Annotated in this window: 109 protein-coding genes (2 of these 109 running past the window's edge); 45 read left to right on the forward strand and 64 right to left on the reverse strand. The window is 72.5% G+C overall.

Going from position 1 to position 111,390, the window contains the following annotated elements; all coding sequences use genetic code 11:
- A protein-coding gene (gene ald / locus ACT01A_RS14775) for an alanine dehydrogenase (RefSeq protein ID WP_445152833.1) crosses the window boundary here: on the reverse strand, positions 1-164 show its beginning. It extends 970 nt beyond the left edge of the window; only the first 164 of its 1,134 coding nucleotides appear in the window; the start codon lies at positions 162-164; its stop codon lies off the left edge, out of view.
- 54 nt (positions 165-218) lie between these two features.
- Between ald and ACT01A_RS14780 the strand changes: the two genes are divergently transcribed.
- Together ACT01A_RS14780 and ACT01A_RS14785 are read left to right on the forward strand one after the other, a co-directional pair.
- Complete coding sequence (locus ACT01A_RS14780; protein WP_445147848.1) at positions 219-677, forward strand: Lrp/AsnC family transcriptional regulator; 459 nt, start codon at positions 219-221, stop codon at positions 675-677.
- Between the two features lie 57 nt (positions 678-734).
- Positions 735-1,520: a 5'/3'-nucleotidase SurE gene (locus tag ACT01A_RS14785; RefSeq protein ID WP_445147849.1), complete on the forward strand. Its 786-nt coding sequence runs from the start codon at positions 735-737 to the stop codon at positions 1,518-1,520.
- Here ACT01A_RS14785 and ACT01A_RS14790 read toward each other — a convergent pair.
- On the reverse strand, positions 1,517-2,113 hold the full coding sequence (locus ACT01A_RS14790) for a TetR/AcrR family transcriptional regulator (RefSeq protein ID WP_445147850.1): 597 nt from the start codon (positions 2,111-2,113) through the stop codon (positions 1,517-1,519). The two genes, ACT01A_RS14785 and ACT01A_RS14790, sit on opposite strands and share 4 nt — an antisense overlap.
- A 64-nt stretch (positions 2,114-2,177) precedes the next feature.
- On the opposite strand from ACT01A_RS14790, the gene ACT01A_RS14795 reads away from it, so the two are divergent.
- A complete protein-coding gene (locus ACT01A_RS14795; protein ID WP_445147851.1) occupies positions 2,178-3,668 on the forward strand; it encodes a hypothetical protein in 1,491 nt (496 codons plus the stop codon).
- Here ACT01A_RS14795 and ACT01A_RS14800 read toward each other — a convergent pair.
- A complete protein-coding gene (locus ACT01A_RS14800) occupies positions 3,665-4,762 on the reverse strand; it encodes an NAD(P)/FAD-dependent oxidoreductase (RefSeq protein WP_445147852.1) in 1,098 nt (365 codons plus the stop codon). The genes ACT01A_RS14795 and ACT01A_RS14800 overlap by 4 nt on opposite strands.
- A 21-nt stretch (positions 4,763-4,783) precedes the next feature.
- On the reverse strand, positions 4,784-6,082 hold the full coding sequence (locus ACT01A_RS14805) for an outer membrane protein assembly factor BamB family protein (protein WP_445147853.1): 1,299 nt from the start codon (positions 6,080-6,082) through the stop codon (positions 4,784-4,786).
- Between the two features lie 108 nt (positions 6,083-6,190).
- On the opposite strand from ACT01A_RS14805, the gene ACT01A_RS14810 reads away from it, so the two are divergent.
- The 4 genes from ACT01A_RS14810 to ACT01A_RS14825 are packed head-to-tail and all read left to right on the forward strand — an operon-like array spanning position 6,191 to position 11,284.
- A complete protein-coding gene (locus ACT01A_RS14810; RefSeq protein WP_445147854.1) occupies positions 6,191-9,292 on the forward strand; it encodes a DEAD/DEAH box helicase in 3,102 nt (1,033 codons plus the stop codon).
- Between the two features lie 17 nt (positions 9,293-9,309).
- Positions 9,310-9,660 carry a VOC family protein gene (locus tag ACT01A_RS14815; RefSeq protein WP_445147855.1) on the forward strand — a complete coding sequence of 117 codons (351 nt, stop codon included), beginning with the start codon at positions 9,310-9,312 and terminating at the stop codon, positions 9,658-9,660.
- Positions 9,657-10,727: a nitronate monooxygenase gene (locus ACT01A_RS14820; RefSeq protein ID WP_445147856.1), complete on the forward strand. Its 1,071-nt coding sequence runs from the start codon at positions 9,657-9,659 to the stop codon at positions 10,725-10,727. Before ACT01A_RS14815 ends, ACT01A_RS14820 begins: the two co-directional genes overlap by 4 nt.
- Positions 10,724-11,284: a DsbA family protein gene (locus tag ACT01A_RS14825; protein ID WP_445147857.1), complete on the forward strand. Its 561-nt coding sequence runs from the start codon at positions 10,724-10,726 to the stop codon at positions 11,282-11,284. Before ACT01A_RS14820 ends, ACT01A_RS14825 begins: the two co-directional genes overlap by 4 nt.
- Here ACT01A_RS14825 and ACT01A_RS14830 read toward each other — a convergent pair.
- The 3 genes from ACT01A_RS14830 to ACT01A_RS14840 are packed head-to-tail and all read right to left on the reverse strand — an operon-like array spanning position 11,186 to position 14,343.
- On the reverse strand, positions 11,186-13,093 hold the full coding sequence (locus ACT01A_RS14830) for an ABC transporter ATP-binding protein (RefSeq protein WP_445147858.1): 1,908 nt from the start codon (positions 13,091-13,093) through the stop codon (positions 11,186-11,188). The genes ACT01A_RS14825 and ACT01A_RS14830 overlap by 99 nt on opposite strands.
- Positions 13,090-13,791 carry an alpha/beta fold hydrolase gene (locus ACT01A_RS14835; protein ID WP_445147859.1) on the reverse strand — a complete coding sequence of 234 codons (702 nt, stop codon included), beginning with the start codon at positions 13,789-13,791 and terminating at the stop codon, positions 13,090-13,092. The genes ACT01A_RS14830 and ACT01A_RS14835 overlap by 4 nt, the downstream gene beginning before the upstream one ends.
- A gap of 51 nt (positions 13,792-13,842) precedes the next feature.
- Positions 13,843-14,343: a hypothetical protein gene (locus tag ACT01A_RS14840; RefSeq protein ID WP_445147860.1), complete on the reverse strand. Its 501-nt coding sequence runs from the start codon at positions 14,341-14,343 to the stop codon at positions 13,843-13,845.
- A gap of 83 nt (positions 14,344-14,426) precedes the next feature.
- Here ACT01A_RS14840 and ACT01A_RS14845 point away from each other — a divergent pair, with 83 nt between their 5' ends.
- On the forward strand, positions 14,427-15,515 hold the full coding sequence (locus ACT01A_RS14845; protein WP_445147861.1) for a helix-turn-helix domain-containing protein: 1,089 nt from the start codon (positions 14,427-14,429) through the stop codon (positions 15,513-15,515).
- Here ACT01A_RS14845 and ACT01A_RS14850 read toward each other — a convergent pair.
- From ACT01A_RS14850 to ACT01A_RS14870, 5 genes are all read right to left on the reverse strand, one after another.
- Positions 15,399-16,607 (reverse strand): LLM class flavin-dependent oxidoreductase, encoded by a 1,209-nt coding sequence (locus tag ACT01A_RS14850; RefSeq protein ID WP_445147862.1) that lies wholly within the window; start codon positions 16,605-16,607, stop codon positions 15,399-15,401. The genes ACT01A_RS14845 and ACT01A_RS14850 overlap by 117 nt on opposite strands.
- Positions 16,604-17,605, reverse strand: a complete 1,002-nt coding sequence (locus tag ACT01A_RS14855; RefSeq protein ID WP_445147863.1) for an ABC transporter substrate-binding protein — start codon at positions 17,603-17,605, stop codon at positions 16,604-16,606. Before ACT01A_RS14855 ends, ACT01A_RS14850 begins: the two co-directional genes overlap by 4 nt.
- Positions 17,602-18,303 carry an ABC transporter ATP-binding protein gene (locus ACT01A_RS14860; protein WP_445147864.1) on the reverse strand — a complete coding sequence of 234 codons (702 nt, stop codon included), beginning with the start codon at positions 18,301-18,303 and terminating at the stop codon, positions 17,602-17,604. Before ACT01A_RS14860 ends, ACT01A_RS14855 begins: the two co-directional genes overlap by 4 nt.
- Positions 18,300-19,184 (reverse strand): ABC transporter permease, encoded by an 885-nt coding sequence (locus ACT01A_RS14865; protein WP_445147865.1) that lies wholly within the window; start codon positions 19,182-19,184, stop codon positions 18,300-18,302. The genes ACT01A_RS14860 and ACT01A_RS14865 overlap by 4 nt, the downstream gene beginning before the upstream one ends.
- Before the next feature lie 87 nt (positions 19,185-19,271).
- On the reverse strand, positions 19,272-20,444 hold the full coding sequence (locus ACT01A_RS14870) for a saccharopine dehydrogenase family protein (protein ID WP_445147866.1): 1,173 nt from the start codon (positions 20,442-20,444) through the stop codon (positions 19,272-19,274).
- 156 nt (positions 20,445-20,600) lie between these two features.
- Between ACT01A_RS14870 and ACT01A_RS14875 the strand changes: the two genes are divergently transcribed.
- Positions 20,601-20,945, forward strand: a complete 345-nt coding sequence (locus tag ACT01A_RS14875; RefSeq protein WP_445147867.1) for a hypothetical protein — start codon at positions 20,601-20,603, stop codon at positions 20,943-20,945.
- Between the two features lie 9 nt (positions 20,946-20,954).
- Positions 20,955-21,923, forward strand: a complete 969-nt coding sequence (locus tag ACT01A_RS14880; protein WP_445147868.1) for a sortase — start codon at positions 20,955-20,957, stop codon at positions 21,921-21,923.
- On the opposite strand, the gene ACT01A_RS14885 is transcribed toward ACT01A_RS14880, so the two are convergent.
- Entirely contained in the window at positions 21,889-22,779 is an 891-nt protein-coding gene (locus ACT01A_RS14885) for a DNA-methyltransferase (protein ID WP_445152834.1), read from the reverse strand. The two genes, ACT01A_RS14880 and ACT01A_RS14885, sit on opposite strands and share 35 nt — an antisense overlap.
- Positions 22,780-22,818: 39 nt before the next feature.
- Between ACT01A_RS14885 and ACT01A_RS14890 the strand changes: the two genes are divergently transcribed.
- Positions 22,819-24,177 (forward strand): transglycosylase SLT domain-containing protein, encoded by a 1,359-nt coding sequence (locus ACT01A_RS14890; protein ID WP_445147869.1) that lies wholly within the window; start codon positions 22,819-22,821, stop codon positions 24,175-24,177.
- 78 nt (positions 24,178-24,255) lie between these two features.
- Here ACT01A_RS14890 and tkt read toward each other — a convergent pair whose 3' ends face one another.
- Together tkt and ACT01A_RS14900 are read right to left on the reverse strand one after the other, a co-directional pair.
- On the reverse strand, positions 24,256-26,295 hold the full coding sequence (gene tkt / locus ACT01A_RS14895) for a transketolase (protein WP_445147870.1): 2,040 nt from the start codon (positions 26,293-26,295) through the stop codon (positions 24,256-24,258).
- Positions 26,296-26,348: 53 nt separating this feature from the next.
- Positions 26,349-27,233 (reverse strand): SDR family oxidoreductase, encoded by an 885-nt coding sequence (locus ACT01A_RS14900; protein ID WP_445147871.1) that lies wholly within the window; start codon positions 27,231-27,233, stop codon positions 26,349-26,351.
- 79 nt (positions 27,234-27,312) lie between these two features.
- Here ACT01A_RS14900 and ACT01A_RS14905 point away from each other — a divergent pair, with 79 nt between their 5' ends.
- From ACT01A_RS14905 to ACT01A_RS14920, 4 genes are all read left to right on the forward strand, one after another.
- Positions 27,313-29,304 carry an FAD-dependent oxidoreductase gene (locus ACT01A_RS14905; protein ID WP_445147872.1) on the forward strand — a complete coding sequence of 664 codons (1,992 nt, stop codon included), beginning with the start codon at positions 27,313-27,315 and terminating at the stop codon, positions 29,302-29,304.
- 98 nt (positions 29,305-29,402) lie between these two features.
- Entirely contained in the window at positions 29,403-29,930 is a 528-nt protein-coding gene (locus tag ACT01A_RS14910; protein WP_445147873.1) for a PadR family transcriptional regulator, read from the forward strand.
- 90 nt (positions 29,931-30,020) lie between these two features.
- Positions 30,021-30,842: an alpha/beta fold hydrolase gene (locus ACT01A_RS14915; RefSeq protein ID WP_445147874.1), complete on the forward strand. Its 822-nt coding sequence runs from the start codon at positions 30,021-30,023 to the stop codon at positions 30,840-30,842.
- 77 nt (positions 30,843-30,919) lie between these two features.
- Positions 30,920-31,642, forward strand: a complete 723-nt coding sequence (locus ACT01A_RS14920) for a DUF3105 domain-containing protein (RefSeq protein ID WP_445147875.1) — start codon at positions 30,920-30,922, stop codon at positions 31,640-31,642.
- Between the two features lie 18 nt (positions 31,643-31,660).
- On the opposite strand, the gene ACT01A_RS14925 is transcribed toward ACT01A_RS14920, so the two are convergent.
- Complete coding sequence (locus ACT01A_RS14925; RefSeq protein WP_445147876.1) at positions 31,661-32,665, reverse strand: ATP-grasp domain-containing protein; 1,005 nt, start codon at positions 32,663-32,665, stop codon at positions 31,661-31,663.
- Between the two features lie 19 nt (positions 32,666-32,684).
- Between ACT01A_RS14925 and ACT01A_RS14930 the strand changes: the two genes are divergently transcribed.
- Positions 32,685-33,521, forward strand: coding sequence for an ion transporter (locus ACT01A_RS14930; protein ID WP_445147877.1), 837 nt, complete (start codon positions 32,685-32,687; stop codon positions 33,519-33,521).
- On the opposite strand, the gene ACT01A_RS14935 is transcribed toward ACT01A_RS14930, so the two are convergent.
- Genes ACT01A_RS14935 through ACT01A_RS14950 form a run of 4 tightly spaced genes read right to left on the reverse strand, consistent with a single transcriptional unit; the run spans position 33,518 to position 36,857 of the window.
- The gene (locus ACT01A_RS14935) at positions 33,518-34,135 is read right to left on the reverse strand and encodes a sugar transferase (protein ID WP_445147878.1); all 618 of its coding nucleotides are present in this window, start codon (positions 34,133-34,135) and stop codon (positions 33,518-33,520) included. The genes ACT01A_RS14930 and ACT01A_RS14935 overlap by 4 nt on opposite strands.
- A 2-nt stretch (positions 34,136-34,137) precedes the next feature.
- Entirely contained in the window at positions 34,138-35,232 is a 1,095-nt protein-coding gene (locus tag ACT01A_RS14940) for a glycosyltransferase family 2 protein (RefSeq protein WP_445147879.1), read from the reverse strand.
- Entirely contained in the window at positions 35,229-36,317 is a 1,089-nt protein-coding gene (locus ACT01A_RS14945; protein ID WP_445147880.1) for a glycosyltransferase family 4 protein, read from the reverse strand. The genes ACT01A_RS14940 and ACT01A_RS14945 overlap by 4 nt, the downstream gene beginning before the upstream one ends.
- A gap of 3 nt (positions 36,318-36,320) precedes the next feature.
- Positions 36,321-36,857, reverse strand: a complete 537-nt coding sequence (locus tag ACT01A_RS14950) for a GNAT family N-acetyltransferase (protein WP_445147881.1) — start codon at positions 36,855-36,857, stop codon at positions 36,321-36,323.
- Between ACT01A_RS14950 and ACT01A_RS14955 the strand changes: the two genes are divergently transcribed.
- From ACT01A_RS14955 to ACT01A_RS14995, 9 genes are read left to right on the forward strand one after another with little or no spacing between them, the layout of a single operon-like run.
- Positions 36,856-37,407: an RNA polymerase sigma factor gene (locus ACT01A_RS14955; protein WP_445147882.1), complete on the forward strand. Its 552-nt coding sequence runs from the start codon at positions 36,856-36,858 to the stop codon at positions 37,405-37,407. The genes ACT01A_RS14950 and ACT01A_RS14955 overlap by 2 nt on opposite strands.
- The gene (locus ACT01A_RS14960; RefSeq protein ID WP_445147883.1) at positions 37,404-38,231 is read left to right on the forward strand and encodes a hypothetical protein; all 828 of its coding nucleotides are present in this window, start codon (positions 37,404-37,406) and stop codon (positions 38,229-38,231) included. Before ACT01A_RS14955 ends, ACT01A_RS14960 begins: the two co-directional genes overlap by 4 nt.
- Positions 38,232-38,258: 27 nt before the next feature.
- Complete coding sequence (acpS, locus tag ACT01A_RS14965; protein WP_445147884.1) at positions 38,259-38,624, forward strand: holo-ACP synthase; 366 nt, start codon at positions 38,259-38,261, stop codon at positions 38,622-38,624.
- Positions 38,625-38,642: 18 nt separating this feature from the next.
- Complete coding sequence (locus ACT01A_RS14970) at positions 38,643-38,918, forward strand: acyl carrier protein (protein WP_445147885.1); 276 nt, start codon at positions 38,643-38,645, stop codon at positions 38,916-38,918.
- Entirely contained in the window at positions 38,915-40,090 is a 1,176-nt protein-coding gene (locus tag ACT01A_RS14975; RefSeq protein WP_445147886.1) for an acyl-CoA dehydrogenase family protein, read from the forward strand. Before ACT01A_RS14970 ends, ACT01A_RS14975 begins: the two co-directional genes overlap by 4 nt.
- 7 nt (positions 40,091-40,097) lie before the next feature.
- On the forward strand, positions 40,098-41,033 hold the full coding sequence (locus ACT01A_RS14980) for an amino acid--[acyl-carrier-protein] ligase (RefSeq protein WP_445147887.1): 936 nt from the start codon (positions 40,098-40,100) through the stop codon (positions 41,031-41,033).
- The gene (locus tag ACT01A_RS14985; RefSeq protein ID WP_445147888.1) at positions 40,997-41,986 is read left to right on the forward strand and encodes a DUF1839 family protein; all 990 of its coding nucleotides are present in this window, start codon (positions 40,997-40,999) and stop codon (positions 41,984-41,986) included. Before ACT01A_RS14980 ends, ACT01A_RS14985 begins: the two co-directional genes overlap by 37 nt.
- Positions 41,970-44,126, forward strand: a complete 2,157-nt coding sequence (locus ACT01A_RS14990; RefSeq protein ID WP_445147889.1) for a glycoside hydrolase family 2 protein — start codon at positions 41,970-41,972, stop codon at positions 44,124-44,126. Before ACT01A_RS14985 ends, ACT01A_RS14990 begins: the two co-directional genes overlap by 17 nt.
- A gap of 6 nt (positions 44,127-44,132) precedes the next feature.
- On the forward strand, positions 44,133-45,071 hold the full coding sequence (locus ACT01A_RS14995) for a glycosyltransferase (protein ID WP_445147890.1): 939 nt from the start codon (positions 44,133-44,135) through the stop codon (positions 45,069-45,071).
- A gap of 193 nt (positions 45,072-45,264) precedes the next feature.
- Here ACT01A_RS14995 and ACT01A_RS15000 read toward each other — a convergent pair whose 3' ends face one another.
- The 3 genes from ACT01A_RS15000 to ACT01A_RS15010 all read right to left on the reverse strand — a co-directional run bounded on the left by ACT01A_RS15000 (position 45,265) and on the right by ACT01A_RS15010 (position 48,186).
- On the reverse strand, positions 45,265-45,855 hold the full coding sequence (locus ACT01A_RS15000) for a TetR/AcrR family transcriptional regulator (protein WP_445147891.1): 591 nt from the start codon (positions 45,853-45,855) through the stop codon (positions 45,265-45,267).
- On the reverse strand, positions 45,852-46,496 hold the full coding sequence (locus tag ACT01A_RS15005; protein ID WP_445147892.1) for a DUF2867 domain-containing protein: 645 nt from the start codon (positions 46,494-46,496) through the stop codon (positions 45,852-45,854). The genes ACT01A_RS15000 and ACT01A_RS15005 overlap by 4 nt, the downstream gene beginning before the upstream one ends.
- 253 nt (positions 46,497-46,749) lie before the next feature.
- A complete protein-coding gene (locus tag ACT01A_RS15010; RefSeq protein WP_445147893.1) occupies positions 46,750-48,186 on the reverse strand; it encodes a lipopolysaccharide biosynthesis protein in 1,437 nt (478 codons plus the stop codon).
- Between the two features lie 66 nt (positions 48,187-48,252).
- On the opposite strand from ACT01A_RS15010, the gene ACT01A_RS15015 reads away from it, so the two are divergent.
- Together ACT01A_RS15015 and ACT01A_RS15020 are read left to right on the forward strand one after the other, a co-directional pair.
- On the forward strand, positions 48,253-49,299 hold the full coding sequence (locus tag ACT01A_RS15015; protein ID WP_445147894.1) for a hypothetical protein: 1,047 nt from the start codon (positions 48,253-48,255) through the stop codon (positions 49,297-49,299).
- Positions 49,296-49,796 carry a GNAT family N-acetyltransferase gene (locus tag ACT01A_RS15020; protein ID WP_445147895.1) on the forward strand — a complete coding sequence of 167 codons (501 nt, stop codon included), beginning with the start codon at positions 49,296-49,298 and terminating at the stop codon, positions 49,794-49,796. The genes ACT01A_RS15015 and ACT01A_RS15020 overlap by 4 nt, the downstream gene beginning before the upstream one ends.
- On the opposite strand, the gene ACT01A_RS15025 is transcribed toward ACT01A_RS15020, so the two are convergent.
- Genes ACT01A_RS15025 through ACT01A_RS15055 form a run of 7 tightly spaced genes read right to left on the reverse strand, consistent with a single transcriptional unit; the run spans position 49,765 to position 58,856 of the window.
- Positions 49,765-51,147: a hypothetical protein gene (locus ACT01A_RS15025; RefSeq protein ID WP_445147896.1), complete on the reverse strand. Its 1,383-nt coding sequence runs from the start codon at positions 51,145-51,147 to the stop codon at positions 49,765-49,767. The two genes, ACT01A_RS15020 and ACT01A_RS15025, sit on opposite strands and share 32 nt — an antisense overlap.
- On the reverse strand, positions 51,144-52,646 hold the full coding sequence (locus ACT01A_RS15030; protein ID WP_445147897.1) for an O-antigen ligase family protein: 1,503 nt from the start codon (positions 52,644-52,646) through the stop codon (positions 51,144-51,146). The genes ACT01A_RS15025 and ACT01A_RS15030 overlap by 4 nt, the downstream gene beginning before the upstream one ends.
- Positions 52,625-54,478 (reverse strand): FlgD immunoglobulin-like domain containing protein, encoded by a 1,854-nt coding sequence (locus tag ACT01A_RS15035; protein WP_445147898.1) that lies wholly within the window; start codon positions 54,476-54,478, stop codon positions 52,625-52,627. The genes ACT01A_RS15030 and ACT01A_RS15035 overlap by 22 nt, the downstream gene beginning before the upstream one ends.
- The gene (locus ACT01A_RS15040) at positions 54,475-55,014 is read right to left on the reverse strand and encodes a histidine phosphatase family protein (protein WP_445147899.1); all 540 of its coding nucleotides are present in this window, start codon (positions 55,012-55,014) and stop codon (positions 54,475-54,477) included. The genes ACT01A_RS15035 and ACT01A_RS15040 overlap by 4 nt, the downstream gene beginning before the upstream one ends.
- Positions 55,014-55,763 (reverse strand): phosphosulfolactate synthase, encoded by a 750-nt coding sequence (locus tag ACT01A_RS15045; protein ID WP_445147900.1) that lies wholly within the window; start codon positions 55,761-55,763, stop codon positions 55,014-55,016. The genes ACT01A_RS15040 and ACT01A_RS15045 overlap by 1 nt, the downstream gene beginning before the upstream one ends.
- A gap of 20 nt (positions 55,764-55,783) precedes the next feature.
- Entirely contained in the window at positions 55,784-56,896 is a 1,113-nt protein-coding gene (locus tag ACT01A_RS15050) for a LytR C-terminal domain-containing protein (protein ID WP_445147901.1), read from the reverse strand.
- 13 nt (positions 56,897-56,909) lie between these two features.
- Positions 56,910-58,856 carry a polysaccharide biosynthesis protein gene (locus ACT01A_RS15055; protein ID WP_445147902.1) on the reverse strand — a complete coding sequence of 649 codons (1,947 nt, stop codon included), beginning with the start codon at positions 58,854-58,856 and terminating at the stop codon, positions 56,910-56,912.
- A gap of 65 nt (positions 58,857-58,921) precedes the next feature.
- Here ACT01A_RS15055 and ACT01A_RS15060 point away from each other — a divergent pair, with 65 nt between their 5' ends.
- Genes ACT01A_RS15060 through ACT01A_RS15070 form a run of 3 tightly spaced genes read left to right on the forward strand, consistent with a single transcriptional unit; the run spans position 58,922 to position 61,749 of the window.
- Positions 58,922-59,905: a Gfo/Idh/MocA family protein gene (locus tag ACT01A_RS15060; protein WP_445147903.1), complete on the forward strand. Its 984-nt coding sequence runs from the start codon at positions 58,922-58,924 to the stop codon at positions 59,903-59,905.
- Between the two features lie 42 nt (positions 59,906-59,947).
- A complete protein-coding gene (locus ACT01A_RS15065) occupies positions 59,948-60,832 on the forward strand; it encodes a hypothetical protein (RefSeq protein WP_445147904.1) in 885 nt (294 codons plus the stop codon).
- The gene (locus ACT01A_RS15070; protein WP_445147905.1) at positions 60,829-61,749 is read left to right on the forward strand and encodes a hypothetical protein; all 921 of its coding nucleotides are present in this window, start codon (positions 60,829-60,831) and stop codon (positions 61,747-61,749) included. Before ACT01A_RS15065 ends, ACT01A_RS15070 begins: the two co-directional genes overlap by 4 nt.
- A 19-nt stretch (positions 61,750-61,768) precedes the next feature.
- On the opposite strand, the gene ACT01A_RS15075 is transcribed toward ACT01A_RS15070, so the two are convergent.
- Positions 61,769-62,773, reverse strand: coding sequence for a DUF354 domain-containing protein (locus ACT01A_RS15075; RefSeq protein ID WP_445147906.1), 1,005 nt, complete (start codon positions 62,771-62,773; stop codon positions 61,769-61,771).
- Between the two features lie 38 nt (positions 62,774-62,811).
- Here ACT01A_RS15075 and rfbG point away from each other — a divergent pair, with 38 nt between their 5' ends.
- A complete protein-coding gene (rfbG, locus tag ACT01A_RS15080) occupies positions 62,812-63,861 on the forward strand; it encodes a CDP-glucose 4,6-dehydratase (protein WP_445147907.1) in 1,050 nt (349 codons plus the stop codon).
- Here the strand turns inward: rfbG and ACT01A_RS15085 are convergent.
- A complete protein-coding gene (locus tag ACT01A_RS15085) occupies positions 63,858-64,679 on the reverse strand; it encodes a hypothetical protein (protein ID WP_445147908.1) in 822 nt (273 codons plus the stop codon). The genes rfbG and ACT01A_RS15085 overlap by 4 nt on opposite strands.
- Before the next feature lie 11 nt (positions 64,680-64,690).
- Positions 64,691-65,791, reverse strand: coding sequence for a DegT/DnrJ/EryC1/StrS family aminotransferase (locus tag ACT01A_RS15090; RefSeq protein ID WP_445147909.1), 1,101 nt, complete (start codon positions 65,789-65,791; stop codon positions 64,691-64,693).
- A gap of 41 nt (positions 65,792-65,832) precedes the next feature.
- Here ACT01A_RS15090 and ACT01A_RS15095 point away from each other — a divergent pair, with 41 nt between their 5' ends.
- Positions 65,833-66,705, forward strand: a complete 873-nt coding sequence (locus tag ACT01A_RS15095) for a hypothetical protein (protein ID WP_445147910.1) — start codon at positions 65,833-65,835, stop codon at positions 66,703-66,705.
- The gene (locus ACT01A_RS15100; protein ID WP_445147911.1) at positions 66,702-67,655 is read left to right on the forward strand and encodes a Gfo/Idh/MocA family protein; all 954 of its coding nucleotides are present in this window, start codon (positions 66,702-66,704) and stop codon (positions 67,653-67,655) included. The genes ACT01A_RS15095 and ACT01A_RS15100 overlap by 4 nt, the downstream gene beginning before the upstream one ends.
- On the opposite strand, the gene ACT01A_RS15105 is transcribed toward ACT01A_RS15100, so the two are convergent.
- Positions 67,642-68,223, reverse strand: a complete 582-nt coding sequence (locus ACT01A_RS15105) for a formyltransferase family protein (RefSeq protein WP_445147912.1) — start codon at positions 68,221-68,223, stop codon at positions 67,642-67,644. The genes ACT01A_RS15100 and ACT01A_RS15105 overlap by 14 nt on opposite strands.
- Before the next feature lie 43 nt (positions 68,224-68,266).
- Between ACT01A_RS15105 and ACT01A_RS15110 the strand changes: the two genes are divergently transcribed.
- From ACT01A_RS15110 to ACT01A_RS15125, 4 genes are read left to right on the forward strand one after another with little or no spacing between them, the layout of a single operon-like run.
- Positions 68,267-69,331, forward strand: a complete 1,065-nt coding sequence (locus tag ACT01A_RS15110) for an N-acetylneuraminate synthase family protein (RefSeq protein ID WP_445147913.1) — start codon at positions 68,267-68,269, stop codon at positions 69,329-69,331.
- Between the two features lie 36 nt (positions 69,332-69,367).
- The gene (pseB, locus tag ACT01A_RS15115; protein ID WP_445147914.1) at positions 69,368-70,351 is read left to right on the forward strand and encodes a UDP-N-acetylglucosamine 4,6-dehydratase (inverting); all 984 of its coding nucleotides are present in this window, start codon (positions 69,368-69,370) and stop codon (positions 70,349-70,351) included.
- Positions 70,348-71,499: a UDP-4-amino-4,6-dideoxy-N-acetyl-beta-L-altrosamine transaminase gene (gene pseC / locus ACT01A_RS15120; protein ID WP_445147915.1), complete on the forward strand. Its 1,152-nt coding sequence runs from the start codon at positions 70,348-70,350 to the stop codon at positions 71,497-71,499. The genes pseB and pseC overlap by 4 nt, the downstream gene beginning before the upstream one ends.
- Positions 71,492-72,778, forward strand: a complete 1,287-nt coding sequence (locus ACT01A_RS15125) for an aspartate aminotransferase family protein (RefSeq protein WP_445147916.1) — start codon at positions 71,492-71,494, stop codon at positions 72,776-72,778. Before pseC ends, ACT01A_RS15125 begins: the two co-directional genes overlap by 8 nt.
- On the opposite strand, the gene ACT01A_RS15130 is transcribed toward ACT01A_RS15125, so the two are convergent.
- Entirely contained in the window at positions 72,762-73,439 is a 678-nt protein-coding gene (locus tag ACT01A_RS15130; protein WP_445147917.1) for a cytidylyltransferase domain-containing protein, read from the reverse strand. The genes ACT01A_RS15125 and ACT01A_RS15130 overlap by 17 nt on opposite strands.
- A 44-nt stretch (positions 73,440-73,483) precedes the next feature.
- Between ACT01A_RS15130 and ACT01A_RS15135 the strand changes: the two genes are divergently transcribed.
- The 3 genes from ACT01A_RS15135 to ACT01A_RS15145 are packed head-to-tail and all read left to right on the forward strand — an operon-like array spanning position 73,484 to position 77,918.
- Positions 73,484-74,287, forward strand: a complete 804-nt coding sequence (locus ACT01A_RS15135; protein WP_445147918.1) for a methyltransferase domain-containing protein — start codon at positions 73,484-73,486, stop codon at positions 74,285-74,287.
- Between the two features lie 43 nt (positions 74,288-74,330).
- Positions 74,331-76,259 carry a hypothetical protein gene (locus ACT01A_RS15140; protein WP_445147919.1) on the forward strand — a complete coding sequence of 643 codons (1,929 nt, stop codon included), beginning with the start codon at positions 74,331-74,333 and terminating at the stop codon, positions 76,257-76,259.
- 6 nt (positions 76,260-76,265) lie between these two features.
- Positions 76,266-77,918, forward strand: a complete 1,653-nt coding sequence (locus tag ACT01A_RS15145) for a glycosyltransferase family 2 protein (RefSeq protein ID WP_445147920.1) — start codon at positions 76,266-76,268, stop codon at positions 77,916-77,918.
- Between the two features lie 9 nt (positions 77,919-77,927).
- On the opposite strand, the gene ACT01A_RS15150 is transcribed toward ACT01A_RS15145, so the two are convergent.
- Positions 77,928-80,918 (reverse strand): glycosyltransferase, encoded by a 2,991-nt coding sequence (locus tag ACT01A_RS15150; RefSeq protein WP_445147921.1) that lies wholly within the window; start codon positions 80,916-80,918, stop codon positions 77,928-77,930.
- 135 nt (positions 80,919-81,053) lie between these two features.
- On the opposite strand from ACT01A_RS15150, the gene ACT01A_RS15155 reads away from it, so the two are divergent.
- Genes ACT01A_RS15155 through purM form a run of 4 tightly spaced genes read left to right on the forward strand, consistent with a single transcriptional unit; the run spans position 81,054 to position 85,895 of the window.
- On the forward strand, positions 81,054-83,396 hold the full coding sequence (locus tag ACT01A_RS15155) for a glycosyltransferase (protein WP_445147922.1): 2,343 nt from the start codon (positions 81,054-81,056) through the stop codon (positions 83,394-83,396).
- Positions 83,397-83,456: 60 nt separating this feature from the next.
- Positions 83,457-84,113, forward strand: a complete 657-nt coding sequence (locus ACT01A_RS15160) for a DedA family protein (protein WP_445147923.1) — start codon at positions 83,457-83,459, stop codon at positions 84,111-84,113.
- Entirely contained in the window at positions 84,103-84,855 is a 753-nt protein-coding gene (locus tag ACT01A_RS15165; protein WP_445147924.1) for an undecaprenyl-diphosphate phosphatase, read from the forward strand. Before ACT01A_RS15160 ends, ACT01A_RS15165 begins: the two co-directional genes overlap by 11 nt.
- Complete coding sequence (gene purM / locus ACT01A_RS15170) at positions 84,852-85,895, forward strand: phosphoribosylformylglycinamidine cyclo-ligase (protein WP_445147925.1); 1,044 nt, start codon at positions 84,852-84,854, stop codon at positions 85,893-85,895. The genes ACT01A_RS15165 and purM overlap by 4 nt, the downstream gene beginning before the upstream one ends.
- Here the strand turns inward: purM and ACT01A_RS15175 are convergent.
- Together ACT01A_RS15175 and ACT01A_RS15180 are read right to left on the reverse strand one after the other, a co-directional pair.
- Entirely contained in the window at positions 85,876-86,199 is a 324-nt protein-coding gene (locus tag ACT01A_RS15175) for a hypothetical protein (RefSeq protein WP_445147926.1), read from the reverse strand. The genes purM and ACT01A_RS15175 overlap by 20 nt on opposite strands.
- Before the next feature lie 95 nt (positions 86,200-86,294).
- Positions 86,295-86,588 carry a helix-turn-helix domain-containing protein gene (locus ACT01A_RS15180; protein ID WP_445147927.1) on the reverse strand — a complete coding sequence of 98 codons (294 nt, stop codon included), beginning with the start codon at positions 86,586-86,588 and terminating at the stop codon, positions 86,295-86,297.
- A 98-nt stretch (positions 86,589-86,686) separates the two neighbouring features.
- Here ACT01A_RS15180 and ACT01A_RS15185 point away from each other — a divergent pair, with 98 nt between their 5' ends.
- Positions 86,687-86,971: an ArsR/SmtB family transcription factor gene (locus tag ACT01A_RS15185; protein ID WP_445147928.1), complete on the forward strand. Its 285-nt coding sequence runs from the start codon at positions 86,687-86,689 to the stop codon at positions 86,969-86,971.
- Between the two features lie 7 nt (positions 86,972-86,978).
- Here the strand turns inward: ACT01A_RS15185 and ACT01A_RS15190 are convergent, their stop codons facing one another.
- The 26 genes from ACT01A_RS15190 to cheB all read right to left on the reverse strand — a co-directional run.
- The gene (locus ACT01A_RS15190; protein ID WP_445147929.1) at positions 86,979-88,064 is read right to left on the reverse strand and encodes a hypothetical protein; all 1,086 of its coding nucleotides are present in this window, start codon (positions 88,062-88,064) and stop codon (positions 86,979-86,981) included.
- Between the two features lie 42 nt (positions 88,065-88,106).
- The gene (locus ACT01A_RS15195) at positions 88,107-90,989 is read right to left on the reverse strand and encodes a glycosyltransferase (protein ID WP_445147930.1); all 2,883 of its coding nucleotides are present in this window, start codon (positions 90,987-90,989) and stop codon (positions 88,107-88,109) included.
- Positions 90,973-91,608 carry a CHAP domain-containing protein gene (locus ACT01A_RS15200; protein WP_445147931.1) on the reverse strand — a complete coding sequence of 212 codons (636 nt, stop codon included), beginning with the start codon at positions 91,606-91,608 and terminating at the stop codon, positions 90,973-90,975. The genes ACT01A_RS15195 and ACT01A_RS15200 overlap by 17 nt, the downstream gene beginning before the upstream one ends.
- Positions 91,609-91,776: 168 nt before the next feature.
- Positions 91,777-92,583 (reverse strand): flagellin N-terminal helical domain-containing protein, encoded by an 807-nt coding sequence (locus ACT01A_RS15205; RefSeq protein WP_445147932.1) that lies wholly within the window; start codon positions 92,581-92,583, stop codon positions 91,777-91,779.
- A gap of 146 nt (positions 92,584-92,729) precedes the next feature.
- Positions 92,730-92,939 (reverse strand): hypothetical protein, encoded by a 210-nt coding sequence (locus tag ACT01A_RS15210; RefSeq protein ID WP_445147933.1) that lies wholly within the window; start codon positions 92,937-92,939, stop codon positions 92,730-92,732.
- Between the two features lie 14 nt (positions 92,940-92,953).
- A complete protein-coding gene (locus ACT01A_RS15215) occupies positions 92,954-93,385 on the reverse strand; it encodes a hypothetical protein (protein WP_445147934.1) in 432 nt (143 codons plus the stop codon).
- Entirely contained in the window at positions 93,385-94,044 is a 660-nt protein-coding gene (locus tag ACT01A_RS15220) for a PilZ domain-containing protein (protein WP_445147935.1), read from the reverse strand. The genes ACT01A_RS15215 and ACT01A_RS15220 overlap by 1 nt, the downstream gene beginning before the upstream one ends.
- Positions 94,041-95,792 (reverse strand): hypothetical protein, encoded by a 1,752-nt coding sequence (locus ACT01A_RS15225; RefSeq protein ID WP_445147936.1) that lies wholly within the window; start codon positions 95,790-95,792, stop codon positions 94,041-94,043. Before ACT01A_RS15225 ends, ACT01A_RS15220 begins: the two co-directional genes overlap by 4 nt.
- Positions 95,792-97,858, reverse strand: coding sequence for a flagellar biosynthesis protein FlhA (gene flhA, locus ACT01A_RS15230; protein WP_445147937.1), 2,067 nt, complete (start codon positions 97,856-97,858; stop codon positions 95,792-95,794). The genes ACT01A_RS15225 and flhA overlap by 1 nt, the downstream gene beginning before the upstream one ends.
- A gap of 38 nt (positions 97,859-97,896) precedes the next feature.
- A complete protein-coding gene (gene flhB, locus ACT01A_RS15235; protein WP_445147938.1) occupies positions 97,897-98,967 on the reverse strand; it encodes a flagellar biosynthesis protein FlhB in 1,071 nt (356 codons plus the stop codon).
- Between the two features lie 14 nt (positions 98,968-98,981).
- On the reverse strand, positions 98,982-99,785 hold the full coding sequence (locus ACT01A_RS15240; RefSeq protein WP_445147939.1) for a flagellar biosynthetic protein FliR: 804 nt from the start codon (positions 99,783-99,785) through the stop codon (positions 98,982-98,984).
- Positions 99,786-100,055, reverse strand: coding sequence for a flagellar biosynthesis protein FliQ (gene fliQ, locus ACT01A_RS15245; protein WP_445147940.1), 270 nt, complete (start codon positions 100,053-100,055; stop codon positions 99,786-99,788). It lies immediately after the preceding gene.
- Complete coding sequence (gene fliP, locus ACT01A_RS15250) at positions 100,055-100,735, reverse strand: flagellar type III secretion system pore protein FliP (protein ID WP_445147941.1); 681 nt, start codon at positions 100,733-100,735, stop codon at positions 100,055-100,057. Before fliP ends, fliQ begins: the two co-directional genes overlap by 1 nt.
- Entirely contained in the window at positions 100,732-101,325 is a 594-nt protein-coding gene (locus tag ACT01A_RS15255) for a FliO/MopB family protein (RefSeq protein ID WP_445147942.1), read from the reverse strand. Before ACT01A_RS15255 ends, fliP begins: the two co-directional genes overlap by 4 nt.
- Before the next feature lie 113 nt (positions 101,326-101,438).
- Complete coding sequence (gene fliN, locus ACT01A_RS15260) at positions 101,439-101,816, reverse strand: flagellar motor switch protein FliN (RefSeq protein WP_445147943.1); 378 nt, start codon at positions 101,814-101,816, stop codon at positions 101,439-101,441.
- A gap of 37 nt (positions 101,817-101,853) precedes the next feature.
- Complete coding sequence (locus ACT01A_RS15265) at positions 101,854-102,306, reverse strand: flagellar basal body-associated FliL family protein (protein ID WP_445147944.1); 453 nt, start codon at positions 102,304-102,306, stop codon at positions 101,854-101,856.
- Between the two features lie 8 nt (positions 102,307-102,314).
- On the reverse strand, positions 102,315-103,241 hold the full coding sequence (locus ACT01A_RS15270; RefSeq protein ID WP_445147945.1) for a flagellar motor protein MotB: 927 nt from the start codon (positions 103,239-103,241) through the stop codon (positions 102,315-102,317).
- A gap of 11 nt (positions 103,242-103,252) precedes the next feature.
- A complete protein-coding gene (locus tag ACT01A_RS15275) occupies positions 103,253-104,068 on the reverse strand; it encodes a motility protein A (protein WP_445147946.1) in 816 nt (271 codons plus the stop codon).
- Positions 104,069-104,129: 61 nt separating this feature from the next.
- Positions 104,130-104,489, reverse strand: coding sequence for a response regulator (locus ACT01A_RS15280; RefSeq protein ID WP_445147947.1), 360 nt, complete (start codon positions 104,487-104,489; stop codon positions 104,130-104,132).
- On the reverse strand, positions 104,489-105,361 hold the full coding sequence (locus ACT01A_RS15285; RefSeq protein WP_445147948.1) for a FliM/FliN family flagellar motor switch protein: 873 nt from the start codon (positions 105,359-105,361) through the stop codon (positions 104,489-104,491). The genes ACT01A_RS15280 and ACT01A_RS15285 overlap by 1 nt, the downstream gene beginning before the upstream one ends.
- Positions 105,361-106,338, reverse strand: a complete 978-nt coding sequence (locus ACT01A_RS15290) for a flagellar motor switch protein FliM (RefSeq protein ID WP_445147949.1) — start codon at positions 106,336-106,338, stop codon at positions 105,361-105,363. The genes ACT01A_RS15285 and ACT01A_RS15290 overlap by 1 nt, the downstream gene beginning before the upstream one ends.
- On the reverse strand, positions 106,335-106,850 hold the full coding sequence (locus tag ACT01A_RS15295; RefSeq protein ID WP_445147950.1) for a chemotaxis protein CheD: 516 nt from the start codon (positions 106,848-106,850) through the stop codon (positions 106,335-106,337). The genes ACT01A_RS15290 and ACT01A_RS15295 overlap by 4 nt, the downstream gene beginning before the upstream one ends.
- Positions 106,851-106,855: 5 nt before the next feature.
- The gene (locus ACT01A_RS15300) at positions 106,856-107,440 is read right to left on the reverse strand and encodes a chemotaxis protein CheC (RefSeq protein WP_445147951.1); all 585 of its coding nucleotides are present in this window, start codon (positions 107,438-107,440) and stop codon (positions 106,856-106,858) included.
- A gap of 17 nt (positions 107,441-107,457) precedes the next feature.
- Positions 107,458-109,494 (reverse strand): Hpt domain-containing protein, encoded by a 2,037-nt coding sequence (locus tag ACT01A_RS15305; protein WP_445147952.1) that lies wholly within the window; start codon positions 109,492-109,494, stop codon positions 107,458-107,460.
- Complete coding sequence (locus ACT01A_RS15310; protein ID WP_445147953.1) at positions 109,494-110,315, reverse strand: CheR family methyltransferase; 822 nt, start codon at positions 110,313-110,315, stop codon at positions 109,494-109,496. Before ACT01A_RS15310 ends, ACT01A_RS15305 begins: the two co-directional genes overlap by 1 nt.
- Positions 110,316-110,318: 3 nt before the next feature.
- Positions 110,319-111,390: the 3' portion of a chemotaxis-specific protein-glutamate methyltransferase CheB gene (gene cheB / locus ACT01A_RS15315; RefSeq protein WP_445147954.1), read on the reverse strand. It continues 41 nt past the right edge of the window; the window shows 1,072 of its 1,113 coding nt (coding positions 42-1,113); its start codon lies beyond the right edge, outside the window — the gene reads right to left on this strand; its stop codon occupies positions 110,319-110,321.

The raw sequence follows: 111,390 nt of genomic DNA on the forward strand, positions 1-111,390 counted from the left end.
GCGCCCTGCTCGGTGTACTCGGCGTCCGGGATCGCGGAGCCGACGCCGGCGCCGGCCTGGATGAGGACCTCGTGGCCGCGGTCGACCAGCTCGCGCACGCCCGCGGGCGTGATGGCGACGCGGTACTCGTCGGTCTTGATCTCCGTGGGGACGCCGATGCGCATGGGGGCGATCATGCGAAGATCCCGTGTGGACGACAAGCGATCCGGGACAACTCCGTGGCATCCACAGCCTTAGACGACACAGACTTCCGAATCCTCAATGCGCTCGTCGCGAACGGAAGGGCCTCGTTCGCGTCGCTGGGCGAAGCGGTCGGGCTGAGCCCGCACGGCGCCGCCGACCGCGTGCGCCGGCTGGAGCGGGCGGGCGTGATCCAGGGCTACTCGGCGACGGTCGCGCTGGAGTCCGTCGGCCGCGGGCTCGACGCGATGATCGACGTCCGCCTCGGCTCGTCGACCTCTTCGGAGACCTTCGAGGACTACTGCCGCTCCATGCCCGCGGTGCAAGAGGTCGCGTTCGTCACCGGCCGCTTCGACTTCTACGTCCGCGTCGCCTGCCAGAACGCCGACGACCTCGACGCGACCGTCCGCGCGATCCGCCGCCACGGCGGCGCGGCCCAGACCGAGACGCGCATCGTCCTGCGCGCGACGGCCTACGACCACCAGCTCGACCAATAGAACTTCAACACGTCGTTCACATCGCGGCGACGTGGCGCGGATAGCGTCGCGCGCCTCATGAACGCCCGTCGCTCGCTGCTCCCGCCCACCTTGCTCGCCGCCGCCGCTCTTGCCCTCGCCCCGGCGGCCGACGCCAAGACGACCAAGGTGAAGGAGCTGCGCGTCTTGGTGTCCAACGACGACGGCGTCAAGGCGCCCGGGATCGACGCGTTGGTGAAGGGGTTGCGCAAGCTGCCCAAGGTGAAGGTGACGGTCGTCGCGCCGGCCGTGAACCAGAGCGGCACCGGCGGCAAGACGACCACCGGCACGCTAAAGGCCACCAAGACCACCACGAAGTCCGGCTACCCAGCGATCGCCGTCGCGGGCTTCCCGGCCGACTCCATCAACTACGCCTTGAGCAAGGTGGTCAAGAAGTCCCAGGTCGACCTCGTCGTCTCGGGCATCAACGCCGGCGTCAACCTCGGCCCCTTCATCGACCTTTCCGGCACCGTCGGCGCCGCCCGCGCCGCCGCGCAGAAGGGCCTGCCCGCGCTGGCGACCTCCGCCGGCACCTTGACCGTGTCCAACTTCACCGACGGCGTTACCCAGACCATCGCCTGGGTCAAGGCCAACCGCACCAAGCTCAAGCCCGGCACCGTCCAGAACCTCAACATCCCCGAGTGCTCCGCCGGCCACGCCCGGGCGGCCACCCCGACGACGTCCTCCGCTAAGGCCCCAGACGGCGTCAACGTCTTCGCGAAGGTCGACTGCACCCAGACGGCGAAAGCCTCGACCGACGAGATCACCGCCTTCGAGCAGGGCTTTGCCACCCTCTCGAAGATCCCGTCCAAGCCGGCGAGCTAGCCCGCGGTCACGCCGCCGGCCGAGGCCACCGCGGCGTCGAGCATCGTCGCCAGGATGCGCACGATCTCCTCTTGGGCGAGGTCCTGGTCGCGGGCGCGGTCGAGGAAGGCCTCGACGAAGGCCTGGTAGGACTCGAGCACCGCGCGCTGGAGCGTGGTCGGCTCGGGCGTGCCGAACGCGTTGAGCGCCATCGCGCGGACGACGTGGTCGCGGTAGCGCGCGGTGATCGCCCGCAGCGGCGGGTCGGTCGCGACCGAGGTGATGCGGCTGACAGCCCAGGCGTCGGTGGGCTCGGATGCGTGGGCGAGCATGGTGGTGAAGTTGCGCACGCGGCGCTCGGCCAGCGACACGTCCGGGTCGACGGTCCAGCCGCCGACGAGGTCTTCGCCCGCGACCTCCGCCGCGGCGCGCAGCAGATCGGCCGTGCCGTCCGGGAAGTAGTGGTACAGGAGGTTGCGCGTCACGCCCGCGCGGCGTGCGACGGCGTCGAAGGAGAGCGCCTCTGCCCCGCCGTCGGCGAGCACCGCCATCGCCGCGCGCACCAGCTGCTCGCGACGCGCGGCCGGCGCGAGGCGCTTGCGGACGGTGCTCATCTCAGAGGATCTTGCCATGACGCACTCTTGACAGATTGTAAATAAGACGTCTACGGTGCGCAACATGTCCCGATCCCGTCCCCTGCGCCGAACCCTCGTGCTCGGCGGCGCACTCGCCCTCGCGGCCGCCGCGCCCGCCTCCGCCGCCCTGCCGATCGCCGATCCCGCGCCCAGCACGCTCCCGCCGTCGACCGGCGCCCCGTTCGCCGCCACCGCCTTCCCGAAGACGGCGGCACCGAAGAACCCGCACATGGCCGCGTCGCCGTTCAGCAACCTCCACAACGACACGTGGATGACCGACGCCTACAACATCGGCGGCCCGCTCGGCGCCAACCTACAGGCGACCTCCGGCGCGGCGCCCGCCGCGTTGTGCGGGTCGTTGACCTTCGACTCCGCCGGGCGGATCGTCACCGTCTGCCCCTCGATCGCCCAGCCGATCACCGCGCGCGTCATCGACCCGCAGACGCTCGACGTCAAGGCCAGCTACGTGCTCGGCGGCCCGAACCCCGCGGGCCCGACCGCGTTTCAGAACTTCACCGGCGGCGGCTACTTCTTCCTCGACCAGCAGGACCGCATCTGGAGCGCGACCAAGGCCAGCCACTTGATCGTCCTCGCGCAGCGCAACGATGGCACCAAGCTCGTCAAGGTCGCCGACTACGACCTCACCGGCGCGCTGAAGGGCGACGAGCGCGTCACCTCGGCGCTGCCGGACTTCGCGGGCCGCATCTGGTTCGTGTCCAAGAAGAGCGGCAAGGTCGGGATCCTCGATCCCAAGACCAAGAAGATCAGCGTGCTGCGCACCGGCGAGGAGATCGAGAACTCGTTCGCCGTCGACCGCGACGCGGTCTACATCGTCTCCGACAAGAAGATGTACCGCTTCTCCGCGCGCGGCGGCAGGCCGCACGTCGACTGGAGCGTCACCTACAAGAACTCCGGGATCCACAAGCCCAGCCAGGTCGACGCCGGCTCCGGCACGACGCCGACGATCATGTCCGGCGGCTACGTCGCGATCACCGACAACGCCGACCCGATGAACGTGGTGGTCTACCGGACGGCCAAGGCGTTGAAGAAGGGCGTCAAGCGCACGGTGTGCGAGGTGCCGGTCTTCGGGAAGGGCGCCAGCGCGACCGAGAACTCGCTGATCGGATCCGGCCGCGCGCTGTTCGTGGAGAACAACTACGGCTACCAGGACCCGTTCGGCGCCAACAGCGGCGCGCTGACCACCGCAGGCTTCGCGCGCGTCGACGTCGCCGCCAACGGCAAGAGCTGCAAGAAGGTCTGGACGTCGACCGACGTCCAGGCGCCGACGGTCGTCCCCAAGCTGTCCACCAAGTCCGGGTTGATCTACACCTACGAGCGGCTCCCCGCGCCGGCCGGCGAGCAGCCCTACTTCTGGACCGCGATCGACGCGCGCACCGGCAAGACCGCCTGGAAGCGCTACGCCGGCTCCGGCCTGTCGTTCAACAACAACTACGCCGGCATCGCGCTCGGCCCGGACGGCTCGGCCTACCTCGGCGTCATCGGCGGGATCGCGCGGTTGCGCGACGGGAGCTAGGCCGAGGGCGTTACCGGCGGCGGCCCGGCCCGGTCCGCCCGCAGCGCCGGCGGCACGTCGCGGTCGTCGCCGGCGATGATCGTCGCCGCGATGAGCCGGGCGGTCGCGGCGCCCGTCGAGACGCCGCGGCCGCCGTGGCCGGTCGCCGTCCACAGCGTGCGGTGGCCGGCGACGCGGCCCAGAAGCGGACGACCGTCGAAGGCGTGCGGGCGTGCGCAGACGCGGACGCCCGTGATGGCGGCCTCGGTGACGGGCGGCCAGAACGCGGCGGCCTCAGCGCCCAGGCGCGCGATCCAGGAGATGCCGTCGGGCTCGTCGTCCAGCCACGTCGATCCCAGCGCGAGCTCTTCGGGCGTTGGGATCAGGCTGAACGCCGACGGCACGCTGCCCTCGCTGCGCCCGTCCACCAGCGGGATGCGCGGCCCGGCAGCGCTCTCGAGGTTCACGCTCACACCCCAGAGTGGACGCACCGGCTGCCACTGGCCGGTCGGATCGACGAGCGCGCTCGACGCTGCCCCGGCCGCCACGAGCACGACGTCGGCGCGGTGCGCCTCGCCGTCGGCGACGACGCCGCGCACGGTCCCGTCCCCGTCGTGCAGCAGCGCGACCGGCGTGTCGGTGACGAACGTCGCGCCGCGATCGCGGGCGAGCTCCGCGAAGCGGCGCACGGCGGCTTCCGGACGCACCGGGTAGCCGGTCTGCATCCAGCAGCCCCACAGCCCCGGGCGCACGCTCGGCTCCGCGGTGACGACCGCGTCCGGCGCCAACAGCTCCGGCGTCAGCTCGGGGAACGCCGCCGCCTCGCGCACCGCCTGCTCGGCCCCGCGCTCGTCCTCGAACAGCAGCAGCACGCCAGTGGGCTGCGTCGGGAACGCGTCGCCGAGCACGTCGCGGAGGATCGCCACGGTCTCGTCGTGCAGCGCGACCTGCTCGCGATCGAAGGGGTGCTCGACCAGGCCCGCGTTGCGTCCCGAAGCGCCGGCGCCGATCGGTCCCGCGTCGAAGACCGCGACCCGAACGCCGGCCTGCGCGAGCTCCACGGCCGCCGCGCAGCCGACGATGCCCGCGCCGACGACGACCACGTCATAGGTCATGGCGCCGAGGATAGGGGCGGCCTAGGCGATCGCGAAGAGCTCGTCGCCCGGGAGGTGCGGTCCGGCGCCGGTCCCGGCCAGGACGAACCCGCGGGCGGAGGTGACGGTGGCCGCCGAGGGGTTGTTGAGGTTGATGGTCTGACGCAGGGCGCCGGTGCGGAGGTCGAGGGCGTGCAGCGCGCCGGCGGCGGTCGCGGTCCAAAGCTGGTCGCCGGCGATAGCCGGCGGCGCGAAGGCGAAGCCGGGCAGCGGCGTGCGCCAGGCAATCGTGCCGGTGCGAGGGTCGAGTGCGGCGGCGGTGACGGTCCCGGCGTCGTTGTCGTTGGACAACGTGTAGAGGCGGCGGCCGTCGGTGGCCAGCGGCCCGAACTCGGGACCGTCGGTCGGCCCGGGCTGAGCGACCGGTGGCGTGATCGCGGTCTGCCAGAGCTTGATGCGCCGCGCGCGATCCCAGGCGTGGACGCCGTCCTTGCCGGTGGCAAAGACGCCGCGGCCGAGCAGGAGCGCGGCCGAGTTGAGGTCATTGGGTTGACCGGAGGGCGCGATCCAGGTGATCGCGCCGTCGCGCAGGCGCAGCTCGATCAGCGACGAGCTGCCGGGCGTAGGCTCGCCCGCGTAGGGCGCGCCGGTGGTGACGTAGACGCGGTCACCGGAGACGGTCGGCGTGCCCAGGACGCCGCCGCCGTTGGCGTTCGGCCCGACGGTCGGCGTGCTCCAGCGCAGCGCGCCGGTCCGCAGGTCGTATGCGGTGAGCCTGCCTCGCGTCCGCGGCTCTTCGGCTCCCGAGCCCGAGCCGATCAGCACCAGGCCGCCGACCACGACCGGCGGCCCCCAGAAGTAGTCATCGCTGATCCCGCTGCGCAGCGACGGCGCGGTCCACAGCATCCGGCCGGTGCGGAGGTCGAGCGCGGCCGCGCGGTCGGAGGCGACGATCACGCGGTCGCCCGCGATCGCCGGGCCGGCGAAGAACGGCTCCAGCGGCGGTGCGACCCGCCAACGCTCGCGGCCGGTCAGGAGGTCAAAGGCGGCGACCTCGCCCCCGAGCGACGCGGCGACGACCGTCCGTCCGTCGATCGCCGCCGCGCCTGGGACGCCTCCCGCGAGCCGCGCCACCCATCGAATGCGGCCCTGCCGCACCCCGATCGGAGCCGCCCGTGTGGCGGCGAGGTCATGGGCGGCGCTGGGCCAGTCCGGCCCTGCGTCCTCCCACCACCCCACGGCCGCTGGCGGTCGCCACGCCACCGCGGCCGCGGCCGTCGCCGCTCCAGCCGCCGCCGTGAGGAGCCGGCGACGGGTGATGGGGACAGCCGAATGGTGCACGACGGCCACGTATATCTAGGTGGAAGGCCGCCGTGGGTTTAGGGGATGACAGACCGGCATGCTCGCCTTGACCGCAGGCGGACAACACCTGGCGGCTACGCTCCACTGGTGAGCGGAGGCGACCAGGGGCGCGCCGAGATCCTGCGGTGCTGGCGGACCGTCGAGCTGTTCACGCCCGCGCGGATCGATCCGGTCGACCCTCGCAACGGGCGTGTCCGGGTCGACGAGGGGCCGCTGCCCTGGGCGGTCGCCGGAACGCCCCTGAAGCGGGGCGAAGTGCGGCGCCACGTCGTGCACGTCGGGGTCTTCGCGCTGCGCACGGTCGGCACGCTGATGGAGGAGGCGCTCGGCGCCGGTGAAGGGACGTTCGTCGAACGGCCGGACGGCGAGTCCGCGCTGGCCGCGTTCGTGGTCGGCGATGAGGGCCTCCCGGACCCCGACTCCGCGGTCCTGTCGTCGTGCGCGTGGGCTGTCGGGCAGATCCTCGGCGGTGAGCCCGGCGCGGTCGCCGCGCTGGAAGGCTTCGAGGACGCCGCGGCGCAGCTGCGCGAGGCGTTGCAGGACGCCGCCTCCGAGGAGGAACCGCTCGACCAGGAGCGGTTGCGCGCGATCATCGGCGCGGCCGCCACGGCGGCCGGCGTGGGCGACGCGCTCGGCACCCCCGAGACCCGCGTCCGCACCGTGGTCACGCGAGCGGACGCCGACGTCGACGTGGGCATGTTCAACAGCTTCCACGCCGCCGACCTGTCGCGGGTGGCCGACGCGGTCGCCGGCGGTGACGCCGGCGCTGCGCTGCTGGCCTACCTGCAGACCGAGGACGCGGCCGCCGCGAATCGGATCGACGTGCGCGCGGACCTCACCGCGGTGGCCGCGGCCGTCGCCCCCGGGCGCCTCCCGCTAGGGCGTTGGCCGAGCGCGCCCGACCGTCCTGCGGCGCTCGGCCAGCAGATGGCCGTCGGCGAAGCTCTGGCCCTGATGCGGGACGACGGCAGCGGCGCCGGCCTGATCGGCGTCAACGGGCCGCCCGGCACCGGCAAGACCACGCTCGTGCGCGACCTGATCGCCGCGATCGTCGTCGCGCGCGCGGAGGCCCTCGCCACGCTGGACCACCCACGGGACGCGTTCGTCGGCCCGCCGTTTCGTTGGCAGAGCGGCGAGTACCGGCGCGTCGTCCAGCAGTGGCGGCCGGAGCTGACCGGCTTTGAGATCGTCGTCGCCTCCGCCAACAACGGCGCGGTCGAGAACATCACGCACGACATCCCAGGCGCCGGAGCAGTGGATCCGGGCTGGCGGGCGGCGGCCGAAGCAGCCGACGGGTTCGCGGAGCTGGCGGGTTCGCTGATCGACGCCGACGCGTGGGGGCTGATCGCCGCGCGACTCGGCCGGCTGTCCTACCGCGGGCGCTTTGCTGCGCGCGCGATCCGCGGCTTCAAGGACAGCGACGCACCGGAGAGCGTCGGCCAGATGCTCGCGCGCCTGGAGCGCGAGCCGCCGCCGGAGGCCGACTGGGACGACGCGGTTGCCAGCTTCCGCCGGGCTCGCAACGCGGCCGCCGCCGTGCGCGCCGACCGTGAGCGCGCCGCCGACGCGCAGGCGCGCCGGGCCCGGATCGACGACGAGATCGCCGACGCGCGGAAAACCGTCGACGCGGCCGAACGCCGTGCGACCGCCGCTGGCGAAACGCTGGCGACCGCCACCCGCGAGGCTGGGGTGGCCGAGCAGCACGAGCAACGCCGACGCGACCGGCGCACCGAGCACCAGAACTCGCGCCCGGGCGCGGTCGAGCGGCTGACGTCGCTGGGTCGGGCGATGCGCGCCTGGCGCGAGCGCGACGACGCGCTGGCCGCCGAGCTCGGAACGGCTGAGTCCGTCGCCGACGGCGCCCGCGACGTCTGGGCACGGGCCGTGACCGATGCCGACGACGCCACCCGCGCGTTGACCGACGCGCGCGATCGCCTCGCGAGCCGGATCCGCACGCGCGAGGATCTCGACACGATCCTGGCCCAGGCGCGAACGACACTCGGCGACGCGTTCCCTGGCGAGGATTGGTTCAACGACGACCGACGTGAGCTCCGCGAGCAGACCGCGCCATGGACCGACCCGACGCTGGACCGCGCCCGCACCGAGGTCTTCCTCGCCGCTCTGGCGCTGCACCGCGCGTTCCTGGCGCAAGTCCCACGCGAGATGCGCCAGAGCCTGCACGGGGCCGCCGACGTGCTGAGCGGCGCGGCGCCGTCCAGCCTGCCCGAGGACGCCGCGCGGGCCGCCTGGCACGCGCTCTTCTTCCTCGTCCCGGTCGTCTCGACCACCTTCGCGTCGCTGTCGCGGATGTTCTCGCACTTGGGTCGCGAGGCGCTCGGCTGGCTGATCGTGGACGAGGGCGGCCAGGCCTCGCCACAGGACGCCGCCGGGGCGTTGTGGCGCGCTCGGCGCGCGGTCGTGCTCGGCGACCCGCGCCAGCTGACGCCGGTCGACACGCTGTCCTGCGCCGTGCAAGAGGCGCTCGCGGACGAGCACGGCATCGACCACGACTGGGTCCCGCGCGGGCTGTCGGTCCAGCGGCTGGCCGACCGCGCGACCCCGCTGGGGACATGGCTGAGCAGCGACGACGGGGCCGACTGGATCGGCACGCCGCTGACCGTGCATCGCCGCTGCGACCGTCCGATCTTCGAGATCGTCAATGCCATTGCCTACGATAACTTGATGGTCTACGCGACCGATCCGGCGGCGGGCGCCGCGTTCGACGCAGAGCATCCGGGGCTGCCGCCGTCGAAGTGGATCAACGTGCCGGCCACCGACCCGCGCGGCCACTGGATCCCGCGCCAAGGCGAGGAGGTCGAACACGTCCTCGCCCAGCTCTCCCGGCGCGGCGTGGCGTTCAACTCCATCTTGGTCGTGTCGCCGTTTCGCGCCGTGGCCGACGAGCTGCGGCGCCTGCCCCGGCAGCGCCGCTACCGCGGGCTGATCGCCGGGACGGTCCACACGGCGCAAGGCCGCGAGGCCGATGTCGTTCTTGTGGTGCTCGGCGGCAATCCGAAGAGCGCGGGCGCGCGCCGCTGGGCTTCGGAGACGCCGAACCTGCTTAACGTGGCGCTCAGCCGCGCGCGCCGCCGCCTCTACGTCATCGGCGACCACGAGGCGTGGAGCGACGCGCGCCACTTTGACGTGCTCGCGGCACGGCTGGAGCGCCACGAGCCCGTCGTCCGCTGACGCGTAGCCTGCCGGGCATGGCCCGACGTGTTCACGTGGCGATCAACGTCACCGATCTGGATGCTGCTGTCGCGTTCTATGAGGCGCTGTTTGCGGCCAAGCCGGCGAAGGTGGTGGAGGGGTTTGCGAAGTTCGAGGTGGATGAGCCGAACGTGAGCCTGGCGCTGACCGAGGTGGAAGGACCGCCGGCGGCCGGGGTGTTGAGCCACCTGGGGTGGCAGGTCGATGATGCGGCGGCGGTGGCCGAGTACGCGCGGCGGTGGCAAGAGGCGGAGCTGCCGACGCGGACCGGCGAGAGCGTGGCGGGACAGGACAAGGTCTGGGCGTATGACCCGGATGGGAACGAGTGGGAGGTGTTCTTCGAGTGAGCGCGGTGCTCGAAGGGCTCGGGGTGCCGATCGTCGGCGCGCCGATGGCGGGTGGGCCGTCGACGCCGGCGTTGGTGGCGGCGGTGAGCGGCGCTGGTGGGATCGGGTTCCTCGGCGCGGGCTACAAGAGCGTGGAGGCGCTGCGGGCGGATGTCGCGGAGACGCGCGAGCGGACCGGCGGCGGCGACGGCGTGCCCTTCGGCGTCAACGTGTTCACGCCGGGCGGCGCGGTCCGCGCGGATCCCGAGGCGCTGGCGGCATACGTCGCGCGGCTGGCGGGTGAAGCGGCGGAGGCGGGCGTCGAGCTGGGCACGCCGCGGCATGATGATGACGCGTTCGATGGCAAGGTCCTTGCCTTGGTCGAGGATCCGGTCGCGGTCGTGTCGTTCACCTTCGGTCTGCCGCCGCGGGAGGCTGTGGAGCGGCTGCGCGCGGCCGGTAGCGAGGTCTGGATCACGGTGACCTCGCCGAATGAGGCGCGTGCTGCGGCGGCGCTGAAGCCCGACGCGCTGATCGTCCAGGGCGTCGAGGCCGGCGGGCACCGCGGGGTCTTCGCCGACGACGACACCGCTTCGGAGCTGACGTTGTTGGTGGCCTTGCAGCTCGTCGGGACGGCGCTGCCCGGCGTTCCGCTCGTCGCCACCGGCGGCCTGACCACGGGCGCGGCGATCGGCGCGGCGCTGGTGGCGGGCGCCCGCGCCGCACAGGTCGGCACGGCATACCTGCTCGCCGAGGAGGCGGGGACGTCGAAGGCGCAGAGGGAGGCGACGGCGGATGGGGCTCCGACGCGCCTGACCCGCGCCTTCTCCGGCCGCACCGCTCGCGGGATCGTCAACCGCTTCCTGACCGACCACACCGCCGGCGCCCCGCCCGGCTACCCCGAGGTCCATTACCTCACGACGCCACTGCGCGCCCACGGCCGCGCCACGGACCACCCGGACATCATCAACCTGTGGGCCGGGCAAGCACACCAACTCGCGCGCGAGGAGCCCGCGGCCGAGATCACGCGGCGGCTGGCGGCCGAAGCGCGCGCGGCGATCGCGAGCGCGGCAGGATTGCTGCGATGACCGCAACGCTCTACTACGACCTCGCCTCGCCCTACGCCTACCTCGCGTTCATGCGCGCGGCCGACGTGCTCGGCGAGGCCCCGACGCTCCAGCCGGTCCTCGTCGGCGCGATCTTCGTGCACCGCGGCTACGGCAGCTGGGCGCACATGGAGACGCGCGCGGAGAACGTCGCGGAGGTCGAGCGCCGCGCCGCCGCCTACGGCCTGCCGCCGATCACGTGGCCGCCGAACTGGCCGCCGAACTCGCTGCACGCCATGCGCGCCGCGGTGTGGGCAGAGCGCGAGCACAGCGCGGGCGAGGCGTTCGCCCGTGCGGCCTTCCACGCTGCGTTCGCGGAGAGCCAGGACCTCGGCGACCCCGCGACGCTGGAGCGGATCGCGGCGGACGTCGGCCTAGGGGGAATCGAAGACGGGATCGCTCAGCCCGAGGTCAAGTCCGCCCTGCGCGACGCGACCGACTCAGCGATCGCTCGCGGCGTCCCCGGCGTCCCCACCCTGGCCACCGCCGACGGCCGTCTGCTCTTCGGGGACGACCGCTTCGCCGAAGCCGGCGGCTGAGACCTCGCCGGTCTGCACCGCCCACAGCGCCGCGTACAGCCCGCGGCGCTCGACCAGCTCGTCGTGCGTGCCCGACTCGACCACCTGGCCGGCCTGCAGCACGTGGATCGCGTCGGCGTGGCGGATCGTCGACAGCCGGTGGGCGATCACGATCGTCGTCCGCTGGTGCGAGACGCGCATCAGCGAGCGCTGGATCGCCGCCTCGGTCTCGTTGTCGACCGCCGAGGTCGCCTCGTCCAGGACCAAGATGGAGGGGTCTCGCACCAGCGCCCGCGCGATCGTCAGGCGCTGGCGCTGCCCGCCGCTGAGCCGCACGCCGCGTTCGCCGACCTGCGTGTCGTAGCCCTGCGGCAGCGCGCGCACGAACGCGTCGGCCTCCGCCAGCTCGGCCGCCCGGACCAGCGCCTCGTCCGAAGCGTCCGGCGCGCCGTAGCGCAGGTTCTCGGCGACCGTCCCGTCGAACAGGAACGTGTCCTGGCCGACGTAGCCGATCGCGCCGCGCAGCGACCTGAAGGACAACTCCTCCACGCCCACGCCGTCGACCGACACCGACCCGGAGCCCGCCTCGTACAACCGCAACAACAACTTCACGACGGTGGACTTGCCCGCGCCGGTCGCGCCGACGATCGCGTGCGTCTCCCCCGCCGGCACCTGGATCGTTAGCCCGTCGAGCACCGGCCGCGGGGACTCCGAGTAACCGAAGGTCACGTCCTCGAAGGCGACCGCGCGCGACGGCGTCGTCAGCTCCGCCGGCAGCGGTGGCAGCTCACGTGCGCCCGGCCGGATCGCGATCGGCGTGTCGAGCAGGTCGAGGATCCGGCGGATCGACGCGACGCCGCGCTGATAGAGGTCGAGCGTCTCCCCCAACTCGGTCAGCGGCCACAGCAGGCGCTGGGTCATGAACACCAACACGGAGTACAACCCGATCTCCAGCGTCCCGTTCAGGGCCATGTGCCCGCCGAGGACCAAGGTCACCAAGAACCCGCACAGGATCGCCATGCGGATCAGCGGCACGAACGCCGCGCTCAAGGTGATGACCTTGGTGTTGGCCTCGGCGTAGTCGCGCGACGCCTCGTTCACGCGCGTGGCCTCGCGGTCCTCGGCGCCGAACGCCTTGATGGTGGCGATGCCGCCGAGGTTGCCGCCGATCAGCCCGCCGAGACGCCCCGCGCGATCACGCACCGCCTCATAGCGCGGCCCCAGCCGGCGCTGGAAGACCAGCGAGCCAACGACGATGATCGGGATCGGCAGGAACGCCAACAGCGCCAGCAGCGGCGAGATCGCCACGAACACCGCACCGACCGCGATGACGTTGACGACGGTCAGGATGATCTGCATCGCGCCGACGTCGAGGAAGCGCTCGAGCTGGTTGACGTCGTCGTTCAAGATGGTCAACAACCGTCCCGACGCGCGGTGCTCGAACCACGCGAGCTCCAGGTCCTGGACGTGACGGTAGGCGTCCATCCGCAAGTCATGTTGGAGGTCTTGCGACAGCCGCCGCCAGGTCCAGTCCGCCAAGAAGTCCGTGATCGACTCCGCGATCCAGACGATCGCGGTCGCGGCGCCAAGGATCCACAGCTGCGACTCACGGCTCTCGACGCCGAAGAGCTGCGCGACCATCGACTCGGAGTCGCGGACGACGACGTCGATCGCGACGCCGATCAGCAGCTCGGGCGCGATGTCGCACAGCTTGTTGAGGACGGTGAGGATCGACCCGCGGATGATCCGCCCGCGGTAGGCGGGCGCGCGGCGCCAGAGGCGGACGAGCGGGTGGACCTCGCTCGGCGCGGCAGCGGCGGCGGCGCTCATGCCGCCGTCTTCCACTCGACCAGCGCCGCGGTCACAGCGTCCGGCTGCTCCAGCGCGCTGAGGTGCCCGCACTCTGGAACCTCGACGAACGTCGCGCCGTCGATCGCGGCGGCGTTCTCCCGCGCGTGCTGCGGTGCGACGATCTTGTCGCTGTCGCCGACCAACACGAGCGTGGGAATGGCGACGGCCGCGAGCACCGGGCGGGCGTCCTCGCGGTTCATGTAGGTCTCGACCTCGTTGATCGCCGCCTCGGCGCCGGTGTCGCGGAGCATGTCCTTCATGATCTCGAGCAGGGCGGTGTCCTGTGCACGTGACGGATGAACGAGCGTCGCGAACGACGCCTCGACCAGCGCGTCCAGCCGCCCGGCGCGCAGCTCGTCCACCGCGGTGCGGCGAAAGCCCTTGGCGGTCTCCGTGTCCGGCGTGCTGAACGACGACAACAGCGCGAGCCGCTCGACGCGCTCGGGCGCCTGGCGGACAATCTCCAGCGCCAGCGCGCCGCCCATCGACAGGCCGGCCAGCGCGAAGCGCGGCGGCGAAGCCTCCAGGATCGTGGCGGCGACCTCGGCGAACGTCGCGCCGCGCGTGTGGTCGGCGACGGTCACGGGACCGTGGCGCCAGAGCGCGGGCAGCTGCGCCGCGAACAGGCGCGGGGTCGCGTAGAGACCGGGGATCAGGACCGTGGGGAGCGGGGCCATCGCCCGACATTGTGGCCCAAGGACGTGCCGCTTCGACCGCCCCCTCGGCCGCTAGCGCGGGAGCGGCGGCGCGGCGAGCTTCGACGCGACGCCCTCGCCGCGGGTCGCCGCGAACGCCAGCGGCGCGATCATCGCCTTGACCGCGAGCGCGCGGACGGGGCTGCGACGCCGAGCGACGCGCGGGCCGAGCGCCGCGGCCATCGCCAGCAGGCCGGGCATCGGGCGCAGCGCGAGCTCCAGCGTCGCGATCAGGCCGTCCTCGTCGAGCGTGATCGCCACCAACTCGGTCAGCTCCTGACGGCCGACGCTGGTCTCGATGACCAGCAGGCGCTGGCGGTCGTCGCCGGCGTCGACGCGGACCGTCGGCGGCCCGACGACCGCGTGGACGTCGTCCAACAGCGGCCCGAGCATCGCGTGGCCGGTGAACTTGAAGCGGTTGGTGATCGGCGACGTGAGGACGACGTCGGGGCGCAGACACGCGAGCATCGCCTGCGTGTCCTGGGCCTCGGTGGCGGCACGGTAGGCGGCGAGCGGGCTGTCGACGGCGATCATGATCTGTGCGACGGTACGCACGATGCGTAGCCGCCACCAGGGTCAGAGAGCGTGAAATGACGGCGTCTCCTCATCACGAAGGTATGAAGGCGCTCGCCGTGCGGATGCGCGCGGACCTGCCCGCGATGACCGACGAGACCGAGGGCCTTCTGCACCGCGAGCAGGCCGAGCTGGTCACGCGCGTCGATCCGGCGGTGCGCCGCGAGGGGATCGCGTTCACGCACGAACGGTTCGTCGACCAGCTGGAGGGGCGCGCCGACGCGGCGGGCCGCGCACGGCACGTCGCGTTCGGCGCGGCGATGGCGGCGGCCGGGCTGACCGTCGAGGAGCTGCTGGCGGGCTACCGCGTGGGCGCGGCGGTCGGGTGGCGCCACGCGACCGCGCACGCCCGGGCGCTGGGGCTCGACGCCGACGGCGTCCTGGCACTGGCGAGCGCGGCGATGGCCTACACCGACGCGCTCGCCGCGGAGTCGGTCGAGGGCTTCGCGGCGGCGTCGCGGACCGCCGCGCGCGACCGCCAGGCGTTGTTGGAGGCCTTGATGGACGGGCGAGCGGACCGCGCGCGGGCGCTCGGGGAGGCGGCCGGCTGGCCGGTGCCCGCGACGCTGCGCGTCGCGATCCCGCTCGGCGACGGCGTGCTGGACGAGCGCGCGCTGCTGGTCGGGCAGGCCGACGGCGCGGCGGTGGTCCTCGCGGCGGACCTGGCGGCGCTGCGCGCCGCCGACGTGGCGCTGGCGATCGGGCCGGAGGTCCCGGCCGAGCAGGCGCCGCTGTCGCTGGCACGGGCGCGGCGGGTTATGGCGCTCGTGCTCGCGGGCGCGCTGCCGGGCGAGACGACGCTGGTCTGGGACGAGCATCTCGTGGAGTTGGTCGTCCACGCCGACGACGCGGCTGCTGATGCGCTGGCGGCGCGGCTGCTCGCGCCGCTGGACGGGCTACCGGACGCGCGGGCGACGATGCTGCGCGAGACGCTCGTGGCCTGGCTCGACGCGCCGGGACGCCCGCGCGAGATCGCGCGGGCGCTGCACCTGCACCACCAGACCGTGCGCTACCGGCTAGCTCGGCTGCGCGAGCGTTTCGGCGACGCCGCGCTCGACGACCCCGAAGCGCGCTTCGCCCTCGGGCTGGCCCTGCGGCGGCGCGGCGTCGGCGGCGCCGGCACCCGCGAGTAGCCCGAGCGCGGCCAGGAGCGGCCGGACGCCCTCGCCGAGGTGGTAGGCCTCCTCCAGGTGGGGATAGCCGCTGAAGATGTACTCCTCGATCCCGAGGTCGTGCAGCTCGGTGATGCGATCGGCGACCTCGGCGTAGGAGCCGACGAGCGCGGTCCCGGCACCGCCGCGGACGAGCCCGACGCCGGCCCACAGGTTGGGGGCGATCTCCAAGTTGTTGGTGTCGCCGTCGTGCAGCGCGGTCATGCGGCGCTGGCCCTCGGACTGGGAGTGGCGCTGAACGTGCTGGGCGTGGGCGATCGCCTCGGGGTCGAGGTCGGCGATGAGGCGGTTGGCGACGGCCCAGGCCTCGTCGGCGGTCTCGCGGGCGATGACGTGGAGGCGGATGCCGTACTTGAGTTGTCGTCCTTCTTGCGCAGCGATGTCGCGCACGCGGGCGACCTTCTCCGCCACCGCCTCCGGCGGCTCGCCCCAGGTCAGGTAGACGTCGGCGTGGCGGGCGGCGACGCGCAGCGCGGGCGGGCTGGAGCCGCCGAGGTAGATCCCCGGGAACGGCGGCGGCTCGACGACCTCGGCGCCCTTGACGGTGATGTACTTGCCTTCTTGGTCGTAGGGCGCGTCGTGCCAGGCGCCGCGGACCGCGGCCAGGAACTCATCCGCGCGGGCGTAGCGCTCGTCCTTGTCGATGAAGTCGCCGAAGCGCGCCTGCTCGACCTCATCGCCGCCGACCACCACGTTGAGCAGCAGCCGCCCGCGGGAGACGCGCTGGAAGGTCGCGGCCATCTGGGCGGCAAGCGTCGGCGACAGCAGACCGGGCCGGAAGGCCACCAAGAACTTCAAGCGCTGCGTGACCTGGGTCAGCGCGGCGGTGGCGATCCACGCGTCCTCACACCAGGTCCCGGTCGGGGTCAGCGCGCCTTCGAAGCCGAGCTGCTCGGCGGAGCGCGCGATCTGGGCGAGGTAGTCGACGTCCGGCGGGCGCTCACCGGCCGCGGGATCGGCGCGGCGGTGGTGGGCGCCGACCTTCGCGCCGGCGCCGAGGATCCCGCGCGAGTCGCCCGTGGTGGGCAGGAACCAATGCAAGGTGATGGTCATGCAAGCCCTTGGGTCACGATGTCGTTGAAGTCCACCTGCTTGGGGATCACGGCGTGCTTGTGGAGCGTATCCGCAAGCGACTGCTGGAACTTGACCGCGTCAGGCGTCACTGGCCCAAGTTGGAGGAGTCGCTTGGGGACCGCGGCGCGGGTGGTGGACTTCGGCAGGCCGGACTCCTGCGCCCAGGCGTCGGCCCACTCCGTGGGGTTCTTCACCGCCCACTGGTAGGCGGTGTCGAGGCGCTTGACGAAGTCCTTGAGCGCGGCGGCGCGGTCGGGATCCTCGACCGCCTTGGTCGACGCGATCTCAAACGAGTAGCCCTGCTCGTCGGGCGGGCCGCCGGCGATGCCCTTGGCGCCCTCGGCTTCGGCCTGGGCGACGAACGGATGCCAGACGGTCCAAGCGTCGACCTTCCCTGAGGAGAACGCGGCCAACGCGTCGGCAGGCGCGAGGTAGGTGAGCTTGACGTCGCTCGGCTTGAGGCCGATGCGGTCGAGGAGACGCAACGTGAAGCCGTGGGCGGATGAGCCCTTGGCGACCGCGATCGTCTTGCCCTTGAGCTGCTTGGGGTCGGTGACCGTGGAGCCCTTCGGGACGAGCAAGGTGTCGTCCTGGCGGTTGTTGAAGCGCAAGCTCGCGATGACGCGGAAGTCGGAGTTGCCGGCCGCGCCGAAGATCGGGGGCGTGTCGCCGACGCCGGCCACGTCGATCTTGTCGGCGCCCGCGGCCTCGACGAGCGGCGGGCCGAAGGTGAAGGTCGACCAGGAGATCTTGTAGGGGACGTCCTCGAGCGCGCCGGAGGCCTTGAGGATCGAGCGGACGCCGTCCTTCTGGACGCCGACGCGCAACGTGACCTTGGAGGCGTCGCCGCCGGCCGCAGCCTTCTGCGGACCGTCGGACTTGGTGGCGGAGTCGCTGACGGAGGACTCGCAGCCGGTGGCGGCGCCCAGGGCGAGCGCGGAGGCGATGAGGGCGGAGGTCGTCTTCAAGTGCTTCATGTCGAGGCTCCAAGTCGTTCGAGGAGGGCGGCGCGGACGCGCTGAAGCGCGGGGTCCTCGCGCCGTCGTGGGCGGGTGGGCAGGTCGTCGAGGTGCTCCTCGTGGGCGATGCCGCCGTCCTCGAGGAGGAGCACGCGGTCGGCCAGCAACAGGGCCTCTTCGACGTCGTGGGTGACGAGCAGCACGGCGGGCCGGTGGCGCTCGTGCAGCTCGGCGACGAGGCGCTGGGCGGAGGCGCGGGTGAGCGCGTCCAGGCTGGAGAACGGCTCGTCGAGGAGCAGGAGATCGGGCGCCCGGACTAGGGCGCGGGCGAGCGCGACGCGCTGGCGCTGGCCGCCGGAGAGCTGGCGGGGCCAGGCGTTCTCGCGCCCTTGGAGCCCGACTTCGGCCAGGGCCTCGCGGGCGCGCTCGTCCGGATGTGGGCCGCGCAGCCCGAGCGCGACGTTGTCGAGCACCGAGCGCCACGGCAGCAGGCGCGGATCCTGGAAGACCACTGCGGGCGCGGTGCCGGAGCGAACCGTGCCGGTCACGCCGCGGTCGAGGCCGGCAAGCGCCTTGAGCAGCGTCGTCTTGCCGGAACCGGAGCGACCGAGCAGCGCGACGAACTCGCCTTGCTGGAGTTGGAGGTCAACGCCGTCCAGGACGGTTGTGCCGTCGAAGGCGCGGCCGGCGCCGGTGAGCTCGGCGACCGCGCTCATCGGACCGCCCTCCACCGCAGGGCGCGGCGTTCGAGGACGCGGACGAGCGCGTCGGTCAGCAGGCCGAGGACCGCGTAGGTGAGCAGGCCGACAACAACGACATCGGTCTGTAGGAAGTCCCGCGCGTTGTTGATCATGTAGCCCAGGCCGCTGCCCGCGTTGACCTGCTCGGCGACGACGAGCGCTAGCCACGCGACGCCGAGGGACTGCCTGAGGCCGACGAGCGCGCCCGGCAGCGCGCCGGGCAGGAGGATGTGGCGGACGCGCTCGCGCTTCGTGAGCCGGAGGCTGTCGGCCACCTCGTAGAGCTCCGGATCGATGCCTCTCAGCGCCGCGACCAGGTTGAGGTACAACGGCACCACGACACCAAGCGCGACAAGAAGGACCTTCGGCGTCTCCCCGATCCCGAACCACAAGATGAACAGCGGGATCAGGCCGAACAGCGGCAGCGTGCGCAGCATCTGCATCGGCGGGTCCACGACAACGTCGCCCGCCTTCGAGAGCCCCGCGATCGTCCCGAGGACGGTGGCCGCCGACACACCGACGAGCAGCCCGAGCGCGGCGCGGCGCAGCGAGACCGCGAGCGCGTCCGGCAGCTGGCCGTTCTGGATCAGGTCCCACGCGGCGGTGAGGATCGTCGTCGGCGCTGCGAGGTCCTTCGGCGACAGGACGCCGGTCGCGGAGAGGAGCTGCCAGAGGCCGAGCAGCGCGAGCGGCGAGAGCCAGCGCAGGAGAGCGGCGGTTGGGACGCGGCGCCGGCGCGCTCGATCGGGCGTGGCGGCGGCGCTCGGTGCGACGGCAACCGTCTCGCTCGGCACCGGAGCGTCGCGCGGCGGCGTGCGGACGAAGCGTTCTTCTTGGATTCTCGTAGGCGAAGGCATGCGGGCAGAAGGTCGGGTTCGGCCCGTGTCCCCGCATTCACCCTTTTTCCTACGGAGTTTGTTCTATTTGGTCTGCGAACGGACCGTTCAGCCGCGTTCGAGGACGTCGAAGCGGATCCCGGAGGCGATCAGGCGCTCGCGGAGCTTCGAGCCGAGGGCCTGGGCGGTCGTGACCTGGCCGGCGGTCTCGGGGAGGTCGTCGAGGGCGAGGCAGAGGGTGGCGTCGGCGAGCATCCGGGAGGTCTCGCGGTAGCCGGGATCGCCGCCGCGGACCTCGGTCACCACGCGCTGTCCCCCGCCCTCGCCGACCATCGTCACCGTGAACCAGCCGGCGGCCATCTGGGCGTCGGTCGGGCCGTCGCCCTGAGGCAGCTTGGACAGCAGCCCGCGCCGGACCGGGCCGATCTGGGCGGCGGCGACGAGGCTCATCACGCCCGCGACGCCGCCGACGGCGATCGGCAGGCGCTTGACCGCGGCGTAGTGGCCGTAGCGGAACTCCGGGCCGTAGCGCTCCAGCGCGCGAGCGGAGCGGGCGATGACCTGCGGGTCGATCGTCGGCAGCGGCACCGCCCAGTAGCCGCGGGCGCGGTGGGGTCGGCCAGCGTCGGGCTTGATCGACCGCGCCGGGTCGCGCGGCGGCTCGGCGGCCTTGCGCGCCTTCGCGGCGGCGTAGTTCTGCCGCGGGCGGCTGAACCCGGTCAGCGCGGAGGCGAACGTCCCGCCGCTGATGCGCCCGCCGCCGCGGACGTAGCCGCGCACGGTCAGCGGCACGCCCTCTGGGAGCTGCTCAACCGCGAACTGCGCGCCGAGGTCGTGCGGGATCGAGTCAAAGCCGCAGGCGTGGATGATCCGGGCGCCGGTCTCCACGGCCCGCGCGTGGTGGGCGCAGTACATGCGGTCGGCGAACTCCGGCTCGCCGGTCAGGTCGAGGTAGCCCGTTCCGTGCTCGGCGCAGGCGGCGACGACCGGCTCGCCGTGCAGCGCGTAGGGCCCGACGGTCGTCGTCAGCACGTGGGTCGACGCCGCCAGCGCGCCCAGCGAGGCCGGGTCGGTCACGTCGGCGATCACCAGCTCCGGCGCGGGCGCGCCCGGCGCTGCGGCGACCACCTGCTCGCGCACCGCCTCCAGCTTCTGGAGGCTGCGTCCCGCCAACGCCCACCGCAGATCCGCCGGCGCACGCGCCGCGATCTCCGCCGCGGTCAGCGCCCCGGTGAACCCCGTTGCGCCCAATAGAGCGACATCGAATGTACGTTCGGACATGGTTGAGGAGCCTCTCATACGTCCAACTTGTGCAAACCCGCGTGCACGCTCCCGAGGTTCCGGGCATGTTGCCGATGACCCGTCTGACAGTGCATCGCGCAAGAACTTGTACGATTCGCTGTTGTCCAACCTGATCCGACCGAGGGACTTCGCACCGTGCGCTTCCGCTTCGCCCTGGCTCTGATGGTCGCCGGCATGCTCTTCGCCGCCGGGATCGCTTCCGCGCAGAGCACGACCACCGAGCCGCTCAGCGGCTACACCAACACCACGCCCACCTCAACGCAGAAGACGACCGAGGAGACGCAGACGACGGCTCCCGAGGCGGAGGCCGACGAGGAGGACAGCGTCGCTCCGACGGTCGCCGCTCAGACGACGGCGTCCGCGCCCGACTCGCTCGCCTTCACCGGCGGTGAGCCGCTCCTGCTGATCGCCTTCGGCCTCGCGCTGACGGGCGGCACGGTCGCGCTGCTCGTTCGCGAGCGCCGCCGCGGCCAGAACTAAGCCGGCCTGATGGCCGCAGGCGACGAGCGCGTCGCGCCCCTTCTGGGGGCGCGTCGCACGTCCGTCGCCGACCTCCAGCGCGAGGTCGAGCGTCTCACTGAGGCGCTCGCCCTCGCCGAGGAGCGTCGTCGCACCGCCGAGCGCACGCTCGCCGACGTCGCCTCCATGGCCGCCGCAGACGCGGCCGACCTCCGCGCTCGCCTCGCCGAGCTGCAAGCGCGCCTCGATGCGCGCGATGACGTCGCTCCGGCGGCGGTTCCGGCCGTGGCCGCGCCCGTTTCGCCCGCCGCGGCGGATGGCGGGCGCCCGCGCTCTTCGGCGTGGCGACGGGTCCGGCGGATGGCGCTCCTCGCGGGCGCGGTCGCCGGGATCGCGCTGATCACCGACGGCCTGCTGACGATCTTCTGGCAGGAGCCGCTGACCGCGCTGCAGCAGTCCCACGACCAGGCGGCGCTGCGCAACGACCTCTCCCAGCTGCAGGAGACGATGCGCGCCACGCCCGGCGCGCCGAACGAGACGGCGTCCGAGAAGCTGCGCCGACGGGCCCGGGCGCTGTCGACCGCACGCGGCGATGGCAAGGCCCTTGGGTCGGTCTCGATCCCGCGGATCGGGCTGAAGACGGTGTTCGTGGAGTCGACCACCCACGACTCGTTGAAGAAGGGCCCCGGCCACTACCGCGGCACGGTCCTGCCCGGGATGACCGGGACGGTCGGCCTGGCCGGCCACCGCACGACCTATGGCGCGCCGTTTCGCCGTGTCGACGAGCTGGTCAAGGGCTCGCGGATCGTGATGCGGATGCCGTACGGGACGTTCACCTACAAGGTGACCGGGACGCGGATCACGACGCCCGACGACGCGTCCTCGCTGGTCTCGCACGCGGGCGCCAACAAGCTCGTGCTGACCGCCTGCCACCCGCTCTACAGCGCGGCGAAGCGGATCGTCGTCAGCGCGCGGCTGGCGTCGTCGACGCCGGCGTAGCGCCACCGCCCAGGCGCTGAGCGCAGACGTCGATCGCGTCGGCTGACGCGTCGATGAGCACGAACGGCCGCCCCAGCTCGCGCGCCGCGACGCCGAGCGTCCCCGACCCGGCGAAGAAGTCCAGGCACCAGCCGTTGGGCTTGGACGACGCCGCCACGCACCGGCGCACCACGCCGAGCGGCTTCTGCGTCGGATAGCCGGTGCGCTCGGCGCCGGACGTCGGCACGATCGTGTGCCACCACACGTCGGTCGGCCGCTTGCCGCGCGCGAGCTGCTCGGGCGTGACCAGGCCGGGTGACATGTAGGGCTCGCGGTCGACCTCGTCGTCGTCGAAGTGGTAGGCGTCGCGGTCCTTGACGTAGACGAGGATCACGTCGTGCTTGGCGGGCCAGCGCCGGCGCGGCTTGGCGCCGTAGTCATAGGCCCAGATCAGCTCGTTGAGGAAGCACTGGCGGCCGAAGATCTGATCCAGCAGGACCTTGACGTAGTGCGACTCGCGCGGGTCGAGGTGGACGTAGAGCGTCCCGTGCTGAGCCAGCAGGCGCTTGGCCTCGTGCAGGCGCGGCTCGAGGTAGGCGGGCAGGTCCTCGAAGCGATCGTCGTAGGCCATCGCGGGGCCGTCGACCTTCTCGGTCCGGTACCTGCGGCCCCCGAAGCCGGTGCGCGTGCCGCCGTCCGGATCGGCCACCGCGCGCAGCGACGCGCGCGCCTGGGCCCGCCCGGTGTTGAACGGCGGATCGATGTAGATGACGTCGAACGCGCCGTCGGGCAGGTACGGCAGGACGCTCAGGTTCTCGCCGCGGATGAGAAGGTCCTCATCGCCTAGGGCGAGCGGGGCGGTCGGGGGATCGGGCAGGACGCGCAAGGCCCGCGAATGTGGCACGGTGACCGGACGATGCGCCGACGGGCCACCGCCCAGCTCGCCCTCCTGGTGGCCGTGATCCTCGCGGCGATCGTGCTGGCGCTGCTCGCGCGCGACGGCACCGACGAAGGCCCGCGGACGTTGGCGCCCGGGGCGGGCTCGACCGACGCGACGCGCGACCCGTTCGCCTATGACGGCGACCGCCGCGCGGAGTTCGAGGAGCGCGCTGCGGCGGGGCTCTCGCACGTGTTGTACGCCAAGTCGCCGGGCGGCGTGATGGAGACGGCGCGGCGTGTGGAGGCGCTGCGGCCGACGGTCTCGGATGTCGCGCGGCGGGCGGGGCAGGACGCCGACACGCTCGAGGCGATCGTCTTCCTGGAGAGCGGCGGCCGCCCCGACGTGGCGGCCAGCGACGACCTGGAGAGCGCCGTCGGCCTGACGCAGATCCTCGCGCAGACCGGGACCGGGTTGTTGGGGTTGAAGGTCGACGTCGCGAGGTCGGAGAAGCTGACGCGCTCGATCGCGCGGTCGCAGTCCGAGAAGCGAATCGCGCGGCTGAAGGCGCAGCGGCGCAAGGTCGACGAGCGCTTTGACCCGCGCAAGGCGCTGGAGGCGACGACGCGCTACCTGGAGTTCGCCGCCGACAACCTGCACGGTCGCAAGGACCTCGCGGTCGAGAGCTACCACATGGGCGTCGGCAACCTTCAGCGCGCGTTGAAGGCCTATGGGAACGACGACATCCCCTACGCCCAGCTGTTCTTCGACTCGACGCCGATCCGCCATGCGGCCGCGTGGAAGGTGTTGTCGTCGTTGGGCGATGACTCCTCGACCTACCTGTGGCGCATCGGCGCGGCCAAGGCCATCATGAAGCTCTACCGGGATGACCCGAAGAAGCTGGAAGCCCAGGACGAGCTCCAGGACTGGCCGAGCGCCGAGCACGTCCTGCGCCCGCCGACGACCACGCCGGTGTTCGACAGCGCCGAGGCGTTGAAGACGAGCGACCTCGCGGTCGTGGACGGACGCGCATTGCGGGTGTCACGCGCGCTCGCGTCCGGCCCGGTCGGCGAGCGCTCGCTGCGCGCGCCCGCGCTGATCCTCTTGCGCCAGCTCGCACTGGGCGTGCAAACCGTGGCCAAGACCGCGCCGGTCATCGTCACCAAGGCCTCCACCACCTCCGGCGGCGAGGGCTTCGTCGGCGAGGGCGTCGAGGCCGAGCCCTCCACCCACGCCACCGGCTACGCCTTCGACCTCTCGCGCCGGTATCGCTCTCCGGCCCAGGCCCAAGCCCTCCAGTTCTGGCTCGACCGCCTCACCGCCCTCGACCTCATCGCCTGGGTGCGCGAGCCGGACGTGATCCACATCACGGTCGGCCCGCGGGCGGGCGCCAGCTAGCGCCCCACTTCGCGGTCCGGGTCGCCTGATGGTGAACTATTCACCACGAGACGACCCGGATCGCCCCGCGACCAACTCCTAGGAGTTGGTGGCGGAGAGCAGGTCCTTGGCGACCTGGGCGACGTGCTCGCCGGTGATGCCGAGCTTCTCGAGGACGAGGGGGCCCGGTGCGGAGGCGCCGAAGCGGTCGATGGCGACGGTGCGGTCGACCCAGCGCTCCCAGCCCATGGAGACGCCGGCCTCTACGGAGACGCTCGGCAGCGTCGGCGGCAGGACCTCGTCGCGGTAGGCGTCATCCTGCTCGGCGAAGAGCTCCCAGGAGGGCATGCTCACCACGCGGGCGCCGATGCCCTGGTCGGCCAGCAGCTTCTGGGCCTCCAGGGCGGTGCTGACCTCCGAGCCGGTGCCGACGAGCGCGACCTGCTCGGGGCGGGCGGGATCCGATTCTGGCTTCAACACATAGGCGCCGCGGCCGACGCCGTCGAAGTCGATGTCGAGGATCGGCAAGTCCTGGCGCGAGAGCACGAGGACGGCGGGGCCCTCGAGGTCCTCGATCATGACCCGCCAGGCCTCGGCGGTCTCGTTGCCGTCGGCGGGCCGCAGGACGACCAGGCCCGGGATCGCGCGCAGCGCGGCGAGGTGCTCGACCGGCTGGTGGGTCGGGCCGTCCTCGCCCAGCGCGACGCTGTCGTGCGTGTAGACCCAGGCGACGCGCAGGCCGGTGAGCGCGCTCAACCGGATCGAACCGCGCATGTAGTCGGCGAACTGGAGGAACGTCGAGCCGTAGGGCCGCAGGATGCCGCCGTGCGCCGCCAGGCCGTTGACCGCGCCGCCCATGCCGTGCTCGCGCACGCCCCAGAACACGTTGCGCCCGGAGTGCGCCTTGGAGTAGCGCTCGTCGTCGCCGCCCGGGAACTCGGTCTTGGTGGACTCGCTCAGGTCCGCCGCTCCGCCGACGAGCGTCGGGACGAACGGCGACATGACGGCCATCGCCTTCTGGCCCGCGGAGCGCGTGGCGATCTTGTCCTTGTCGCCCCAGTCGACGTTGCGCAGAGCCTCCTTCAGGCCCGGCAGCGGTCGGCCGCCGTAGGAGCCGCCCTCCCACGCCAAGTCCCACTCCTTGCCGGCGTCGGCGTTGGCGCCCTTCCAGTCATCGAGCCGCGACTGCCACTCGGCCTGCGCCGCGGCGCCGCGCTCAGCCGCCTTGGCGAACTCCTCGTAGACGCCGTCGGGAACGTAGAAGTCCTTGTCGGGGTCCCAGCCCATCGCCTCCTTCGTCGCGCGCACTTCGTCGTCGCCCAGCGGCGCGCCGTGCGCCTTCGACGTCCCGGCCTTGTTCGGCGACGGGTAGCCGATGATCGACTTCACGCGGATGAGCGTCGGCGCGTCGTCGCGGCGCTTGCCCTCCTCGATCGCCTGCTCGATGGCGGTGAGGTCCTGCGCGTCGTGGACCTCGAGGACGTGCCAGCCGTAGGCCTCGAAGCGCTTGCCGACGTCCTCGACGTTGAACGACAGCGACGTCGGCCCGTCGAGCGAAATCGAGTTGTCGTCGTAGAGGTAGACGAGCTTGCCCAGGCCGTACTGGCCGGCGATCGACGCGGCCTCGGCGGCGATGCCCTCCATCAGGTCGCCGTCGGAGACGATCGCGTAGGTGTAGTGGTCCATCACGTCCGCGCCGTACTTGTCGCGCAAGAAACGCTCCGCGAGCGCCATGCCGACGCCGTTGGCGAAGCCCTGACCCAAAGGCCCGGTCGTGACCTCGACGCCCGGCGTGACGTGGACGCGGTCGCGCTCCGGGTGGCCCGGGGTCAGCGAGCCCCACTGGCGGAACTTCTTCAGCTCGTCCAGCGGCAGGTCGTAGCCGGACAGGTGCAGGACGCTGTAGAGCAGCATCGACCCGTGGCCGGCGGACAGGATGAAGCGGTCGCGGTCGGGCCAGTCCGGGTCCTTCGGGTTGTGCCGCATGACCTTCGCGTACAACACGTACGCGGCAGGAGCCATGCCAAGCGGAAGTCCGGGGTGGCCGCTGTTCGCCTTCTGGACGGCGTCCATCGACAGCGTGCGGATCGTGTCGACGCCGAGCTGGTCGATCGAGGTGGAGGTGGTGGCGGCTTCCATACATCACAACCTACCCCGCCGAAGGCCCTACTACAGGGCCAATGACCGCCTGGTCACGGCGTCAACTGCCTGGTCGGGTCACCGGCCTCCAGCGACGGATCCGACTTGGAGGCCCGCAGCTCGTAAGCGGCGCGCTTGCCCTCGTCGATCTGCATCAGCACCTGGTCGGCCTTCAGCGCGCGGCTGAGGCCTTCGCGCCCGTTGCGCGGGAGCAGGTTCATCACCTTGGTGATGCCCGCGACCGAGCGCGGGACGAAGACGTCGAAGCGCAGGTCCTGCAGGGCGGAGACGATCTCACCGGCGACGTCGTCGGGCTGGACCGTCTTCACGCCGCGCGTCTCGGTCAGGCCGCTGGCCAGCTCGGTGTTGACGACGACCGGCATGACGCAGGAGACCTCGACGCCGGTGCCACGCAGCTCGGCGCGAAGGGCCTCGGTCAGGCCGACGACATAGTGCTTGGTCCCGCAGTAGGTGCCGCCGCCCGGGAAGCCGCCCTTGCCGGCGGTCGAGGCGACGTTGACGACGTGGCCGCGGCCGCGCGCCAGGAAGCGCGGGACGATCTCCTTGACGCCGTGCATGACGCCGTTGACGTTGATGTCGATCATGCGCTGGGTGGTGGCGTCGTCCTCCTCCCAGATCGTGTGGCCGACCTGCATGATCCCCGCGTTGTTGACCAGGACGTCGATCGGGCCGAGCTGCGCCTCGGCGCCGTCCAGGAACGCCTTGACCGACTCGCGCTGCGTGACGTCGAGCTCGAAGGCGACGGTGCCGTGCCCGAGCTCCTTGGCCGTCTGCTGCGCGGTGGCGAGGTCGAGGTCCCCGATGGCGACCTTCATCCCCTCGCGGAGGAAGGCCTGCGCGGTGGCGCGGCCGATGCCGCGGGCGGCGCCGGTGATCGCGGCGACCTGGCCGGTGAGGATGCGGTGCTGCTTGGCCATGGGACAGAGCCTCCAGACAAAGATGACGGGGGCGTCACCGTAACAGACCGGGCTTGACCGCGCGAGGTACGCTGACACCGTGTCAACCCCGGTCGCGGTTCTCCTGTCCGAAGTCCAGCTCGCGACGCTCAAGCAGCTCGTGGACACCTTCGCCCCGGAGGTGGCGCGGGACGACGACCCCTCGGGCTTCTGGGCGCGGCGCGGCTCCGATCTCGGCGTGGACGCCGCGATCGCGCAGCAGCTCTCATCGGGCGCGGTGCCCGAGGCCGACGTCGAGGGCATCCGGCAGCTGCTCGACGCGCTGCAGGCCCAGGGCTTCGACGGCGCGCCGCAGCCCGTGCGCGAGGCGATCCTGCACGGCTTCATGGACAGCGACCCGGGCGCGCTGGCGGGCCTGAGCGGCCTGCGCGCGCTGACGTTCCTGTTGTTCTACGCGATCCCGGATCCGACGAACGGCAAGAACCCCAACTGGGAGGCGATCGGCTACCCGGGCCCGCGCGCGGTGCCGCCGTCGGCCGACGAGGCGCCGAAGACGATCGGGATCACGCGGCCCTCCGGCGGCGAGCTAACCCTGACCGCCGACGTCGTGGTGATCGGCTCCGGCAGCGGCGGCGGCGTGATCGCCGGCAAGCTCGCGGGTGCGGGCAAGGACGTCGTGGTGCTCGAGGCCGGCGGCTATTACAACGAGTCCGATTTCAACCAGCTCGAGCTGTGGGCCTACCAGAACCTCTACCGCGCGGGCGGGCTGGCGCAGACCGCCGAGGGCCAGGTCGCGCTGATGACCGGGTCCAACCTCGGCGGCGGCTCGACGGTCAACTGGACCAACTGCCTGCGCACCTACGACTGGGTCCGCGAGGAGTGGGAGCAGACGTACGGCTTGGAGGGCCTGAGCGGCGCCGCATACGACCGCCATCTCGACGAGGTGAGCAAGCGGATCGGCGTGACCGACCAGTGCTCGGACGCCAACGGCCCCAACCAGCGCGTGCTGGACGCGGCGGCCAAGCTCGGGATCGACGGGCGCGCGATCACGCGCAACGCCGACCCGGAGAAGTACGACGCCGACCTGGCCGGGCTGATGGGCTTCGGCGACGTGTCGGGCGCCAAGCTCGGCACGCTGAAGACCTACCTCCAGGACGCGGCCGACGCGGGCGCGCGGTTCGTCGTCAACTGCCGCGCGGACAAGGTCCTGACCGAGAACGGCCGCGCGGCGGGGATCGAGGCGACCTACGTCGACCCCGAGACCGGCGCGCCGACGCGCGTGGTCGTGCGCGCGCCGCAGGTCGTGGTCGCCGCGGGCGCGCTGGACACGCCGGCGCTGCTGCTGCGCTCCGGCATCGGCGGCCCGGCCGCGGGCGACTACCTGCGCCTGCACCCCGCGACCGCCGTCATCGGCGTCTACGACGAGACCCAGAAGGCGTGGTGGGGCGCGCCCCAGACGGCGCTGAGCATGGAGTACAACAACCTCGCCGACGGCTACGGGTACCTGGTCGAGACCTCACACGCCTCGCCGGGCGTGACCGGCACGTCGGTCCCGTGGGAGACCGGCGAGCAGCACAAGGCCGACATGGCGCGCGGGCCGCAGTCCTCGGCGATGGTCTTCCTGATCCGCGACCGCGGCCACGGCCGGGTGACGATCGACGGCGCCGGGCAGCCGATCCACACCTATCCGTTCGACGACGCGATGGACCTCGCGCACTTCCGCCACGGGCTGAAGACGATGGCGCGGATGCACGACGCGGCGGGCGCCAGCGAGATCATCACCTTGCACCGCAAGCCGCAGCGCTGGCTGCGCGACGGCGCCGAGTCCCTGGACGACTACGCGCAGCGGATCCACGACGCGCCGCTGTCGCCCTTCGAGCACGCGACGTTCTCGCTGCACCACATGGGCAGCGCGCGCATGGGCACCGACCCCAAGACGTCGGTGGCCGGCCCGTGGGGCGAGCTGCACGACACGCCCGGCGTCTGGATCGGCGACGCCTCTGCCTTCCCGACCGCGAGCGGGACCAACCCGATGCTCACGACGATGGCGCTGGCGCACCGGACCGCGGAGGCGATCGCCGCGGCGGTCTGATCTGGGACAGCGACGCACCGAATTCACGTGTTCTTTAGGACACGTCGGAATCGACATGTCATCATCCGGACATTCCCGGGCCGCCGCCTAAGCGACAGGTGCTCCGCCACGCCCTCCTCGGACTGCTGGCCGAGCGGCCGATGAGCGGCTACGAGCTGGACCAGCGCTTCGAGGCGTCGGTCGGCTCGACGTGGACTGCGGGCCACTCGCAGATCTACCCCGAGCTGAACCGTCTGGCCGGCGAGGGCCTGATCGAGCCGGGCGAGCCGGGGCCGCGCGGGCGCAAGACCTACGCGATCACCGACGCGGGCGTCGCGGCGGTGCGCGAGTGGCTCTCGGAGACCGATCCGGACCGCACGGTGCGCGACGAGTCCGCGCTGCGCACGTACTTCCTGTGGCTGATGGAGCCCGCGGCGGCGCGGGCGCACGTGGAGTCCGAGCGCGACGCCGCCCAGGAGACGCTGCGCTCCTTGCGCGCGACGGCTGCCGCCCGCCGCCCCGCCACGCCCGCCGAGCGCTCGCAGCGGATCGCGCTAGAGGCCGGGCTGCGCTGGGCCCAAGCGCGAGCGGAGTGGGCCGAATGGGCCCTGGACCGCCTCGACAGCGTCGCCGAAGACGCGGCGTAGCGAGCGGCGACGGCGGCCAAACGGCCCGGTTCGGGCCACCTGGCCGATGTGATGGCGCGCGGACGCCGCGAGCGCCGTTAGCGTTCACGCATGTCCACGTATTTCGAGCACGGTGGTCGCCGGCTCGCCTACACGGTCTTCGGGGACGGCCCGCGCACGACGGTCCTGCTCCACGGGCTGCTGCTGAGCCAGAAGATGCACAAGCCGCTGGCGCGCACGCTGGCGGCCGAAGGCCATCGCGTGGTCACGATGGACCTGCTCGGGCACGGCAAGTCCGACCGCCCGCGGGACATGTCCGCCTACTCGATGCCGTTCTTCGGCGAGCAGGTGATCGGGCTGCTGGACCACCTCGGCGTCGACGAGGCCGTGCTGGCCGGGACGTCGCTGGGCGCCAACACGACGCTGGAGGCCGCCGCCGCGCACCCCGAGCGCGTGCGCGGGATGGTCGTCGAGATGCCGGTGCTCGACAACGCGCTGCTGGGCTGCGCGATCGCGTTCACGCCGCTGATGTGCGCGCTGACGTTCGGCGAGCCGGTCATGAAGGGCGTCTCGTGGGTCACGCGCAAGGTCCCGACGGGGCGCGTCTGGGGCGCCGACGTCCTGCTGGACACCGTCCGCCAACAGCCCGGCCCGAGCGCCGCGGTCCTCCAGGGCCTGTTCTTCGGGCGGGTCGCGCCGCACCGCGACGTCCGGCGCACGATCGACGTGCCCGCGCTGGTGATCGGACACGACCGCGACCCGGTCCACCCGTTCAGCGACTCCGACGCGCTCGTGCACGAGCTGCCGGACGCGCGGCTGCTGCGCGCCGACTCGCTGCTGGAGCTGCGCCTCACGCCTGAGCGGCTCACCAACGAGATCGCGGGCTTCCTGGATCACTGCTGGGCGCCGCGGCGAGCGGCGGCCGCGGCGTAGCCGGACCTCGCGAGGCGGTTGACGGATCGTCATGAGCTTTACGCACCCTTCATCCGCGCACCGCTAGGCTCTCGCGCGTGGCGAGCCGCAAGGAAGAGAAGGAGCGCCTCCGCAAGGAGCGCGAGGAACGTCAAAAGGCCGAGGACAGCAAGGTGGCGGGCAAGCGCCGGCTGCAGCTGGTCGGTGCCGGGGTGCTCGGCATCGTCGCCGTAGGCGCGGTGATCGGCGCGATCGTCGCCAGCGGCGGCGGCGACGACAACAAGAGCTCCGCGGCCAACGGCGAGGACGCCTACGCCAAGGCGGCAATCCCCGCCCGCAAGGTCACGGACTTCGACGAGGCCGTGAAGGCCTCCGGCTGCGTGTACAAGCACTACACGTCCGAGGGCCGCACGCACCTCAACTCCGACACGGCCGTCAACAACAAGTACAAGACGAACCCGCCCACGTCGGGCGACCACCGGCCGACGCCGGCCGCGGACGGCGTGTACGCGCCGGCCAACACGCCCGACAAGGAGAACTACGTCCACACGCTGGAGCACGGCCGCATCGAGCTCCAGTACGCGCCGACCGCGCCCAAGCTGGTCAAGGACCAGCTGAACACGCTCTTTAACGAGAAGAACAAGGGCGCGGAGGGCTACCACATGGTGTTGTTCCAGAACAACACCGAGATGCCCTACGAGGTCGCGGCGACGGCGTGGACGCAGCTCATCGGCTGCAAGACGGTCAACGACAAGACGTGGGACGCGCTGCGCGCCTTCCGCGACCGCTTCACCGACAAGGGCCCGGAGCTGATCCAGTAAGGGACCGCGCCGCGCGCCTCAGCGCGGCGCAGGCGGGCCGGGCGGCGCGACGATGTCCCGCCCGGTCGGCTCCAGCTGCTCGTCGAGCTCGAGCTGCCAGAAGTAGCGGGTGAAGGTCCGCCCGGCGAGAAAGTCGCCCACGTGCGGCTCGACGGCCTCGCCGTTGGCGATGCGGGTGATCAGCTCGGGGTAGCTCTGGCCGGGACGCGCAGCGTAGACCGGCGCCGGGAACGCGCCCCCGAAGCGCGTGTTGACATCGGTGATGCCAAGGCCGACCTCCTTGTCGCGGAAGGCCTGGACGGTCGCGGGCCCGCGGACGCCGAAGGCCTCGACGACGCGGCGGCCGAGGTCGATCAGCTCCGCGTCGGCGATCACGGTGCCCTTGATCGACTCGCCGCCGCGCGACTCGAGCATCGTGCGCGGGATCGCGTTGAGGCAGACGCCGTCGCGGTCGCTGAGGCAGTCGATCGAGAACTCCGGGCCGTCCATGAGGCGCTGGAGCATCACGGGCTCGTCGATGTAGTCGATGAAGAACTCGGCCTGCGCGCGGGTGTAGGCCGGGAAGATGTTGCGGGCGCCGCTGCCGTGGATCGGCTTGACCATCACGGGATAGGACGCGATCGCGTCGAGGTCGTCGGCGCGGACGGTGGGCGGCGAGGGCAGGCCGTGCTGCTGGAGCAGCTCGTGGCAGGCGAACTTGTCGTAGGTCGACTCGGCGATGTGCGGATCGGGCACGAGCGCCTGCGGCAGGCGGCCGTCGGCGCGGGCGTGCGCGAGGACGTCGATGTCCAGATCGGTGAGCGGAACGATCGCGCCAACGTCGTGCTCCTCGACCAGGCGCTGCAGCGCCGGGACGTAGTCGGGGTCCTTGATCAGCGGGACGCTCGTGCGGACCGTCGCTGCGTACTGGGCCGGCGACAGCGGGTTCGGATCGCACGCGACCAGGCGCGTGTGCTGCGCGAAGGCGCTGACGATGTCGTAGCGCTTGCCCGTCCCGGTGAGCATCACGGCCTTGAGGTTCATCGAAGGTGAGTTTGGCAGCATGGCGCGGGTGCTGAGCCTCTGCCGACGCCTCGCCGCTTCACCGCGGTTCGACGCCGCGATCCTCGTCGTCATCGTCCTCAACGCCGTGGTGCTGGGCGCCGAGACCTACGACTCGCTCGTCGACGAGCACGGCGACACGCTGCACGCGCTCAACGACGCCTTCCTGGCGATCTTCGTGGTCGAGCTGCTGATCCGGATCGCGGCGTGCTGGCCGCGGCCGGGCGAGTTCTTCAAGTCGGGGTGGAACGTCTTTGACTTCGTGGTGATCGTCGGCTCGTTCGTTCCCGGGCTGCGTGAGAACGCGACGCTGCTGCGTCTGCTGCGTCTCGGACGGATCGTGCGCGCGGTGCGGCTGCTGCCGGACCTGCGCGTGCTCGTGGCGGCCGTCGGGCGGTCGATCCCGGGCGTCGCGTCGCTGGCGGTGATGACGCTGCTGCTGATCTACCTGTACGGGATGGTCGGCTGGGTGATCTTCCAGGACCACGACCCGGCGAACTTCGAGAACGTCGGCCAGTCGATGGTGACGATGTTCGTGCTCTTGACGCTGGAGAACCTGCCGACCTACATCGAGAAGGGCCAGGAGCTCAGCGACTGGACGCTCTTGTTCTACATCTCGTATGTCCTCGTCGCGTCGTTCCTGGTGTTCAACCTGTTCATCGGGATCGTCATCAACTCGATGGAAGAGGCGCGGGCGATCGAGCACCGGCGCGACCGCGAGGCTGCGTCGCTGACCGCGGACCCGATGGACGACCTGCGGGCCGACGTGGAGGTCAAGATCGACGAGCTGCGCAGCGCGCTCGACGACCTGCACTCGCAGTTGAAGCGGAAGCGCTAGTCGCCGGAGCTCGACGGCGGATCCACCCAGCCGCCGGTCTCGCCCTTGTACAGGCCGGAGCCGGTGACGAGCATGCGGGCGGTCAAGTACAGGATCTTGATGTCGAGGCGCAGCGTGGCGTGCTCGACGTACCAGAGGTCCAGCTCGATGCGCTCGGGCCAGGGCAGGGAGGCGCGGCCGTTGACCTGCGCCCAGCCGGTGATGCCGGGCTTGAGCGCCAGGCGGCCGCGCTGGCGGTCGGTGTACTGCTCTACCTGGACGGGGACGGTCGGGCGCGGGCCGATGATCGACATCTCGCCCTTCAGGACGTTGACGAGGTTGGGGAGCTCGTCGATCGACGTGCGGCGCAGGAAGGCGCCGACGCGCGTGATGCGGCTGTCGCCGTCGTCGACCGCCAGGCCGGCGCCCATCGTCTCGGCGCCCGAGACCATCGTGCGGAGCTTGAGCACATCGAAAGGATGCGCGTCCTTGCCGACGCGGCGCTGGCGGTAGATCGGGTGGCCCTTGGACTCCAGGCGGATGGCGACGACCGCCAGAGCGAGGATCGGGCTGGTGACCAGCAGGACGGTCGCGGAGACGAGGACGTCGAAGAGACGGCGCAGGGGCTCGGACATCTCTAGCGGGTCCCTTCAGGCGGGTCCCAGCCGGCCTCGGTGCCGTGGCGGACGTGGTCGGCGAAGCCGAGCGCGATCGAGCCCTGGGTCAGGATGTAGTACTTGGCGAGCAGCTGCGCGCGGCGCGCGCGCGTGATCGGCGCGAACGCCGCGGCAAGGCCTAGGAGTTGGAGGCGGCGCAGCGCGCGCGGCGCGGTGGCCAGCGCGATCAGGTGCAGCGCGGGCCCGAAGTAGCGCAGCCAGCGGTGGCTGGCGATCATCATGGTGTACTTCAGCGGCCAGCCGCGCGGATCGAGCAGGCCGCCGCGCAGGACGATCGCCCAGGCGTGGGACATCATCCGGCGCTTGCGAGCCGCCTCGCCCTCGACGTCGGGGACCATCCGCTCGGTCGCGTGGGCCGTTGGCTGGAAGACGCAGCGCCAGCCGGCGCGGACCAAGGTGAAGGGGAACTTGAGGTCGTGGCCCATCACGGGGTCAACCTCGACGTAGGCGTCGCGGCGCGTGGCGTAGATCGCGCCGTTGCCGGCGGTGACGCTGGCCAGGTCGGACTCGCGGGCGCGCAGGAACATCTCGTAGCGCCAGTAGACGCCCTCCTGGTTGGTGCCGCCGTCCGGGTTGACGAACGTCACCTGGCCGCAGACGTAGCCGATCTTCGGGTCCATGGCGAAGGGCGCGACGAGGGCGCGCAGCGCGTCGGGCTCCCAGAGCGCGTTGGCGTCGGAGAAGGCCACGATGTCGCTGGTGGCGCGATGGACCGCGGCGTCCTGGGCGCGGACCTTGCCGCCGCGCGGGAGGTCGAGGACGACGTCGGCGCCCGCGGCGCGCGCGAGCTCCGGCGTGCCGTCGGTCGACCCGTCGCACGCGACGACGACCTCGAGCTTGTCGCGCGGGTAGTCCAGCGCGAGCGCGTTGGCGACCTTGCCGGCGATGACGTCCTTCTCGGCGTGCGCGGCGATGATCAGCGAGACGGTCGGGAGCTCGTCGACCGGCGGGAACGCCTGGCGGACGCGCGGGCGCAGCGCGGCGAGCGCAAGGCCGTAGCCCGCCTGCGCCCACGCCAGGAGCGCGGCGCTGGTCCAGAAGATCGCGCGTCTCACGAGCCGTGGAGGATGGCGTACACGGCGCGGTGCTGCTCGGCGACGGCGTCCCAGGAGTAGCTTGCGGCGGCGGCGGCGCGGGCGGCGACGGCCAGTGCGGCGCGGCGGTCGGGGTCGGCGAGCAGCGCGGCGAGGGCGTCGTGCAGGGCCTGCGGGTCGTTGGGCGCGACGAGCTCGGCGGCTCCGGTCGCGGCGACCTCGGGGAAGCCGCCGACGGCGCTCAGCAAGAGCGGGCGGCCGAGGCCGAGGGCGGCGTAGAGGACGCCGGACTGGTCGATCTCGCGGTAGGGCAGCGTGACGAGGTCGGCGCGCTGGAGCACCGCGGCCAGCTCGGCATCCGTCACAAATCGGGGGACGAGCGTGACGCCGGGCGGGAGCTGGTCCGGCAAGGGCATCCGCGGCATCCCGACGATCCACAGCTCGGCGGGCGGATCGTCGCCGAAGGCGCCCCAGGCGTCGAGCAGCGTGTCAATGCCCTTGTATTCACGCAACAGGCCGGTGAGCGCGACCACGGGCTTGTCGGTGTCCTTGAGCTCGGGCGGCAGCGCGCCGGGCGTCAGGTGGGTGAAGGCGCCGTGCGGGATGACGGTGATCTTCTCCGGCGCGAGGCCGAAGGAGGTCAGACGGTCGCGGCCGTGCGCGCTGTGGACGATCACGTGGTCGACGCGCTCGTACAGGCGCTTCTGCGCGCGGAGCTGGCCGGCGCGGGGCTCGCGCGGCAGGACGTCGTGGGCCGTCAGGACCGTGGGCACGCCGCGCGGCAGCAGGTGGACGTCGAGCGGCTGGACCGTCAGCCACTGGAAGTGGACGACGTCGGCGCGACGGCGGGCGGCGCGGGCGTAGGCCACCATCTCGGGGACGTGCTCGGCGAGCTTGGCGGCGAGGCGCAGCTTCGATCCCGGCGCGCCGACCGCGAGCCGATAGAAGCGCTCGTCGACGCGGTAGCCGACGGCCGGCGGAACGTCGCCATAGGCGAAGCGGCTGGTGACGAGCGTGACGTCCTCGTCGGCGCGCGCGAGCGCCGACGCCAGCGCGCGGTCGTAGGGCGGCGTGAAGGCCGAGGGGTCGACGAGCTCGATCCGCATCGCTCAGAGCTCCAGGCGCCAGTCGTTGACCGTGTCGAAGTGCCCGGGCGGGTACTCGAACGTCGTCTCGCCCAGCAGCGTGAAGCCGGCCGCGCGGCAGACGCCGTTGGACGGCGCGTTGTCGACGTTGGGGAACGCGTGGATGGCCCGCGGGGAGGGCGGATCGGCTTTCATCGCCCGGGCATGCTCGATCGCGGCGCGCGTCGCGGTCTTGGCCACGCCGCGGCCCTGGAACGCGCGCAGCACCGACCAGCCGATCTCCCAGACCGGCTCGCCGCGCCACTCGCGCTTCCAGACCCCGACCCAGCCGGCCGGCTCGTCGTCGACCAGGATCTTCAGCTGGTGGGGATCGAGCGCGTACTTCGCGTTGCGGTCGGCGATCTTCTCGGCGGTCTCGGCACCGCCGACCTGCGCCATCTGGACGGGGTCGCTGTTGAGCGCGAAGAGGAGGTCGTGGTCGGCGGCCGACCAGGGCGTGAGCGTGATCGCGTCAGGCAGGCACGAGACTCTACGCGGGGAGATCCGGCGCCTGCCGGACATGAGCTGGATCGTGGACGACGCTGCGCGCTTCGAGCGCACCTTCACCGAGAACTACGGCGCGATCGCCGCCTACCTGCTGCGGCGCTGCGCATCGCGGGAGGACGCCGAGGACGCCGCGACCGAGGTCTTCGCGATCGCCTGGCGGCGGATCGGCGAGCTGCCAGCGTCGCCGGAGGACCGGTTGTGGCTGTTCGGCGTGGCGCGGCGCGTGCTCGCCAACCAGGCGCGCGCGGGCCGACGGCGCGAGCGGCTGTGGCGCCGGCTCGCAGATCGCTCAGCGGCGGCGCCGGAGACGTCGTCCTCGGCCAGCGGCGCGGTGGCCCATGCGCTGCGCGCGCTGAGCGCCGACGACCGCGAGCTGCTGACGCTCGTCGCCTGGGACGGCCTCGAGGTCGCGGAGATCGCGCGCGTGCTGGGGGTCAGCGCGCCCGTCGTTTCGCGTCGCCTCTACCGCGCCCGGGCCCGCTTTGAGCGCGCGCTGGGAGATGCCGCCGGCGCCGGACATGAGCCCGCCGACATGACCGCCCTCGCCAAGGAGCCCTCCGCATGAGCACCGACACGATCCTGCGCGCCGCCGACCCGCTGCGCGACGACGATCACGACCTCGTCCCCAACGGCGCGATGGCGACGCGGGTGCGCGCCGGCGCGCAGCGCGAAGGAGACGCGCCGCGGACCGCACCGCGCCGCGGGCGGCTCGCCCTGGCCGGCGGCCTCGCCGTCGCGCTGGCGGCAGCCGCCGTGGCGGTCGGCCTCCCCGGCAGCGGCTCCTCCCCCACGCGGCCGGCCGACGCGCGCGCCGCGCTGGTCAGCGCCGCCGAGAAGACCGCGACGTTCACCTCCGGCAAGATCACCTGGCGCGTCGCGCAGGACGACGTGAAGCTGGGCTCGGTCCTCGACACGACCACGGCCCTGCGCTACGAGGGCGAAGACTTCGACTCGACGATGACGTCGTCCGCACTCCCCGGGCAGACGGGTGGCGCCCGCACGGTCGGCGGACGCACCTGGCGGCTGCGCGACGGTCAATGGAAGCCGGTCGAGCTGCCGGCCGGCCTCGGCAGCCCGTCCGAGCAGTTCGCCCAGCAGCTCGGCCTCGCCTCCGATCTGGCGCAGGCCGCCCAGCGCGCCGACGGCGTGACCGCGACGCCTGACGGCGGCGACGACGCCACGCGCTACGCCGCCACGCTGGACGCGGCCGCCGTCCCGGTGCGCTTCAACGACACCTGGACGGGCGCCGTCCAGCTCGACGCGACGGTCGGCGGTGACGGCACCGTCCGGGCGGTCTCGCTGCGCGGCACCGACGTCAACGGCGGCACCATGACGATCGCGGTCACGTTCGACGAGCTCGGCCAGCCGCAAGGAATCGTGGCCCCATAGGACGCGCGCGTGGGAGGATCGGTCCCGATGCCCCTTCGCGTCGGGATCGATCTCGTGCGGGCTGCCTCGATCGCCGCGTCGATCGAGGAGCACGGCGACGCCTACCTGGACCGCGTCTTCACGCCCCAGGAGGTCGCCGACTGCCGGCGCGATCCGCTGCGGCTCGCGGCGCGGTTCGCCGCGAAGGAGGCGACCATGAAAGTCCTGCAACCGAGCCCCGACACCGCCGTGCCGTGGCCGTCGATCGAGATCGTCCGCAACGCGCCCGCGGCGCCGTCCATCCGCCTCCACGGCCCGGCCGCGGCGCTGGCCGAAGCGGCCGGCCTGAGCGACCTCCAGCTCTCCTTCACCCACGAGGACGAGTACGCCGCGGCGGTCGTCGTGGGGACATAGCCAGCACTCCTGTCAAGAATGGATACCGAAACACCGATAATCAGGGACGTGCCTTCCCAAGTTCGAGAGATCGTCGCCGAGCACGGCCGGCTGTCGGTCGACGTCGCCACGCTGAGCGACGCCGACAGCCTTTACGAGGCCGGGATGACCTCCCATGCCAGCGTCAACGTGATGCTGGCGCTCGAGGACACCTTCGACGTCGAGTTCCCCGACGAGATGCTCAAGCGCAGCGTCTTCGAGTCGGTCGCCTCGATCTCGCAGGCCATCTCCACGCTCGAAGCGCAGGCGGCATGACGGTCGCGGCCGATCGCGACGCCGCGTTCCTCGCCGGCATCGAGGAGATCGCGTCGGCGATCGCCGCGGTCCACGCCGACGACGTCGACTACAACGCCCGCTTCCCCGTCGAGACGATCGACGCGCTGCGCCAGCAGCGCGCGCTCTCGGCGCTGATCCCCGAGGAGCTCGGGGGCGGCGGTGTCTCCTTCCGGACCATCGCCTCCGCGTGCTTCACGCTCGGCCGCCGCTGCGGCGCCAGCGCGATGATCTTCGCGATGCACCAGATCAAGGTGGCGACGGTCCTGCGCCACCTCGACGGCTCGCCGTGGGCCGAGGGCTTCCTGCGCGAGGTCGCCGAAGACCAGCTGCTGCTGGCGTCGGTCACCTCCGAGATCGGCACCGGCGGCGACATGAGCCGCTCGATCGCCGCGGTCACCCCGACCGACGTGCCCGGCCGCTTGCGTTTTGAGAAGCAGGCCCCGACGGTCAGCTACGGCGCCTACGCCGACGCGTTCATCACCACCTTGCGCCGCACGCCCGAGGCCGAGGCCAACGACCAGGTCGTCGTCATCACGCGCGCCACCGAGACGCGCCTGGAGCCGAAGGGCACCTGGGACGTCATGGGCATGCGCGGCACCTGCTCGCCCGGCTACGTCGTGTCGGCCGAGCTGGGCGCCGAGCAGGTCCTCGCCGCGCCGTTCTCCGACGTCATGACCCAGACGATGGTGCCGGTGTCGCACATCTTGTGGTCGCACATCTGGCTCGGGATCGCCACCGACGCCTTCGACCGCGCCCGCGCCTTCGTGCGCGCCGCAGCCCGCCAGAAGCCCGGCGAGCCGGTGCCCGCGGCAACCAAGCTGTCGCACGTGATGACGCAGCTGTCGCTGCTGCGCGCCGAGGTCCACCACGGGCTCGACGAGTTCCTGGCCTGCGACGCCGAGGACCGCGAGAAGCTGTCGACCATGGCCATGGCCTTGCACTTCAACAACCTCAAGTTGGCGGCCTCCGAGCAGGCGCCGCGCATCTGCCAGGGCGCGATGGGCGTCTGCGGGATCGTTGGCTTCAAGAACGACACCCCGTTCTCGGTCGGGCGGCACCTGCGCGACTCGATGTCCGCGGCGTTGATGGTGGCCAACGACCGGCTCCACCAGACCAACGCCGGGCTGTTGCTGATCGCCAAGGAGGTCTGAGCCGACCATGGCCGACTTCCGTCCGGGCACGCCGGATCAGACCGAACTGCTGGAAGCGCTGATCGAGGCGGGGCACTTGATCCCGTCTGGCGTGCACGGCGTCTACGGGCGCGGGCACGACTACGAGGACGTGCGCCAGCGCTTCGACGCCTACGTGACGCGCGTGGCCGTGGACGCAGGCGAGAAGCCCGAGGTCCTGCGCTTCCCGCCGGTGCTGCCGCGCAAGCAGATCGAAGAGCTCGGCTACCTGGAGAACTTCCCGCACCTGGCGGGCTCGGTCTTCTCGTTTGAGGGGTCGGAGATCCAGGCCCGCGGGATGGCGGAGCTGGCGGGCCGGCACGAGGACTGGAGCGAGCACCAGCACCAGACCGAGCTGTGCCTGACGCCGGCCGTCTGCTACCCGGTCTACCCGGCTGTGGCGCGTCGCGGCGCACTGCCGGCGGGCGGCGTGACGATCGACCCGGGCGGGTCCTACGCGTTCCGCCACGAGCCTTCCGGCGACCCGGCGCGCCTGCAGATGTTCCACATGCGCGAGCTGGTGCGGATCGCCGAGCCGGAGGTCGTGCAGTCATGGCGCGATCAGTGGCGCGACCGTGCGCTTGAGTTGTTGAGGCGGTTGGGTCTCGACGCGGAGTTCGACGTCGCCAACGACCCGTTCTTCGGGCGCGCCGGCCGGATGATGGCCACCTCACAGCGCGAGCAGGCGCTGAAGTTCGAGATCCTCGTGCAGATCGCGGGCGACGAGCCCACGGCGATCGCGTCCTTCAACTACCACCAGGATCACTTCACGGGGATCTACGGGATCGACACCGCCGACGGCGGTCGCGCCCACACCGCGTGCTTGGGCTTCGGCCACGAGCGGATCGTGCTGGCCCTGTTGAAGACCCATGGACTGGACGTGAGCGCGTGGCCGGCGGACGTGCGCTCGGAGCTGTGGGGCTGACGGCGCTGTTCGGCGCCGACCCGGCGTCGTACGTGCCGCACGCGGTGCACCGGGCTTCGGACCGGGTGTACGTGGAGACCAATTGCTACTCCGACGTGATCGTCGAGCTGCTGCACGCGCGCGGCGACGAGCCGCTGGGCGCGATCGGCTCGGTGGTGCGGCTGGACTTCGAGGGCGACCAGTGGTCGTTCTTCAAGCCCGACCCGATGGACTTGCTGGTGTTGTACGGGGTCGATGTGCACGAGATGCAGCCCTACCGGGCGCTGCCGATGCAGATCGAGGAGCAGCTCGCCGCGGACCGGACGATGACCGTGGAGCTCGACGCGTGGTGGCTACCGGACACGGCGGCGACGTCGTATCGGTCCGAGCACGTCAAGACCACCGTGATCGCCGAGGCGATCGACCAGGACGCCGAGCTCTTCCGCTACTTCCACAACGCCGGGTTCTACGAGCTGAGCGGCGAGGACTACCGCGAGATCTTCGCGCGCGGCACGCTGCCGCCATACACCGAGTTGGTGCGCTTCGACGCGGGTCCGCGTTTGACGGGCGCGGCGTTGGTCGCGGGGGCGCGGGAGCGACTGGCGTGGCATCTGGCGCGGCGTCCGTCGTCCAACCCGTTCGAGCGCTTCGGGGTCGCGTTGGAGCGCGACCTGCCGTCGCTGCTCGAGGGCGCACCCGAGCAATACCATGCCTATGCCTTCGCGACGGTGCGGATGGCCGGGTCGGGCTTTGAGCTGTTGGCGTCCGAAGTCGAGTGGCTGTTCGGTCTGACCGGCGCTTCCGACGGGCCCGCCGGGGATGCTGTGGCGGCGATGCGCGAGATCGTCGACGGATGCAAGGTGTTGTCCTTGAAGCTTGCGCGGCGCCGGGCGTTTGACCCGGGGCCGCGGATCGCCGACCTCGCCCACGCCTGGGAGCGTGCCGTGGGCGGGTTGGATGCCGCGCTGGCCTGAGCAGGAGGGGCTGGAGGTCGAGCGCCTGGCGTTCGACGCGACCGGCCTCGTCGCCCGCTTCGACGGGGCGGGCTGGGATGCGCTCGTGCTGGACGGCGTCGGCGGAGCGTTCGAGGTGGTGGTCAACGGCGAGCTGGCGGCGGCGGGGACGTCGATGTTCGTCGCGCACACCGTCGACCTGCGCGCCTGCGCCCTGCACGCCGAGGGCAACGTCGTCGAGATCCGCCCGGTCGCCTTCCCGGACGTGCCGCGCAAGCCGCGCCAGCGCTGGCGGACCAAGGTGGTGGAGGACGCCGGGACGCTGCGGTGGCGGCGGCAGTCGATCATCGGTCGCGCGCCCGGGTTCGCGCCGGGGCCGCCGCTCTCCGGCCCGTTTCGACCAGCGTGGCTTGTGCGCGGCGAGCCGATGCGCACCGCCGTTCGCACGCAGGTGGACGCGTCCGGCTTCGGCGTCGTCTCCGTCGACCCCGCTCCGTCGGCCGTGCTCCTCGACGGCGAGCGCTTCGAGGTGGCCGAGGGCGAGGCGCGGATCCCGGACGTCGAGCGGTGGTGGCCGCACACGCACGGGTCTCCGCGCCTGCACGACCTCGTCTTGCTCTACGGCGAGACGCGCGTGGGCGTCGGCCGCGTCGGCTTCCGCTCCCTCTCCCCTGGGCCGGAGTTCGACGCCGACCGGGACGCCTTGGCGTTGGCGGTCAACGGCGCCGCGGTCTTCGCGCGCGGCGCGGTGTGGACGCCGTGCGCGTCTGATGCCGAGACGATCGCGACGCTGGAGCTGCTGCGCGATGCGGGGGCCAACATGGTGCGGATCCCGGGGATCGGCATGCCCGAGTCCTCCGTCTTCTGGGACGCGTGCGACGAGTTGGGGTTGTTGGTCTGGCAGGACTTCTCGTTCGCCAACATGGACTACCCGATCGAGGACCCCGACTTCCGCGCTGCGATCGAGGCGGAGGCCCGAGCGTTGTTGGAGGACATCGCTGGACGACCGTCGCTGACGGTGCTGTGCGGGAACTCCGAGGTCGAGCAGCAGGCGGCGATGTTCGGGGTCGATCCGGCTTTGGGCCGCGGCGAGCTGTTCGGCGAGCTGCTGCCCACCTGGGCCTTCGAGGCGGGCTGCGACGTGCCCTACGTGCCGAGCGCGCCGTGCGGGGGCGCGATGCCGTTTCATCCGGGCACGGGCGTAGCGAACTACTTCGGGGTCGGCGGGTACCGGCGGCCGCTGAGCGACGCGCGCACGGCGGGCGTGACGTTCGCGAGCGAGTGCCTGGCGATCGCCAACGTGGGCGATGAGGATGCGAACGGCTTCGTGCCGCGCGACGTCGGCGCCGACTGGGACTTCGCGGACGTGCGCGAGCACTACCGCGCGTTGTTGTACGGGGACGGGGCCGCGTCGCCCGCGCTGGCGCGGCAGGTCTCCGGCGACGTGATGGCGCAGGTGTTCGGCGAGTGGCGTCGGGCGGCGTCGCCGTGCGGCGGCGGGCTCGTCCTGTGGGCGCGGGACCTGGAGCCGGGCGCCGGCTGGGGGCTGATCGACGCCGCGGGCCGGCCAAAGGTCGCACTGGCGCATCTGCGCCGCGCGTGGGCGCCGCGGGCGGTCTGGCTCGTGGACGAGGGGTTGGGCGGCGTGGACGTCCACGTCGCCAACGACGCGCCGGAGCCGTGGGTCGCCACGCTGGACGTCGCGTTGATGGCGGGCGGCGCGCACGCGATCGCAGAGACGAGCGTCATGATCCACGTCGCGCCGCACTCCTGCGCGCACTTCAACGTCGAAGGGCTGCTCGGGCGCTTCGCCGACGCCGCCTACGCGTACCGCTTCGGGCCGCCGGCGCACGACGCGGTGGTCGCGCGGATCGGCGACGCGGTCGCGGTGCACTTCCCGGTGGGGCCGCCGGTGGCGCGCGAGGCGTTCGTGTTAGAGGCCCGCGCGGACGGCGACGGCGTGGTCCTGCGCGCCGACCGCCTCGCATGGGGCGTGCGCGTGCACGCCGACGGCTTCGTCCCGGACGACGACGCGTTCGTGTTGCTGCCCGGCGTGGAGCGGCGGGTAGGCGGGCGCGGCGCGGTCGGGCCGGGCGCGCGCGTTACGGCCCTGAACTTGATCGGTGAGACACCGGTCAGCGGGCCGGATGTGGCAGCCTGACGCTCCTTGGGCGTCGAGGTCTCCTTCTGCGTCGTCAACACCAACCAGCGCGAGCTGCTGGTCCGCTGCCTCGACGCCATCGCCGCCGAGCGCGAAGGGCTGCCGTTCGAGACGGAAGTGCTGGTCCTCGACAACGCCTCGACGGACGGCAGCGCCGGCGCCGCGCGGCGCCATCCGACGGTGACCGAGGTCGTCGCGCTGGAGCAGCGCCGCGGCAAGGGCGAGAACGACAGCCACCTGCTGCAGCGCTCGCGCGGCAAGTTCTGCTTGCTGTTGAACGAGGACTCCGAGCTGCGGCCCGGCGCGACGCTGGCCCTGCACAGCGCGCTGATCGACAAGCCCGAGGCCGGCGCGGCAGGCGCGAAGCTGCTGCGGCCCGACGGCCGCGTCCAGCCTTCTGCGTGGCGCTTCCCGACGCCGGCCACCGCGGTCGTCGGCGCGTTCTTCATGCACAAGCGCTTCACCGTCCAGTCGCGAGGTCGCAAGACCCGCCGCGTCGACTGGGCGCAGTCCGCCGCGCTGCTCGTCCGCCGCGAGCACGCGCGCGACATCGGCTGGTTCGACCCGCAGTTCTTCGTGTACTCCGACGAGGTCGACTTCTGCAAGCGGCTGGCCGACGCCGGCCACCCGACGCTGTGGGTCCCGGCCGCCGAGGCGATCCACCACGAGCAGCTCTCCACCGGCGCGGTCCCCGAGCGGCGGATCGTCGAGCTCTCGCGCAACCGCGATCGCTACATGCGCAAGCACCACTCCTCGAGCGCCGCCTTCATCGTGCGCGTGCTGACCGCCTGGACCTACGCCGTCCGCGCCGCCATCGCCCTCGTCGCCCCCGGCCACGACCCGAAGCGCTACTGGCGCCACGTCACAGCGACGCTGTCACCGAGCCGCGGCGAAGGCCTCCGCGAGGCCGCGCACGAGTTCAACCGCGGCGGCCCGACGCTCTAGAGCCGAGCGGATGTAACCGCTCCTACACATTTGGCGCGTTGGCGCTTGAATGTAACCGAGCGCTCTCATTTGGGCCAACCGCGTCGAGCGTCACGATCCACGGGCCAGCGGACAGAAGGTTTCGAGGATCCGGGTCGAGTTAGCGTTGATATACGACGCTAACTCGACCCGGATGCCTGATTCGGCCGACGCTCTAGGCGATCAGGCCGCGGGTGATGCGTTGGGCGATGTCGATGTCGGCGTCGTCGGAGCGGCCGGAGAGGGTGATGGTGGCGGCTTCGATGGCGGCGAGGGTTGCGGCGGCGAGGCTGGCGGCGGGTGGGCCGGGTGGGATGGTTCCGTCGCGGCGGCCGGCGAGGATGAGGGCGCGGACGCGGGTGACGAGCTCGTGTTGCTGGGCGAGGAGGGCGTCGCGGATCGGGTGGTCGCGGGAGCCGAACTCGACGCGGATCGCGGTCATCACGCCGGCGATGTCGCGCCGGCAGTAGATCGCGTGGCGGCGGGCGAGCTCGGCGATCGCGGCGACCGGCGCGAGGTCTTCGTCGAAGACGGTGCCGACCTCGGCGAACCACGTCTCCCGCACCCACTCCAGCGTGGCGAGCACGAGCTCGTCCTTGTCGCGGAACTGGTGGTAGACCGCGCCGCGGCTGTAGCCGGCCTCGGCGGCGACGTCGCTCAGCACGAGGTGGCCGTAACCGACCCGCGAGATCCCGCGCGCGGTCGCCTCCAGCAAGGCGGCGCGCGAGCGGGCGCGGCGGTCGGCCTGCGTCAGGCGCGCCGTCACGCCATCCGCGCCCACAGGGACCGGCCCTGGCGCATGATCGCCGGGTAGACCACGAGGTGGCGGAACGGCCGGATCGCCAACATGTACGCCTTGCCGACGAGGCCGTTGGGCTTGACGAGCACCGCCATCTGCACACGGTAACGCTCGGGGTCGTTCGGGCTCGGCACCCAGCCCAGGTGCATCACCCCGTGCATCGTCTGGTTGGCGATCTCCGCGGCGAACTCGTCGTCGGTGACGTAGAGCGGGCGGAACGGCAGCGCCGCGAACGCCGGCGGATCCGTACGACGCAGATCTTCCGGCAACCGCTCCCGCAGGCTCAGCACCCGCGTCCCCAACCCATCCTCCTCGTCATCCCACCCCAACAACGCACCGAGCTTCCACCGAACCGTCCAGAGCGCACGCGACAGGCGCGCGCCACCGCGTTCGGGATCCATCCGGCAGACCAAGTCCACCACCTTCGGAAAGTCCTCCTTCGCCCCCTCGCCTGGCAGCTCCCAGACATCCTCGAGCGCGAACTCCGGCGCGATGGCCCGGATGCGCCAGGAGGCCGCGGTGTACGCGGCATCTGGAAGGCGACCACCCGGCGTATCCAACATACGTGCACGCATGTACGTATCTTGGCAAGAGACGAGCGCCGGCACAAGGCGGGCACCCACGGAGAGCGAAGACGGCGGCGCGGGCGCGACGGGCCGGCGGCCCGTGGCGTCTCGGCCACGAGGCGCCACGGGTCGGGGTCCGGTGGGCGTCGCGGAACCTTCACATCCCCAGCGGACCCAGCGTGCGTGCCGATCCACTCCGCGGCGTCGAAGGCGACTGTACGCCGGTTGTGTTTGGTCTGACGATCGGACATTTGTCCGGGCCCGAACCGAAAATGGGGGAATGAGAAAGCCGCAATCAGCGGTTTCCGGGGAGAACCGCTTTCAGGTCTTTCGGTGTGATCACGCGGACGGCGAGCAGCGCGGGCGGCGCGAGGCAGAGCACGGCGAAGCGGGTGATGAGGCCGGTGGCGCCGTGGGTCGGCAGCAGGAACTCGCCGGCGAGGCCGAGCGTGGCGAGGACGAGGATCGCGCGCGTCAGGCGCCCCCACTCGAACGGCACGACGAACAGCCGGCGGGTGAGCACGTGCAGGACGGTGACGATCACGACGTACGCGCCGCACAGCGCGATGCCCGCGCCGGCGATCCCGAGCGGGCCGACGAGGGCGACCAGCAGGATGACGTTGACGACCAGGCCGGCGGCCGTGGCGGGGAAGTTGCGGGTCGTCACCTTCGCGCGGCCGGCGACGGTCACCAGCACGAGCACCAGGCCGTAGAGCGCCCAGCCCAAAGCGACCCACGGCAGCGCCTCGGACGCGCCGTAGTAGGACGGGTCATCCGCCAGCGCCTTCACCGCCCAGCGGCCGACCAGCAGGACCCCGCAGACCACGGTGCCGGTGACCGCGACGTACGCGGTCGTGACGCGCGCGTAGAGGCGCGCCGCCTGCGCCTCGTCGGTCACGCTGTAGGCCAGCGGCGGCCAGGCGGCCTGGAAGCCGCGGACCGCGACGATCACCACCGTCGACAGCTTGGCGGCGAAGCCGTAACGGCCCGCGGCGTCAGCCGACTGGGCGTGCAGCAGGTAGGTGCGGTCGACGACGTTCAACGCGAACGCGGCCGCGTCGGCGGGGACGGTCGGGCCGCCGAAGCGCAGCAGCACGCGGGTCCCGCGCGGCGGGCGGAACGAGACGCGGTCGCGGTGCAGCACCCACAGCGCGACGAGGATCACCGCGGAGGCTCCGTAGTTGCCGAGCACGTAGCCGCGCGCGCCCTCGTCGGAGATCACGACCAACCCCACCGTCAACGCGACCGTCAGCAAGATGTTGGAGATCGCCGCGATCACATACACCTTGAGTCGCTCTTCGACGCGCAGCAGCGCGTTGGCCATCTCCAGGTTCGTGAACACCCACAACCCGAACAACCCGATGGACATGAGCGTGGCGTCCTCGTGAGCGAGGATCAGCCGCGAGAGCGGAGCGGCGAACACCAGGCCGAGGGCGGTGATCGCGGTCGAGGCGTAGAGGGTCCAGGCCGTCGCGGTGCGCGCGAGGCCGATCCGCCGCGCGTGGTCCTCGTCGTCGAACCAGAACCGCACGAACGCCTCGCCGATCCCGAAGCGCAGCAGGATCGACGTGAAGATGATCGCCGTCAGCAGGTTCTCGGCGTAGCCGTAGTCGGCCGTGCTGAGGTGGCCGGTGTAGAGCCGGAGCGTGACGATCGCCAGCAGCGCCGAGAGGATGCTCGGCGCCTGGTAGGCGAACGTGCTGGCCAGGAGGCGGCGAATGAGGGCGGCCATGGACGGAGCCGTGGAGCGTAGCCCGGGGGCGGCGCCGGCGCGCTCGTCGGATAGCGTGGCGGGCTCGTGCCCGAGCTGCGCCCGCTCTGCCTCCTGCTCCTCCCCCGCCCGCTGGAGGGCTTCATCCTCCGCGAGCAGGCGGAGGACCTGTTGCGTGCCGAGGGCGTGGTCGCGGTCGATCCGCCGCGGGTGCCCTACGGCGCGCTGGCCCGACTGCCGCATCGCCTCGCCGACCGGCTCGCCAACGGCGTCGCCAAGCGCCTGCTCAAGGCCCTGAAGCGCAACGGCGACCGACCCAAGGTCATCGTGATCTTCCACCCCGTCCAGGTGCTGCTGGCGCGCGCGATCCTCGAGCGCGAGCCCGACTGCGAGCTCTGGTACGGCCGCTGGGACCGCTACGAGCACGCCTACGACGCCAGCCCTGTCCGCCGCGCGCGGCTGACCGAGATGCACGCGACGGCCGCAAAGCTCAGCGCGCTGACGTTCGTCGCCTCCGACGAGCTGGCGCGGCTGGAGCGCGAGGAGGAGCGCGAGGCGGTCCTGGTCCCGCTGAGCGCCGATGGCTTCCCGGCTCCGGACCCGGCCAGCAGCGTCATCGCGGTCTCGCTCGGCCACCTCGGCTGGCGCACCGACTGGTCGCTGTTGCGTGCGGTCGCCGAGCGGATGCCCGAGCTCGTGCTGCTGCTGATCGGCGCCTGGCACGACGACGAGAGCAAGGACGACCCCGACTACGCGTGGTGCCGTGCGCACCCGGGCTTCGTCTGGCTCGGCGCGCGCACCGACGCGGAGGCCGCGCGCCTGATCCTGTGCGCCGACGTCGGCATCGTCCCGTTCAAGGTCGAGCCCTTCAACAACTCCGGCCTCCCCTACCGGATCCTCAAGTACGCCCGCCTCGGCCGCCGGACGGTCACGCCGGACCTGGCCGGGGTCAAGACGTGGTCGGAGGCGGTGACGACGGCCGTCGACGCCGACGCGTTCGCGGCCGCGCTGCGCGAGCAGGCCGGGACGCGGACCGCGCCGCACGCGGAGCTGCGCGAATGGGCGCTGGAGCAGACGGCGGACGCCCAGAACGCGCCGCTGTGGCAGCGCCTGAGAGAGCTGGGAGTGGCATGACGCCCGAGATCGTCCGCGGCGGCGTCGAGCTGGTGCCCGAGCTGCGGCCGCTGTGGCTCGCGCTGCGCACGCATCACCACGGCGTGGCGCCGGAGATGGGGCCGGTCCGCGACGACGAGGAGACGTGGCGCCGCCGCGGCGGGCAGTACGAGCAGTGGCTGACGACCGACCCGCGGAACTTCGTCCTGGTCGCTCGCGACGACGACGGCCGCGCGATCGGCTACGCGTTCGCCCGGGTCTACAACGCCAACTCGGCGACGTGGGACGGCGAAGGCGCGGTCCTCGACGTCGAGACGCTGAGCGTCCTGCCCGAGGCGCGTGGCGCGGGGATCGGCTCGAAGTTGTTGTCGATGATGCGCGAAGAGGTCGCCGCGCGCGGCTACCAGCGCCTCGAGCTGACCGTCATCGCCGGCAACCGCGACGCCCGCCGCTTCTACGAGCGCGAAGGCCTGGAGGAGACGTTCATCATCCTCCGGGACACCCGAGGTACGCGGTGAAGCTGCCCCGGCGCTCGCCGCGGATGAACCCGTCCGGCGGTGCGTTGGTCTTCGGCGACGCGCCGTCGGCGAAGCCGTAGCGCCGCAGCAGCTTGTCGCCGAGCAGGAGGAGCGCAACGCCGCTGTCGCGCTGGACCGCCGAGCGTGAGCCGACCTGCTTCTGGGAGGCGTCGAGGATCCAGCGCGTGTCGGGCACGAGCCGGTAGTTGGGCAGCGTGACCGGCCCGCAGGCGCGGCCCTCGCGCACCGTCTGCGTGTGCAGGACCGCGACGAGGTCGTTGTGCGTCGAGCGGATGAAGCGCAGCTCGGTCGCCAGGCGGTCGAAGGCGTCGGCGCGGATCACGACGAAGGCGAGCCCGGCGACCACGGCGACGGCGAGGAGCGCGCGCGAGCGGGTGACGAGGTAACCCGCAGGCAGGCAGAGCGCGACCGCTGGGACCGTGAGGTAGCGCGGGAGCACGGAGAGGCCCGCCGCAGAGGACGCGAAGAACGTGAACGCCCCCGCGAGGAAGAGCGCGAGCGGGACGTAGATCGCGCGGCCCTCGCGCTTGCGCCACGCCCACACGACGCCGAGGACGGCGGCGATCGCCACCGGTGGACGCGCGGTGTCGGCCAGGAACGACGCGAAGTCGCCCGGGACCTCGGAGAACGACTTGGAGCGGTTGAGCTCGTCGGCGAGGTCGGAGGTCGAGTGCAGCGAGAAGAGCGGGTCGCCGGTGACGAGCGCATCGACCGCGCACCAGATCAGCGGCGCGATGAGCGGGACCGCGAGGATCGACCACAACGGCGTGCGCGCGCGGTAGGAGAGCCAGAGCCAGTAGGCGCCGCCGAGCACCCACGCCTCGGGGCGCAGCAAGCCGGCGAGGACGAGCAGGACCCAGACGGCGCGACGGCCGCGCGGTGCGCTGCGCTCGGCTTCGAGCGCGGCCGCCCAGAGGACGAGCGCGAGGAAGGGCTCGTCGACGTAGGCGCGGGCGGCGTAGAGCAGGAGCGCGAAGGAGGAGCCGGCCAAGAGGGCGGCAACGACGCCGGCGCGGCGGTCCCAGATCGCGGTGCCGAGGCGGTAGACGGCGTAGGTGAAGGCGACGTGGCAGAGGCAGGTGAAGAGCACCAACAACCGGTCGGCGTGCTCGCCGAACAACCCGAAGAACCAGCAGATGGCCAGGTACAACGGGTGCTGGGTAGGCGCCTGGTAGGCCTCGAAGGTCGGGAGGTGGCCGGCGCCGATCTCGCGGCCCCAGACCAGGTGGTAGTAGGCGTCGTAGTTCGGATAGGTCGGGACGAGCGCCCAGAAGAGGACCGCGACGACGGCTAGCGCGCCGACGACCAGCAGCTCGGTGCGGCGGGTCATGCCGCGATCGGGTCGGCGTCGGCGTCGGCGTCCGGCCGCTTGCGGTGGCGCGGGATCAGCGAGAAGGCCAGGCCGGTGCCGAGCAGCGCCCAGGTCAGCGGGTCCTCCAGGAACGACGCGTAGGACCAGGTGTGCAAGACCAGCGCGGCGAAGGCGGCGGCGATCGCGGCGCGGACCGGGTCCTCGCGGACGCCGCGGAACAGCACGGCGAAGGCGGCGACGAGCAAGGCCAGGTACAACGCCAGGCCGGCGATGCCCTGCTCGGCGGCGACGGTCACCGGGATCGTGTGCGAGGCGGAGACCGCCTTCTCGGCCGAGCCCTTCTCCGCGCGCCGGTAGGCCCGCGAGAACGCGCCCGAGCCGTGGCCCTTCAGCGGCGCGTCGGCGAACAGGTTCACGCCGCCCTTGACGAGGTCGTAGCGGCCGGACGTAGCGCTGTCGGCGGACTTCGAGCTGCCGAGGTCCAGCCGCACCGACGAGGGCGCGACGAGCACGAACAGCGCGCCGATCACCAGCGCGGCGGCGCCGACGGTGAGCGCGGCGCGTGGGGACCAGCGCGCGCCGGCGAGGACCAGGAGGCCCAGCAGCAGCGCCGCGAAGGACGACTGGGAGAGGGTGAGGACGAGGCCGGCCCAGAGGACGGCGAGGACGGCCGCCGAGACCCACACGTCGCGCGAGCGGCGCGACCAGATCAGCACCGTCGAGACCCCCAACATGACGATCGCCAGGAAGCGCCCGTAGATGTTGGGGTCGAAGAACAGCGAGTTGACGCGGAAATACGACTCGAACTGGTTCGAGGCGATGACCTTGGGATTCAGGAACAGGTGGCGCGTCGCGTACTCGACGAAGCCGATCCCCGCGAAGACCAGCGCCAGGCCGACCAGCACGCCGAGCACCCGCACCGCCAGCTCGCGCGACCACTCGATCCGCGCGAGCAAGGCGAACAACAACGTGAACGGCACGTAGAAGAAGACGACGTTTTCCAACGCCTTGTCGAAGTCGTCGGAGTACGAGGACTGGACGGCGTAGAGCACGACCGACAGCGCGACCAGCCACTCCAACACGGTGGCCTTGCGCTCGGTCTCGGGGGTGGGTGGGTCCGGGTCCCCGAAGATGCGCGGGATCGCATAGGCCAACGCGCCTGCGCCGACGACGAGGTAGAGCGGGACGAGCAGGTTCGACGTCGAGCCGCCCGAGGAGATCGGGACCCGGAACGGGATCGCGAACGCCGCGGCGAGCGGGAACGCCCACGGGCGGCGGTCGAAGAGGACCGCGAGCGCGGCGAGCGCGACCACGCCGACCACGACGGCGACCGCCGCCAGCGACGGGTGGTCGCGCAGCGGCGCCACCTGCTCGGTGTCCCAGATGTCGGACACCAACAAGACCGGCGCGAGCGCCAGCGCCCCGAGCGTCGACCACGCACGGGCACGGGCGCCGTTGAGCAGCACGGCGCCGGCGGCGAAGAGCGCCGCGATGATCAGCGGGACAGGAGCGTCCACATCCGGGCCATCAGCGCGCTGGTGGCGGGGTCGGAGTCTTCAGCGACGCGGCGCGCGAACGACGGGAAGCCGGGCCGGATGACCAAGCCCTTCCCGAAACGCGCCGCGATCACCACGGTCTTGGGATCGTCGGGGTCGTCGGTCACGGCGTTGGAGAGCAGGTCCGCCTCTTCGCCGGTGCGCTCGGTCGGCTCCCACGCCTCGACGTCCTGGAAGACCCCGTCGGCGCCCTTGAAGAGGTCCAACTTGGGGTCGTTGGTGAAGTTGGTGAGGTCGGTCGTCTTGGTCTGCAACGCGCCGATGCGCATCCCGAACAGGTCGGTCGTACGGCGCACGCTGGGCTTGACGAAGCGCCCGGTCTTGGTGTCGAAGCCGACCGAGCGGCGCAGCGAGTCGGTCCCGGTGGAGACCACGGTCCCGCCCGCCTTGACGAACGCCCGCAGCGCCGCACGCACCTTGGTCGGCAGCCAGCGCGCGTCGCCGGGGATCAGCACGCCGGTGTGGCCGGTCAGCCGCGGCCCGCTGCCGCCCAAGAGCGCCAGGTCGGTCGTGATGTCATAGCGCTTGCCTTGGCCGTCCATCCATCGGAAGACGTTGGCCTCTTGATCGGCGAAGCCCTGCGGTAGCCCGTCGCCCGCCCAGACGCGCACGGCGCGCGCCGGCCCGCCGAGGTCGAGCGTGTTCGGCGCGCCGTCGCCGTCGTCGTCAACCGGGTTGCGGCCCTGCCAGGTCGTGTAGGGCAAGACCACCAACACGCCGTGCGGCTTGGCGGCGGTGCCGGCCACGGCCGCGCGCGCCTGGACCGGGAAGACCACGCGGGTGGACTTCGTCGCGGTGTGCGCGGTGAAGACGTACATCCTGGACTTCCCGCCCGGCGCCTCGAAGCGCACGTTGGGGGTCGTCTTGGGGTTGTTGGACCGCGCGCGGACCGTCGCCGTCCCCAACGGGCGCACCTCCCAGCGATAGCGCGCCTGGCGGGCGTCGACCTTGATCTCCACCGTGTCGCGCGCCTTCACCGCGGTCACCGGCGTCTGGGCGCCGAGGTAGCGCACGGTGATCCCGCCGCGGCCAGGGAGCTTGCCGCGGTCGAGGATGGGCAGGCCGGTCTTGCGGTCCAGCGGCGCCGAGCTGCCGATGTTGCCCGGGAAGTCACGCCACTGAAGGACCACCAGGTAGGTGCCGGCCGAGGCGCGCGCGCCCGAGTCGGTCGTGCCGTCCCAGTCAAACGTCGTCACGCCCTTGGCCATCTTGCGCTCCAGGACGAGCCGCGGCATGCCGGGCGCGGTCTTGAAGATCATGATCTTGGCCCGGTAGCCGGCGGGCAGGAAGCGGATGTGCGCGGGTTTGCCGTCGGGCTCGGGCAGCAGCTCCGGGCCGTAGGCCGGGCTCGGGCCGATCGAGCGGACCTTCGGCTGGGGCGGCGTCGTGTCCTTGACGATCGACCGCTGCGGGATCAGCGAGCGGCCGAGGTGGCGCAGCGTGATCCGCACGCGATAGGTCCCGTCGGGGAGCAGCTGGCCGTCGTCGTCGCGCCCGTCCCAGGACAGCGACGGGTCGATCGGCCTGTAGGCGTCAAGGTGCTTGTCGTCCATCAACGTGCGGACGGGGTCGCCGTCGGCGTCGAGGATCTCGACCGTGACGTCGTCGGCCTTCTTGACGCGGAACGTGATGTGCGAGCGGTCGTAGCGGCCGTCGCCGTTGGGCGAGAACGTGTAGTTGGCCCGGAAGAGCTGGACGACGGTCGGCGCGTTCTTGAGGCGCTGCGCCACGAAGAACGCCGCGAAGGTCGCGGCGACTAAGACCCCGAAGATGACGACCGGCGCGCGTCTCAAGGCAGGTCGACGAGCGACGCGTTGGGGATGTCGGCGCTGCGGTAAGCGTCGTCGCCGTGGATCGCGGCCAGCGCGAGGCGGATCGAGCCGCGGTGGCAGACGATCAGGACCGGCAGCGGGCCGCTGCGGGCGGCGTCGATGCCTTCAAGGACGCGGAGCTGCTGCTGAGCGAACGACTCGCCGCCGGGGAACGCGAACTGCGGGTCGGCCGTGATGTAGGCGTTGAACAGCTCAGGCTCGGCCGCGGCGACCGCGTCGAAGGTCTGGTCGGTCCAGTCGCCGCAGTCGGTCTCCGCGAAGCGCGCGTCGTCGATCGGGTGGTGGCCGATGGCCTCCCCCACGATCTCGGCGGTCTCGCGGGCGCGATGCAGCGGCGAGCACAGCAGCGCCGCCCACTCACGCTCCGACGCCACGCGCGCCAGCTCGTGGGCCTGCTCGCGGCCGACGGCGTCCAGCGGCACCGGCAGGTGGCCCTGGAAGCGGCGGACGGCGTTGTACTCGGTCTGGCCGTGGCGGGCGAGGGAGACGAAGGACATCAGGTCGACTCCATCGTGTCGCTTCGCAGGCCCAGGCGCAGGGTCTCCAGCGACAGCACGTCGCCGGGCGCGATGTTCCCGAGGTTGACGTCGAGCCCGAAGCGCTTGATGAACCACACCTGCTGCACGCGCTGCGGCGCCTCGAAGATGATGTTGTCGGGGTCGATCGCGTGGACGATCTCGTCGATCAGGCCCATGCGGACCTCGCCGTCGGGCCGGAAGATGCCCGCGGTGCCGGACTCGCGCGCCTCGGCGATGACCTTGTGGGCGCCCGCCTCCAGCTCGCCCTGGATCTCCTCGACCCAGCGGTACGGGGCCATGATCCGCTCGGCGTCCTTGGAGCCGACCTCGGAGAAGACCGTGAAGTCCTGCGCCAGGCGCGCGACGATCTCGCGCTTGCGCTCGGGCTCCAACGCGATCGTGCCGTCGGAGACCTCGACGTGGGCGATCCCCAGCGTCTTGCACCAGTCGACCAGCCCGTCGAGGCGGTCGTCGCGCAGCGCGATCTCGGTCAGCGTGCCGCCGAGGACGACCGGCACGTCGTGCGCGGCGTAGCGAGCGAGCTTGTCCTCCAGGTTGCCCGTGACCAGCGCCGTGCCCCAGCCGAGCTTGACGATGTCGACCGCGGCGCCGGCGACCTCCATGAGGCCATCGACCTCCGCGCAGGAGAGGCCCTTGTCGAGCACGTGCGTGAGCCCGCGCTCGCGGGGCTTGGGGCTGCGCTCGGGGAGGTCGAGGAACCCGGCCACGGAAGGAGGGGTGACGGGCCTCAGCCGGTCGTGCCGGTCTGCTGCGGCGAGACGTTCTGGTCGGAGCCGACCGTCACGACCACCGTCGCCGCATCGCCCGCGATCGTCTTGGAGCCGGCCGTCAGCGGCTGGATCGAGTCGCTGCCGACGTCGATCGCCTTGGCGACCTGGTCGGCCTCGGCGCGGTGGCCCTGCGCGAACTCGACGAGCGTCGCGGAACGGTCCTGCGTGGCCGCGTTGGTGACGTTGCCGATCTTGTACTTGGTGTTCTGGAGGCGGTTGGCGACGCCGCGGGCTAGGCCGGGGACCGTCGTGCCGTTGAGTACGGCGACCGTGTAGGTGCCGGGCTTGGGCGCCGAGGACGGCGTCGTGGTCTTCTTCTTGGTCGTCGACGTGCCGTCGTCGGCGGCGTTGGAGCTGTTGTCCGCCGCGACGGTCGACGGCGGCTGCGTGCCGGTGTCGTCGCTGCTGAAGACGCCGGAGAGCAGCAGGCCGCCGACGATCAGGACGACGACGATCGCGCCGATGGCGGCGAAGAGCCCGGTGCGCGAGCGCGGCTCGTCGTCATCAGGATCTTGCAGGCGCGCGGCGGTGGAGCCGGCCGGACCGTTGGGCGGGACGCGCAGCGGCTGGCCGGGGCGCGCGGGCGGCGTCGGCGTGGGGGTCGGCGTGGCCGGCGGGGACGCGGCGGCGGCGCCGTTGGCGGCCGGCATCGCGGTCGTGGGCTGGCCTGCGGCGCCCGGCGGGGTCTGGGTGGCGGTTCCGGCGGCGCCCGCGGCGGTGGCGGCCGCAGCGGCAGCGCCGGCCGGAGCCGAGGCGGCCTGGCCCGCGGGCGTCGCGGCGGCGGGGCGCGGCTGGCTCGCGGCGGCAGCAGCGGGCGTCCCCGGCGTCGGCGCTGCGGGGCGCTGCGGCTGGACGACCGCGCGCTGCTGAGCGGCCGCGACCGCGCGCTCTTGCTGCTCGGCCGCGCGCTCGGGCGAGCGGCCCGCCCATTCGCGCAGGCGCTTGACCTCACGGGCCTGGGCGAAGTACAGCAGCGAGAGCACCGCGAGACCGAGCACGGAGGCGAAGCCGGCGTACGCCCCGTACTGCTCGATCTTGTCGGTGACCGAGAGGGCCAGGATCGACGTCATGCAGGGGGGCATGCTAGAGAACGGCCTGGCCCGATCCGCCGTCGGTCGCCACGCCGCGCAGTTCTGACAGCTCGGAGACCTTCGCCGCGAGGGCCGCGGCGTCCCCTTCGAGGACCAGGAGCGCGACCTCGTCGAACATGGTCTCGACAGTTCGAGGGTCCAGCCGTTCGCGCTCTGCGCGCAGGATCTTCTCGGCGGGCGTGGGCTGCGTCGTCTCGTAGGGGTTGAAGAGCTCCTCGTCGAGCTTCTCCCCCGGCCGGCGCCCGACCTCCTCGATGACGATGTCCTCCCCGGGACGCAGCCCGGACAGCTCGATCATCGTCTCGGCCAGCTGCCAGATCGCCACCGGCTCGCCCATCTCCAGCACGAAGATCTCGCCGCCGACGCCCAGCGAACCGGAGCGGATGACCAGCTGGACGGCCTCCGGGATCGTCATGAAGTAGCGGGTCATGCGCCGGTCGGTGACCGTCACCGGGCCGCCGAGCGCGATCTGGCGGCGGAAGATCGGCACGACCGAGCCGGACGATCCGAGCACGTTGCCGAAGCGGACGATCGCGTAGCGCGTCTTGGGCCAGCGGTCCTGCGCGGCCTCGACGGCGTACTCGGCCAGCGCCTTGGACGCGCCCATCACGGTCGCGGGCGTCACGGCCTTGTCGGTCGAGACCAAGACGAAGCGCCCGACGTTGTGCTCGCCGGCCACGCGCGCCATCAGCCGCGTCGCGATCGCGTTGTTGCGCACCGCCTCGACCGGGTTGAGCTCCATCAGGCCGACGTGCTTGTAGGCGGCCGCGTGGAAGACGACCGTCGGGCGGTGCTCGGAGAAGACCTCGCGCATGCGCTCGCCCTCCTTGCAGTCGGCGAGCACGACGGCCATCGCGGACGGGTGCACGTGGCGCTCGTCCTCCAGCTCGCGCTGGATGCGGAAGAGGTTGTCCTCGGCGTGGTCGAGCAGGATCAGCTTGCGCGGGGCGACGCGGGAGATCTGGCGGCACAGCTCCGAGCCGATCGAGCCGCCGGCGCCGGTCACCATGACGACCTCGCCCTCGAGGTAGCGCCCGACGCGGTCCAGCTCCATGCGGACCGGCTCGCGGCCGAGGATGTCCTCGATCTCGACCGGACGCGCCTGGCGGACGACGTTGGCGATGCCGCTGCCCCCGCCGCCCTTGAGCAGCTCGAAGACCGTCGGCAGCGTGCGGACCGCGATGCCGCGCGCGCGGCAGGCCGAGACCACGCGGGCGCGCAGCGTGCCAGGCGCCGACGGGATCGCGATCGTGACCTCGTCGGGCTCGACCTCGTCGAGGATCCGCGACAGCTCGTCGGTGCGGCCCAGGACGCGGATGCCGTCGATCCGCATGCGGTGCTTGGTCGGGTCGTCGTCGACGAAGCCGACCGGGCTGAGGCCGAGGTCCGGGTTGCGGACGATCTCGCGCAGGACCAGGCGGCCGCCGTCGCCGGCGCCGATGATCAGCACGCGGCGGGCGCCGGGGCGCGGCCGGAAGCCGCTCAGCGGGCGCTCGTAGACCGTGCGGGCGATGAACCGCGAGCCGCCGATGAACACCAGCGCCAGGAGGAAGAACGTGACGACGACGCCGGTCGGGACGCTGAGCGTCGTGTCGCCACGGCCGGACGGGACGCTGACCGGGTGAAAGAGCGCGTTGAACGCCGGGACGAACAGCGTGGCGACGATGACCGCCTGGACGATCCCGACGTAGTCGCGCTGCCCGACGTAGCGCCAGAACTTGTCGTAAAGGCCGAAGAGGGTGAAGATCAGCAGGCTCGCCGCGACGACGTAGGGCAGCGTCTCCGCCAGCAGGTCGCCGTAGAACGTCGGCATGCCACCGTCGAACCGGAGCCGGTAGGCCAGGAGGTAGGCCAGCGCGACCAGCACCGCGTCGATGCCGAGCTGAGGCAGCGAGTGGCGGTGCAGGGGCAACGCAGCCTGGCGGAAGCGCCGGCGCATCGGAGGCATTGTACGAGGACCACCGGTCTCAAGCCGGAGTTGCGGGGACCGATCACTCTGGGGAGATGGTGAGAGCGATCGTGCTCGGAGCCGGTCCGGCCGGCGAGCGACATGCGCGCGCGTTTCGCGCGTTGGCTGATCGCTGCCTGGTCGCAGGCGTCTACGACCCCGATCCCGAGGCCGCCAAGAAGCTCGCCATGACGCTGGGAATCCCCTGGCTGGAGGCTCTGGAGCCCGCGTTCCAGGAGGCGCACGTCGCGATCGTCGCCGGCGCCGTGGAGACGCGGCCGCGGCTGGCCCGCGCCGCGCTCGAAGCGGGCCTCGACGTGCTGATCGAGCCGCCGCTGGCGTCGACCGTCGAGCTGGCGCACAGCCTGCTGAGCGCGATCGTCCGCGCCCCGCGCCGCCCGGTGGCGATGGTCGCCTTCGACGAGCACTTCGATCCCACGGTCCGCGAGCTGCGGGCGCTGGTGGCCGATCAGACCCTTGTGAGCGTCCACGCCGACCGCATGGACCCGGCGGTGACGGGCCCCGCGCCGGAGCTGGACGTCGTCCACGCGCTGATGTCGCAGGACCTGCAGTTCGTGCTGGCGCTGAGCGGCGAGCCGATCGCCGCCACCCAGGCCGCCGGGCGCCGCATGCGCCGCGGCGGGCCGATCGACCACGCCCAGGCGCTGCTGGTCTTCGAGGACGACCTCGTCGCGTCGCTGGTCGCCTCGCGCGCCAGCGCCGGCCACGTGCGCCGCGTGTGGGTCACGACGACCTCCGCCGAGATCACCGCCGACCTCGGGACGCGGACGATCGAGGCGCACCGCACGACCTCGACGACCGGCCGCCACGAGTCGGTCGTCCAGCGGATCGAGCTGCCGCACGTCGACCCCACGGCCGCCCAGGCCGCGGCCTTCTTGCAGTACGTCGAGCGCCGCACGTCGCCGGAGGTCGGGATCGGCCAGGCGATCGCGGTCCAGGAGGCGGCGCTGGCGATCGTCAAGCGCGTTGAGCTGATCGCTCATAGGCCCGCCACGCGGCGCGGCCAGCACGCGGCGTAGCGGCGCGACTGACCCCACCTGTCGATGGGTACGCGTCGCTGCGTGCTCAAGAGCTTCGGAGTGATCACCGCCCTTGCGGTTGCGGTTGCGGGCGCCGGCGCGAGCGTCGCGGTCGCCCAGGCGGACACGTCCTACGGCGGCGGCGGACTCCCCGACCGGGCCAAGGCGCCCACGTTCACCCGCTACCTCGACAGCTGGGGCGTCGGGCTCCGGCGATCAGCGGATGGCGGCACGGTCGGCCTGCGCGTGACGTTCTCGCTGCGGTGCGCGAGGCCGGGCGGCACCGGCTGGAGGTCGACCGACGCGGTCGTGCGCGGGACGGTCGCCGCCGACGGGACGTTCCACATCAGGGGCGCGCGGGCCAAGACCTCGGAGATGGGCACGGTGCGGGTGACCGCTGACGGGACGTTCGCGGCCGCGGGCCGGGCGGACGGGACCGTGTCGGTGAGCACGTCGCTGGGCTGCGGGCTGTCCAAGCGGCCCTTCACCACGCGGCAGGTCGACCTGGCGGCGCCGGCGGCGAACGCGGCGCCGGCACCCGTCGACGGGTTGTTGTACGGGATCACCGACGAGGGCGGCGCGAGCGCCGTGCCGCACCCGGTCGTGGTCAAGGTCGAGGACGGCGCGACGACGGCGCACGCCTACATGTCCTACGGGTTGCGCTGCCGGGGCCGAGACCGTCACGGGCCCTACGACACGCGCATCACCTTCCAGACGCTGTTGGCCGAGGCGCCGATCGCGGGCGGGGCGTGGACGACGGCCAAGGCCACCAAGGAGACCAAGCACGTGCGGCGTGACGCGGTCTGGCGCGGGACGTTCGACGGCGCGGCGCTGCGCGGGAGCTTCCACGACACGCGACGGGTCGTCGATCCCCGACAGCCAGAACGCTGCGCGGCGGGAACCCACGGCTTCGTGGTGCTGCCGTGAGGCGCGCGCTGCTCGTCGCGGCGGCGGCCGGCGCCCTCGGCGTCCCGGGCGTCGCCCACGCCCAGGCCGGGGCGCTGCCGGCGGTCTACGGCGGCGGCTCGACGCCCGCCGCGCCGGTGCCGGCGGCCCAGCGCCTCCAGGGCTCGTCGCAGAGCACCGCGGTCGGCCTGCGGCGCGCGCAGGAGCCCGGCGGCGCGTGGGTGGTCAAGCTGCGGGTCGCGATCGTGGTCCACTGCGGGAAGACCGCCAACGGCAACCTCCGTGGCACCGACGTGAAGGTCACCGCGCCGATGAACGCCGACGGCACCGCGTTCTCGATCGTCGCCAAGCGCCTGACGGTGCCCGAGCTGGGCAAGGTCCGGCTGTGGGCCGACGGCACGCTGACGCCCGCGCGGGCCGACGGGACCGCGCGCGTCGTCGCCAGCGGGTTCAAGTGCGGCGGCGAGGTCCGGACCTGGTCGGCGCGCCCGGCCGACCCCGGCGCCCCGCCGCCCGCGGCCGCGGCCGCCCCGGCCGACGGCGTCCTCTACGGCGTCACCTCTCAGGACTTCGGCAGCTACCCGCGTGGGCTCGTCGCCCAGGTCGGCGGCGCCGGCACGTCGCTGCACGCGTTCTCCTCCTACGAGGAGCGCTGCCACTGGACGATCAAGGGCCGCAAGACGACCGAGCCCGACCGCGTGCAGACGCTTCTGGCCGAGCAGCCGATCGCCGGCGGCCGGCTGGACCTGAGCAAGACGGCGAGCGAGACGCGGGCGCAGCGGCGCAAGGGGATCGACGCCTACAGCCAGCAGCTCGTGCGCTCGGCCTTCAGCGGCCCGGCCTGGTCCGGGACGCTGCGCTACGCGCTGCGCTTCGCGCAGGGGCGGACCGCGGTGCGCTGCGCCTCGCCGACGATCCGCTTCGTGGCCGCGCCCTAGCGGCGCGGCGCGCGGGCCGTCAGCGGTCGGTCAGCGGCGAGAGCACCAGGGCGAGCAGGTCGCGTGGGTCGCGGCGGGTGCGCTCGGGGGTGGTCGAGAGCGCGCGCTTGGTGACGACGACCTCGTCGGCGGAGGTCAGCTGGTGCAGGCGGCCGTCGGCGATCAGGCGCTCGTCGACGGCGCCGAGGCGGCCTTCGAAGGTCGTGTGGACCGGCGTGCCGAGCGCGACGGCCTCGCGGTTCATGGTGCCGCCCGCGGAGACGACGAGGTCGGCGTAGGCGATCAGCGACTGGGCGTCGATCGCGCGCTCGGGGACGATGAAGCCGCCCGCGCGCTCCAGCTCGGCGCGCTGGTCGGCGACGCGCGGCAGGACGACGGTCTGGGCCTGCTCGCGCAGCTTCAGGAGGACGTCGCCGAAGAGGTCGTTCTCGAAGCGGTGGTAGAGCGAGACGCTCGGCGGCGTGCGGACGACGGCGATCGGCTGCGAGGGGTCGAGCGCGAGCTCCTGCAGAACCGCGGCGTCGGGCGCGAAGTCGGAGAGGTAGTACTCCTCCTTGAGCCCCGCGTAGGGCCGGATCTTGCCCTTGGCGCCGTAGCGGTAGAGGCGCTCGGGCGGGATCACGTCGGGGACCACGACCGCGTTGCCCAGGCGACAGTTCACGGTGTGCTGCACGGTCGCGAACTCGTAGTCGAACATCGTGCTGCGCGGGATCCGCAGCAGCGCGGCCGCGACCGTGACGTCGTTGGAGCCGTGGCCGATTGCGATGTCGAACTTGCGGCCCCGCGCGTACCGCGTCAGCGCCGCGCTGCGATCGAACAGCCCGATCGCCTTGGCGCCGAGCTTGGCGCCGCGGTGGCGGCCGATGACCTCGGCGCCGAGGTCGAAGCGCTCGGCCAGCGCGACCGTCTGCGCGAAGTCGCGCGCGGTCACCGCCACCTCGTGGCCGTCGGCCCGCAGCGCCTCGATCAGCGGTCGCAGCACGAGGACGTGCGGGGAGTTGGTGAGGTCGAACCAGGCGCGCACCGGGCGGCGACGCTAGCGGAGTGGGAGGATCCGAGGCGATGAGCGCGCTGCCCGATCCCGCCTTCTGGTCCGGCCGCCGCGTGCTGGTGACCGGCGACACCGGCTTCAAGGGCGCGTGGCTGTCGCTCTGGCTGACCGAGCTGGGCGCGACCGTGATCGGCCTCTCTGACGGCGTGCCGACCGAGCCGTCGCTGTGGGCGGCCGCGAGCGTCGGCGACGTGGTCGAGCACCACGACGGCGACGTGCGCGACGCCAAGCGCGTGGTCGAGGTGGTCCGCGCGGCGCGGGCGGAGGTCGTCCTGCACCTCGCCGCGCAGCCGATGGTCCGGCGCTCCTACGCCGAGCCGGTCGAGACCTACGCCACCAACGTGATGGGGACGGTCCACGTGCTGGACGCGATCCGGCGCGTGGGCGGCGACCACGTGGCGGTCGCGGTCGTCGTGACGTCGGACAAGTGCTATGAGAACCGTGAGTGGCCATGGGGCTACCGCGAGGACGAGCCGCTGGGCGGCCACGACCCCTACTCCTCGTCCAAGGGCGCGGCCGAGCTGGTCACGGCCGCCTATCGCTCCTCGTTCTTCAGCGGCGACGGGGCGCCCGCGATCGCCAGCGCCCGCGCCGGCAACGTGATCGGCGGGGGCGACTGGGGCGAGGACCGCCTCGTGCCCGACATCTACCGCGCGGTCGCCGCCGGGCAGCCGGTCCGGATCCGCAACCCGCACGCGATCCGTCCCTGGCAGCACGTGCTCAACCCGTTGTCGGGGTACTTGCGCCTGGCCGAGCGGGCCGCCGCCGACCCCACGCTCGCCAGGGCCTACAACTTCGGTCCGGCCGAGGACGACGTCCGCCCCGTCGGCTGGATCGTCGAGCGCCTCGCCGTCCACAGCGAGACCGACGACGGCCCCCACCCCCACGAGGCGCACTGGCTCAAGCTCGACTCCTCGCTGGCGCGCACCGCGCTGGGCTGGCGCCCGGCCTGGGACCTCACCGAAGGCCTGCGCCACACCGCCGACTGGTACCGCGCCCACCGCGAGGGCGAGGACGTCGCCGCGCTGACGCGCGCGCAGATCGCGGCCTTCGGGCGCTAGGCCGCGCGCTTGGACCAGACGACGACCGACGACGAGTTGTTGGGGTTGATCCCGAGCACCTCGGCGCGTGCTTCCTCGATCGTCAGGCGGCCGGCCGCCTCCGCGTCGCGCAGCACCGCGATCAGGTCGCGGTTGTAGTCGTTGCGCTCCGCGTATTCGCGCGAGCTGCCCTCGCGATCCTCGGCGCCGGGCAGCTGCCAGCCGACCGGCTCGACGTGCACGACGGTGACCGCGGGCGCCAGCGCCAGGATCTCGTCCAGGAGGGCGGGCGCGACGTGCGGGATCTGCTCCAGGCTGTGGACCGAGAAAACGACCGCGTGGCCCGCGTCGCGGCTCAGGTCCGCAAGGTCCGGATGGTGGTAGTCGAAGGCGCGCGACGTCAGGCGCTGGCCGGGCAGGTGCGGCGCGAGCGCGTCGGTCGCCTCGCGGCCGGCGGTCGTGTACTCGGCGGCGACGTACTGCGCGTCGGCGGGCCCGCCCGCCAGCCAGACCTCGGCGAGGTTGCGCCCCCAGCCGGCCCCGAGCTCGACGACCAGCCCCGCGCCCGGACGCGCGGCCCGCAGCACCGACGTGACGATCAGCTGCGTGAACGCGCCGAGGACGGCGCCCTGCGGCAGGCGGGTGCGACGACCGTCGACCACGACGTCGACCGGCTCGGGGTCCAGGAGCCGCGGCCAGAGCTGGTCGATCACCGCGCCAAGCACCCGCGTGGGGGGCGGGCCCGGCGCGATCGCCCGGATCGCGTCGCGCGCGACCGGCCACTTGTCCGTGCCGTACTCGCGCTCGATCCACGCGTGGTCCCGCCGCACCTCCGCCATGGCGCGCGAGTCTACGCCGCGGCCAGCGCGCTCCGGACCGCGGTGGAGACCTCGTCGGTCTGCGCCGCGGTCAGGGCCGCGGACATCGGGATCGCGAGGTGGGTGCGGGCGGCTTCGGCGGTGCCGGGCAGGGCGTAAGACGGCGCCCATTGGCGCATCGGCGGCTGCTCGTGGACCGGCGTGCGGTAGTAGGGCCGGGCGCCGATGCCGGCGTCCGTCAGCGCGGCGGCGAGGCGGTCGGCCTCGGCGTGGCGGATCACGTAGAGGTGCCAGGCGGGGCGCGCGCCGGCGGTCGCGCGGGGCAGCGTCACGATGCCGTCCAGCGCGGCGGCGTAGCGGTCGCCGGCGGCGACGCGGGCGGCGGCCCAGGCGTCGAGCTGCGGGAGCTGCACGCGCAGGATCGCGGCCTGGAGCTCGTCCAGGCGGCTGTTGTAGCCGATGTCGACGTAGTCGACCTTGTCCTCTGAGCCATGGAAGCGCAGGGTCCGGACGCGGTCGGCCAGCGCGGCGTCGGCGCAGGTGATCGCGCCGCCGTCGCCGAACGCGCCGAGGTTCTTGGAGGGGTAGAACGAGAACGTCGCGATCGTGCCCAGCGCGCCCGGGCGGCGGACGCCGTCGGCAGTGGCGATCGTGGAGCCCGCGGCCTGCGCGGCGTCCTCGACGACCGGCACGCCAAGCGCCTCGATCTCGGCGACCGGCGCGACGTTGCCGAACAGGTGGACGACGATCACGGCCTTGGTCTTCGGCGTCAGCGCGGCCTTCACGGTCTCGGCGGTGACGCACATCGTGTCCGGGTCGACGTCGCAGAAGACCGGCACCGCGCCCGTCGGCGGGATCGCCTCAGCCGACGCCCAGAACGTGAACGACGGCACGACGACCTCGTCGCCGGGACCGACGCCCAGCGCGCGCAGCGCGATCGTGATCGCCTCGGTGCCGTTGGCGACGCCGATCGCGTGACCGGCGCCCAGGTAGGCGGCGAACTCGGTCTCGAACGCCTCGACCTCGGGACCGAGCACGAACGCACCGCCGTCCAGGACGCGGTGCACTGCGGCGCGGAGGTCGGCGCGCAGCGGCGCCCGAGGCGAGGTGGGGTCGAAGAGCGGGACGGGCATCGCGGCGAAGCGTAGCCCGCGCGCGGGTAGGGTCCGGCGCGGTGCCTGCTTCTTCAATCACCGTCGTCGCGGACGCCGGGCCGACGGTCGGGCTCGGGCACTTGAGCCGCGCGGGCGCCGTCGCGGCGGCGCTGCGCGTCCAGGGCCACGAGGTGCTGACGCGGACGCTGCGCGGCGGGGCGGTCGAGCACGACGGGATCGCATGGATGGCGCACGAGGGCGTGGCCGGCGACGGGCCGCTGCTGGTCGACGCCTACGGCGCGGACCTCGCGGCGCTCGGCGGCGGCCGGCCGGTGGCGACGTTCTGGGACGGCGTGGGCGACCCGCCGGACGACGCGGCGCTGGCGATCACGCTGAGCGGGCCGGACGGCGTGCGACTGGCCTGTCTGCGTCCGATGTTCTGGGGCGGCGGCGCGCCGCGGCCGGTCGCGGAGGTCGCGCGGCGCGTGCTGGTGACCACCGGCGGCGGCGCGGCCGGCGGCGCGGGCGCGCTGGCGGCGGCGGTCCGCGACGCGGTGGCGGCGGCGCCCGGCGGCGTCGAGGTCGCGCTGCTGCTCGGGCCCTACGCGACCGAGGAGCCGCCGGACGGCGTCGAGGTCGTGCGCGCGCCGGAGCGGATGGTCGACGTGCTGCAAGCCGCCGACGTCGTCGTCTCGGCCGCAGGCCAGACCATGTTGGAGGCCTTGTGCGCGGGCACGCCGTGCGTCGCGCTGGCCGTGGTCGACAACCAGCGCGCGCAGCTGCGCCGCGTCGGCGACGCGGTCCGCGCGGTGGCGGACGTCGCGGGCGCGGCGGCGGCGACCGCGGAGCTGCTGGGCGACGCGACGGCGCGGCGCGCGCTGGCCAGCGCCGGCCGCGAGCTGGTTGATGGCTTTGGCGCGCTGCGCGTCGCGGCGCGAGTGGCAGCGCTGTGAGCGTCGCGACCGTCGCCGTGCTCGGCCTCGGCTCGGCCGGGCGCCGTCACGCGGAGTTGTTGGAGGAGTTGGGCGTCGCGGTCGTCGGCCACGACCCGGCGGTCGCGGACGGCGGCGGGGCGGCCAGCGTGGACGACGCGATCGCTGCCGCCGACGCGGTCGTCGTCGCCTCTCCGAGCGCCCTGCACGCCGAGCACGCCGCCGCCGCGCTGGCCGCCGGCCGGCCCGTGCTGGTCGAGAAGCCGGTGGCGACGACGGTCGCGGCGGCGCGCGCGCTGCAACCCGCCGCCGGCCTCGTCGCCGGCGTCGCGATGAACTGGCGCTTCCACCCTGCGGTGCTCGCCGCCCGCGCGCTGCTGGCCGAGGGCGCGCTCGGGCCGATCCTCCAGGCGCGCGTCTCCTTCGGCTACGACCTGCGCCGCTGGCGGCCGGAGACCGACTACCGCATGTCCTACAGCGCGCGGGCCGACCTCGGCGGCGGGATCGTCCTCGACGCGATCCACGAGCTGGACTACCTGTTGTGGCTGCTCGGCCCCGTGACCTCCGTCGTCGCCGAGACCGCGCACGCCTCCGCGCTGGAGCTCGACGGCGTCGAGGACACCGCGCTGGCCGTCGCCCGCCTGGCCTCCGGCGCGCTGGCCACCATCGACCTCAACTTCCACGAGCCTGTCTACCGGCGCGGCTTCCTGCTCGTCGGCGCCGACGCCACGGCCGAGTGGGCGTGGGGCACCGGCCGCGTCGTCGTCCGTCGCCCCGACGAGGCCGACCAGGCGATCGCCGTCGACGAGGACGTCCGCGCGACCTACCGCGCCGAGCTGGCCGACTTCCTCGACGCGATCGCCACCAGCCGCCCGTCCCGCGCGACGCTCCAGGACGGGATCGCCGCGCTGGCGCTCGCCGAGGCGATCAAGCAGTCGGCCGCCGAGGGCCGCCGCGTCACGCTCGCCTGAGGCGCCCGCGCAGCGCGGCGACCGGCGTGTCCCACCCCGCGGTCAGCAAGTGCTCGACCGCCGCGCGGTCGGCGACGCGGTGCACGGTGCCGCTCGGTGGCGGCGGCTGCGGGGCCCGCGGCGCGGTCCCGGACGCGATCGCCGGCCAGGTCTCGGCGAACAGCGCGGCCATCGCCTCCTGCAGGCGCGCGTAAGCCGTCGCGAGCGTGTCGTCGCCGGCCAGCAGGACCGCGCGCTGCGCGATCACGTCGCCGGTGTCGACGCCCGCGTCGACGTGGTGGATCGTCACGCCGCTGGGCGTGTCCTCCAACACGCTCCACAGCGTCGGGTCCGCGCCGCGGTTGTAGGGCAGCAGCGCGATGTGGAGGTTGACGACCGGCCCGGGCGCGGCGTCGAGGACGTCGGCGCGCAGGATCCGCCGGTAGCCGTGGCTGACGACCGCGGACGCGGCGGCGAACGTCTCCGGCGCCACGTCGGCGTCCGGTCCGAGCGCGACGACCTCCTCGCCCGCCGCGCGCAGCCCGGCGAGCACGCGCGAGTCGTCGCGGCCAAGGAAGAGCACGGGCACGGACCGACCCTAGCCTCCAGCCCCGGCGCTAGGCTCGCCGGCCATGGAGCAGCCCGCCGACCGGTTCGCGACCCGCTTCGAGATCGGCGGCATCCCGGTGGGCGGCGGCGCGCGCTGCTACGTGATCGCCGAGGCCGGCGCCAACCACAACCGCGACCTGGCGGTGGCCAAGGAGCTGATCGACGTCGCCGCCGACGCGGGCGCCGACGCGGTCAAGTTCCAGACCTACACCGGTCCGGACCTCTACTCCAGCCGGACGCCGCGCTTTGAGTACCTCGACGACCCGCGCTCGCCGCAGGAGCTGCTGGACGCGATCGCGCTGCCGCGCGAGTGGCAGCCCGAGCTGGCCGCGCACGCCGCCGACCGCGGCATCCACTGGTTCTCCTCACCGTTTGACCGCGCCGCGATCGACGCGCTCGCCGCGATCGGCGTGCCCGCGTTGAAGATCGCGTCGTTCGAGCTGGTCGACCTGCCGCTGATCCGCCACGCCGCCGCGACCGGCATCCCGCTGATCCTCTCCTGCGGCATGGCGACCTACGGCGAGATCGAGGATGCACTGGGCGCCGTGGCCGACGGCGGCGGGCGCGAGGTCGCGCTGCTGCGCTGCGCGTCGCTTTACCCCTCGCCACCCGAGATCATGAACTTGAACGCGATGGCGACGATGCGCGCCGCGTTCGGCGTCCCAGTAGGGCTCAGCGACCACACGACCGGCATCGCGGTGGCGACCGGCGCGGCCGCGCTGGGCATGGAGGTCCTGGAGAAGCACTTCACGTTGGACCGCGGGATGGAGGGCCCCGACCACCCGTTCGCCGTCGAGCCCGGCGAGTTGAAGGCCATGGTCGCCGCGGTGCGCGAGGTCGAGGCCGCGCTCGGCAACGGCCGCCTCGAAGGCCCGTCGGAGGCCGAGGCGGGCGAGATGTACACCTTGGCCCGCCGCTCGGTGATCGCCGCCGCCGAGATCGCCGCAGGCACGACCATCACGGAGGACATGCTCACGGTCAAGCGCCCCGGCTACGGCGTCAAGCCCCGCGACCTGCCGCTGCTGGTCGGCCGCGTCGCCCGCGTCGACATCCCGTTCGACGAGGTCATCACCTGGGCGATGGTCTGAGGGACCGGCCGCGGCGTCCCGTAACCTTCGCCGGCCATGGACCTGACCGGAAAGACCGTCCTCGTCACCGGCGGCACCGGGTCCTTCGGGACGCGTTTTGTGGAGCGCCTGCTCGCCGAGCAGGACCCGCGGGCGATCCGCGTCTTCAGCCGCGACGAGCTCAAGCAGTACGACCTCCAGCGGCGCCTGGGCGACGATCCGCGCCTGCGGATGCTCATCGGCGACGTGCGCGACCTACCGCGCCTGGTGCGCGCCACGCGCGGCGTCGACGTCATCGTCCACGCGGCGGCGATGAAGCAGGTCCCGGCGTGTGAGTACAACCCGTCCGAAGCGGTGCAGACCAACGTCATCGGGTCCGAGAACGTGGTCTCGGCCGCGATCGAGAACGACGTCCCGCTGACGCTTGCGTTGTCCACCGACAAGGCCGTCAACCCCGTCAACCTCTACGGCGCGACCAAGCTCTGCCAGGAGAAGCTGATCGTCCAAGGCAATGCCTATGCCGCGGACTCGGTCGCCCGCTTTGCCTGCGTGCGCTACGGCAACGTCGTCGGCTCGCGCGGCTCGGTCGTCCCGCTCTTCAAGGCCCAGGCCGCCGGCGGCGCGGTGACGATCACCGACGCCGACATGACGCGCTACTGGATCACGCTCGACGAGGCCGTGGACTTCGTGCTCGCGTCGCTGGACCGGATGGGCGGCGGCGAGGTGTTCGTCCCCAAGATCCCGTCGATGCGGATCACCGACCTCGCCGAGGCGCTGGCGCCCGGCGCCGAGCGGCGGATCGTCGGGATCCGCCCCGGCGAGAAGCTCCACGAGACGTTGCTGACCGAAGACGAGGCGCGTCATGCGGTCGAGGCCGACTGGGGCTTCGTGATCCTGCCCGAGTACGCGTCGTGGTCGTCCAAGGCGCATGACGGCGCGCCCGTCGCAGACGGCTTCCGCTACGCCTCCGACACCAACGACCGCTGGCTGACGGTCGACGAGGTGCGGGCGATGGCCGCCGACGTCGCACCGGTCGCGTGAGCGCCGGCGGCCCGGCGTTCCTGCCCTACGGCCGCCAGGAGGTCGACGCGGGCGACGTCGCGGCGGTCGCCGAGGCGCTGCGCGGCGACCTGATCACGCAGGGGCCGGTGGTCGAGCGCTTCGAGCGCGCGTTCGCCGAGTACGTGGGCGCGCGCCACGCGGTCGCGTTCTCCAGCGGGACGGCGGCGCTGCACGGCGCGGCGCACGCGGTCGGCGTCGGGCCGGGCGACCGCTGCGTGACCGCGCCGATCACCTTCGCGGCGTCGATGAACTGCGGCGTCTACCTCGGCGGCACGCCGATCTTCTCCGACATCGACCCGGCGACCTGGTGCCTGGACCCGCACGCGGCGGCCGCGATCGAGGACGCGCGCATGATCGTGCCGGTGAGCTTCGCCGGGCTGCCCGCCGACCTGGAGCCGCTGCGCGCGACCGGCGCGCGGATCGTGGAGGACGCCGCCCACGCGCTGGGCGCGCTGCGCGACGGGCGGCCGGTGGGCGGTCCCGGGGGCGCCGACGTCACCTGCTTCTCGCTGCACCCGGTCAAGGCGATGACCACCGGCGAGGGCGGGATGGCCACGACCGAGGACGACGAGCTCGCCGAGCGCCTGCGCACGTTCCGCACGCACGGCATCCGCCGCGGCGCGGCGACGACGCCCGGCCCGCACGACGGCGCCTGGTACTACGAGCAGCAGGAGTTGGGCTTCAACTACCGGATCACCGACTTCCAGTGCGCGCTGGGGCTGCGCCAGCTCGAGCGCCTCGAAGGCTGGGTGCTGCGACGCAACGCGCTGGCCGAGCAGTACCGCGAGCTGCTGGCCGACGACGCCGAGCGCGTCGCGCTGCCGCCCGCCGCGCCCGCGGGCTCCCGCCACGCCCACCACCTGTTCGTCGTGCACTTCGCCGGCGGCGCGCCGGTGCGCCGCCGCCTGTTCGATGGGCTGCGCGCGGCCGGGATCGGCGTCCAGGTGCACTACATCCCGCTGCACCGCATGCCCTACTACCGCGACACGTGGGACGTCCCGCAGGACGCGTTCGGCCACTCCGACGCCTACTACGCGGGCGCGCTGTCGCTGCCGATGTTCCCGGGGCTGACCGAGGACGACGTCGTACGCGTCGTCGACGACGTACGCAGGCTGCTCGATGAGTGAGTCCGAGCGGTTGCTGGCGCGCGCCGAGCGGCTCGTGCCCGCATGGACGCAGACGCTCTCCAAGAACCCGACGCAGTGGCTGCGCGGGATCGCGCCGGCCTACGTGACGCGCGCCGAGGGCGCGCACGTCTTCGGGGTCGACGGCCGCGAGTACATCGACTTCCCCATGGCCTTGGGGCCGGTGATCCTCGGTCACACCGACCCGCGCGTGACCGCGGCGATCGAGCGCCAGCTGCGCGACGGCATCACCTACACCTTGCCGCACCCGAGCGAGCTCGACGTCGCACAGCGGATCGTGGACCGCGTGCCGGGTGCCGAGATGGTGCGCTTCGGCAAGACCGGCTCGGACGCGACGAGCGCCGCCGTGCGCCTGGCGCGCGCGGTGACCGGCCGCGACCACGTCTTGGCCGCCGGTTACCACGGCTGGCACGACTGGTACGTGGCGACGACGACGCGCGACCTCGGCGTCCCGCGCGCGGTGGCCGAGCTGACCGGGACGTTCACCTACAACGACCTCGCCTCGCTCGACGCCGCGCTGGCGGCTCAGGGCGGCGACACCGCCGCGGTCGTCCTGGAGCCCTCGGGCGCGGAGCGGCCGGCGCCCGGCTTCCTTGAGGGCGTGATCGAGCGCGCCCACGCGGCGGGCGCGCTCGTCGTCTTCGACGAGGTCATCACCGGCTTTCGCCTCGGCCCGGGCGGCGCGCAGGAGCGCTACGGCGTCACCGCCGACCTGGTGGCCTTCGGCAAGGCGCTGGGCAACGGCATGCCGATCAGCGCGCTGGCCGGCCGCGCCGAGCTGATGGAGCTCCTGGCCGAGGTCTTCTTCTCCGGCACGCACGGCGGTGAGGCGCTGTCGCTGGCCGCGGCGGGCGCGACGCTCGACGCGCTTGACGACGCCGCCTACGCGCAGTTGTACGACATGGGCGAGACGCTGCGGGCGGCGGTGCTCGCCTCGATCAAGACCTACAACCTGAGCGACTGGGTGACGATCGACGGCGAGGCGCCGCGCACGCTCGTCGCGATCCGCGAGCCGGGCGACCCGGTGGACGGGCTGGTCGCCAAGTCGCTGGTCCAGCAGGAGCTGCTGCGCCGCGGCGTGCTCTTCAACACCAACAACTTCATCTGCCTCGCGCACAGCGACGAGGACATCGCGACCGCGGCCGCCGCCTACGACGCCGCGCTGGCGCGCCTGGCCGACGGCCTCACCGACGGCGCTGGCGGCGTGCGCGCGCTGCTCGAGGCCGAACCGCTCGCCCCGGCGTTCAGGCCGGTGCGCTGAGCGCCAGGATCTCCTCCCACGGCGCGACGTGACGGCGGTCGCCGAGGCGCGCGACGAGCGTGCGCACGTAGGCGAGGTCCTCGGCGGTGTCGACCGTCCAGTGCAGCTCGCCGAGGGCGCGGCCGGAGTCGACCGCGACGCGCCCGGACGGGTCCGCGCGCAAGAACGGCGTGACGTGCTCGCGCTCGGCCGACGTCGTCGCGCGGGCGTCGGCGTCCAGCAGCGCGGCGCGGGTGAAGACCTCGACGTCGAGCCCGTCGGGGTAGGAGCGCGGCGGGTCGATGTTGGAGCCGTAGCGGGCGCCCGGCGTCTGCGTGAAGCGCGTGACGACGAGGTCGACCAGCGCGGGGTCGGTCAGCGGGCAGTCGGCGGTGATCCGCACGATCGGGCCCGGGTGGTCACCGACCGCGAGCGCGAAGCGGTGCAGGACGTCCTGGAGCGGGCCACGGGCGACGGGCACGCCCAGCGCGGCGGTCGCGTCGGCGATCGCGTCGTCATCGGGCCGGTCGCTGGTGGCGACGACGATCGCGTCGAGCGTGCGCGCGTGGCGCAGTCGGCCCAGCAGCAGCGCGAGCAGCGGCTCACCGCCGGCGTCGGCCAGCACCTTGCCCGGCAGCCGCGTGGACGACATCCGCGCCTGCACCACCGCGAGCGCTCCCATGGCCGGGCACGCTACCGCCCGCAGGAGTCGGGATGATGATGGACATGGAGGAGCTGGCCGCGGCCTATGAGGGGCTGGAGAGCGACCTCGGCGACGCCGACGCGATCGCCGCCTACCGCGCAGCGGTCCTCGCCCGCCAGGCCGCCGAAGCCGCGTTCCTGGCCGGCGTCCTGCCCACCGGCGCGCGCGTGCTGGAGGTCGGCTGCGGCAACGGCGGCCTGCTGATCGAGCTCGCGCGGCGCGGCGCGGTCGGCGCGGGGCTCGGCCTCGACCTCGCCCAGTCGCGGATCGCCTTTGCCGCGGCGTGGGCGGCCGACGAGCCGCGGGCGGCAGGCCTGCGCTTCGCCGCCGCCGACGCGCTGAGCGCCGACCTCGGCGCCGGTTACGACGCCGTCCTCTGCGTGACCGGCGCCTTCGCCTACTTCGACGGCTTCCGCCCCGGCGCAGGCGCCGAGCTGCTGGCGCGCGCCGCGGCCGCGGTCGCTCCCGGCGGCCGGCTCGTCCTGGAGCTCTACCAGCACGAGCGCACCCGCCGGCTCGTCGAGGCCGGCGACGGCCACGTCCGCCTCTGGCGCGAGCTGGAGCCCGGCGACCCGTGGCGCTTCTACCTCTCGGACTTCACGTTCGCCGACGGCATCCTGGAGCACCGCAAGACGTTCATCCACCGCGACGACGGCACGGTCGACACGGGCCGCTCTGAACGCTTGGCGCTCTACGCGCCCGACGAGCTCGACGCGCTGCTGGACGCGGCGGGCTTCGGCGACGTCACGCGCTACGACGGCTGGGACGGCGCGCCCTACGGCGGCGGCGACCACCTGGTGCTGACCGCCGTGCGCCGCGCCGCCTGACCGCGCCCCTCAAGCCCTCCGCTCCCACGCCGACCACCTTGGTGTGGACTCCCTCCGTCCTTCGGCCTCCGGCCGCCCGCCGCGCGTGCTCTGCTACGCCCCGTACAACCGCTGGTCGCTGCACGGCCGGTGGGAGATGACGATCCTGCAGGGCCTCCAGCAGCGTGGCGCGCAGGTCGAGTACGTCCTCTGCGACGGGCTCTACACCGACTGCGACCAGTTCTGGGAGGCGCTCGCGCCGCGGCCCGCCGACGCGTGCCGTTCGTGCCAGTTCAGCGTGGTCAAGCTCGTCGTCGAGATGGGCATGGACTTCCACTGGCTCGGGCGATACCTGACGCCCGACGAGGGGCGCGAGGCCCAGCGCTGGGCGGCGTCGCTGGCCGACGCCGAGCTGCTCGACGCCACCTACGGCGACTGGCCGGTCGGCGAGTGGATGCGGATGTCGATGCAGTCGCACTTCCGCACGGTCGAGATCGACCTCGCCGACCCGAAGATCGCGCGCACGATGCGCAGCTACGTCTTCTCCGGGCTGATCGCGTGCTTCGCGCTGGATCGCCTGATGGACGAGGCCGAGCCCGACGTCCTGCTGCTCTTCAACGGCCGCCAGTCCTCGACGCGCGTGGCGCTCGAGCTGGCCCGCCGCCGCGGCATCCGCACGATCATCCACGAGCGCGGCCCGCGCCCGGAGACGCTCATGTTGGTGGAGAACGCCACGTGCCTGTCGCTGGAGCCGATGCGCCGCTACTGGCGCGAGTGGGGCGATGTCCCGCTGACGGCCGCCGAGGCCGAGCGCGTCGACGCGCTGATGCGCGCCCGCGAGCAGGGCAAGGACCTGCCGTGGAAGGCCTTCACCTCGCCGCCGCAGCCGGTCGCCGAGGTCCGCGCGCGGCTCGGGCTGACGCCGGCGCGCCCGACGTGGGTGCTGTTCACCTCCTCCGACGACGAGGTCGCCGGCGACCCCGACTGGAGCAGCGTCTTCGGCTCGCAGATCGAGTGGATCCGGCGCACGATCGAGCACGCGCGCCGCCATCCGGAGATCGACCTGGTCGTCCGCGTGCACCCCAACACCGGCAGCCGCCGGTCGACCGGGGCCAACCGCACGCAGCTGGCGGAGTTCGAGCGGCTGGTCGCCGAGGGGCTGCCGGGCAACGTCCGCATCGTCGCGCCCGACGACGACGTCAGCTCATACACCTTGATGGAGCTGTGCGCGGTCGGCCTGGTGTGGGTCTCGACCGTCGGCGTCGAGCTGGCGGTCAAGGGCAAGGAGGTCGTGGTCGCCGCGGGCAACCCGCTGCACGGCGTCGACTTCGCCCGGACCGTCGAGGACCCCGCGCGCTACGAGGAGCTGTTGGAGGACTTGATCGGCCTGGCGCCCGGCGCCGCCTCGGCGGAGATCCGCCGGCGCGCGCTGCGCCTGGCCTACGGCATGTTCATCCGCATGGCGGTGGACTTCCCGCTGGTGCGGATGACCGACCTCGACCACGGCGCCCTGACCTACGGCGCGCCCGCCGAGCTCGTGCCCGGCCGCGACGCGAACCTCGACCGCTGCGCGCGGATCCTGCTCGACGGCGAGGCGGTCTGCCCGCCGCCGAGCGCGGAGGAGCGCGCCGCGCGCGACACCGCCGCCGAAGACGCGCTGCTGGAGGGCTTCGGCGCGCGCCGCCTGACCGCGCTGGCCTTCGCCGAGGAGATCATCGCCGACACGTCGCTGCTGCAAGCCTGGGCCGCTGCGTTTGACGGACGCGACGACGCGACGCTCGTGATCCACACGCTGGCCGAGCACGCCGAGGCGCTCGTGCATGCGGTGACCGCGACCGGCCTGGCCGGCGACGACGGCCCGGACCTGCTCGCGCTGGAGGCCGACGCCGAGGTCATGGACGGCGTGGACGCGGTCTTCTCGCGGCTGGCCGACGCCGACGCGCTGGCGCCGCCGCGCTACGACGACACCTCGATCGCCGCGCTGGCGGGCTGAGCGGGCATGCCGCGCGTCTCGGTCGTCATCACGTCCTACAACTACGGTCGCCATCTCGGCCAGGCCGTCGAGAGCGTGCTCGCCCAGACGCTGACCGACCTGGAGGTCTTGGTCGTCGACGACGGCTCGACCGACGACACGCTGGAGGTCGCGCGCCGCTACGAGGCCGCCGACCCGCGCGTGACGGTGATCGCGCAGGAGAACTCCGGCCAGCCCGCGATCCCGCGCAACCGCGCGACCGAGCGCGCGGTCGGCGAGTACGTGCTGTGCCTCGACGCCGACGACCACCTGGCGCCCGACGTGCTGGCGCTGTGCGTCGCCGAGCTGGACGCCGACCCCGCCGCCGGCATGGCCTACCCGACCACGCAGATGGTCGGCGCGCGCGAGCAGCGGCTGTCGATCGTCGAGTGGGGCGTCGAGCGCCTCGCGCTGTGCAACTTCCTGCCCTGCCCCACGCTGTTTCGCCGTGAGGCGTGGGTGGCGGCCAAGGGCTACAACCTGAACGTCCGCGGCTACGAGGACTGGGACCTGTGGCTCGGCATCGCCGAGGCCGGCTGGACCGGGCGCCCGGCGCGCGAAGCCATCTACTTCTACCGCCAGCACGACGACGGCGGCCTCTGCGAGCAGGCGCGCCCACACGACCAGCGGCTCAAGGCGCAGGTCGTCGTCAATCGCTCCGGGGTCTTCACTGATCTGCAACTGGAGTGGGCGCACGGCGTGCTGGCCGGCCACGCCTCCGCGCTGGCGATCGATGGCGCGCAGCCCGGGCACGTCCCGCAGTTCGCCGAGGAGCCCGTGCCGCTCGGCGCCGCCAGCGTCAGCGCCGACCCGGCCGTGCGCGCCGCGTGGCTGCGTAGCGGCTCCGACGACGTCGTCAGCCCGTTCGGCGGCGGCCCGCTGGCCGACCTGCTCGGGCTCGCCCAGCGTTTGGACTACTCCGAGGTCCGCGACGAGCGCGGCGCGGTGGTCGCCCGCCGGCGCGCCAAGGACCCCGTCCTCTTCCCCGTCCCCGCGCTGCGTGCCGACGCGAGCGACGCCGAGCGCGCCACCGCATTGGCCGCCGCCGCCGAGCAGCTGCTGGTCGCCGCCGCGCTGCGCGCGCCGACGCTGGACCCGCGCCGCACCGCCGGCTTCCTCGGCCTGCGCGAGGACGCGCTGGGCCCGATCCTGCAGGGCGCCGTCGCGGTCGTCGAGTCCGGCGCCGCCGACGTGTCCGCCGCGGACGCGCCGGTGATCGGCGCCGTGGCGAGGCTGGTGCGCGCCGAGCGGACCGTCGCAGGTGACCGCGCCGGCGCCGACCGCGCCGCGAACGTCGCCCGTGCCGCCGCACGCGCCGGGTTGGAGGGCGCGCGCACGGTGACCGTGCTGGCTTACGGCGACGAGCTCGTCGCCGATCCCACCTTGTTGTCGTCCTACGGTGACGCGTTCGGCGCCCAGGACGACGTGACGCTCGTGATCGCCACCGACGACCCGGCGACGCTGTCGGGCGCGGTCGTCGCGGCCGGGCTGGACTCCGACGCCTCGCCGGACATGCTCGCGGTCACCGCCGCGCCGGCGATCGTCGACGCGGTCTTCTCCCGCCGTGCCGTCGGCGCGGCCCCGCGCTTCGACGACACCACGGTGCCGGCGCTGCGCGCGCTGGTCGCCGCGGCGGCCTAGGCGCCGCGCCTACGCGGTCTGCTTGACGCGCAGGCGGCCGTCGAGGTGCTCGGCGGCCAGGTGCAGCACCAGCGCGCCGAGCGAGACGCGGGTCTCGCCGAGCAGCAGGATGCAGGCGGACAGCTCGCCGAGGTGGTCGGCGGCCTGGGTGGCGTTCTCCTGGTTCAGGCCGGCGGCGCCGACGGCGTCCAGCGCCTCCTCGAGCGTCAGCTCGCCCGACAGCGACGGAACGTGGGCCAGCAGCCGGGCGGCGGCGTGGTTGGCGTCGCGCATCAGGCGGTCGCGGTCGATCCCGTCCAGCGCGACATGGTGGCGCTGGCGCTCGACGCCGACGGTCAGCGCGCGGCGCAGCAGGTAGGCGTCGCTCAGGCGCGCGGCGTCGATGCGGTGGCCGACGGCCGCAGCAGCGACGAAGCGCGTGGCGCCCAGCCCGTGTCGGTGCAGCCGCCACGCGACGCCGGTCTCCTCGCCGCCGATCGCGATCTCCGGGGAGAAGCCGAACGCGGGGTCAAAGCCGCCGGCGGCCAGCAGCGCCTCGCGGCGCACGGCCCAGTTGGCGCCGTAGACGACGGCGGACGGCACGAGCGTCTCGTCGGCGTCGCCGCGGTCCAGCACGGAGAAGAAGCGCTCCAGGCGCGGGCCGAGCCAGGCCGGGTCGTGGCCCTCAGGCCACAGCGCGCAGATCGGTCCGCCGGCGTTGGCCACGCCGGGGCGCGACAGCTCGCGCGACAGCGCCTCCAGCCAGCCGGGGCCGGGCCGGGCGTCGTCGTCGAGGTAGAGCAGGAGGTCGTGCGTCGCGGCGGCGGCGCCGGCGTTGCGGGCGTGTGACAGGCCGGCTTGCCCCTCGGCGATCACGCGGACGCTCGGATGGCGCGCGGCCAGCGCGGCGGCGATCTCCGGCGTGGCGTCAGAGGAATCGTTGTCCACGATGAGGACCTCGGCGGCGCCCAGCGCGACGAGCAGCTCGACGCCGTCGGTGAGCTCGTCGGCGCGGTTGCGCGTGCAGATCAGGACCGTCGCGGGCGGCGCGGGCTGGCGCGTGACGCGCGCGGCGGGGACGTGGGCCAGCGTGGTCGCCCAGGCGGCCAGCTGCGCCTCGGCCATCCCGTGGCGCGGGGCGAGCGCGGCGGGCATCGCGCGCCAGGTCGCGACCGTGGCCGCAAGCGCGTCAAAGGCGAGCGCGTCGGGCGCGGCGTCCGCGGGCCACAGCGACCCGTCGGCGGCGACGCGCAGGCCGAACGGGCCGGCGAGCGTCGCGCCGTCCTCGACTGCGGCGATCAGCGGGTCGGCGAAGCCGGGCGCGGGCAGCGCGTGCGGCTCCAGGACGATCAGGACCGCGGCCCGCGCGTGGCGGGCCGCGCGCAGCTGGGCGAGACGACGGCCGGCGTCGGCGGGCAGCGGGATGGCGCGGGCCGACAGCGCCGCGAGGCGGTCCTCGGCCGCGGCGGGCGCGCCGAGCGCGAGCACCTCGACGTCGGTCGGCAGGTCGGCAGCGACGAGCGCGTCGAGCTGGATGAGCGCGTCGGCGACGTCGGCGGGCAGGCGGACGGCGACGGTGGCGCGCGGCGCGGCGCCCTCCCCCGCGAGGTCGTTCGCGGCGGCGTCGGACGCGGGCGCGAAGTCGGCGGCGTCGCCCAGCGCGACGATCGAGCGCGGTGCGGGCGCGCCCTGCGGCCACGGCGTCACCGCGACGTCGGGGATCGTCTCCGGATCGCGGCCGAGCGCCTCCAGCGCGGCGAGAAGACGCGTGAGCAGCGCGTTGGGGTTCGTCGTCGGGAAGACGAGCGAGGCGGCCGCGTCGGGCGCGTAGCGGGTCACGTAGGCGTCCAGCAGCGCACAGAGCGCGGCGTCGCCCAGCTCTGCGGGCGCGAGGAAGCGGTCGGGCACCGTCAGCGTCATCAGCGCGCGCAGGGCGGTCCGGGCGGCCTGCGGCGAGAGGCGCGCCTCCAGCGACGCGCGACCGGCGGTGCCGAGCGCGGTCCACAGCGTGTCGTCGCGGTGCAGGCGGACGATCGCGTCGGCCAGGCCGGCGGGGTCGTCGGTGACCAGCGCGTGCTCGCCGTCGACGAGCTCCATGCCCTCGGCGCCGATCGTCGTCGTGACGACCGGGACGCCATGAGCCAGCGCCTCGCCGATCTTGCCCTTCACGCCGGCGCCGTAACGCAGCGGCGCGACGGAGACGCGGGCGGCGTCGAGCAGCGGCGCGATCGCCGGCACCCAGCCGGTGACCTCGATGGCCTCGCCGGCCAGCGCGAGGACCTCAGGCGGCGGCGAGCCGCCGGCCAGCGTCAGCCGCGCGCCGGGCAGCGCGGCGCGCACGCGCGGCCACACGTCGCCGACCAGGAAGAGCGCCGCGTCGACGTTGGGCCGATGGCGGAAGTTGCCGACGAACAGCGCGCCGTCACGCGCGTCGGGCCCCGGGCCCTGCGGCTCGGGCGGATGGACGTTGGAGATGACCACGACCGGCACCGCGGGCGCCAGCACGCGCAGCGCGGCCGCGTCGTCGTCGCTGACCGCGATCAGCGCGTCGGCCGCGCCGTAGGCGGCGACCTCGCGCTGGCGGGTGCGCTCGGCGGCGATCGCGTCGGCCGGGCGGCCGCTCAGCTCGGCCTCCCGCGCCTCGCGGACGCAGTGCACGTCGACCGTGTCGACGACCGCCCGCGCACCGGGCGCGTGGGCCCGCAGCAGCGGCAGGTAGGCCTCGGCGACGTCGTAGAAGCTCAGCCACACCAGGTCGGGCCGCACGCGGGCCAGGAGCGCCGCGACGTCGCACGGCGGCCGTCCGGCGGCGTGCGCCACGGCGGAGCGCTCGGGATCGCCCAGCAGCACCTCGACGCCCATCGCCTCCAGCTCCAGCGCGGCCTCGCGCTGGCCCGGCTCGGACCCGTCGCGCGCGAGCAGCGCGACGTCGTGACCGTCGGCCAGGAGCAGCTCGATCAGGCGCCGCTGGCGCAGCGACCCGGAGTCCCGGTCGGCGGGCGGCGCGATCTTGCTGATCATGAGGATCGACCGTGGCGCAACCGCGCCCGCGGACGGCGATGGGAGGGACATCACCTCGGTGATCGGCCCGGCCCGGAGGTCGCTTGAGACACCGGGCCCTCAACCGTCCGGCGGCGGCTGCCGATCACCGGAGGGATGTCCTCCCTCCCGCGCGTCAGCGTGGTCGTGGCCACGTACAACCACGAGCGCTTCATCGCGTCCACGATCGACAGCGTGCTGGCCCAGGAGGACTGCGGCGGCGCGGTCGAGGTCATCGTCATCGACGACGAGTCGACCGACGGCACGCCCGCGGTGCTGGCGTCCTACGGCGACCGCATCCGGGTCGTGCGCCAAGCCAACCAAGGCCACCTCGGCGCGTTCAACCGCGGCCTGGCCGAGGCCCGCGGCACCTACATCGCGCTGCTCGACGGCGACGACGAGTGGGTCCCGGACAAGCTGCGCCGCCAGGTCGCGATGCTCGACGCCGACCCCGGCCTCGGGCTGGTCTACGGCGACGCGGTGCTCATCGACGCCGAAGGCCGCGAGATCCACCCGTCCTACCAGGCCTACAACGGCGTCCCGTTCCCGGCCGGGCAGGCGTCCGCGTTCGGGTTCCTGATGGCGCAGAACTTCGCCCAGACCTCGACGATCCTGTTCCGCGCGGCGCTGCGCGAGCACGTCCACCCGATCCCGGACTGGGGCCGCGCGCAGGACTGGTGGACGACGCTTCAGGTTGCGCGGCGCGCTGCGATCGCCCCGACGACCGGCTCCCACGTCACCCGCTACCGCAAGCACGAGAGCAACATCTCGCTCGGCGGCGACGAGCGCCGCGCGGCGCAGCTGCGCGCCCGCGAGATCGAGCTGCGCCGCTGGCTCTTCGCGCAGGCCCGCGAGGTCGGGGTGTCGATCGAGGACGTCGTCCGCGCCGTGCGCGCGTTCGGGTTCTGCGTCGCCAAGGCGGCCCAGGGGCTCGGGAGCACCGTGGTCGAGCTGGCGCCCGACCGTCCCGAGCACGCGGGCGCCGCCAACGAGCTGCTGGCCGCCGCCGTGCACGCCGAGCGCCGGGGCGACCTCGCTGGCGCCGCCCGCGACGCGCTCGCGGTCCTGGCCGACTTCCCCCGCGACGCGCACGCGCTCGCGCTGATCGATCGCTGCGCGCACCGCGCGGCGGGCCAGCCGCCGGCCGTCCTGCCGCGCCCCGCCGACAGCGCCTGGCCTTTGGAGGACGCGCGCGCGTTCGTGACGCTCGCGTTCGTCGATGAGCTCGCCGCCCGCCCTGAGCTGCTGACCGCCTACGCGGACGCCTTCGGCCCCGACGACGACGCGACGCTCGCCGTCCTGCTGCCCGACGACGCCGCCGTCGCGGCGCTGCTGAGCGCGCTGGAGGCGGCCGGCGTCTCGGCCGAGCACGGCCCGGACCTGCTCGCGCTCCAGCACGCGCCGAGCGAGGAGCTCGAGGCCGCGTTGGCGCGCCAGGCGCACGCGGTGCTGAGCGCGGGCCCGGTGCCGGCGCGCTGCGAGGGCCGCCCGCGCGTCGCCGACGCCGACGCGCTGCGCACGCTCGCGGCGGCGCGCTGGGGCGTCGAGGCGCTCGACGTCGCGATCAAGCTCTGCCCGCCGGCGTGGGACGGCGCCGAGCACTGGGGCGACACGCACTTCGCGCGCGCGCTGGCCGACGAGCTGCGCCGCCGCGGCCATCGCCCGCGGCTGGAGGTCGTCCGCGAGTGGGACGACGACGCGCCCGCCGACGTCGCGCTGCACCTGCGCGGGCTGTGGCAGTACGTGCCCAAGCCCGGCCCGGTCAACCTGCTGTGGGTCATCAGCCATCCCGAGCTGGTGAGCGGTCCCGAATGCGACCGCTACGACCACGTCTTCGTCGCCTCCGCGCCCGACGCGCAGCGCCTGGCCGCGCTGACGTCCACGCCGGTGAGCGTTCTTGATCAGGCCACCGATCCGGCCGCCTTCTTCCCTCAGCGCGACGACGCGCTGGCCCACGAGGTCACGTTCGTCGGCAACTCCCGCGGCGTCAAGCGTCGCGCGCTTGCCGCGCTGCTGCCCACCGAGCGCGACCTCGCCGTGTGGGGCAAGGACTGGGAGACGCTGATCGACGCGCGCCACGTGGTCGGCCGCTACCTGCCCAACGACCAGGTCCGCCGCGCCTACGCCTCCGGCGGCGTTGTGCTCAACGACCACTGGGACGACATGCGCGAGCAGGGCTACATCTCCAACCGCGTCTACGACGCGCTCGCGGCGGGCGCCGTCCTGCTGACCGACGACGTCCCCGGCCTGCGCGAGCGCTTCGGCGACGCGATCGCCACCTACGCGACCGACGCGCAGCTGCGCGCGGAGGTCGACCGGCTGCTCGAGGATCCGGACGCGGCGCGCGCCGCCGGGCACCGCGGCCGCGCGCTGATCCTGGCCGGCCACACGTTCTCGCACCGCGTCGACGCGATCCTGGATCGCGTCGCGGGGCTGCGCGCCGTCGCGCTCGCCGCCTGAGCCGAACGGCCCAGCAGGCACCCAGGTGGCGTTCAGGTCCAACGGTTAGCCTCTGCGCGGATGTTGACCGCCTTCCTCGTTCTGGCCTCAGTCACCGACAAGCTCGCGGACTTCGCGACGGACGTCGTCGGGGACCTCGGCCTGCCCGGGATCTTCCTGCTGATGGTGCCCGAGAGCGCCTGCATCCCGATCCCGTCGGAGGCGACGATGCTGTTCGCGGGGTTCAACGTCAGCGAGGGCAAGTACTCGCTGTTCGCGGCGGTCGCGGTCGGGTCGGTGGCCAACCTCGTCGGGTCGTGGATCGCCTACGCGGTCGGCTACTACGGCCGCCTGGAGCTGCTGGAGCGCCACAAGGTCTTCCACATCAAGCCCGAGCACATGGCGATGACCGAGCGCTGGTTTGAGAAGTACGGCTCGTGGGCGGTCTTCTTCAGCCGGATGCTCCCGATCGTGCGCACGTTCATCTCGCTGCCGGCGGGCGCCGCGCGGATGCCCTTCTGGCGCTTCAGCATCCTCACGCTGGCCGGCTGCATCCCGTGGATCCTGATGCTGACGCTGATCGGCAAGTCCGCGCGCGACAACTGGGAAGACTGGAAGGACCGCCTCCACTACGTGGACTACGGCATGGCCGCGATCATCATCGTGGCCGCCGCGTACTTCGGCACGAAGTGGTGGCAGCGCCGCAAGGCGCGGCGGATCGCCACCGATGCCGCGTGAGCTGACCGTCTCCCAGGCGGTCGCGCTCGGCGCCCTGCACGGGCCGGCCGAGCTGCTGCCGGTGTCGTCCTCGGCACATGTGGCGCTGGTGCCCGAGCTGCTCGGGTGGCCGGCGCTGTCGCCCGAGCTGGAGAAGGCGTTCGAGGTCGCCCTGCACGCGGGGACGCTCGGCGGGCTGGCGGTGCTCGTGCCGTGGCCGTCGCTGCCGCTGGCGCTGTTGGCCACCGCGCCCGGCGCGGTCGCCGGGTTGGCGTTGGAGAAGCCGATCGAGCGCTGGCTGGGCGGACCGCGAGCGACCGCGGCCGGACTGGTCGCAGGATCGGCGGTGATGCTGCTCGCCGACCGTCGCGCCACGGGCGAGCGGGTCGCCTCCGACGCCACGATCGGCGACGCGCTGGTCCTCGGCGCCGCCCAGGCGTGCGCGCTGTGGCCGGGCGTCTCGCGCCTGGGCCTGACGCTGGCCGCCGCGCGCGCCCGCGGCTTCTCGCGCCCCGCCGCCTTCGAGCTGGCACGCACGGTCGGGCTGCCGGTCGTCGCGGGCGCGACCGCGCTCAAGGGCGTGCGCCTGGCCCAGTCTCCTCCCCCGCCTCCCGTCCGCCGGGCGTTCGCCGCCGGGATGGTCGCCGCCTGCGCCTCGACGCTCGCCGCCGCGCCGCTGCGCCGCGTCACTGCGGTCGCGCCCTGGGCCGCCGAGCGGGTCGTGCTCGCCGCGCTGGCTGTGCGACGATCCTCCGCACGATGAGTGACGCGTACGCCGCCGCAGGCGTGGACACCGATCAGGCCGACGCGGGCGTCGGCGCGCTGGTCTCGGTCCTGAGGACGATCGAGACCGGGAGCCCGTCGCGGTCGGTCGTGCCCAGCGGCCACTACGCGTCGGTGCTGCGCGTCACCGACGAGCTCGGCATCGCGATCGCCACCGACGGCGTCGGCTCCAAGCTCGTCGTCGCCGAGCAGGCCGACCGGCTGGAGACCGTCGGCATCGACTGCGTGGCGATGAACGTCAACGACCTGATCTGCGTCGGCGCCGAGCCGATCGCGCTGGTCGACTACCTGGCCGTCGAGGAGGTCGACGCCGGCCGCCTGGCGCGCATCGGCGTCGGGCTGAAGGTCGGCGCAGAGGCCGCGGGCTGCGAGATCCCCGGCGGCGAGCTGGCGGTGCTGCCCGAGCTGATCAAGGGCCACCCGTCGCCGCACGGCTTCGACCTCTGCGCGACGGCGATCGGCACGGTGGCGATCAAGGACCTCGTCCTCGGCGACCGGATCGCCCCTGGCGACGCGATCATCGGCGTGCCGTCCTCGGGGCTGCACTCCAACGGCTACACGCTCGCGCGCCGCGTCCTGGAGCCGCTGGGTTTGGACGCCAAGCCCACCGAGCTGGAGGGCGCGTCGGTCGCCGACGCGCTGCTGGAGCCGACGGTCATCTACGTCCGCGCGGCGCTGGACCTGCTGCGCTCCGAGGTCGACGTGCGCGGCCTGTCGCACATCACCGGCGGCGGGCTGAACAACATGCTGCGCATCGGCTCGGGCTATGAGATCTCCGACCCGCTGCCGGTCCCGCCGGTCTTCGGCCTGATCCACAAGCTCGGCGACGTCGAGACCGCCGAGATGTGGGAGGTCTTCAACATGGGCTGCGGCCTGGTCGCGATCGTGCCGGACGCCGACGCGGACGCGGCGACCGAGATCCTCGCCGCACGCCACCCGGGCGCGCGCCGCATCGGGACGACGACCGACACCGGCACGGTGACGGTCCCCGAGCTGGGTCTTACATTCCCCCTGCGCTGAGCTGCTTGGTGATCGCCTCGATGCGCCCCTCGAGGGCCTCGACGCGTTCGACCAGCGACGGCTCCTCGTCCTCGCGGGCGACCGCCGCGCGCAGGTCGGGGACCGTGAACCAGGAGTAGGGCACGTCGCAGGCGGCGGCGATCACGCGCAGGTGCGTCTCCTCGGCGCGGCCGCGCGGGGTGCCGAGATCCTTGACCGTCGATCGGCTTAGCGGCACGCGGCGCGCCAGCTCGTCCCACGAGCTGATGTCGGCGAGGGCCATCGCTGCCCGAATGCGCCGCCGGATCTCGACCTGCTCCAGCACAGGAGCGCGACCGTAGAGATGACAGAATCGGCCGACGAGCGACAGCTAAGCCGATCCTGCTGGCCACAAGCCAGTTTGGCCCGAAAGCCGCCGATTTAGACCGGCTGTCCGGGTGGCACGGTGGAGCGCAGCATGCGCTCCAGCTTGGCCCAGCCGGTGGTCGTCGTGCGCCAGACGCGCTCTTCGAACGCGCGGCGCCGACGGATCTCGTGCGGCTCGACGAGACCGGCTTCCGCCAGCTTGCGCACGTGGTAGAGCGCAGCACTCGGCGAGAGGCCGACGAGCACCCCGAGCTCTCGCGCCGAGGATGGCGTCTTCTCGAACAACACGAGCGCCTGAAGGCGAACGGGGTGTCCGACGGCGGCGTAGAGGAAGGCTTCGTCGAGCATGCGCGCGGTCGCGACCTTACGGCCTCCGGCACTCGGACGCGACAGATCTGTCGTAACTGTTCAGCAGATCCTTCACAGTGGAGGTACAGTTCCGCGCCGTGGACGAGCGCCTCTCCACCGACGTCCTACACGCGCTGGCCCACCCGGTCCGCCTCTCCGCGCTGCTCGCGCTGGAGGAACGCGAGCGCACGCCCGCACAGCTCGCCGCAGCACTCGGCATCCGCGAGCCGGTGCTGATGAGCCACCTCCACCTCCTCGACGCCGCCGGCCTGATCGCAACCGTCCCGGAGACCGGCCTCCTCCGCGCCCGCTCGACCGGCTGGGCAGACGTCGCGCAAGGTTTGCAGCACCTTCAAGACGCCTCGGCGGGCGAGCCCAGCTGATCACGCGTCAGCAAGCGCGCCCGCCACGCTGATACCGGCGCCAGTTGCGCACGAGTGCACCGACGTCGTCGTCACGCCTGGTGTGAACGATGAGCCGCGGCCCGTTGCAGAACATCGTCGTGTCGTCCCCATCGCCCGGATCCAGCCGCCAGGCCTTCATGTTGAGCTCGGCCGGGACGTCACTGCTGAGGCCTCCGATGCCGTCGCACTTCGCGGGTGTGTCCCGCTCGTCGATCAGCCGAAGCTCACAGTCGACGTCGTTCATCGAGAAGATCTCACGGGCATTCACGACGAAGCCCGCCGCCAGGTAGAGAACGCCCTCCCGGCGGATGAAGGTCAGCGCGTCCGCGCCGCGGGTCTCGAACGGTGGAACCTGATGCAGCCCGTCACGGAGCGTCGTCGACCGTCCGTAGAGCTGCCGGACCATGTACAGGCTCGCGGTGTCCAGGGCGCGATCTCCCTGTTCGTCACGGGCGTAGATCGTCCCCGGTCCGACCGCGAAGCCCTCCGACATGACCGCCGAGAGCCGGTGCTGGTGTTGGAGAGCGTCCCAGGCGAGGATCAGGGGGTAGTGCAGGTAGCGGTCCGCGCCGCGGACCTCGACGAGGACACGGGTCGAGTCCTGGTCGGTGCCGGCGCGACCGACGCCCGTGACCTCGATGCGGTAGCCGAACTTCTGCTGCCGCCTGGCACCAGGGTCGTCGTTCTCGACATACGGCGCCTGCGGCCGGTCGGGCTGCGGCTGCCAGACCAGCGACCTCCGCAGGTCGTCGCCGTCCGCGGTGTAGACCTCGAGCCGGTCGGACTGCGCGCGGTCGCGTGGTCGGAGCACCAGCAACACGGTGTCCTCGCGTCCGTTGCCGAGCGGCACGCGACGGTAGCTGACCACGTCGAAGCCGCTCGCGTGGGCCCCGCCCACGACCTCATCCAGCCGTTGATCGAAGGTGGGGTCCGCGAAGTGGTCCTGGACCGCCGTCGTCACCAGCCCGCTGAGGACGGCGGAGGCCAGGCCCGCGATCCAGCCGAGGACGATCCACCGTGCCCGCGGTCGACCCCGAAGAGCGTCCTTGAGCGTTTTGCGTGCCTTCGTCACGGGGCGCAAGCCTAGATGGGCTTGCGGGCGGGTGGCAGGCAGTCAGTCGAGGGCGGCGGAAGGGGCGGTGGCGATGATGTCACCGCCATCGATCGGCGCGCCCGCGAGGAAAGCGGTGATTGCCTCAGCGGTCGGTGGGACGATGGCCTTGCCGGCGGCGAGGGCGCGGCGGGTGTGGCCTTCGGAGGCGGGGTGGAGTGGGGTGAAGCCGTCGATGGCGGCGTGGAGGGCGGCGTCGCGGCCGGGGGTGGCGTGGAGGAAGCGGACTTCGATGTCGGCGCAGGCGTCGAGGTCGATGCCGGCGGCGGTGGCCGCGGTGACGATGTGGGCTTCGACGTCTTCGGGGGCGCCGTCGCGGGCGGGGTCGGCGACGAGCACGAGCGTGCCCGGCGTTCCGCTCGGCGCTGCGGTGGCCCATGCGGACAGCAGCTCGGCCAGGCGATCGGTCCCGCGGTAAGCGGGGACCGCCAGTAGGCGGCGACCGGTCGCGGCAGACGGGTCGATCGCGACGTCGACGGCGGGCACGCGCGCGATCCGCGGTGGGCGCTCTTGCATCGCGGCGATGCGGTCGGCGTAGGCCGCGGCGACGGCGTCCCAGCCCAGCGCTTCAGCGGCGGCACGGGCGGCGGCGCCGCGGCGCGCGCGCTCCTCGGAGCCTGCGTCAGCGGCCTCGCGCAGCAACGCGACGAGCGCGTCGCGGTCGGGCTCGAGCATCCAGCCGTCGCCGGCCAGCGGCATGCCGCTGATCTGACGGCCCGGGATCAGGGCGCGCTGCGACGGGATCCGCCAGCCCGCGTCGGCCGGGCAAAACTCGTCGGTCGGGCCGCCGGCGGTGACGATCGCGGGCAGGCCGCAGGCCATCGCCTCCAGGACCGGCATCGCGAAGCCCTCGCCGCGATAGGGGTGCACGAGCACGTCGCAGGCGCGGTAGAGCGCGGCGACCTCGTCGTCGGTCAGCGTGCGCGTGAGGTGCGTGACGCGCGGGTCGCGCACCGCGAGCTCCTGCAACTCGGACCGGTCGCCGCCGCGGTAGACGCCGTCGGCGCCGAAGTCCTTGACCACCAGCGCGACGTCGTCGCGGCCGTCGCCGAACGCCTCAGACCACGCGCTCAGCAGCACGTCGATGCCCTTGCGCCCGATCGCGCCGCCGACGAAGAGGAACGTCGTCGCCGCGCCGCCCACGCCGTCGAGCGTCGGCCCGTCCGGCGCGTAGGCCTCCAGGTCGACGCCGTTGGGGACCACGCGCACGCGGTCAGCCTCGACGCCGCTCGACACGTACATGTCGCGCACGAACGCCGACGGCACCCACAGCTCGTCGACCACCGTGTTCAGCGGCGCGACCCACGCCTGCGGAACCGACCCGAACTCCCACGGCTGGATCAGCGCGAGGTGGCCCGAGCGCGGCGCCGAGAAGTCCGGCGGCCACTGGTGGCGCACCTCGACGTCGGCGGCGTGCGGCAGCGGCACGGGCGCGCGGTTCGGGCGATCAGTAGCCACCGCGTGCGCAATGACCCGGTCCCCGCCCACCCCGGCCGCCAGCTCAGCGACGACGCGGCGGTTGATCCGCGCCAGCGACGTCGGCGCGTCGTGCTCGCCGACCCAGGCGACCGCCGTGGCGGGCTCCTCGGTGACCAGCGACGGGCGCGCGCCGCCGTAGTACTGCTCAAGCTCGTCGACGTAGGCCGCAAAGCCGCGCGGCGCCTCGATGTTGGCCTGCAACGCCTCCAACAACCCGGCCTCGTTGGCCAGCCGCTCGAGCGCAGCCGTCAGCCCGGCGGCGTCGCCGCCGTCGAACGCGAGCCCGTCGACGCCGTCGCGGATCGCCTCGGCCAGCCCGCCCATGCGCGGCGCCAGCAGCGGGACGCGGCCCGCCAGGCACTCGGCGGCGGTCAGCGGCGCGCAGTCCCACCACAGCGACGGCAGCGCCGCCGTGTCGATCGTCGCCAGCAGGTCGGGTAGCTCCGACGGCTCGAACGCGCCGTGGATCTCGACCACGCCGCGGCGGTCCAGGCGCCGCAGCTCGCGCGCCATGCGCTCGGACACCTCGCCGTGGATGTGGATCCGCAGCTCGGCGGCGGCGTCCTGCGCGGCCGCGACCAGCAGCTGGGCGCCCTTGTGCGGGTAGACGGAGCCGAAGAAGCCGACGTGCAGCGGGCCGTCGGGATCGACGCGGCCGGGTTGGCGGTCGCGCCCCAGGCGCTCCCAGGCCTCGTCCTCGGCCGGCACGCACTGGCGGACGACGTCAAGCGCGGCGCCGTCGTAACCCTGGTCGATGAGCGTGCGGCGCACGCCGTGGGAGACCGTCAGGCAGGCGGTGATCGCGCGCGAGAACGCGTCGCGGATGCCGGCCAGGCGCACCTGGTGGCCGTCGGTGTCGGGGCTGCCGACGCAGGTCGCGCAGTCGGCGCCGGCGTCGCCCGGGCCGCCGCACAGCGACTGGTCGCCGTGCAGCAGGTAGAGGCGCGGGCAGACCAGCCAGTAGTTGTGCGTGGTGAAGTAGGACGGGATCCCGCGCGCGCCGGCCTCGTCGAGCAGCGCGGCGCCGAGGTTGTGCAGGTTGTGGAAGTGGATGACGTCCGGCTCGATGCGGTCGAGCAGGTCGGCGAACGCGGCGGTGATCGGCGGGTCGTCGAGCTCGCGACGCGGTTTGCCGAGGTCCATCAGGCCGTGCGGGCGGTTGTGCACGCCGACCAGGCGGACGCCGTCCTCCTCCCACTCGCGCAAGGCGTAGGGGACGCCGGACGGGTCGGGCGCAACAGCAGCGTGGAAGACCGTGACGTCCCAGCCGCGGCGTGCGAGCTCCTTGGCCGCAAAGCGCGGCAGCATCGTGCCGCCGCCTGAGTCGTTGAACCCGAACATCGTCATGACGAGCTTGCCGCGGTCACGCGCCGGTGCCGGCGCGGCGTGCTCAGCCAAGGCGGACATAGCCCGTCGCGCCATCGCCGGACGCGTCGTGCGTGCGGCGGGTCACCATGTTGGAGGAGTTGCCTTCGATGGTGTGGATCTTGCCCTCGGCGTCGACGGACTCGACGATGCCGATGTGCTGGCCGCCCCAGACGATCAGGTCGCCGGCCTGCGGCGGCTGGCCGGAGGCGGCGGGGTTCCAGCGGCCGGTGCGCTGGGCCCAGGCGGCGGTCGCCGAGACCGCGCCGAAGCCCTGGCCGGCCTCGCCGAGCGGGGCGCCCGCGTTCTTGGCCGCCCAGGAGACGAAGTAGTTGCACCACGGGCCGATGCCCGAGCCCGCGGTCGCGGTCCGGTACTCGGCGATCCGCGGCGAGTTGTTGGAGCCCGGCGGCTGCTCGGTCTGCCCGATCTCCTGCTGGGCGAAGGCGAGCGCCTTCTGGCCGGCGGTCTGGTCGGCGGCCGGCGTGGCGGTCGCCGCGGTGGCGGCGGTCGCGGTCGCGCCGGTGGTGGCGCCGCCCGCGGCCTGGTCCTGCAAGAGCGAGGCGAACTGCGAGGCGTCGGTGCCGGACGTCGAGGTCGTCGTCGGGACAGCGGTCGACGGCGGCACCAGACCCTGGCGCAGCTCGGCGATCCTCGCCATGACGTTTTCGACGCTCATTCCCCACCGTGATCGGCGGCTTCAGGCGATCCTTCAACGCCGGGCGTCGGGGCCCTGACCTCAACGACGAAGGGGCGGCCCGATGGGCCGCCCCTCGCCGTGGGTGTCAGATCAAGGGATCTGACGAATGTTCTTCGCTGAGCTAGGTGCTTAGCCCAAGAGACGCAGAACGTTCTGCGGGGCCTGGTTGGCCTGCGAGAGCATCGCGGTGCCGGCCTGCGAGAGGATCTGGTTCTTGGTCAGGGCGACCATCTCGTCCGCCATGTCCACGTCACGGATGCGGGACTCGGCCGCGGTCAGGTTCTCCGCGTACGAGGCCGCGACCGACAGGGAGTGGTCGAGGCGGTTCTGCACGGCACCGAAGGTGGCCCGGGCGGTCGACACGTTCTGGATGGCGGTGTCGATCTCCGAGATGTCCGAGGTACCGGCCTGGGTCAGCGTCGAGTACGACGTGCCCACCTGCGTGGAGAGGTTCACCAGGCTGACGCCAATCGTCTGCCCGTCGTTGGCGCCGACCTGGAAGGACACCGTGGTAGCGGCGGACAACAGGTTGATGCCGTTGAAGGAGGCCTGCGTGCCGATGCGGCTGATCTCAGACGCCAGCTGCGTGACCTCGTTCTGGATCGACGTGCGGGCGGCGTTGTCGAGCGAGCCGTTCTTGTACTGGACGGCGAGCTCACGGACGCGCTGCAGCATCGAGTGGACCTCGTCCAGGTTGCCCTCCGCCGTCTGAATCATGGAGGAGCCGTCCTGGATGTTCTTCTGCGCCTGCGCCAGGCCGCGGATCTGCGAGCGCATCGACTCGGAGATGCCAAGGCCAGCGGCGTCATCCGCAGCGCTGTTGATGCGGTAGCCCGAGGACAGGCGCTGCATCGACTTCGAGATGGCCGACGAGGTCTTGGACAGCGCGTTGTAGCTGTTCATTGCCTCGACGTTGTGCGTGATGCGAAGGGACATGCGTCGATCTCCTTGATGACGTTTGTGTTGGGGTCCCACAGCGACTCCTTGTCGCTGCTTGCTTCTACGCCGGATGATCGGCGACCCATAAGACCGGCTTGAGGAGCGTCCAGTGTCCGATGGACGCCTGTTGGTCCGAGGGCCGACTAGACGCGGACGTCGATGTGCGGCCGCCCGTCGTCGGGCGGCGGCGGCAGGTCCGGAAGGACCCCGTCCCGCCCACCCCGGCGCTTGCGGGGCGCCTGGCCCTCGCGCTCGCGCTTCTCTGTGGAGGAGTCGACCCGACGAACGCCGGGGATCTCACCGGGCCGGGCGGCGGGCCGCGGACCGATCGGATTGATGGGGTCCAACGGCACGGCTCAGCTCCTCTCTAGGGGGTCGGTGCGGCCGCAGCCGCTTGCGCACGCGCTTGGGCGGCGGCCCTCTCGGCCTCCGCCGCGGCGATCAGCCGCTCGCGTTCGGACTGCTGCTCCTGCGCTTTGGCGACGAGCCGCTTGCGGAGGTCTTCAAGCTCGGCGAGCGCGATGTGGCGCCAGACCGTCTGGGCGATCATCCACAGCGCCAGGTAGCCGACGATGCCGCCGACCAGGGCGCGCTCGAGCGCGTCCGGCCACGGGAGGCCGGTGCCGCGGGAGAGCTTGAGGACGAGCAGGAAGGCGATCAGGCCGCCCCAGCCCTTGGCGATCGCGATGTGGCGCCGCGCGCGCGGGTGAGCGGACAGGCGGATGCCGTCGCCGGCCGCGATCGGCGCGGCCTCCTCGGGGACGAGGACCTCGGTCGGCGCCTGGGCGTCAGCAGCCATCAGGCAAACCTCCGGCGCTGCTCGCGGGACATCTCGAAGGCGAGGTGCATCAAGCGGATCTGGTCGGTCCGCGCCAGGTCGGTGAACTGGAGGCCCGCGCGCTTGGCGGTCTCCAGGCGCACGACGCGGCCGCGGCCCTCGATGGGCTCGCCGCCGTCGCCGACGGCGAGCACGAACGAGATCAGCTCGTCGCGCTTCGGGCAGGCGGGAAGGCCGTCGACGAGCATGCCGCCGCCGGAGAGGTCGATCGCGTGGGCCTGGGTGCTCACAGGATCGTCATCGGCGTGCGCGCCGAGGAGCGTGAGGGGCAGGTCCACCGTCGCACGCACGTACTCGCGGCGCTTGAGCAGCTGCGGGCTGCCGCGGTGCGCGAAGCGGACGGTGTTCTCCTGGCGCATGCCCGCGCCGTGGCCGCGCGCGGCGCCGCGCCGGTAGGCGGGCACGTCGAGACGGCCGTGCATGCGGGCGATGCCGTCGTCGTTGATGAACTCGATCATCAACGCCGAGCGCTCCAGCTGCGGCTGCGGGGTGGCGGGCAGCTCGAGCAGGTCGAGGTCGAAGAATCCGGGCCCGGCGTTCGTAACGCGTACGAGGACCTGCTCGGTCTGGGGGACCGAGAGCAGGAGCTCGTCGCCGATGTCGGGCAGCAGCCGGTTCATGGGACCAGGTCGCGCGCGAGGTCGGTGGCCGACGCGGGCTTGAGGCCCGCCTCGACGGCCTGGCCGCGGGCCAGGAAGGACAGCGGCAGACCGGAGTCGACGGCCAGGCCGATGCCCGTGCCGAGCATCTCGGTCTCGTCGGTGTGGGTGAGGACCAGCGCGCCGACGCCCAGCTCGCGGACGCCGCCGACCAGCTCTTGTGCGGCTGCCGGACCGATCGTGGCCGGGACCGCGAGGTGCAGCTCGTCGGGCGCGAGCGCGTCGAGCTCGGTGCCGAGCGCGTGCAGCTCGCCGGTCGAGCGCGGCGAGACGCCGGGCGTGTCGATGATCACGAGGTGGTCGGCCCGCAGCGCGGCGATCCGGGCGGCGCCCTCCGCGCCGCTCTCGACCGCGTTGAGGTCGACGCCGTACGGCGCCAGCAGGCGTCGCAGCTCCGCGCCGCCGTCCGGCGAGCGCAGGGCGAGGACGGAGACGGGCATCAGGCCGTGGCGGGCGTGCGCTGCGGCCAGACGGGCGACGCAGCGCGTCTTGCCCGCGCCACCCGGTCCGACGAACCCGACCACGCCCGGCCCGCGGCGCAACGGCGCCGTCGGGATCCGGCGCGCAAGGGCGTCGACGACCAGCTCCTTGGGATCGACGTCGGGCATGAGCGGAGCCAAGCCGCCCATCGCCTCCTCGGCGATCGCGTCGGCCAGGCCCGTGCGCAGACCGCGCGCGACCAACCGCTCGGCGGCCAGCAGCGCCGCCGGAGGCAGCGCGGCCGGAGCGACCACGGGCGCCGGGACGACGATCGGATCCGGCACCGAGGCAGCCACTTCGGCGATCGCCTCGGCGGGCGTCTCGACGGGCGCCGGCGCCTCGGGCACAGGCGGCGCGGGGGGCGCGAAGAAGGGCGTCTCGGCGACGGGCTCCGGCTCGGCCGGCGCGATCGGCGCAGGCGCGTCGCCAACCGGCACGACGAGCGGCTGCTCGGCGGACGGCGGCTCGATGGCCTCGGCGGCGGGCGCGAAGGGCTCGATCGCCGGCGGCGTCGCGCCGCTGGGCGGCGCGGCGACGCCGGGCGTCGGCAGCGGGGCGGCGGTGGTCGGCGTGTGGGAGTCCTCGGCGGCGGGCGAGAGGCCGGCGGTGCCGAGGTAGTCGAAGTGACCGGTCTCCTGGTCCTCCTCGACGGCGGCCGGGAGCGGCTCGAGCTCGTCGTCGTCCTCCTCGTCGCCGTAGACCACCTCCCACTCGTCGTCGTCGATGACCTCGGCGTGCGAGGGCTCGACGCGCGGCGGCTCCTCCGCGACGGGCGCGGGCGGCTCCACGACGGGCGGCTCTTGCACCGGCGGCAGGCCGGCGTTGAACATCGCGGCCAGGTTGGAGGCCTGCGCCGGCGGCTCGGCCGGGAACAGGTCGTCCACGGTCACGTTGGTCGAGCCGGGCAACGCGTCGATCTCCGGCGCGGTCGCGGGACGGACGCCCGGCGCGTCCAGCAGGTCGGCCCCTCCGGCCAACCCCTGGCGCTCCTGCGCCTCCGCCAGCTGCTCGGCGAAGCGCGCGGCGATGTCCGGCGCGACCGCGTCGCCGGGGCGCACCTCGACCTCGATCTCACGCTTGGCGAAGAAGCCGCCGACGCCGCCGCTGGTCGTCTCCCTCCGCGACACGATGACCGCGTCGTCGCCCAGCTCCTGGCGGATGCGCGGAACGAGCTCCTCGAGCGAGCGTCCCCGATACGTGTATGTCTGCTGCTGGTCCTGTGGTGCCATCAGGCGTTCACGACTCCGATCGTCTCCACGCCGATCCCGGGTGCGATCTCGTTATAGGCGCACACCGAGAGCTGCGGCAGAGCCTGCTCGCACAGACGCCGGAGGTGCCGCCGCACGCGCGACGAGCAGATCAGCACCGGACGACGGCCGCGCGAGACGGCCTGCTCGACATGGTTCGACAACTGGTGCACCAAAGCCTGCGCGCGGGAGGGATCCATCGCCAGGTACTCGCCATCGGGCGTCTGCGCGATCGAGTCAGACACCTCCTGCTCCAGCGTCGGGTCCAGCGTGATGGCGCGCAGCGTGCGCTCCGCGTCCAGGTACGGGGAGACGATCGTGCGGCCCAGCGCCTGGCGTGCGTACTCGGCCAGCAGCTCCGGATCGCGCGTGACGCGGGCACGGTCGCCCGACGCCTCGACGATCGCGCCGAGGTCGCGGATCGACACGCCCTCGCGCAACAAAGCTTGCAAGACGCGCTGCAGCTCGCCGACGGACAGGAGGTCCGGGATGACCTCTTCGACGACGGCCTGGTTGTGCTCCTTGAGCGACTCGATCAGCATGCGCACGTCCTGACGGGTGAGCAGGTCGGCGGTGTGGCGCCGGATCGTCTCGGTCAGGTGCGTGACGACGACGCTTTCGGCGTCGACCACGGTGTACCCAAGCGCCTCGGCCTCCGCGCGCTGGGCGTCCGTGATCCAGACCGCGGCCATGCCGTAAGCCGGGTCGGTCGTGGGGATGCCGTCGAGGGTGCCAAACGCGTCGCCCGGATCGAGCGCGAGCTGGTGGCCGGCCATGATCTGGCCGCGCGTGACCTCGGTGCCGCGGACCTTGACGCTGTACTCGTGGCTCTGCAGCCCGAGCTCGTCGTGGATGCGGACCGACGGGATGATCGTCCCGACCTCGGCCGCGATCTGGCGGCGCACCGCGGAGACGCGCTGAAGCAGCGACCCGCCAGCGGACCCGTCGACCAGCGGCACCAGCCCAAAGCCGATGCACAGCTCCAGCGGGTCGAGGTTGAGCGCCTCGGCGACCTGGTCGCGCGGGGCGACCGGCGCGGCGGGCAGCGCCGCGGCGTCGACCTTGGCGGCCTCGGCGGCCGCGAGCTCCGTGGCGGCGGTCTTGGTCAGCCGGCGCCCGGCGTAGATGAACAGGCCGCCGATGACCAGGAACGGGATCTTCGGCAGGCCCGGGATCAGGGCGAAGAAGCAGATCACGACGCCCGCGACCATCGGGGCGCGATGCTGCTTGGAGATCTGGCCGACGACCTGGTTGCCGAGGTCCTTGTCGTCGCCTGAGCGGGTGACGATGATGCCCGTGGCGACCGAGATCAGCAGCGCCGGAATCTGCGCGCAGAGGCCGTCGCCAACGGACAGCAGCGAGAAGTGCTGGACGGCGTCGCCGAACTCGCGCTTCTGCATCATCACGCCGATGACGATGCCGCCGATCAGGTTGATCAGCGTGATGACCACGCCGGCCATCGCGTCGCCCTTGACGAACTTCGAGGCGCCGTCCATCGCGCCGTAGAAGTCGGCCTCTTCCGCGATCTCCTTGCGGCGCTTGCGCGCCTCGTCCTCGGTGATCTGCCCGGCGTTCAGGTCGGCGTCGATCGCCATCTGCTTGCCCGGCATGGCGTCCAAGGTGAAGCGCGCGCCGACCTCGGCCACACGGCCGGCACCGGCCGTGACGACCATGAACTGGATGATCACGAGGATCAGGAAGATCACGAGGCCGACGACGATGTTGCCGCCGATGACGAACTTGCCGAACGCCTCGACGACGTGGCCGGCGTCGCCGTGCAGCAGCACCAGGCGCGTGACCGAGATGTTGATGGCCAAGCGGAAGAGCGTCGTGATCAGCAGCAGCGACGGGAAGACCGAGAACTCCACGGCCTTCTTGACGTAGAGCGTCACGACCACGATCGCCAGCGCGCAGCTGATGTTCAGCGTGATCATCAGGTCCAGCAGCCACGACGGCAGCGGGACGATGAGCATCACGACGACCAGCACGACGACAGCCGCGCCGATCAGGTCGGTGTACTTGCCCATCTTGTTCAACATGTTGGTCATGGCGCTCGGGGGATCTGCGGTGGAGGGAGGGAAGCGGCTTACGCGGAGGCGAGCTTGCGGCGGCCGGCGACGCGGTAGACGTAGGCGAGGATCTGCGCCACCGCCTGGAAGAGCTCTTCGGGAATTTGCTGGCCGACCTCGACGGTGTTGGTCAGCGAACGAGCCAGCGGCGGGTCCGGGACGATCGGGACGCCGGACTCGGCGGCGATCTCGCGGATCTTCAGCGCGATCAGGTCCTGGCCCTTGGCGACCACGATCGGGGCCGTGGACTTGCCGTCGTACTTCAGCGCGACGGAGTAGTGCGTCGGGTTGGTGACGACGACGTCGGCGGTCGGGACGTCCTGCATCATCCGCGCCCGCGCGGCCTCGCGCTGGCGGCGGCGGATGGCGCCCTTGACCTCGGCGGGGAGGTCCTGGCCCTTGCCTTCCTCCTTGACCTCCTCCTTCTTCATCATGAGGCTCTTCTCGCGCGAGTGGCGCTGCCAGAAGTAGTCGATGACCCCGATGAAGAGGTAGGCGAAGGCGGCGCGGAAGGCGATGCCCTTGATCAGCGAGAAGATCGCGCCGCCGAGCTGCAACGGCGAGACGCCGACCATCGCGGCGTAGTCGGTCATGTGCGGCAGGAACGCGCCGAGCACGATCCAGCAGACGACGCCGAGCTTGACGATGTTCTTGACCAGCTCGACGAGGCCCTGCTTGCCGAGGATGCGCTTGATCCCCTGCTGCGGGTTCAAGCGCTTGAAGTTGGGCTTCAGCGCCTTCTTCTTGGGCTTGAGGCCGACCTGGGCGAGGTTGACGACGATCGCGGTCAGCGCGCAGATGCCGACGACCGGCGCCAGCGCCATCGCGGTGTCCGTGCCGCTGCGCATCATCAGGTTGCTGATCGTGGAGAGCGTGACCGGGTCGGTGGAGCCGCCCAGCGCGAGCGCGTCGCGGATCCCGGCGGCCATCCGCGCGACCATCATCGGCCCGGCGAGCGACAGCGCGATCAGGCCGCCGAGCATGACCGTGGCGCCGCTGAGGTCCGCGGACTTGGCGACGTTGCCCTCCTCGCGCGCCTTCTCGCGGCGCTTGGGTGTCGCCTTCTCTGTCTTGTCAGGATCGGCCACGGACCATCACCTCCCTAGCCGACGCGAAGCGTGTCGAGGGCCATGCGGACGTCGGTCTGAAGCTCGGTGCCGAGCCAGTTGGCGACGAACGGCATCGTCGCACCGATGAGCATCAGGCCGAGCACGACCTTGGCGGGCACGGCGACCTGAAAGGCGTTGAGCGTCGGGACGACGCGGGTGACCATGCCGAACGCGGCGTCGGTCAGGATCAGGGCGAGCAGGACCGGCCCGGCGACCTGTAGCGCGGAGGTGAAGATCCCCGTGAAGGACTCGGTGGCGCCGGCGACGACGTGGTTGATGGACGGGTACTCGAGCAGCCCGACCACGTCGTAGGTCTTGGCCAGGCCCTTGATGACCCACGCGTCACCGCCGATGGCGATGAACACCATCAAGCCGATCGTCGAGTACATCATGCTGAGGATCGCCGAGTTGTTGCCGTTGACCGGGTCGACCAGCGAGCCGAACGAAAAGCCGACCGTCGTGTCCAGGAACGAGCCGGCGACCGACAACGCCGCGAAGGTCGCAGCCAAGGTGTAGGCGAACGCCGAGCCGACCAGCAGCTCCTTGGCGAGCAGGCCGCCGATGTCCATCACGTCGGTCGGCAGGTGCATGTCGCCCGAGACGACCGGCGACAGGCCGATCGCCAGGCCCAGCGCCAGCACCGTCTTGACGCGCGGCGGCACGAGCTTGGACGAGAACAACGGCGCCAGCAGGAAGAGCGGCGAGATCCGGGCCAGGACCAGGAAGAACGCGAGGACCCGCTGCTCACCGAACTCGGTGATCAGCGTCTGCGCGGACTGTTGGAGCTGCCCGCCCACCTACCCGACCATGTTGGGGATCGACGACCACAGCTCGGTCGTGTACGACAGCAGCTGGTTGAGCATCCAGGGCCCACCGACGACCAGCACGACGGCCATCGCCAGCACCTTCGGGATGAAGGAGAGCGTCTGCTCCTGGATCGAGGTGACGGCCTGGATGATCGAGATCAGGACGCCCACGACCAGGCCGACGCCGAGCAGCGGGATCGAGATCTTCAGCGCCAGGCTCATGGCCTGGGTCGCGAGCGAGATGACGACGTCGGTGTCCATCAGTGGAACGACTCCACGAGCGAGCGGGTGACCAAGTCCCAGCCGTCCACGAGGACGAACAGCAGGATCTTGAAGGGCAGGCTGATGAACGCGGGCGGCAGCATCATCATGCCCATGGACATGAGGGTGGAGCTGACCACCAGGTCGATCACCAGGAACGGCAGGAAGATCAAAAAGCCGATCTGGAACGCCGTCTTGAGCTCGGAGATGATGAAGGCCGGGATCAGGACGTAGGTCGGGACGTCGGCGCGCGTCTTGGGGCGCTTCTCCTTGGCGAGGTTCACGAACAGCGCCAGGTCCTTGGTCCGGGTCTGCTTGAACATGAACTCGCGCAGCGGCTTCTGACCGCGCTCGAAGGCCTGCTTCTGGGTGATCTTGTGCGAGGTCAGCGGGTCGATCGCCTCGGACTTGATCTCCTTGAAGGTCGGCATCATCACGAAGAGCGTCAGGAACATCGCGATGCCCGCGAGGACCTGGTTGGGCGGCGCGGTCGGCGTGCCGAGGCCGGTGCGGATGAAGCCCAGGACGATCAGGATCCGCGTGAAGCCCGTGACGCAGAACAGCAGCGCCGGGATCAGCGAGATCGCGCCGACGAGGATCAGCAGCTGGACGGCGTTGGAGCCGTCCTGCGAGACGGCCGAGCCGGACTGCGCGGCCTGGGCGAGGATCGCGGCGGTCATCGCGCGGTCCGCTCGCGGAGGCGGTCCAGCGTGCCGGCCATCAGCAGCTTGACCTTCGTGGACGGCGCACCGGACGACAGCTCGCGGGCGTCGCCGTCGACGTCGCCGACGCGCAGCAGCGGCTGCTCGATCAGGCCGAGGTCGAGCGCCTCGTCCTCGGAGTAGGTCCGGATCGGGACGATGCCGTGCTCAGCGGAGCCGACGAGCACGAGCTCGCGGCCGGCGCGGATCAGGTGCACCGAGCGGTTGGGGCCGAGCGGGAGCGTCGCCTCGGTCGACAGGCCGGTCCCCATGGGACCGTCCGCCGAGGACGACTTCTTCATCTGGCGCAGGACCCAGGTCAGGCCGTAGATGACAGCCACGACGACGGCCAGGCCGACGAACGTGCGCGCGAGACCGCCGCCGCTGCCACCCACGTGGGCGTCAGACGCGGAGGACGCGCCGTCAGCCGGAAGGTTGAGCGCGGTCTTCTCGCCGTAGGGGTCGCTCGTGGTCGACGTCCCCGCCGCGAGGGCGAAGGTCGTCGGCGCCAGGAGGACGCAGAGGAGTGCGGCCGCGACGGCGGCCGTGAGGGCACGGAATGGCTTCACAGGAGGGACTCGGTAGGTCGGGAGGGACGACCAGCCAGTCCATGAATCGGCCTGTGCGCAACGAACTTGAGAGTGGTGCGTGGACGTTCGTCGTACTGCGAACGTCCGGGGCGCTACGCGGCCAGCGCGGGCGGCTCGCCGGCGGGCAACTCGGCCGGCTCGAACGCCGCAGGCTCGCCGGCGGGCTTGCGCTCGGCGCCGTTGACCTCGGTGATGCGCAGGCCGAACTGCTCGTCGATGACCACGACCTCGCCGCGGGCGATCGGACGCCCGTTGACGAGCAGGTCGACGGGCTTGTCGGCCAGGCGGTCCAGCGTCACGACCGAGCCCTGGCCCAGCGACATCGTCTCGCCGAGCGACATGTGGGTGCGGCCGACCTCGACGGTCAGCTCCACGGTGACGTCCGTCAAGCGCGACAGGTCAGCCTCGCCCAGGGGCAGGCCGGACAGGCCGTCGCCGTCGGAAAGGGGGGTGAACTCCACGTCGGTCATCAGAGGTGCTCCTTCGCGTCCGTGCGGGGTGCGGGGACTACTGGACGGCCAGATCGGTGAACAGGACGTCCTCGGCCTCTACGTCGGTCTCATGGTGGATCCGCTTGAGCACGGCCTCCTGGAGCTTCAGACGCGACTTCTCCTTGACCAGGCGGTTCGCGTTGATGTCCGTGAGCGTGTCGGTGATGATCGAGCGGATCGCGGCCTCCTGGGGCAGCGTGCCGTAGCCGTCCGGGGGCGTCGTCGCCTCGTGCCCGCCGCCGCTGGCCTCCGCGACCGCCTCCTCGAGGTAGCCGTGCTTGAGCACCAGCGCCGCGTTGAGCTTGGCGAACTTGCCGCTCGCCAGGTTGATGAGGAAGTCCTTGGGCATGATGTACACCGACCCCTCGATCTTCTTCTTGGGCACGACCGGCGCAGGCGCCAGCACGAACTTGTAGACGCCACCGACCACCAGCAGGAGGACGGGGATGAGGATCTTGATGTTCTTCATGGCGGGAGTTAGTGCGAGGAGGAGGACGAGGACGTGGAGGTCACGGACTGCTTGAAGTCCGGCTTGATCGAGGGGATCTTGGCCGCGGTGGCCTTGGACTCCGTCGAGGTGACGGCGGTCAGGCGCGGGACGAGAATCTCCACACGCCGGTTCATCGACCGGCCGGCGTCAGACTTGTTGTCCGCGATCGGGCTGTAGGCGCCGCGTCCGGCGGCGGTCATCCGCAGCGGCGAGATGCCGTCGCGAGCGAACGCCCGGAAGATCGAGTTGGCACGCTCGGTCGAGAGCGCCAGGTTGTCGGCGAACCGGCCGGTGGCAATCGGCTGGTTGTCGGTGTTGCCCGAGATGATCAGCTGGTGGTCCTTGGCCGTCACCGCAAGCAAGTCGGCGACGTCCTTGAGCAGCGGCAGCGACGGCGGCCGCGGCACCGCCGAGCCGCTGTCGAACAGCAGCTTGTCGGTGAGCAGGCGGATCAGCAGGCCGTCGTCGGTGACCGACACCTTGATCTTGCCCGACAGCCCCTGGGCGGTCGCGACCGAGTCGAGCTTCTTCTTGAGCTTCTCGAACGACTGCTCCTCGGCGTTGCCGGCCGCGCCGGTCTTGTTCTTGGAGACCGAGGTGTCGCTCTTCGGCGAGCCCACGTAGGGCTGAAGCGACGATTCCTTGGGCGCGGCGGACGGCGTCTTGATGTTCTGGACGCCGCCGGCCTCCTTGATCGACTGCCCGCCGGGCAGCACCTTGCCCGAGAAGGCGTCCTGCAGCGAGTGCTGCAACGACTCCAGCTTGGACTTGTTGACCGAGGAGATCGAGAACAGGACCATGAACAACGCCACGAGCAGCGTCATCAGGTCCGCGTAGGTGACCAGCCAGCGCTCGTCTGGATGCTCGCCGTGGTCGTCGCCACGTTTCTTCTTGCCGCCGCCGTGCCCACTCATCGTCGGGCCTCTTAGGCGGCCTGTGCGTCGACGGCCTTGAGGTCGGCCTTGCCGTCGCCACCGTTCTCGACCGCGTCACGCTCGGCCGGGGCGAGGAAGCTCAACAGCTTCTGCTGCACCATGCGGGGGTTGTCGCCCGCCTGGATCGCGAGGATGCCCTCGACGATGAGGGATCGCTCGGCGACCTCCTTGGCGCTGAGCATCTGCAGCGAGTAGCAGACCGGCATGTAGACGACGTTCGCCGAGCCCACGCCGTAAAGCGTGGCGATGAACGCGCCGGAGATGGCCGGGCCGAGCGTCTCAGGGGCGCTCAGGTTGGAGAGCACGTGCACCAGCGAGACGACGGTGCCGAGCACCCCGATGGTCGGGGCCACGCCGCCGGCCTTCTCGAAGACCGCGGCGCCCATCTTGTGGCGTGCCGCCATCGCGTCGATCTCGGAGTCCAGGATGTCCCGCAGGAGGTCCGGGTCGGTGCCGTCGACGATCAGCTGCATGCCCTTGCGCATGAACGGCTCGTCGATCGCCTCGATCTCCTCCTCGAGCGCGAGCAGGCCGTCCTTGCGGGCCCGCTCGGCGAAGGAGACGAGGGTCTTGACCCGAGCGCCCATGTCGGGCTGCTCGGTCATGATCGCCTTCATGTACAGCTTGGGGATCGCCATGAAGCGCTTCATCCCCACGCCCGCGAAGATCGCCCCGCCGGTGCCACCCAACACGATGATCAACGCGTTGATGTTGAGCAGCATGGGGGGCGCGACGCCCTCCATGATGCCCGCCATGATGATGGCGGCGCTGGCGATTCCGATTCCGATTGCGGTAGCGGCCTTCATGATCTCTCTCTAGATGGTCGGCCGCTGCAGACCGGACTTCAGCCAGGTGTTGGCGCTGGGACTAGCCCAGCGCCTTCTCGATCGCGGACAGGACGCGGTCGGCCTGGAAGGGCTTCACGACGAAGTCCTTGGCGCCGAGCTTGATCGACTCGAGGACCTTGGACTCCTGGCCCAGGGCCGAGCACATGACGACCTTCGCGCCGGGATCGACGGCGATGATCTCCTTGAGGGCGGCGAGGCCGTCCTTCTCGGGCATGGTGATGTCGAGCGTCATGACGTCGGGGCGCAGCTCCTGGAAGCGCGCCACCGCCTCGGCGCCGTTAGCGGCTTCGCCAACGATCTCGTGGCCGCCGCCGCTGAGGGCGTCGGTCACCATCTTGCGCATGAACGCTGCGTCGTCGACGACGAGCACGCGAGCCATCAGACTGCTACCTCCATAGGGGTGGGGTCAGGGGGAGTGGGGGAAGTGGGGGACGACGCTCCGAGGACGGTCTCGATCCGAACGGCGAGGCCGCCGTCGTCGGAGACCACCAGCCGGCCGGTCGCAAAGCGCATCCCGTCGGCGTAGAGGTCGATCGGCGCCTCGACGGCGCGGTCGAGCTCGACCACGGCGCCGCTTGGCAGCGCGACGATCCGGCCCGACGGCATCCGCGTGCGCCCGAGCTCGGCCCAGACGCGGACGCTGATGTCCCGCAGGGCGTCGCCGAGCGGCGCGTCGTCGTGGCTCTCGGTCATCTCGTCCAGCGCGCGCGTCATGCGCACGATGAACGCGTTGGGGACCAGCTGCACGAGCAGGCAGGGGGCCCCGCAGAAGGTGAAGGTGACGGCGGTCGCGTGGCCGGGGTGCTCCCAGCCCTCACCGCCCGCGTCGGGCGAGTCGAGCTGGCGGACGTCCGGCGGCGCGATCTCGACCTCTTCGTCGAGCACCTTGGAGGTCGCCATCGCGGCGGCCGACATCATCTGGTTCATCGCCTCGCCGACGGCGCTGAACTCCAGCTCCGACAGCTCGCCGCCAGCCTCGACGGTCATGGGATCCATGCCCATCATCGCCGCGGCCAGGCGCCGCGCGCCCTCCAGGCCGATGACCATCACGTTGCCGCCGGTGACGCCGTCGACGTAGGAGACGTCGGCCGCGATCGCCGGGAACGTCGCGTCGGAGAACGGCGACTGGTCCGGCGGGACGACCCGGACCGAGCCCGGGTTGACGCCGTCGGGGCTGAACATCTGGAGCACGCCCTGGACCGCTTCCGAGGTGGAAGCGCCAAGACGCAGCAGTGCCTGCTCGCCGTTCATCAGGGCTGAATCTCCACGGGTCCGAGGATCTGCACGGCGCGGTGCTTGCCGCTGCGGCCGCCGCGGGCGCGGTGGACCGGGGTGCGGTCGGCGAAGAGCGTGATCTCGGTGTCGGCGTTGGCGTCGAGCTTGATCACATCGCCGGGCTGGAGCTTGAGGATCTCGTCGAGCGTCAGCTGCGTATCGGCGACCTCGGCGCGCATCGAGACCTCGACGTGGCTGAGGCCCTCGTTGACGGCGGCCGCGACGACCTCGTCGCGGACCTTGACCTCTTCGTCGTGGCGCGAGAACGCCGAGGCGACCGGCGCGATCGCCGCGTAGGGGATCAGCAGCGCCATCGTGGACGAGAGCCCGTCCAGGCGCGCCTCGAGCGTCAGCGCGAGCGTCGGCTCCGAGCCGGCCGCGACCTGCACGGTCTCCGGCTGGGTGTCGACCATCGCGATGTCGAGCGTCATCTCCGACACGTCGAACCAGACCGATGAGAGCGCCTCGACGATCGTCGTGAACAGGCGCTGGACGACCATCAGGTCGATGTCGGTCAGCTCGCGGTCGCGCGAGGCCGTCTCGGGACGGCCGCCGAGCATCCGCTCCAGCGCGATCAGCACGACCGGCAGCTCGGCGCACATGAGCATGCGGCCCTCGTGCGGCGCGGTGTCGATCTGGATGTAGGCCGAGTGGTCCGGGACCTGCGCGAACGCGTTGGCCCAGGTGAACTGCCCGACGTCGATGACCTCCATCTCGATCGCCGTGCGGTGCTCGGCGACCAGGCGCGTCGTCGCGCGCTCGGTGAAGGTGTCCATTGCGCGGCGGATCCGCCGCTCCTGGTCGGTCGTGAACTTCGTCGGGCGCGTGAAGTCGACGGTGCGCAGCCAGCGGGCACGGCGGCCCTGGCGCTCCTCCGACTCCATCGGCATGTTGCCCTCGCTCGCACGAGCGAAGAGCTTTTCGATCTCGTTGGCGTCGAGGAACCCACTCATGCGACTAGAGCAGCCTTTCCGGCCGTCACGTTGCCGAGGAGATGCTCCTCGGACCCGCCGGCCTCGCGGACGGTGATGCTGATCTCGTTGCCGACGGCGACGCGGATCGTGCGGCCCTTGGAGCCGCCGGTCGCGGTCGCGCGCACCGGGATGCGGTGCTCGCCGAGCAGCTTGGTGACGGCCTGCCCGTTGCGCTGGCCGATGTCCTGACCGCTGCCGCCGAACTGGAACATCGCGGCGCCGCCCACGAGGCAGGCCTCGAGGCGGATCCGGGACGCGCCCTTGGCGATGATCATGTCGATCAGCGCCGGGACGGCGAGGTCCGCGAACTTGTGGGGCTGCGGGGGATCAGGCTGGGAGGACTCGGGCAGCATCACATGGGCCAACGCGGCCACGCCCTTGGCGCGGTCGACGAGGGCCAGGCCGATGCACGACCCCAGGCCGATGCACGCCAGGGTGTCCCCGGCGATGCTGGAGGCGGACGCCTCGCCCATGCGGACGACGGTCTCCATGGTGGTTAGAGGCCCAGCCGCCCGAGAAGCTCCTTGATGCCGCCGTGGTTCGGCAGCAGGAGGAAGGACAGCGAGCAGTTCTCGTCCTCGACGAGCAGGTTGGAGTCGAGGATCAGCGCCTCCTCGACGTCATCGCCGCGGCCGATCAGGACCGTAGAGAGGATCGAGCCGAGCATGTCCTCGACGACCTGCGGCGGGTCGGGCTCGAGCTCCATGCCCACCATCTGCGCGAGCACGTTGATGTAGTTGGTGCCGAGGATGTTGCCGACCTCGCCGAGCATCGAGTAGCCGTCCGGCGTGGAGGGCTCGATGCCGTAGATGCCGCACAACGTGCGGGCGTCCTCCTCGGGGAAGAGCAGGACGACGATCGCCTCGAAGTCGCCGACGATCGGGACGACGACGCCGTAGCGCAGCTCGTCCGGCTCGCCCGCGATCGCGACGGCCTCGTCGAGCGGCAGGGCCGCGGCCGTCGGCACCGAGATGTCGACGGACTTGCCGAGCATCGAGCCCAGCGCGGTCCCGGCGTTGCCGGATCCGATGTTGGCGAGCTCGCGCAAGGCGTCGAGCTGCATGTCAGAGAAGGTGGTCATGGCTCCTACGGTGATCGTCAGACGGCAGCCGGGACCGGAGCGGTGCGCTCGGATGCGGACAAGGCCGGGTGGGTGTTCAGGGTCAGTGCGTCGCAATCCGCCAACAGGACGATGTCGCCGTTGGACAGGACCGCCGCCCCCGAGACCGCCGCTTCCTGGGCGACGTTCTGCGGCAGCGGGCGGGTGACCAGCTCACGCTGGCCGATGAGCTTCGAGACCGAGAGGGCAATCGAGCCCTCCTGGCCCCGCACGATCACCACGTGGGTGTCCGGCAGCTCGGCCGCGTCCGCGTTGCCCGCGGCGCCGCCGAACACGTCGACCGCGCGGCGGAGCGGGAGCGCCTCGTCCTTGAGGACGAGCATCTTGCGCCCCGCGACCGAGCGGACCGGGTTGTCGTCGAGGCGCATCGTGCGCTCGACGCGCTGCAGCGGGATGCCGAACGGCTTGTCGCCGGCCTCCACCAACAGCGCCGACATGATCGCCAGCGTCAGCGGGAGGCGGATCTCGTTGACGGTGCCCTCGCCCTGAACCGAGGTGACCGTCACCTCCCCGCCGAGCTCGCGGATCTTCTCGCGCACCGCGTCCATCCCGACGCCGCGGCCCGACAGGGCCCCGACCTCGGCTGCGGTGCTGAAGCCCGGCGCGAAGAGCAGCTCGATGGCGCCGCGCATGTCGATGAGCTGGGCCTGCTCGCGGGTGATGAGCCCGCGGTCCACGGCGACGGCGGCGACCTTCGCGGGGTTGATCCCGTGGCCGTCGTCCTTGACCGTGATGATGATGCTGCCGCCCGCGTGGCGCGCGGCGATCGTCAGCTTGCCGGTCGGCGACTTGCCGGCGGCGACGCGGTCCTCGGGCTTCTCGAGCCCGTGGTCCAGCGAGTTGCGGATGAGGTGCACCAGCGGGTCGCCGATCGCGTCGACGACCGTGCGGTCCAGCTCGGTCTCCTTGCCGACGATGTCCAGTTCAACCTGCTTGTCCAGCTTGGAGGCGACGTCGCGGACCAGGCGCGGGAAGCGCATGAGGACGGCCTCGATCGGGATCATGCGGATCTGCATGACCATCGCCTGCAGGGCGTGCGAGGAGCGGGTCAGCTCCTGCATCGCCTGCGACAGGCCCGGGACGTCGGCCTCGAGGCTCAGCGCCTCGACGTGCGTGCGCTGGACGACCAGCTCGCCCATCAGGTGCATGAGCTGGTCGAGGCGCTCGGCGTCGACGCGGACGGTCTGGTGGCCGCCCTTCTTGTGGGCGCCGCCCTGAGCAGCCGCAGCCGCCGGAGCCGCGGCGGGGACCGGAGCACCAGAGGCGTCGACGGCGGCCAGCGGAGCGGCCTCCTCGACGGGGTCGGGCGTGTGCTCGGCGACGCGGACGTCACCGACGTCCGGCACCCCGCGCATGGCGGCGGCGACGTCGTCGATCTCGTTCTCGGTGGCCAGCAGGATCTCGATGAGGCGACCGTCGAAGCCGTCGACCTCGCCCTCGGCGGGCTTGGAGCGCAGGACCTCGCCGTGCTCGGCGGCGGCGGCCAGCGCCTGGAAGGCGCGGACGGCCGGCATCTGGGCGTCCTCGGCCAGGACGGCGTGGATCTCCAGGACGACCTGGCCCTCGGAGATGGTGGAGAGCTTGACCGGGGCGGTCGTCTCTTCGACGACCTCCTCGGCAGCCTCCGGGTCGTCCTTGTCGCGGACCAGCGACTGCAAGCGCTCGACCAGGACGGCCGGGTCGAGGTTCTCAGCGCCGTCGGAGTCGATCGAGTCGACCGCGCCCGAGAGCGCGTCCAGGCAGCCGAGCAGGACGTCGACGACCTCGCGGGAGAGCTTGCCGCCGCGCTGGCGCAGCAGCTCGAGCACGTCCTCCATCTTGTGCGTCAACGTGGCCATGCCCTCGTAGCCCATCGTCGCCGCCATCCCCTTCAGGGAATGGGCGATGCGGAAGATGGCGTCGACCGTCTCGCGATCGTCGGGCGCCTCCTCGAGGCGGACCACGGCCAGGTTGAGCTCCTGGAGGTTCTCCCGGCACTCGGCCAGGAACATGGGGAGGTACTCGGAGGTGTCCATCAGATCTTCCGGTAGACGAAGGGGGACTCGGGGTCGAGGCCGTGCTTGGCGGGCTCCGAGACGCGCTCGGTGGCGCCGACGACGAGGCGGCCGCCCGCACGGAGGCTCGCGGCGAGCCGGCCGTGGAGCGCGTCGCGCACGTCCTCGTTGAAGTAGATGACCGTGTTGCGGCAGAGGACGAGGTCGTAGGACCCGGCGGCGGGGTTGACCCGCAGCAGGTCGCCCTGCTCGAAGCGCACCAGGCGCTTGAGCTCCTCAGAGGCCTTCCACTTGCCATCGTCCATCGCGAAGTGGCTCGCCAGCGTCGCCGTGGGGGCGTCGCGGGCGTCCTCGGCCGTGAACACGCCGGTGCGGGCGCGCTCGACCATGCGGGCGTCGATGTCGGTGCCCAGGATCGAGACCTGCGCGCGCGGGATCGCCCGGCGGGCGATCGCGGCCAAGGTGTAGGCCTCGGCGCCGTAGGACGAACCAGCAGACCAGCAGCGCACGCGGTTGCGGCCGGACTCGGCGAGGTCGGGGAGGATGCGCTCCTCCAGGACCTCCCACTGCTCCGGGTTGCGCCAGAGCTGCGAGACGTTGATCGTCACGCGGTCCAGGAAGCGGTTGAGCTCGTCCTTGTCGGTCTTCAGCGTCTCGGCGTACTCGACCAGGCTGAGCGAGCCGTGGCGCGTGGTCACGAAGGAGCGGATGCGCCGCTCCATCTGGCCGCGCTTGTACTGCAACAAGTCGATGCCGCAGACGCGGCGGAACGCGACGCAGAACTGCTCGTACTCGTCCTGGGCGCCGCCGCGGGCGGGGGTGGTGGTGCTGGTGAAGGACATGGTCTAGGCGACCTCGGTGGCGATGGCGTCGGCCAGTTGGCCGAGGGGGACGACGACGTCGGCGAGCTCTGCCTCGACGATCGCGCGGGGCATGCCGTAGACGGTGCAGGAGGACTCGGCCTCGGCGAGGATGCGGCCGCCGCGGGCGCGGACCTCGCGGGCGCCCTCCAGGCCGTCCTTGCCCATGCCGGTCATGACGACCAGCACGAGACGCTCGCCGAAGAGCTTGGCGGCGTCGGCGATCGTCAAGTCGGCGCGCGGACGCAGGCCGCCGATCGCTGCCTCGTCGGAGAGGCGCGCGACGCCGTCGTCGCCCAGGCGCAGGTGCGAGCCGCCGGGAGCGAGGATCAGCTGGTCGGGCTTGAGCGCCTCGCCGCCCGCCGCCTCGACGACGGAGAGCTTGCCGCTGCGGTCCAGCCGCTGCGCGAGCGAGGCGGTGAAGCCCGCGGGCATGTGCTGGACGATCATGCCGCCGGCGCCCAGGGGCGACGGCAGGTTCGGGATCAGCTCGGCCAGGGCGCGCGGGCCGCCGGTCGAGGTGGCGATCAGGACGACCTTCTTCGTGCCGGCCGGCAAGCGACGGGCGCGCAGCCGGGCGACGGCGGAACCACCGGCCGGAGCGGCCTTGATCGAGCCCACGCTCGGCCGTGACTCGGTCCCCGCCCGCCCAGCCGGAGCCAGCGCGGAGGCGGCGGGCTTGGCCGAAGCGGCAGCCGCGGTCACCTTCTCGCGCAGGGAGCTGACGAACGTCTCCAGCGGCTCGCCGAAGGCGGGCTTGGCGACGAGGTCGAACGCGCCCTCGGCGAGGGCGTCGACCGCCCGGGCGCCGTGGGCCGGCGAGAAGGCCGAGACCACGACGACGGGCAACGAGGAGCGCTCGCCGCGCAACGCGCGCAGAACGCCGATCCCGTCCATGCCGGGCATGGCGAGATCCAGGGTCATGGCGTCGGGGCGCAGCTCGCGGTAGAGCGAGAGCGCCTCGTCACCGTCGGCGGCCTCGCCGACGACCTCGAACCCCGCGTCGCGCAGCGCCTGCGTGAGCAGGCGCCGCATGAACGTGGAGTCGTCGGCGACG

Source organism: Baekduia sp. Peel2402, assembly GCF_052567285.1.

Coding starts and splice junctions, on each gene's coding strand:
- ACT01A_RS15125 (WP_445147916.1), top strand. CDS start 71,492: ATGAGTGAGTCCGAGCGGTTGCTGGCGCGCGCCGAGCGGCTCGTGCCC.
- ACT01A_RS15165 (WP_445147924.1), top strand. CDS start 84,103: ATGCCGCGTGAGCTGACCGTCTCCCAGGCGGTCGCGCTCGGCGCCCTG.
- ACT01A_RS15020 (WP_445147895.1), top strand. CDS start 49,296: ATGACGCCCGAGATCGTCCGCGGCGGCGTCGAGCTGGTGCCCGAGCTG.
- ACT01A_RS14795 (WP_445147851.1), top strand. CDS start 2,178: ATGTCCCGATCCCGTCCCCTGCGCCGAACCCTCGTGCTCGGCGGCGCA.
- ACT01A_RS15215 (WP_445147934.1), bottom strand. CDS start 93,385: ATGGCTGCTGACGCCCAGGCGCCGACCGAGGTCCTCGTCCCCGAGGAG.
- ACT01A_RS14870 (WP_445147866.1), bottom strand. CDS start 20,444: ATGTCCGAACGTACATTCGATGTCGCTCTATTGGGCGCAACGGGGTTC.
- ACT01A_RS14900 (WP_445147871.1), bottom strand. CDS start 27,233: ATGGCCAAGCAGCACCGCATCCTCACCGGCCAGGTCGCCGCGATCACC.
- ACT01A_RS15300 (WP_445147951.1), bottom strand. CDS start 107,440: ATGACCACCTTCTCTGACATGCAGCTCGACGCCTTGCGCGAGCTCGCC.
- ACT01A_RS14830 (WP_445147858.1), bottom strand. CDS start 13,093: ATGAGCGCCGCCGCCGCTGCCGCGCCGAGCGAGGTCCACCCGCTCGTC.
- fliQ (WP_445147940.1), bottom strand. CDS start 100,055: ATGGACACCGACGTCGTCATCTCGCTCGCGACCCAGGCCATGAGCCTG.
- ACT01A_RS15305 (WP_445147952.1), bottom strand. CDS start 109,494: ATGGACACCTCCGAGTACCTCCCCATGTTCCTGGCCGAGTGCCGGGAG.
- ACT01A_RS14840 (WP_445147860.1), bottom strand. CDS start 14,343: ATGATCGCCGTCGACAGCCCGCTCGCCGCCTACCGTGCCGCCACCGAG.
- ACT01A_RS14855 (WP_445147863.1), bottom strand. CDS start 17,605: ATGAAGCACTTGAAGACGACCTCCGCCCTCATCGCCTCCGCGCTCGCC.
- ACT01A_RS15270 (WP_445147945.1), bottom strand. CDS start 103,241: ATGAGTGGGCACGGCGGCGGCAAGAAGAAACGTGGCGACGACCACGGC.
- ACT01A_RS15275 (WP_445147946.1), bottom strand. CDS start 104,068: ATGAAGGCCGCTACCGCAATCGGAATCGGAATCGCCAGCGCCGCCATC.
- ACT01A_RS15055 (WP_445147902.1), bottom strand. CDS start 58,856: ATGCGCCGGCGCTTCCGCCAGGCTGCGTTGCCCCTGCACCGCCACTCG.
- ACT01A_RS14955 (WP_445147882.1), top strand. CDS start 36,856: ATGAGCTGGATCGTGGACGACGCTGCGCGCTTCGAGCGCACCTTCACC.
- pseB (WP_445147914.1), top strand. CDS start 69,368: ATGGACCTGACCGGAAAGACCGTCCTCGTCACCGGCGGCACCGGGTCC.
- ACT01A_RS15200 (WP_445147931.1), bottom strand. CDS start 91,608: ATGGCGAGGATCGCCGAGCTGCGCCAGGGTCTGGTGCCGCCGTCGACC.
- ACT01A_RS14930 (WP_445147877.1), top strand. CDS start 32,685: ATGGCGCGGGTGCTGAGCCTCTGCCGACGCCTCGCCGCTTCACCGCGG.
- ACT01A_RS15280 (WP_445147947.1), bottom strand. CDS start 104,489: ATGGCTCGCGTGCTCGTCGTCGACGACGCAGCGTTCATGCGCAAGATG.
- ACT01A_RS15265 (WP_445147944.1), bottom strand. CDS start 102,306: ATGAAGAACATCAAGATCCTCATCCCCGTCCTCCTGCTGGTGGTCGGT.
- ACT01A_RS14825 (WP_445147857.1), top strand. CDS start 10,724: ATGACCGCAACGCTCTACTACGACCTCGCCTCGCCCTACGCCTACCTC.
- ACT01A_RS15155 (WP_445147922.1), top strand. CDS start 81,054: ATGTCCTCCCTCCCGCGCGTCAGCGTGGTCGTGGCCACGTACAACCAC.
- purM (WP_445147925.1), top strand. CDS start 84,852: ATGAGTGACGCGTACGCCGCCGCAGGCGTGGACACCGATCAGGCCGAC.
- ACT01A_RS15085 (WP_445147908.1), bottom strand. CDS start 64,679: ATGGCGGAGGTGCGGCGGGACCACGCGTGGATCGAGCGCGAGTACGGC.
- fliP (WP_445147941.1), bottom strand. CDS start 100,735: ATGACCGCCGCGATCCTCGCCCAGGCCGCGCAGTCCGGCTCGGCCGTC.
- ACT01A_RS14960 (WP_445147883.1), top strand. CDS start 37,404: ATGAGCACCGACACGATCCTGCGCGCCGCCGACCCGCTGCGCGACGAC.
- ACT01A_RS14980 (WP_445147887.1), top strand. CDS start 40,098: ATGGCCGACTTCCGTCCGGGCACGCCGGATCAGACCGAACTGCTGGAA.
- flhA (WP_445147937.1), bottom strand. CDS start 97,858: ATGACCAACATGTTGAACAAGATGGGCAAGTACACCGACCTGATCGGC.
- ACT01A_RS14915 (WP_445147874.1), top strand. CDS start 30,021: ATGTCCACGTATTTCGAGCACGGTGGTCGCCGGCTCGCCTACACGGTC.
- ACT01A_RS15285 (WP_445147948.1), bottom strand. CDS start 105,361: ATGAACGGCGAGCAGGCACTGCTGCGTCTTGGCGCTTCCACCTCGGAA.
- ACT01A_RS15010 (WP_445147893.1), bottom strand. CDS start 48,186: ATGGCCGCCCTCATTCGCCGCCTCCTGGCCAGCACGTTCGCCTACCAG.
- ACT01A_RS14835 (WP_445147859.1), bottom strand. CDS start 13,791: ATGGCCCCGCTCCCCACGGTCCTGATCCCCGGTCTCTACGCGACCCCG.
- fliN (WP_445147943.1), bottom strand. CDS start 101,816: ATGACCGACGTGGAGTTCACCCCCCTTTCCGACGGCGACGGCCTGTCC.
- ACT01A_RS15050 (WP_445147901.1), bottom strand. CDS start 56,896: ATGACGTCGATCCTGGCCCTCTCGGTCACCGACAAGATCGAGCAGTAC.
- ACT01A_RS15290 (WP_445147949.1), bottom strand. CDS start 106,338: ATGAGTGGGTTCCTCGACGCCAACGAGATCGAAAAGCTCTTCGCTCGT.
- ACT01A_RS15040 (WP_445147899.1), bottom strand. CDS start 55,014: ATGTCCTTCGTCTCCCTCGCCCGCCACGGCCAGACCGAGTACAACGCC.
- ACT01A_RS15110 (WP_445147913.1), top strand. CDS start 68,267: ATGGAGCAGCCCGCCGACCGGTTCGCGACCCGCTTCGAGATCGGCGGC.
- ACT01A_RS15310 (WP_445147953.1), bottom strand. CDS start 110,315: ATGTCCTTCACCAGCACCACCACCCCCGCCCGCGGCGGCGCCCAGGAC.
- ACT01A_RS15220 (WP_445147935.1), bottom strand. CDS start 94,044: ATGAACCGGCTGCTGCCCGACATCGGCGACGAGCTCCTGCTCTCGGTC.
- ACT01A_RS15150 (WP_445147921.1), bottom strand. CDS start 80,918: ATGATCAGCAAGATCGCGCCGCCCGCCGACCGGGACTCCGGGTCGCTG.
- ACT01A_RS14950 (WP_445147881.1), bottom strand. CDS start 36,857: ATGTCCGGCAGGCGCCGGATCTCCCCGCGTAGAGTCTCGTGCCTGCCT.
- ACT01A_RS14785 (WP_445147849.1), top strand. CDS start 735: ATGAACGCCCGTCGCTCGCTGCTCCCGCCCACCTTGCTCGCCGCCGCC.
- ACT01A_RS14800 (WP_445147852.1), bottom strand. CDS start 4,762: ATGACCTATGACGTGGTCGTCGTCGGCGCGGGCATCGTCGGCTGCGCG.
- ACT01A_RS14990 (WP_445147889.1), top strand. CDS start 41,970: ATGCCGCGCTGGCCTGAGCAGGAGGGGCTGGAGGTCGAGCGCCTGGCG.
- ACT01A_RS14865 (WP_445147865.1), bottom strand. CDS start 19,184: ATGCCTTCGCCTACGAGAATCCAAGAAGAACGCTTCGTCCGCACGCCG.
- ACT01A_RS15145 (WP_445147920.1), top strand. CDS start 76,266: ATGCCGCGCGTCTCGGTCGTCATCACGTCCTACAACTACGGTCGCCAT.
- ACT01A_RS15060 (WP_445147903.1), top strand. CDS start 58,922: ATGGTGAGAGCGATCGTGCTCGGAGCCGGTCCGGCCGGCGAGCGACAT.
- ACT01A_RS15295 (WP_445147950.1), bottom strand. CDS start 106,850: ATGGAGACCGTCGTCCGCATGGGCGAGGCGTCCGCCTCCAGCATCGCC.
- acpS (WP_445147884.1), top strand. CDS start 38,259: ATGCCCCTTCGCGTCGGGATCGATCTCGTGCGGGCTGCCTCGATCGCC.
- ACT01A_RS14790 (WP_445147850.1), bottom strand. CDS start 2,113: ATGAGCACCGTCCGCAAGCGCCTCGCGCCGGCCGCGCGTCGCGAGCAG.
- ACT01A_RS14860 (WP_445147864.1), bottom strand. CDS start 18,303: ATGAGCGCGGTCGCCGAGCTCACCGGCGCCGGCCGCGCCTTCGACGGC.
- ACT01A_RS15180 (WP_445147927.1), bottom strand. CDS start 86,588: ATGCTCGACGAAGCCTTCCTCTACGCCGCCGTCGGACACCCCGTTCGC.
- ACT01A_RS14935 (WP_445147878.1), bottom strand. CDS start 34,135: ATGTCCGAGCCCCTGCGCCGTCTCTTCGACGTCCTCGTCTCCGCGACC.
- ACT01A_RS14890 (WP_445147869.1), top strand. CDS start 22,819: ATGCGCCGACGGGCCACCGCCCAGCTCGCCCTCCTGGTGGCCGTGATC.
- ACT01A_RS14845 (WP_445147861.1), top strand. CDS start 14,427: ATGAAGGCGCTCGCCGTGCGGATGCGCGCGGACCTGCCCGCGATGACC.
- ACT01A_RS15160 (WP_445147923.1), top strand. CDS start 83,457: ATGTTGACCGCCTTCCTCGTTCTGGCCTCAGTCACCGACAAGCTCGCG.
- ACT01A_RS15025 (WP_445147896.1), bottom strand. CDS start 51,147: ATGACCCGCCGCACCGAGCTGCTGGTCGTCGGCGCGCTAGCCGTCGTC.
- ACT01A_RS14850 (WP_445147862.1), bottom strand. CDS start 16,607: ATGACCATCACCTTGCATTGGTTCCTGCCCACCACGGGCGACTCGCGC.
- ACT01A_RS15205 (WP_445147932.1), bottom strand. CDS start 92,583: ATGTCCCTTCGCATCACGCACAACGTCGAGGCAATGAACAGCTACAAC.
- ACT01A_RS15225 (WP_445147936.1), bottom strand. CDS start 95,792: ATGGCACCACAGGACCAGCAGCAGACATACACGTATCGGGGACGCTCG.
- ACT01A_RS15090 (WP_445147909.1), bottom strand. CDS start 65,791: ATGCCCGTCCCGCTCTTCGACCCCACCTCGCCTCGGGCGCCGCTGCGC.
- ACT01A_RS14815 (WP_445147855.1), top strand. CDS start 9,310: ATGGCCCGACGTGTTCACGTGGCGATCAACGTCACCGATCTGGATGCT.
- ACT01A_RS15195 (WP_445147930.1), bottom strand. CDS start 90,989: ATGTCCGCCTTGGCTGAGCACGCCGCGCCGGCACCGGCGCGTGACCGC.
- ACT01A_RS15130 (WP_445147917.1), bottom strand. CDS start 73,439: ATGGGAGCGCTCGCGGTGGTGCAGGCGCGGATGTCGTCCACGCGGCTG.
- ACT01A_RS15135 (WP_445147918.1), top strand. CDS start 73,484: ATGGAGGAGCTGGCCGCGGCCTATGAGGGGCTGGAGAGCGACCTCGGC.
- ACT01A_RS14975 (WP_445147886.1), top strand. CDS start 38,915: ATGACGGTCGCGGCCGATCGCGACGCCGCGTTCCTCGCCGGCATCGAG.
- tkt (WP_445147870.1), bottom strand. CDS start 26,295: ATGGAAGCCGCCACCACCTCCACCTCGATCGACCAGCTCGGCGTCGAC.
- ACT01A_RS14925 (WP_445147876.1), bottom strand. CDS start 32,665: ATGAACCTCAAGGCCGTGATGCTCACCGGGACGGGCAAGCGCTACGAC.
- rfbG (WP_445147907.1), top strand. CDS start 62,812: ATGAGCGCGCTGCCCGATCCCGCCTTCTGGTCCGGCCGCCGCGTGCTG.
- ACT01A_RS14945 (WP_445147880.1), bottom strand. CDS start 36,317: ATGCGGATCGAGCTCGTCGACCCCTCGGCCTTCACGCCGCCCTACGAC.
- ACT01A_RS14970 (WP_445147885.1), top strand. CDS start 38,643: ATGGATACCGAAACACCGATAATCAGGGACGTGCCTTCCCAAGTTCGA.
- ACT01A_RS14880 (WP_445147868.1), top strand. CDS start 20,955: ATGGCCGCAGGCGACGAGCGCGTCGCGCCCCTTCTGGGGGCGCGTCGC.